The organism is Streptomyces sp. NPDC101166 (genome assembly GCF_044768125.1).
In the GTDB taxonomy this organism is placed as follows: Bacteria; Actinomycetota; Actinomycetes; order Streptomycetales; family Streptomycetaceae; genus Streptomyces.
In genome coordinates, this window is record NZ_JBIWPF010000017.1 from 56,100 (window position 1) to 158,142 (window position 102,043).

Here is a 102,043-nt window from a genome sequence, read left to right on the forward strand (position 1 = left end):
CCGCGAGCGCGCGCAGCAGCCGTACGACGCCTGCCGGGCCGTCGACGACGAGGTCCGCGCGCTCGGAGAGCTCGGTGACCTCGGCGCTGCCGCTGGCCACGAGCAGGCCGGGCACCCCGTCGGAGCGGAGCTCGTCCACGGCGGCGAAGGCGGGGAGGTCGCCGAGGTCGTCGCCGGCGTACAGGACGCACTCGGCGCCGATCTCCCGCATGTACTCGGTCAGGGCGACGCCCTTGTCCACGCCGGGCGGCCGCAGCTCCAGGACCATGCGGCCCGGCTCGACGATCAGCCCGTGCCGGGCGGCGAGATCGGCGAGGGGCCCCCGCAGCGCCTCGAAGGCGGCCTGCGGGTCCTCGGCGCGCCGGGTGTGCACGGCGACGGCCCGGCCCTTCTCCTCCACCCACGTCCCGTGCCACGACCCGGCCGCCTCCAGCACGTCCGGCAGTTCGGCGCGGGCGGCGGCGACGCCGGGGTGGGGATCGGGGGCGCTGACGGTGTCGGTGCGGGCGTCCCAGCGTTCGGCGCCGTAGTGCCCGAGCACCACCAGCCGGTCCAGGCCCGGCACTCCGGCGAAGCCGCCGTTGCGCACGGCCACGGCGGGCGGCCGGCCGGTGACGACCGCGACGGAGGCGACCTTCGGGGCGAGCGCCGCGAGCGCGGGGACGGCGTCGGGATGCGCCCGGGCGTCGTCGGGGTTCTCGACGATGGGGGCGAGGGTGCCGTCGAAGTCGAGGGCGACGAGGGTGGCGCCGGGGCGCGCGAGGATCGCCTCCAGCGCTTCCCGGCCGCGGGGGGTCGTGGGGGTGGGGAGTTGGGTGCCCATACGGTGAGGTTATCCGCGGGCGCCGACGTCATCACAGCCTGTCCGGCGTTTGAGGACGAGGCCCGTTCAGGGCCGACAGAGGGTCTGGGGGCGTAGCCCCCGGGGTGCGAGGATGCGCATGCGCTCTCCGAATCGGCGCACCTCCGCACCTCCCCCGGAGGGAATCTCAGCGGTCCCCCCGGCGGGCCTCCCGGACGCGGCGGAGGCGGTTGACCGTCACCGGGTCATGGGACAGGGCACGCGGGTCGTCCAGGAGGGCGTTGAGGAGCTGGTAGTAGCGCACCGGGGACAGCTCCAGCTCCTCACGGATCACCCGCTCCTTCGCGCCGGGCCCGGAGAACCCGCGCCGTTCCAGGGCGAGGATGTCCCGCTCCCTCGCCCCCAGTTCCCGCGCCTCAGGCCGTTCCATGCCCTGCACGGTAGTCGAACCGGCTCAGCCCGTGGAGTTCTCCGCGGTCGTCGCCGCCGTCTGGAGTTCGCTCAGGACGCCGGAGGGGTTGCCGTTCGCCGTGACGGCGGAGCCGATCCGCTGCTTGATGTCGGCGCTGACCGTCGCCCACGAGGTCCGCCCGACGGGGTAGGCCTCGGAGACCGGCAGCATCTCCAGGAAGGGCCGCAGGTCCGCGTCCTCGGGGGCGTTGGTCATGGTCTGGGAGGCGGAGTTGGTGACCGGCAGCAGGTCGTACTCGCGGGAGAAGGCGAGCACGTTGTCCTCGTCGTAGACGAAGTCGAGGAAGTCGCCGATCTGCTCGGCGTGCCCGTTCTGCTTGAAGGCGGTCATCCAGTCGGCGACGCCGAGGGAGGTCTTGCTCGGGCCGTCGGCGCCCGGCATGGCCACCATGCCGAACTGCACGCCCTTCTTCTTCGCCGCCTTCATCAGCGAGGGATGCCCGTTGAGCATCCCGACCTGGCCGGCGGCGAACGCCGAGAACGCGGCGGCCCGGTTCAGCTTGCCCGGCGCGACCGGCCCGGTCAGGCCCTTGCCGACCAGCTTGTCCTTCAGCCAGGTGACGGTCTCGACGTTCTCGGCGGAGTCGAAGTTGTAGCCGGTGGCGCTCGGGGTGTAGCCGCCTCCGCCGCTGAGCAGCCACTGCAGGGTCTCGGCCTGCGCCTCCTCGGGGCCCAGCGGCAGCGCGTAGGGGTACTTCACGCCCTCCTCCTTGAGCGCCTCGGCGTCGTCGGCGAGCTCGGCCCAGGTGGTCGGCGGGGTGATGCCGGCCTTGGCGAAGAGGGTCTTGTTGTAGAAGAGCAGCCGCGTGGAGGAGGCGAACGGCATGCCGTACTGGACGCCGCGCATCTCGCCCGCGTCGGCGAGCTGGGGGACGAAGTCGGCCTGGACGGGGATGGAGAGCACGTCGCCCGCCTTGTAGAGCAGGTCGGCGGCGGCGTAGTCGGAGTAGGAGCCGATCTGCGCCATGTCGGGCGCGTCACCGGCCTTGACCATCGCCTTGACCTTGGCGTCGACGTCGTTCCAGGAGTACACGCTGACGTCGACGGTGACGCCGGGGTGCTCGGCCTCGTAGGCCTGGACGAGCTTGTCCCAGTACTTCTTCGAGGTGTTGGCGCCGTTGTCGCCGTAGTCGGCGGCCACCAGTCTCAGCGTGACGTCGTCGGAGCCGCCGACCCCGCAGCCGGCGAGGACCGCCGTCATCCCGAGGGCGGTCGTCACCGCGATCGTCCCCGACTTCACTGCCCGCAGCCGCACTGCCCGTCTCCGCTCCCCTGAGGGCCGTCGCCTCTCTGGGGCTCCGGCCGACGGCCGGCAGGTGAACACCGGCCGGTCCCTCACGAATGAATGTTCCGACCAATTAAACCGCTATCCGGACTCAGGTCTACTCCACAGTGGACTAGACCTCTTGAGGTCGGTCGGTCCACACTGTTCCCCGTGAGACATGTCATCGCCCTCGACGTGGGCGGCACCGGGATGAAGGCCGCGCTGGTCGGCGCGGACGGCACGCTGCTGCACCGCGCCCGCCGGGCCACCGGCCGCGAACGCGGACCCGACGCCGTGGTCGCCGGCGTCCGCGACTTCGCCGTCGCACTGCGCGCCCACGGCGTCGAGCACCTCGGCGAACCCGCGGCCGCGGCCGGCGTCGTCGTGCCGGGCATCGTCGACGAGGCCCGCGGCACCGCCGTCTACGCCGCCAACCTCGGCTGGCGTGACGTCCCGCTGCGCGAACTGGTCGGCGCCGACCTGGGCGTTCCGGTCGCCCTCGGCCACGACGTGCGCACCGGCGGGCTCGCCGAGGGCCGCGTCGGCGCGGGCCGGGACGCCGACCGGTTCCTGTTCGTGGCGCTGGGCACCGGCATCGCCGGCGCCATCGGCCTGGACGGCCGGGTGGAGGCCGGCGCGCACGGCTTCGCGGGCGAGATCGGTCACATCGTCGTACGGCCCGGCGGGACGCCCTGCCCCTGCGGGCAGCGCGGCTGCCTGGAGCGGTACGCGTCCGCCGCGGCGGTGAGCCAGGCATGGGCCGCGGCCTGCGGGAACCCGGAGGCCGACGCGGCGGACTGCGCGAAGGCCGTCACGTCCGGCGACCCGAACGCCGCCCGGATCTGGCAGGACGCCGTGGACGCCCTGGCCGACGGCCTGGTCACCGCGCTCACCCTGCTGGACCCCCGCACGCTCGTCATCGGTGGCGGGCTCGCCGAGGCGGGGGAAACCTTGTTCACACCGCTGAGGGACGCCGTCCGGCGGCGGCTCACCTTCCAGAAAACGCCGACGATCGCCCCCGCGGCCCTGGGCGACACCGCCGGATGCCTGGGAGCGGGACTCCTGGCCTGGGATCTCCTGACGACGACCGACGGTACGGAGGTAACGCCCTGATGCTCACCCCCCCAGGGGCGCGGGACAGCGCCGACATGCGGCTCCGCCGCGGGGCACGACACACCACGACGCGGCCGCAGCCCGCAGGCGGCCGAAGCGCGAAGGTGCTCACCGGCGCCCGGATCGTGCTGCCCACCGGCACGGTCCCGGACGGAAGCGTCACCGTCGCCGGCACCCGCATTTCCGCCACGACTCCGGCAGACGCCCAGCTCATCGACGTGAAGGGCCACTGGCTGATCCCCGGCTTCGTCGACCTCCACAACCACGGCGGCGGCGGAGCCTCCTTCTCCGGGTCGGCGGACGACGTGCGGAAAGCCATCCACACCCACCGCCTGCACGGCACCACCACCCTCGTCGCCTCCACCGTCACCGACGACATGGACGTCCTGGTCCGGCAGGCCGGCCTGCTGTCCGAGCTGGCCGAGCAGGGCGACCTGGCCGGCATCCACTTCGAGGGCCCGTTCATCTCGCCGTGCCGCAAGGGCGCGCACTCCGAACGGCTGCTGCGCGACCCCCACCCGGCCGAGGTGCGCAAGCTGGTCGACGCGGCCCGAGGCCAGGCGAAGATGGTCACCCTGGCCAGCGAACTGCCCGGCGGCATCGACTCCGTACGGCTGCTGACGGACCTCGGCGTGATCGCCGCCGTCGGCCACACCGACGCCACCTACGAGCAGACCGTGGAGGCCATCGAGGCGGGCGCCACGGTCGCCACCCACCTCTTCAACGCGATGCCCGCCCTCGGCCACCGCTCCCCCGGCCCGATCGCCGCCCTCCTCGCGGACGAACGGGTCACCGTCGAGCTCATCAACGACGGCGTCCATCTGCATCCGGCCGCACTGGAGCTGGCGTTCCGTCACGCCGGACCGCACCGGGTGGCGTTCATCACCGACGCCATGGACGCGGCCGGCTTCGGCGACGGCCGCTACGACCTCGGCCCGCTCGCGGTGGACGTCGTCGACGGCGTCGCCCGGCTGGTCGAGGGCGGCTCGATCGCGGGCTCCACCCTCACCCTGGACCGCGCCTTCAAACGGGCGGTGACGGTCGACCGCATCCCGGTCGAGGACGCCGTCACGGCCCTGTCCGCGACCCCGGCCCGGCTGCTCGGCATGGCCGACACCGTGGGCTCCCTGGAACCCGGCAAGGACGCCGACCTGGTCATCCTCGACGAGAACTTCGACCTCAAGGGCGTGATGCGCAAGGGGGATTGGGTGGTGGATCCCCAACTGGGCTGAAACGTCCGCCCGTACGCGAACGACGGCCGACCCTGGGACTGGGCCGGCCGTCGTCTCTTTGGCATGATCGTGCCTCCGGAAACGGAGAACCCGCTTCCACGGAAGCGGAATCCGCACAAGTCACAGCACGCGAACGGACGGCGAACAGCCGGCCCTCGGGGGAGGTCGGACCAGGTGATCCTCACCGTCACGCTGAACACCGCTCTCGACGTCACCTATCGCGTCCCGGCGCTGCGCCCCCACAGCGCGCACCGGGTGACCCAGGTGACGGAACGGCCCGGCGGCCGGGGACTCGACGTGGCGCGCGTCCTGGCCGCGCTCGGCCACGAGGCGACCGTCACCGGTTTCGCGGGCGGCGCCACCGGCCGGGTCGTGCGGGAGCGCCTGACCGGCGTCACCGACGCGCTCGTACCGATATCGGGCTCCACCCGCCGCACGATCGCCGTCGTCGACGCCCGCACCGGCGACACCACCCGCCTCGACGAGCCCGGCCCCCTCGTCACGCCCGCCGAGTGGTCCGCCTTCCTCCAGGCGTACGAGGAGCTGCTGGCCCGCGCGGACGCGGTCGCCCTGTGCGGGAGCCTGCCGCCGGGGGTGCCCGTGGGCGCGTACGCGGGCCTGGTGCGTCTCGCGCGCGCCGCCGGGGTTCCCGTGCTGCTGGACACCGGAGGGGAGCCGCTGCGCCGCGCGGTCGCCGCCCGCCCCGATCTGATCGCGCCGAACGGCGATGAACTGGCCGAATTGACCGGCTCTCACGAGCCGTTGCGGGCCACCCAGGACGCCCGTCGGCGCGGCGCCCGTTCCGTGGTGGCCTCACTGGGCGCCCAGGGCCTGGTCGCGGCGACTCCTGAGGGCCACTGGCGGGCCGTGCCGCCCACCCGGCCGCGCGGCGACCTGACCGGCGCCGGCGGCTTCATCACCGCCGGACTGCTGTCCGGCCTGGCCGACCGCCTTTCCTGGCCGGAGACCCTGTCCCGCGCGGTCGCCCTGTCCGCGGCGACGGTTCTTCCTCCGGCGACCGGAGAGTTCGACCCGGCCGCCTACGAGGACCTGCTCGGCCGGGTCGCGGTGACCGGCGAGGTCAACGCGGCCTGAGCGCCGGCCCTACTTCTTGACCTGACCCTTCTTCAGCCACAACTGGTCGAGAAGGACATTGCACTTGTCGCCGTTCTCGCAGGAGATGGTGAAGGTGTTGGTGCCCTTGGTGAGGGTGGGCCAGGTGTAGGTGGTCGTCCAGCCCTTCTCGAGGTCGCCCTCCTTGGCGTGCGTGAAGTTGCCGAGGTTGACCTTGTTGCCGAAAGGCTTGCCGTTGACGGTGAGCGTCATCTCCTGGTCCGCGCCGGTCACGTTGAACCGGGTGAACAGCGTGTAGTCGCCCTCCGACGGGATGCCGTCGACGGTCCAGGTGACGGAGTTGCCGACCTGGTTGAGGTTGCCCACGTAGGTGCCGCCGTCGGACTGTGCGCCCTTGACGTCGGAGGCCAGTGCGGCGGCGCCGCCGAGCCGCAGGGCCTTGGCGTCGACCGTCGGCAGTTCGGCCTCCTGGGAGGGCTCGCCGCTGCCGGACGGGCTGGGGGAGGCGCTCGCCGACGCCGCGGGGCCGGCAGAGGCCGCGGTGTCGTCCTTCTTGTCGCCGTCGGAGTCGCCCTTCGACATGGCCACCGCGATGCCGACCACGACCGCGGCGACCACCGCGACCGCGCCGATCAGCAGGCCCTTGGTGTTGGGGCCGCGGCCCCGACCGCCGCCGGCCGGCGCCTGCTGCCGGGTGCCGGTGGGCACGGCCCCGCCGCCGGGGAGGGTCTCGGGGGCGGCGTAGTGAGAGTTCGGCTGGCTGTAGGCGCCCTGCTGCGGCACCGTCGCCTGCCCGTACTGCGCGGTCGACTGCTGCTGCGGCTGGCCGTACTTGCGCTCGCCGACGGCACGCACACGGCTGACCGAGTTCGGGTAACCGTAGCCCCCGGAGGGCGGCTGAGCTCCGTTGGCCTGACCGTCGGCGTAGAGGTAGCCGAACGGGTCGTCGTCCTCGGGCGTGCTCGCGCCGTTGTTGCCGGGCGTCATCCCTTCGTTCTCCTCAACAAGTGCGGGGCGGATGCGGTCCGCGGGCGGAGTTCTTCATTCCGTTCGATGCGCGGACCGATTCGTGCGGAGAACAGCGAGCCTACCCCCATCCCACCCTCCAAACGGGTGACTCGGGTCGCATCAACTCCACGACCGGTCCGCTGACCTGGGTGTCAGCCCGCCCGTCTGTGCTGTTTGGGACGAGATCGTTTCTCGACGTACATGCGCTCGTCGGCCGACTTCAGGACCTCGTCGGCGGTCATCCCGCAGTGCGCCCAGCCGATGCCGAAGCTGGCGCCCACGCGGACGGCGCGGCCCTCGGCGCGGATCGGCTGGATGATCTCGTTGCGCAGGCGTACGGCGAGGTCCTGGGCGTCGGCCCGGCCGAGCCCGTCGGCCAGTATCACGAACTCGTCGCCGCCGAGCCGGGCGACGGTGTCGCCGTCACGGACCCCGCGCGAGAGCCGCCGGGCGACCTCGATGAGGACCGCGTCGCCTGCGTTGTGCCCGAACCGGTCGTTGATCGACTTGAAGCCGTCGAGGTCGCAGAAGAGCACCGCGAGGCCCTTGGAGCCGTCGTCGCGGGCACTCTCCTCGGGGGCGACGGTGTGCACGTGGTGGTCGTAGGCGTCGTACGCCTCGGCGCCGGCCGGCAGGTAGTCGAAACCGTGGCCGTGGGCGTCGAAGGCGGGGTGGCCGTAGGCGCTGTCCACGGTGTCCACGGCGTCCGTCGTGCCCGGGGCGTCGAGGGCGGCGGGGCCGGCGGACTGGGGGCGCCGGCAGAGCCGGGAGGAGAGGCGGGAGCGCAGTTCGGCGGAGTTCGGCAGGCCGGTGAGGGAGTCATGGGAGGCGCGGTGGGCGAGCTGGAGTTCGCGGCGCTTGCGTTCCTCTATGTCCTCGACGTGGGTGAGGAGGAAGCGGGGGCCGTCGGCGGCGTCGGCGACCACGGAGTTGCGCAGCGAGACCCACACGTACGTGCCGTCACGGCGGCCGAGGCGGAGCTCGGCGCGGCCGCCCTCGGCGGACGTGCGCAGCAGGGTGCCTATGTCCTCGGGGTGGACCAGGTCGGAGAAGGAGTAGCGGCGCATCGCGGAGGCGGGGCGGCCCAGCAGCCGGCACAGGGCGTCGTTGGTGCGCAGGATCCGGCCGTGCTGGTCGCCGCCCATCTCGGCGATGGCCATGCCGGAGGGGGCGTACTCGAAGGCCTGGCGGAAGGATTCCTCACTGGCGCGCAGGGCCTGCTGCTCGCGTCCGAGCCTGACCAGCGCCCGCTGCATATTCGCGCGTAGACGTGCGTTGCTGAGGGCTATCGCTGCCTGGAACGCGTACATCTGGAGCGCTTCACGGCCCCATGCGCCGGGCCGGCGGCCGTTGCGCGGCCGGTCCACGGAGAGCACGCCGATCAGTTCGCCGCAGGAGCCGCCGCCGGGCGCGGCGGGCGTGTACATCGGCGCGAAGAGCCGGTCGGAGGGGTGCCACTCGTCCTCGAAGCGGGGGTCGGGGCCGTCGGTGTACCACTGCGGGACGTCGTCGTCGTCGAGGATCCAGCCCTCGGTGTGGGGTATGAAGACCAGGTCTCCCCAGGTCTCGCCCATGGTCAGGCGGCGCTCCCAGGACTCGCGTGAGCCGACCCGGCCGGTGATGAGGGCCTCGGCGGCGGGGTTGCCCGAGAAGGCGGCCACGACCAGGTCGCCGTCGGGGCGCACGAGGTTGACGCACGCCAGCTCGTAGCCCAGTGCGGTGACCACGCCGTCGGCGACGGTCTGCAGTGTGTCGGCCATGCTTCGTGCCGTGTTCATGTCGGCCATGACCTGGTGCAGCTGTCGCAGGGACGCAAGGCGGACATACGGCTCCGACTCGGTCTCCATGCTTCGCCCTCCCCCCGAGACTTCGCAGCGAATCAAGGGTTGTCTTCGGCGTGACGTCGTTGCTGTCGTCGCTGTCGTTTCTGTTTCGATCCGCGCGCGGGTCACGTGTCCCGTGTGTGTCGCGCTGCGTCGACGTTGTGCCCGTCTTCAGTAACGCCTCTGCCACTGAATCACAGCGCGCTGCCCACTCGGTACACAGGGTCAACAATTCAGGCCCCTTGTGACTCAAGTCACATAAGAACGTGAACATTTGAGTGATGATTCTGCGTTTTTCCTGTGTCATTCCTGAGCGCATGACGCAGTGTGCCGCAGAGCCTACGGGAATCGGTCCCCGGACCTACGACCGCTCTCGGGCGGAGGTCCGATGCGGGGCGGCCCGGGCGGACACTAGCGTGCGGGACGTGCCTTCCCCCATGCCTCCAGAACTGCTCCCGCCCCACCCCCCGCCGGCTCACCCCGTCCCGGCCGCCCCGCCGGCCGCCGGGCATGCTGTGGGGGTGAGCGACGACGAGTTCCGCACCGCCCTGTCCCGGCTCGCCGGCGGGGTGGTCCTGGTGACCGCGCAGGAGCCGCCGCTGGACCCGGACGACCCGCTGGCCCCGCAGGGCGAGTACGCCGGCATGACGGCCACCGCGTTCCTGTCCGTGTCCCTGGACCCCCCGCTGGTCCTGGTCAGCCTGCGCACGGGCTCCCGCATGGACGACGTGCTCGACGAACAGCCCCTGTGGGCGGTGTCCGTCCTCGCGGAGAGCCAGCGGCACATCGCCGGCCGCTTCGCGATGAAGGGACGCCTCAGCGACCGCCTCCTCTTCGAGGACATCCCGTACGTCCCCGGCGAGGCCACCGGCGCGCCCCTGGTGGGCGGCGCGCTGTCCACGCTGGAGTGCCGCACCGAGCAGCGAGTGACGGCGGGCGACCACACCCTGGTGATCGGACGCGTGCTGAGCGCGCGGGTGCCGAGCGCCGAGGGCGGTCCGCTGCTCTATTTCAAGGGCCGTTACCGGCAGTTGGGCTGACGCGGACTGAACGGTAATTCAGTGGCCCATCGCGGATCGCCGCCTTAACGTGCCCGGATGACGACCCCCGCCACCCCGGCCGGCCCTTCTCGTTCCGTGGTTTCCCCCACACTCGAGGAAATCACCCCCGCGAATGTGGAAGCCGCGCTCGCCATTCAGGTCCGCCCGGAGCAGGAATTCGCGGTGACCCCCGTCGCGAAGTCCCTCGCCGAGGCGTACGTGCACCAGGACGTCGCCTGGCCGCGATTGATCGTGGACGCCGGCCGGCCCGTCGGCTTCCTGATGGCCTTCTTCGACATCGACTGGAAGCAGGACGGCGGCAGCATCATCCGCTCCGGCCTGTGGCGGCTGAACATCGCCGCCGCCGAACAGGGCCGCGGCTACGGCCGCTTCGCCGTCGAGTCCGTCGCCGCCGAGATCCGCCGCCGAGGCGGCCGCCGTCTGTACGTCACCTGGCACCCCGGCGCCCACGGCCCCGAGCGCTTCTACCTGAACCTGGGTTTCGAGGACACGGGCGAGAAGAGCGAGGGGGAGACGGTGGGGGTGCTGGAACTGGACTGAGAGCGGCCTCACGGGCCGGCGCTTCCCCCGGTCGCTTCGAGGCAGGCCGCTCAGGTCAGGTCAGGACCAGTCGCGGCTGGTCCTGCCGCGCTTGGTCTCCGAGCGTTGCTTCTTCTCACGCAGACGGCGCTCGTTGATGCCCCGCGGGATGCGGGTCGGGCGGCGCGGCTTGGGCGGGGGCGCGGTCGCCTCGGCGAGCAGGGCCGTGAGGCGCACCAGGGCGGCCTCACGGTTGCGCCACTGCGAGCGGTGCTCGGAGGAGCGGACGCTGACGACCCCGTCGACGAGCCGACCGGCCAGCCGCTCCAGGGCCCGCGCCTTCCACACCTCGGGCAGCGCCTCGGTGGACGCGAGGTCGAAGCGCAGCTCCACCTGCGAGTCGCTGGTGTTGACGTGCTGGCCACCCGGCCCCGACGACCGCGAGAAACGCCACATGAGCTCGGCCTCGGGCAGTGAGACGGAGCCGCGGATGCTGAGTCGCCCGGGGGTCGGACCCCCGGGCCCCCGAGAGGAACCGGACATGACGTCCATGTTCCCGTCTGTGACCGGTCCACGTCACCCGAATATCCGACGGAGTCCCCCTGAGGGCTGTCCCGCAGGCCACCTGTGAGGCCATCCGTGTGACCGTCCGCGGAACCGTCGGTAAAGAAAGTAAAGACACGGGAACCTTGGGCATCCCGCACGGCGTTCATAGGGGTAGCTGTAGCTTCGTGGCTCACGAAGCCTCTACGCAACGAGGGAAAGGACTCCCATGGCTGTAAGCCTGTCCAAGGGTGGCAACGTCTCGCTCACCAAGGAGGCTCCGGGCCTGACCGCCGTCACCGTGGGCCTCGGCTGGGACGTCCGCACCACCACCGGCACGGACTTCGACCTCGACGCCTCCGCGATCGCGGTCAACCCCCAGGGCAAGGTCTACTCGGACGCCCACTTCGTCTTCTTCAACAACAAGCAGACCCCGGACAACTCCATCGTCCACACCGGTGACAACCGCACCGGCGAAGGCGCCGGCGACGACGAGGCGATCAACGTCAACCTGGCGGCCCTCCCGGCCGACATCGACAAGATCGTCTTCCCGGTCTCCATCTACGACGCGGAGAACCGCTCGCAGAACTTCGGCCAGGTCCGCAACGCCTACATCCGCATCGTCAACCAGGCCGGCGGCGCGGAAGTCGCCCGCTACGACCTCTCGGAGGACGCGGCCACCGAGACGGCCATGGTCTTCGGCGAGCTGTACCGCAACGGCGCGGAGTGGAAGTTCCGCGCGGTCGGCCAGGGCTACGCCTCGGGCCTGGTCGGCATCGCCCAGGACTTCGGCGTCAACGTCTGACCCGACGCCTCACGGCACCCTCGTGCCACGCCTGAGCGAGCGTCATGCCTCGCGGAGCCCCCGGCCCAAGAAGGCCGGGGGCTCCGGCGTCCCCGGCGACACGCCGCCCGCGTGATCCTCACCCCCTGGGGGCGAGACCCCGTCACGCCCGCTCCGGCTTGCCCTCCCCGTACAGCCAGTCCCGCCAGACCGCGGTGAAGTCCTTGTCCGGCGCCTGCTTCTCCACGTAGGCCGTGAACTGCTCCGTCGTGGCGTTGCCGTGACGGTGGGCGGCGGTCCACCCCTGGACCAGATCGAAGAAGGCGTCGTCGCCCACGGTCTGCCGGATCTTGTGGATCACCATCGCGCCGCGCTGGTAGACCGGCCCCTCCGCCGAGATGTCCTCGGCCTCCGGCGGCACCGCCGGCGGGAAAGACCACAAGTCCTCGTGAATCTCCTCGCCGTCGTCGTACATCGCCTGGAAGCTCTGCTGGGCGGTAGGACCGCCCTCGTCCTCGGCCCACAGCCACTCCGCGTAGGTGGCGAAACCCTCGTTGAGCCACATGTCCCGCCAGGTCCGCGGCGTGACGGAGTCACCGAACCACTGATGGGCGATCTCATGGACGAGCAGCGAGGCAACGGGCGGGCCGGGGAACACAGGACGGTTCTGCGTCTCCAGGGCGTACTTGACGTCCCCCGGACGGTCGACGATCGCACCGGCGGAGGAGAAGGGATACGGCCCGAAGTTGAACGCCGCCCACTCCAGCACCTCCGGCAGCCGGGCGAGCGCCTCGCGGCCACGGGCGGCCTGGGTCGAGTCGACGGCGACGTACAGCGGCGGCCCGTCACCGGCGGCGGGCCGGCTGATGTCATACCGGCCGATGGCGACCGTGGCGAGATAGCTCGCCATCGGCTCGGCGACGTGCCAGGAGAAGGCGGTACGCCCACCCGCGGTCCGCTCACCCCTCAGCTCACCGTTGGAGACGGCGGTGAGCCCCTCGGGCACGGTCACGGTGATGTCGTACGACGCCTTGTCGGAAGGGTGATGGTTGCCCGGGAACCACGCCATGGAGCCGGTCGGCTCGCCCAGCGCCAAAGCGCCGTCGGCGGTACGCAGCCAGCCCTCCTTCGACCCGTCGGGATCGGTGATCGTGACCGGACGGCCCCCGTAGCGCACGGAGGTCTCGAACGTCGCGCCCTCGGCGAGCCGGGCGGACGGACGGACGGTCACCTCCTGGCCCTCCTGGTCGAAGGACGCCTCCTTCCCTCCGACGGTGACCCGCTCGACCTCCAGCCCCTTCAGATCGAGATGGAACCCGTCCAGGGCCCGGGTGGCCCGGGCCGTGATCCGGGCGGTGCCGGCCAGTCGGCGGGTCGCGGGATCGTAGGCCAGGTCCAAGGCGTAGTGCGTGACGTCGTAACCGCCGTTGCCGGACTTCGGGAAGTACGGGTCCCCCACCCCCGAAGAGCCTTCGACATCGCCCCGCCCCTCTCCCTCGCACGCGCCCAGACATAACGCGAGCACCGGAACGAGAACCCCCACAGCAGCGGCCCGGACAAGCCGCACGGATCGGTACATGCCGGCGATCCTACGTGCAGCAGTTCGACCGGGCGCCTGATCGCGCCCACCGCATGACACCATCGCCTACGTGCTCGACATCGGCTACGCCCTCTCCAACCGGTTCCCCGACCCACCGCAGACCGACTACCGCCGCGCGGACGTCCGGGCACTGCGGCACGACCTGTTCTGCGGAGACGTCTACCTCGCCGACACCAAGACGGACCGCGAACTGTCCACAGCCTGGGGATGGGTGCCCGTACTGGACTTCGCATGGGCCCTGTGCGACATCGTCGAGCACCTCGACCGCGACCCGGCGGGCTCCCGCGCCTCCCGCCCCCAGCACGCGGAACTGGACTTCACCGAGTCCACCGACCGCATGCTCTTCGAACGCCGCTTCGGCTGGGTGGACGTCGAAGCCGACTGGATGCCGGCCGAAGAACCCCCACTGACCTTCCCCCACGCCGAACTCCGCCGCGAAGCCCGCGACTTCCTGCACGACCTGATCGCCGACCTCACCGACCTCCACGAAGACCTCGCCGACAACCCCGCGATCTGGACCCTCCAAGCACGCTTCCCCCGCGTCAGCTGACCCGCGCCGCCTTCAGTCCTCCACCCTGATCCCCAGCTCCGCGGCCAACGCCGGTGCCAGATCAAGCAGCTGGGCCGTACTGATCACCGCACCCGACAGCCGGTCGAGACCACCCGCGAGACCCAGCTCCGCCGCGCCCCTGAGGTCCACGTCCGTCAAGGCCGCGGCGGTGAAATCAGCGGCCTTCAGCGCGCAGTCCACGAACTCCACCCGCTCCAGCCGCGCGCCCCCGAAATCGGGCTCCACCAGCACACAGCCCTCGAACACCACATCCCGCAGCCGCGCCTGCCGCAGATTCAGATAATCGATCTTGCCGCCGCGCACCAGCACCCGCTCCAGAACCGCCCCGTGCAACTGGACGCCGCCGAGCCGCGCGTCGACGATCTCGACGTCCCGCAACGTCGCCTCGGCCAGCTCCGTGCCCACACCCCGCACCCCGGTGAGCACCGAGTCGAGGAAACGGGCGTGATGCAGCCGCGTCCCGTCCAACGCGCACTCTCTCAGCGCACAGTCCATGAAACGCGCCCCCGCGCCGTCCTGCCCGGCGAGATCCGCCCCCGCGAACTCCAACCCGTCGTAATCGCCGTCAGGCTCCACCTCCCCTCCCCCGTACGGCTCCAACGCCCCCGGCAGCCGCACTTCCGGCCGCCGGGCACCCTTCACCCCGCTCCTGCCGGCCCCACGCCCCGCACCGGCCCCGCCGACACCCGTCCTCGCCATGCACCCATCCTGCACCCCACCACTGACAAACGCCCCGACCAGCATAAACACCGCGATGTCACAAAGCACGACCCCGAACCGGTCGTATCCGAGAAGCCCCCGGCACACCTCACGCAAGGAGAGTCCATGCACCGCATCACCGTCATCGGCGGCGGCCTAGCCGGCCTCACCGCCGCCATCGCCGCCGCCGAAGCGGGCGCCGAAGTCACCCTCCACGAAGCCCACCACACCCTCGGCGGACGGGCCAGAACCGCAGACGCCCCCTACCGGAGGAACGAGGGCCCCCACGCCCTCTACAAAGGCGGCCCCCACTGGACCTGGCTCGCCCGACGCGACCTCATCGGCCCCCTCGCACCCCTCCCACCCCTGGAAGCCACCCGCCTCCGCCTCCGCCACCACGGCGCCCTCCGCCGCACACCGCCCCTCGCGATGCTGAAACTGCTCCACCGCGCCACCCGCCACCACGCCCCCGTGGACACCGACTTCCTCACCTGGGCGACCGAACTGGCCGGCGAGGACGGCGCCCGCGCCGCCGCCCACTACAGCGCCGTCGCCCTCTTCCACCACGACCCCGGCGCCCTGTCCGCCGCCTTCGTCCACGAGCGCCTGCGCCGCGCCACCAGGCTCCCGCCCGAAGCGCACTACCCGCGCGGCGGCTGGAGCACCCTCGTCGACCGGATGGCCACCCACGCCTGGAACCTCGGCGTCCGCCTGGAGACCCTGTCCCGCGTCGACACCCTGCCCGAGGACTCCCCCGTGATCGTCGCCACCTCCCTCGACGCCGCCCGCCGACTGCTGAAAGACGACTCCCTCACCTGGCCGAGCGGCCGCACCACACTGATCGACCTCGCCCTCCACCCCCTCCCCCGCCCCCGCTCGATCGGCGGACCCCCCAAGGGCGACGCCTTCGCCGTCTCCGACCTGGACGCACCCGGATGGATCGAACGATTCACCGCCCAGGACCACACCCTCGCCCCGGCCGGGGAACAACTGATCCAAGGCCAGATCCCGATCGCCCCGCACCAGACCAAAGCCGACGGCGTCACCCGCGCCGAACAACTCCTCGACCTCGGCTTCCCCGACTGGCGCGAACGCCTCACCTGGCGACGCGAGGCGGTCGCCACCGCCCGCACAGGCGCCGTCGACCCACCCGGCACCAGCTGGCGCGACCGCCCGGCCATCGACCGCGGCGACGACGTCTACCTGGCCGGCGACCAGGTGGCCTCACCAGGCCTGCTCTGCGAAGTCTCCTTCACCAGCGCCCTCACCGCCGTCTCCCTCGCCCTCGGCCGCACCTGCCTCGACCGCGAACACACCTGAGGCCGAAGAACGGGACGGACCACCACGGCGGGACACGCACGAGAGGCCCCTGACACACCGGCACGGCGCCCCGACCGCGGCAAGACCGGCACCGCGACCACCGGCCACAGGAGCCACAGGCGTCCGCCGGACCGCACGCCACCGCCGGAAGAGCCACGCACACCCCCGAGCGGCCCCGCCCCGCATGCGCCCCCACCCCAGCCGTGATCTTCTGGCCAGGTGATCGTCCACCGGGCAGGTGAGCCCGCGCCGGCCCCCGTCCCCGCCCCCGAGCCCAGCCCTGACCCCACCCCGGACCCCCGCCGCTGGTGGGCCCTGGTGGTCATCGCGCTCGCACAACTCATGGTCGTCCTCGACGCGACGATCGTGAACATCGCGCTCCCCTCCGCACAACGCGACCTCGGCATGGCCGACGGCAACCGCCAGTGGGTCATCACCGCCTACTCACTGGCCTTCGGCGGCCTCCTCCTCCTCGGCGGCCGCATCGCCGACCTCATCGGCCGCAAACGCACCTTCGTCCTCGGCCTCGTCGGCTTCGCACTCGCCTCCGTCTTCGGCGGCGCCGCCACCGGCCCCGGCATGCTGTTCGCCGCCCGCGCCCTCCAAGGCGCCTTCGCCGCCGTCCTCGCCCCCTCCGCGCTCAGCCTCCTCACCACCACCTTCACCGACCCGGAAGAACGCGCCAAAGCGTTCGGCACCTACGGCACACTCTCCGCCAGCGGCGCAGCCATCGGCTTCATCGTCGGCGGACTGCTCACCGAATACCTGAACTGGCGCTGGTGCCTCTACGTCAACGTCCCCGTCGCCATCGCCGCCGTCTCCATCGCCCTCACCGTCCTGCGCGACCGCCCCGGCCCCACCGCCGCCCGCCTCGACGTACCCGGCGTACTCCTCGGCTGCGGCGGCCTCATCTCCATCGTCTACGCCGTCAGCGAAGCCGAACCACGCGGCTGGACCGACCCACTCGTGCCCACCCTGCTCGCGACCGGGATCGCGCTCCTGACGGTGTTCGTCTGGTGGCAGACCCGCGCACCCGTACCCCTGCTGCCCCTGCACGTCGTCCGGGACCGCAACCGCGCCGGCTGCTTCCTCACCATGGCCCTCGCCGTCGTGGGCATGTTCGGCATGTTCCTCTTCATGACGTACTACCTCCAGGTGATCCTCGAGTACTCCCCTGTGCAGACAGGACTCGCGTTCCTCCCCCTCACCGCCTCCATCGTCACCGGCTCCACCCAGATCTCCGCCCGACTCATCAACCGCGTCCCACCACGCATGCTCATGGCCCCCGGCATGACCCTCGCGGCCGGCGGCATGCTCGTCCTCACCCGCATGACCGTGGACAGCACCTACGCCACACAGATCCTGCCCGCGCTCGTCCTCATGGGCCTCGGCATGGGCCTCACCTTCATGCCCGTCTTCTCCACAGCCACCGCCGGCGTCGACCCGCAGGACGCCGGGGTGACGTCGGCCACCGTCAACACCTCGCAGCAGGTAGGCGGTTCGATCGGCACGACGCTGCTCAACACCATCGCGACCACCAGCGGAACGGCCTACGTCAGCGCCCACCTCACCGGCCACGCCGACCGCGCGCGCATCGCCGCGGAAGCCACCGTGCACGGCTACACCGTCGCCATCTGGTGGGCCGCAGCGATCATGCTCACCGCCGCCGTCGTGGCAGGCCTGATGGTCACCGGCAGACCGACCCGCCACCACACCTCGGCGGAACGACCGGCCGTCCCCGAGTCGATCGCCTGACCCCCACTCCGGGCGAAAACCGGGTGATACGACACCCCCGCGGCCGTACCGTCCCGAGAATGATCGACGTTCCCCACGCACTGGCGACAGCACAGGCCGAAGCCAACGGCGAGGCGGGACGCGCGTTCATCGCCGCGCTGCCCACGCTCGCCGCGCACTTCCTCGAACGCTGGAACCTGACCGTCGACGGCACTCCGATGCACGGCCGATGCGCCCTGGTCCTGCCCGTCACCTCCACCATGGACGGCACATGCGCCGCCCTCAAACTCCAGCTGCTCGACGAGGAGAGCACAGGCGAACCGGTCGCCCTGCGGATCTGGGCCGGCGAACGGGCCGTACGACTCCTGCGGCACGACGGTCCCACCGGCACCCTGCTCCTGGAACGCCTCGACCCCGCCCGCATGCTGACCCACGTCCCCGACCCCCACGAAGCGGTCCTCGTCATCGCCCGCCTGCTGGCCGACCTGACCGCCGTCCCCACACCCGCCGGCATGCGCCGCCTGGGCGACATCGCGGCACGCATGCTGGAACGCGCCCCGCAGGCCCTGGCCCGCGTCGAGGACCCGGCCGCCCGCCGACCGCTCGCCGACTGCGCCGCCGCACTGCGGGAGGTCGTCGACGAACCCGGCGACCGACTCCTGCACTGGGACCTCCACGACGGGAACGTCCTCGCCGCCGACCGCGCCCCCTGGCTCGCCATCGACCCCAAACCCCTCGCCGGCGACCCCGGCTTCGACCTCTGGCCCGCCCTCGCCAACCGCTTCGACGCGGCCGACGTCCGCTGGCGCTTCGACGCGATGACCGACGTCCTGTCCCTGGACCGCGCCCGGGCCCGCGCCTGGACCCTGGCCCGCATCCTCCAGAACGCCCTGTGGGACATCGAGAACGGTGACCGCCCCACCGCGCAGCACCTGGAGATCGCCCGCCGCCTGACCGAGGGCCGCACATGAGGGAGGAGACGGTCATGACGTCGCCCCGCACATGGAGAAGCCCAGGTCACACACTGCTTGACCTGGGCTGTAGAGCCGCCTGTCGGAATCGAACCGACGACCTGGAGCTTACAAGGCAACCGCTCTGCCAACTGAGCTAAGGCGGCACAACGCGTTACAACGCCACACGTGAAGGCGGGACCACTTTACACAGACGCCCCTTCGCCCAGCCACGGAGATGCTGTCCGGAGGACCGGCCGGGCGGTCCGGTGCCGGACGTCCTCGAAAAGTTCCGCGAAGTTCACAGGCCCGTAAGTGCTGACAGAGCGGCGGCGGCCGGGTACGGTCCTGAGCCAGTTCACTCCGGTGGACTACACCAACCGCCTTCCTACAACGGATCGTCCGGCACGTTCCTGCCGGTAGAAGGGGGCCTTCGAGCCATGGCCACTGTCACTTTCGACAAGGCGACCCGGATCTACCCGGGTTCCACCAAGCCCGCCGTCGACGCACTCGACATCGCGATCGAGGACGGCGAGTTCCTCGTCCTGGTCGGCCCGTCGGGTTGCGGCAAGTCCACCTCGCTCCGGATGCTCGCGGGGCTCGAGGACGTCAACGGCGGCGCGATCCGCATCGGTGACCGCGACGTCACGCACCTGCCGCCGAAGGACCGGGACATCGCCATGGTGTTCCAGAACTACGCGCTCTACCCGCACATGACCGTCGCCGACAACATGGGCTTCGCGCTCAAGATCGCCGGCGTCAACAAGGCGGAGATCCGGCAGAAGGTCGAGGAGGCCGCGAAGATCCTCGACCTCACCGAGTACCTGGACCGCAAGCCGAAGGCCCTCTCCGGCGGTCAGCGCCAGCGTGTCGCGATGGGCCGCGCCATCGTGCGCGAGCCGCAGGTCTTCCTCATGGACGAGCCGCTGTCCAACCTGGACGCCAAGCTCCGTGTCTCCACGCGTACGCAGATCGCCTCGCTGCAGCGCCGTCTCGGCATCACCACCGTCTACGTCACCCACGACCAGGTCGAGGCCATGACGATGGGCGACCGTGTGGCCGTCCTCAAGGACGGTCTGCTCCAGCAGGTCGACACCCCGCGCAACATGTACGACCGTCCCGCGAACCTCTTCGTGGCCGGCTTCATCGGCTCGCCGGCGATGAACCTCGTCGAGGTGCCGATCGCCGACGGCGGCGTGAAGTTCGGCAACTCGGTCGTGCCGGTCCAGCGTGACGCGATCTCGGCGACCACCGACAAGACGGTCACCGTCGGCGTCCGCCCCGAGCACTTCGACGTCGCCGGCGCGGAGTCCGACCTGGGCCTCGCGGTCACCGTGAACGTGGTCGAGGAGCTGGGCGCCGACGCGTACGTCTACGGCACCGCCAAGCTCAGCGGCGACGACTCCAAGGACCTCGTCGTCCGTGTCAGCGGCCGTGACGTCCCGGAGAAGGGCAGCACGCTGCACGTCGTCCCGCGCGCGGGCGAGACCCACGTGTTCTCCACTTCGACGGGCGAGCGTCTCTCCGACTGACGCCGGAGAGTCCCCCACCTTCATGAGAAGGGCCCCGCGGCTGCCGCGGGGCCCTTCTCGTTGCCGTCGTCCACCCGGCGAACCCCGACACACCGGGCGTTTCGAACGGCACTCGTCAACCCCCTACCCAAAAAGAAGCACACCTTCATCCCCCGACCGAGTGACTTAGAGTCTCCACGTCATCACCGCACGCTACCCTCACACGCGTGAAGCACTCCGTGAAGCACTCCAGCACCCCTCAGACGCGACGCGGCCGGGGCCCCGCCCGGCGGATCGGTCGCTCCCTCGCCCTCGTCCTGCCCGTCGTCATGGTGCTCTCCGGCACTCTGGCGGTGACCCGGGTCAACTGGTCGGGGGACCCCTCGGATTCGGTGCTCACCGCCTCCGACGCCTCCGCCTCCACCGCGCACCGCACCTCCCACAGCACCGCGAAGGCCCCGCAGGACATCCTGCGTGACCGGCTGCTGACCGAGCTCCACGACGAGGGCCCGGGCGTCGCGCTGACCCACCTCCAGGAGGCGGTGAACGGCAAGCCGTCCCTGGCCAGGCACTGCGCCTCCATCGCCCGCGCCCTCGGCCGCGCGGCGGTCCGCCTCCACGGCCCCGCCCGGGCGCAGTCCTACGCCCGTCCCGTCTGCGACACGTCCTTCGCCTCGGGAGTCATGGCGGCCCACAGCTGAGGCACGGCAGCGGGCACACCCCTCCGGGTGAGCCCGCACGCCGCCCACCTTCGTCGCCACGGCGCGTCACATGCCCGATTCCAGGCGGTGGGCGCGGGCGCTGAGGTGGCGGCGTTCGGGGGCACTGTCGGTGCGGCGGGCGGCTTCGCGGTAGGAGGCCGCCGCGGCCTCGTGTTCGCCGAGGAGTTCAAGGAGGTGGGCACGGGTGGCGAGCAGCCGGTGGTGGCGGGCCATGCGGTTGTCGGCCTCCAGTGCCCTGATCAGGTCGAGTCCCGCCGCCGGGTCGTGAACCATGGCGACGGCTACCGCGCGGTTGAGGGAGACCATCGGGTTCGGCCCGAACTGCTCCAGGATTTCGTACAGGGCGAGAATCTGGGGCCAGTCGGTGGCGTCGGTGTCCTCGGCCTCGTCGTGCACGGCCGCGATGGCCGCCTGCAGTTGGTACGGGCCGACCCGGCCGCGCGGCAGGGTCCGGCTGATCAGGTCGACTCCCTCTGCGATGGCACGGCGGTCCCACCGGGCGCGGTTCTGTTCCGCCAGCGGCACCAGCTCGCCGGAGGGGCCGGTTCGGGCGGGTCGGCGCGCGTCGGTGAGCAGCATCAGCGCGAGGAGGCCCGCGGTCTCGGTGTCGTCGGGCACCAGGCGGTGCAGCATCCGGGTGAGCCGGATCGCTTCGGCGGACAGTTCCGGCGCGGTCAGGCCTCTGTCGTCAGTGCCGCCGGTGGTGGTGTACCCCTCGTTGAAGACCAGGTAGAGCACGTGTCGCACCTCGGCCAGCCGCGCGGTGAGATCGGCGCCCTCAGGCACGGCCAGGGGGATGTCGGACGCCTTGACGGTCTGCTTGGCTCGGCTGACTCGCTGAGCCATGGTCGCTTCGGGTACCAGGAAGGCCGCAGCGATCTGCGCGGTCGTCAGGCCGCCGACCGCGCGCAAGGTCAGCGCGATCCGGCTGGCCGGCGACAGCGCGGGGTGGCAGCACAGAAACAGCAGGGCCAGCGAGTCGTCCCGGTCCGTGTCAGGCACGGTGTCGGCGGCGTGGCCGAGCAGTTCGGCCTGCGGGGTGGCCAGGGCGAGGCTGTCCTCGCGGCGTCGGCGGGCGCTGTCGCTGCGGATCTGGTCGACCAGCTTGCGGGAGGCAACGGTGACCAGCCAACTCCGTGGGTTGTCCGGGACGCCGGCCTCGGGCCACTGCAGGGCGGCCGCCAGCAGGGCCTCCTGGACCGCGTCCTCACACGCGTCGAAGCTGCCGTAGCGGCGTACGAGCGTGCCGAGGACCTGCGGCGCCAGCTCGCGCAGCAGGGCCTCGGCGGTGTGGCGCTCGTCGGTCACACGTCCGCCGCGGACTCGTGCAGCACCGGCCACAGCTCGACCGGCTCCACGTCGGCGAACGGCATGTCCGCGGCGATCGTCTGCGCCCGCTCCAGGCTGTCGCAGTCCAGCAGGTAGAAGCTGGCGATGTACTCCTTGGTCTCCAGGTACGGCCCGTCGGTGACCGCCGGGACACCGTCCTCGCGGCGCACGAGCTGAGCGTTGGCGGCGTCCGCCAGACCGTAGGCGCCGAGGAGCTCACCGCTCTCGCGGTACTTCTTGTTGAACGCCTCCTGCTTGGCGATCGCCTCAGGCCATTCCTCGGCCGGGAAGGAGTCCCACTTGGCCTGGTTGCCGTAGATCATCGCGATGTACTTCATCTCGGGTGTCCCCTCGTCCCGCGCGCTCCGTCGGCGCGCTGTCACCCCTCAGTCGGAGCGGGAAACGGTGCCTCGACATCCGACGACCACATTCTTCGAAATCTTTTTCCGCACCGCCGTCGAGCAGGCCCGGACACCTGAACGAAGCAAGTGATCAACCTACAACCCGGCTCTCCACCGGCGTGGGCCCGGCGCCCTGGTGACGTGGGGCTCGGTCGCGGCCGTCGGCCCCCGTCGCAGTGGCTGTCGCCCTCCTGGGCCCCCGCGCCCGCCTGCCGCCGGGGGAGCCCCTCGGGCCGGCGAGGGCGCCGCGTACAGTGCCCGTCATGACCCATCCGCATGCCGCGTCCCGCCCCACGCAAGCCGTCGTCCTGGCCGGTGGCCAGGGGTCGCGGCTGCGCCCTTACACCGACGACCGGCCCAAGCCGATGGTCGAGATCCCCGGGACGGGCAAGCCGATCATCGGTCACCAGTTGGGCTGGCTCGCCGAGGAGGGCGTCACCGACGTCGTCGTCTCCTGCGGCCATCTCGCCGACGTGCTGGAGAAGTGGCTGGAGGCGGCCGATCTGCCGGTGCGCGTCACCACGGTCGTGGAGTCCGAGCCTCTCGGCCGCGGCGGCGGTCTCAAGTACGCGGCCGCCCGCCTCCCGCACCCGGACCGGCCCTGGTACGCCACCAACGGCGACATCTGGACCCGTTTCTCGCTGCGCGACATGGCGGATTTCCACACCGAGCGCGATGCTCTCGCCACCCTCGCGCTGGCCCGTCCGCGCATCCCGTGGGGCGCGGTGAAGACGGACGGCTTCGGCCACATCACGGACTTCATCGAGGCGCCGCCGACGACGTACGAGATCAACGCGGGCGTCTACGTCTTCTCCCCCGAGTTCGCCGGCCTGCTGCCCGAGCGCGGGGATCACGAGCGTACGACGTTCCCGCATCTTGCCCGGGAGCGGCGTCTCGCGGGGTTCCCGATCCCGCAGGGCGCGTACTGGCGGGCGATCGACACGGCGAAGGATCTGACCGAGGCGGCGAAGGAGCTGGCGGCGCTGGGGCGCTGACGGTCCGTCCGCCTCTACATGACGACGGTGTCCCCGGTGCTGGAAAGCGCCGGGGACACCGTCGTTCCGACAAGCCTCACAAGGGCCGGGTGTCAGCCGAGGAGCCCGCCCACCAAGCCCGGGCGGCCCGTGTCGGACGATCCGCCGGTGCTGTCGGAGCCGCCGCTCGAGGAGCCTCCGGTGCTGGAGGAGCCGCCGGAGGTGGGGCCGGAGCTGGTGCTGGGGGCCTGCTGGTCCGGCGTGGAGCGCTGGGGCGGGGCCTGGCCGCCGCCGGTGCCCTGGGTCTGGCTGGGCGCGCCGGCGGTGGCGCTCTGGGTGTCGTCCTGGGTGGCGTCGGGGGAGCTGTCGGCGCCGGCGGTGGGGGCCGCCGAGGTGGCCTCCCGGGTGGGCTCGGCGGACGGGGAGGGCTTCTTCTTGCTCGGGCGCTGACCGCCGGACTCCTGCGGGAGCGGCGAGCCGGGCAGTTCGTTGCGCGGGGCCTCGCCCGGACCGGGGACGACGACGCGGTCGGCGTCGCGGACGGCGCCGCCGAGCATGGAGCCGACGAGCAGGGTGATGCCCACGGTGATCGCGGTGACGAGCGCGCCGCGGCGCAGGACGTAGCGGCGCAGGTCCCACAGGTCGGCGCGGGGGCCGAGTCGGCGCCAGGCGCCGGCGGCGAGCCGGCCGTCCACGGAGTAGACGGGGGCGCCGGCGATGACCAGGGGTGACCATGCGGCGAGGTAGATGATGTCGGGCGTCTCGTAGACCGGGGCGGTCTTCCAGCTGACGGTGACGAGGAGTGCGGCGGAGAGCGACGCGCCGACGAAGGCGGCGACGCGCTGCCAGCAGCCCAGGACGGTGAGGACGCCGACGATCACCTGGAGGAAGGCGATGACGAGTCCTGAGCCGACGGGGTGGTGCAGGGCGAACTGCCGCAGGGGCTCGGCGACTTCCCAGGGGTGCAGGGTGTTGAGCCACTTGACCATGGAGCCGCGTTCGCCGCCGTCGAAGTAGACGGGGTCGCACAGTTTGCCCATGCCGGTGTAGACGGAGATGAAGCCGAGGAGGACGCGCAGGGGGAGCAGGACCACGCCGAGGTTGAGGCGGCGGTCGGGGTAGAAGGCGTGCCGGGCGGGCTCGTCGCCGTGGCGCCGGGAGCGCGGGGCGGTCTGCGCGGCGACGGCTTCGCCGAACTCCTCGAAGGGGGCGTCGTCGTAGGGCAGTTCGTCGTAGCCGGGCCGGTCGTGGCCGGAGTCGGCGTGGCCGGGTGGGGCGTATGCGGGCTCGTCGTAGGCGCTGCCGACGGTGCGCATGGCCGGCAGGATGCGGTTCTCGCCGGCGCCGGGGGTGCGCTGCGCGCCGACGGTCGGGGTTTCGAGGGTCTGCGCGGTGAGGCCGCCGTCGTAGCCGTCGTAGCTCTCGCCGGGCCCGACGCGGGGGATGACCCGGGTGGCTCCGGCGATGTCGGCGGGCGGTTCTCCGTGGCCCACGCTGCCGGCCCGCACGGCCTGGAGGAGGCGGTGGGCGCCGGTGTCGTCCGGGACCGACCGGCCGCTCCAGACGACGGCCCGGCGACGGGTCCCGGGCGCGCCGGCCAGGCCCGCTCTGCCCGCGGTCCCGACCACGGGGATGCGCGCGGTGTCCTGGGTGGCGCTCAAGTGCCGGGCGACGCGCGGGGATTGGGTGCGCCGGGCCGACGCGCCCAACTGCACGCGGAAGCTCGCGTGACTGACGATGACCTGCGCCGGATCGCTCGGCACCTTCACCATGCTCAGCGCGGGAGCGTCGTCGAAACCCGACGAGCGGTCCCCCGTGGGTGTGCGGGGTGTTCTGGTGTCCACACTCATCTAACCGAGTGACGTGACGTTAGGACACTGCCTTGACCGACCGGATCTGTCCGGACGCCGTCAAGGCTGCCCGCAGCCGCCCGCACCACGCCGGCTCACCCCCGACGGCCGCGCGCACGGGCCGTCCGGCCACCTGCGCCGGCAGGCCGTCCCGTACACGCGCGACTCCCGGTGCCGGCGCGCGCCGTCTGGTGCGCGCGCCCGGCTGTCACCGCGGTGCCGTCTCCCGCGTGCCCGGTCATCCCCGTCGGCGCGCGGCCTCGTACAGCACGACTCCCGCCGCCACACCGGCGTTGAGGGATTCCGCGCCGCCCGGCATGGGGATGCGCACCCGGAAGTCGCAGGTCTCGCCGACCAGTCGGGACAGGCCCTTGCCCTCGCTGCCGACGACGATGACGACGGGGCCGTGGAGGGCCTCCAGCTCGCCGATCTCCGCCTCTCCGTCGGCGGCCAGGCCGACGATCGCGATGCCGGCCTTCTTGTAGGCCTCCAGCGCGCGCGTGAGGTTGGTGGCCCGGGCCACCGGGGTGCGGGCGGCGGTGCCGGCGGAGGTCTTCCAGGCGCCGGCGGTCATGCCGGCGGCGCGCCGCTCGGGGACGAGGACGCCGTGGCCGCCGAAGGCGGAGACGGAGCGGACGACGGCGCCGAGGTTGCGGGGGTCGGTCACGCCGTCGAGGGCGACGATCAGCGGGTCCTCGCCCGCGTCGAAGGCGGCGGCGGTGAGGTCCTCGGGGTGGGCGTACTCGTAGGGCGGGACCTGGAGGACGAGGCCCTGGTGGTTCAGGCCGTTCGTCATGCGGTCCAGCTCGGGGCGCGGGGCCTCCATGAGGTTGATGCCGCCGCGCTCGGCCACGAGCTGGAGGGCCTCGCGCACACGCTCGTCGTTGTCGATGAACTGCTGGACGTAGAGCGTCGAGGCGGGGACGCCCTCGCGCAGTGCCTCGACGACCGGGTTGCGGCCGACGACCAGCTCGGAGGCCGACTTGCCGCCGCGGCCGCGGGGCGCGGGACGGCGTGCGACCTGCTTCGCCTTGGAGGTGGCGATGCGGTTCTTCTTGTGACCCTTGCGCATCTCGGCGGGCGGGGTCGGCCCCTTGCCCTCCAGGCCCCGGCGCCGCTGGCCGCCGCTGCCGACCTGCGCGCCCTTCTTGCCGGACATGCGACGGTTGTTGGCTGCCATGACCTACCTGTTTTCCGTGAACTGTCGTGCGTGCGTACATGCAGTGTGCCGCCCGGAAGGCCGGGCGGCACAATCGATCAAGGATGCCGCTAACGCGGGCCCAGCGACCAGCGCGGCCCCTGCGGGCCGTCCTCGATGACCAGGCCGGACTGATTGAGCTGGTCGCGGATGGCGTCCGCGGTCCCCCAGTCCTTGCGTCCCCGGGCCGCCTCGCGCTGGTCCAGGACGAGGCGTACGAGACTGTCGACGACGCCGTGGAGATCCTCACCCCGGTCGGTCTCGCCCGCCCAGTGCGCGTCGAGCGGGTCGAGTCCGAGGACGCCGAGCATGGCGCGTACCTCGGCGAGGCGGGCCACGGCTGCTTCCTTGTCGTCGGCGGCGAGGGCGGAGTTGCCCTGCCGGACCGTCGTGTGCACGACGGCGAGCGCCTGCGGGACGCCCAGGTCGTCGTCCATCGCCTCGGCGAAGGCCGGCGGGATCTCGGCGGCGGGCTCGACGACGCCCCCCGCCTTCTCGACGACCCGCTGCACGAAGCCCTCGATCCGCGCGAACGCCGACTCGGCCTCGCGCAGGGCCTCCTCGCTGTACTCGATCATCGAGCGGTAGTGCGGTGTGCCGAGGTAGTAGCGCAGGACGATGGGCCGCCACTGCTTGACCATCTCGGAGACGAGGACGCTGTTGCCCAGGGACTTCGACATCTTCTCGCCGCGCATGGTGACCCAGGCGTTGTGCACCCAGTAGCGGGCGAAGTCGTCGCCGTAGGCCTTGGCCTGGGCGATCTCGTTCTCGTGGTGGGGGAAGATCAGGTCGAGGCCACCGCCGTGGATGTCGAAGGCGGTGCCCAGGTACTTGTGGGCCATCGCCGAGCACTCCAGGTGCCAGCCGGGCCGGCCTCGGCCCCACGGCGTCTCCCAGCTGGGCTCGCCGGGCTTGGTCGCCTTCCACATGGCGAAGTCGCGGGGGTCCCGCTTGCCCGTCTCGCCCTCGCCGGAGGGCTGGAGCAGGTTGTCCAGCTCCTGGTTGGACAGCCGCAGGTATTCCGGGAAGGACCGCACGTCGAAGTAGACGTTGCCGTCGGCCTCGTAGGCGTGTCCGCGCTCGATGAGGCCGCGCATCATCTCGATCATCTCGGGGACGTGCCCGGTGGCCCGCGGTTCGTACGTCGGCGGCAGGCAGCCGAGGGCGTGGTAGCCGTCGTTGAACGCGCGCTCGTTCTCGTACCCGATGGACCACCAGGGGCGGCCCTGGTCGTGGGACTTGGCGATGATCTTGTCGTCGATGTCGGTGACGTTGCGGATGAACGTGACGTCGTAGCCGCGGTGGGCGAACCAGCGGCGCATGATGTCGAAGTTCAGGCCCGAGCGGATGTGCCCGATGTGCGGGGCCGCCTGCACGGTGGCGCCGCAGAGGTAGATCGAGACGCAACCCGGCTTGAGCGGGGAGAAGTCACGGATCTGCCGGGCGCTGGTGTCGTACAGGCGAATAGTCACCCCTCCAGGGTAGTGGGCGTGGGACCATGCCCCGCTCTCTTCCCCTCAAGGGCCACAGATTCGTGACACGGCACGGCACATGACGACCCGCGAGCGCTCCCCGGCGCGAGCGCCGGGACAGCCCTTAGGGCAGGTCAGCCCGTGCGTGCGACCAGTGCCGTCGCCACCGCCATCAGGCCCTCGTCACGGCCGGGGAAGCCGAGGCCGTCCGTGGTGGCGCCCGAGACCGACACGGGGGCGCCTGCCGCCTCCGAGAGGATCTTCTGGGCCTCGTCGCGCCGCTTGCCGATCTTCGGGCGCGGACCCACCACCTGGACGGCGACGTTGCCGATGGTGAAGCCGGCCGCGCGGACGATCCGGGCGGCCTCGGTCAGCAGGGTCACCCCGGAGGCGCCGGACCACTCGGGGCGGCCGGTGCCGAAGTGCTGTCCGAGGTCGCCGAGTCCGGCGGCGGAGAAGAGCGCGTTGCACGCGGCGTGCGCGACGACGTCGGCGTCGGAGTGGCCGGCCAGTCCGGGCCCCTCGCCCTCCCATTTCAGGCCCGCGCACCACAGCTCGCGGCCGTCCTCGAAGGCGTGGATGTCGGTGCCGATGCCGACCTGGGGCAGAAGCGGCGTGTCAGAAGCCATCGTTGAGCCTCCTGCGGGCCAGGACCGCCTCCGCGAGGACGAGATCGAGCGGGCGCGTCACCTTGAAGGCCTCCTCGTGTCCGGGGACGGCGACGACGGTCAGGCCGAGCCGTTCGACCATGCCGGCGTCGTCGGTGACCTCGTCGGTCACGGTCTCGTGGGCCTGGATGAGGGTGGCGCGGTCGAAGCCCTGCGGGGTCTGGACCGCGCGCAGCCGGGCCCGTACCGGGGTGGCCACCACCGGCTCCGGTTCGCCGGGGGCGGTCGCGGGCTCGACCTCCTTGACGGTGTCGGCGAGGGGCAGTGCCGGGACGACGGCCCGGGCGCCGTCGCGGACCGCCTCGATCACGGCGTCGACGGTGTCGACGGGCACCAGCGGCCGGGCGGCGTCGTGCACGAGAACGATGTCGTGGCCGGGCGGCAGCGCGTCGAGGCCGAGCCTGACCGACTCCTGCCGGCTCTCGCCGCCGGGGACGACGACGAAGTCGGTGCGCTCGGGCAGCGCGTGCGCGTCGAGCAGCGACCTGACCTCGGCGGCGCCGTCCGGCGGGGCGACCACGACCACGAGGGAGACCGCGCGGGAGGCGGCGAGGGCGCGCACCGCGTGGATCAGCATGGGGGTCCCGTTCAGCGCGCGGAGCGCCTTGGGGGCGCCCGGGCCGAGGCGTACGCCCCGGCCGGCGGCAGGAATGACCGCGGCCGCGCGGGTCGGGGCGGGCGAGGGACGCGAATCGTCAGACATCGGTTCCTGTCAGGTTTGTGTGCTCGGCCTTGGTGGGTACGGAGACAGCGTGCCGGGCGCGACGCCTTGACCGGACCCTTCCGTGACGCCGGTCGAGCCTGCTGCCCGGGCCCGGCACCCAGAAATATCGGGGGATCTTTCTCCGAAGCACCATGACAAGCGACATGCGGAAGAGCACGCGGTTGACGCGCGGCGACGGCGTGCGGCATCGCGGGAGGAACATGCGTACGGCGTCCGGGCACGGACATGCCGCAGCGCCCGGCGACTGGAGCTGTGTCATCGGGCACCGCGGCATTTCAGTGTGCTGAGCCGAGGCCGGTGTGCGTCGGCGTCAGGACGCGAGGACCTCGTCGAGGAGCGCCTCCGCCTTGTCCTCGTTGGTGTTCTCCGCGAGGGCGAGCTCGCTCACCAGGATCTGGCGGGCCTTGGCGAGCATGCGCTTCTCGCCGGCGGAGAGTCCACGCTCACGCTCACGACGCCACAGGTCACGCACGACTTCCGCGACCTTGATGACATCGCCGGAGGCGAGCTTCTCGAGATTTGCCTTGTAACGACGCGACCAGTTCGTGGGCTCCTCGGCGTACGGCGCGCGCAGCACCTCGAAGACCCGGTCCAGCCCGTCCTGACCGACCACATCACGCACGCCGACGAACTCCGCATTGTCCGCTGGCACACGCACTGTCAGGTCGCCCTGGGCGACCTTCAGCACCAAGTAGGTCTTGTCCACGCCTTTGATCTGACGAGTTTCGATAGCCTCGATCAGCGCGGCCCCGTGATGGGGATAGACCACGGTGTCGCCAACCTTGAACGTCATGTGACAGGTACCCCTTCCGTGGCTATCAAGAGTAACACGGAATCCGCGGGTTCTGAATGGCGTTTTCGCAGGTCAGGGCATATCTCGGGGGTTGACAACCACGACAGGGACGTGCTGCGGACGGTGCGCGGAAGCAGGTATTCGCAGGTCGGAGCGGCTGTCCGACGGGGGTGAAACGCGTACGTTACACGCATCCGCAACCCCTCCCGAGTGCCCGAACATCCCCATATGTCCGGTTGTCGGTGTGCGACTTCCGCTACTCCGTTCGGTGTCCTGAGTCGCATCCGAGCCGTTTCCCGAATTGATCACACCGCGGGATCACGCCGCCGGCCGAACGCCCGGTGATCAATTCACGGGCGGCCCCCGCTTTCCTTCACGGAAAATCCCCGGTCCCGCCGACCGGCGGTTATGTGAATGGCGGTCGGTGAGGAAGTGGCCAAAGTGACTCGTGGGTCACTTGTGGCTGGAGTGACGGGAGTGGCTCAGATGGCTGGAGTGACGGAAGTGACTGAAGTGGCAGCAGGTTGCGGCTCTGCGACTGAGGTGACCCAAGAGGAAGGACTCGGTCGGAGTGGCCGCCGCGCTCCCGGGGCACCCGAGTGCCGGGAGGCGCCGACCGCCCGCGGGAGCCGCCCTCACCGGCCCGGAACGCCGTAGAGGCGGGTCGGGTGCGGCGGCCTGGGAACGGCTCGGTAACCTTAAGGCCCGCTGACAGACCCTTAGGGTGGCTTTATTCCAGGAGAGCTGCCCGCGCGTTCCAAGGAGATGCCGCCGCCGTGAGCAGCAGCCTTCGACGCGGCGCCCTCGCCGCCTCCGCCCTTGCTTTCTCGATCGCCACGCTCGCCGCGTGCGGCGCCGGCAACGACAGCCAGACGCTGGAGATCAAGCCGGACAACGCCGCCACCAGCGTCGGCGACATCAAGCTGCAGAACGTCGTCGTCATCACCCAGCCCGACCCCGAGTCCACGGGTCCGGCCGCGGTCTCCGCGACGGTCTTCAACGGCGGCGACGAGCCGCAGACCCTTGACTCGATCAGCGTGGACGGGGTGAGCAAGCCCGTCGAGATCAAGCCCGCCAAGGGTGAGAGCAAGGTGACGATCCCGGCCGGCGGCTCGGTCGTCATCGGCGGCAAGGACAACGCCTCCGCGGTCGTGTCCGGCAGCGAAGAGGCGGTCCAGGGCGGCAACGCCCAGAAGGTGACGTTCAGCTTCAGCCGGACCGGTGAGGTCAGCCTGCTCGCCTTCGTCGTCCCCGCCGAGAGCTACTTCAGCGAGTGGGGCCCGAGCGACATCCCGTCCGCGCCGGGAGCCTCGGCCTCGGCCTCCCCGTCCGCCTCCGCGTCGGCGGGCCAGCCGGGTACGGCGGGCGAGGGCACGGCCTCCGCGAGCGCCTCGGAGTCGGCCGCCGCCGGCCACTGAGCCCCGTACCGCCTCGTACGCACGCCGAAGGGCGGCGCCCCGCGTGGGCGCCGCCCTTCTGCATGCCTTCGGTGGCCCTCCGGGCCGGCAGGGCCTACGGCTCGAACTTGTAGCCGAGTCCCCGCACCGTCACCAGGTACCGGGGCGCGCCCGGGTCGGGCTCGATCTTCGCGCGCAGGCGCTTGACGTGGACGTCGAGGGTCTTGGTGTCGCCCACGTAGTCGGCGCCCCAGACACGGTCGATGAGCTGCATACGGGTGAGGACGCGGCCCGCGTTGCGCAGCAGCATCTCCAGCAGGTCGAACTCCTTCAGCGGGAGGTCGACCTTCGAGCCGGCGACGGTCACGACGTGGCGGTCGACGTCCATCCTGACCGGTCCCGCCTCCAGGGCCGCCGGGGTCGTCTCCTCCGGCTCGCCTCTCCGGCGCAGGACGGCCCTGATCCGGGCGACCAGCTCACGCGAGGAGAACGGCTTGGTGACGTAGTCGTCGGCGCCTATCTCCAGGCCGACGACCTTGTCGATCTCGCTGTCCTTGGCGGTCACCATGATCACGGGGACGTTGGAGCGGCCGCGCAACTGCCGGCACACCTCCGTGCCGGGCAGCCCCGGCAGCATCAGGTCGAGGAGGACGAGGTCGGCGCCGTTGCGCTCGAACTCGTCGAGTCCGTCGGGCCCGGTGGTCGCGACGGCGACCTCGAAACCCTCCTTGCGGAGCATGTAGGACAGAGCGTCGGAGAAGGACTCCTCGTCCTCGACGACGAGCACTCGGGTCACGGAAGGACCTCCGGGGCGGAAAGCGTCTGGTACGCGGTTGAGTCGGGGGATGCGGGCGTTGCGGGGGGCTCTGGGGCCCCCGGGGACGGGCCGGGGCCCGGAGTAGGTGAGACGCGGCGGGCGCCGCCGGCGAGCGGATCCCGGTCGTAGGGGCCGGGGTCCTGGTCGTAGACGCCGTCGGCGTAGAGGTGAACATCGTCGCCGTAAGCGCCGTCGTCGCCGTACGGGTGGTCGTCGTCGCCGCTGTACGGGTCGGCGCGGCGGCGGGCGGCCGCTTCCGGGAGCCGGAGCGTGAAGGTGGAGCCCTGCCCCTCGGCGCTCCACACGGTGACCTCTCCGCCGTGCGAGGCGGCCACGTGCTTGACGATGGCCAGTCCGAGGCCCGTGCCGCCGGTGGCACGGGAGCGGGCGGGGTCGACGCGGTAGAAGCGCTCGAAGATGCGTTCCTTGTCCTTGTCGGAGATGCCGATGCCCTGGTCGGTGACGGCGATCTCGATCAGGTCGCCGCCGGAGGCGGCCACCCGGCGGGCGGCGATGCCGACGCGGGTGCGGGCGGGCGAGTAGTTGACGGCGTTCTCGACGAGGTTGCCGAGGGCGGCGGCCAGTTGGCCCCGGTTGCCGTGGACGCGCAGGCCGGACGCGCCGGCGGCGGCCATGGTGATCTGCTTGGCGCCGGCCTGGTGGCGGCAGCGGTCGACGGCCTCGGTGACGAGTTCGTCCACCCGGACGGGCTCGGCGTCCTCCAGGGGGTCGTCGTTCTGCACCCGGGAGAGGTCGATGAGCTCCTGGACCAGGTTGGTGAGCCGGGTGGCCTCGATCTGCATCCGGCCGGCGAAGCGTTCCACGGCCTCCGGGTCGTCGGAGGCGTCCATGACAGCTTCGGAGAGCAGGGAGAGCGCGCCTACAGGCGTCTTCAGCTCATGGCTGACGTTGGCGACGAAGTCGCGTCGTACGGCTTCGATGCGCCGGGCTTCGGTGAGGTCCTCGACGAGGAGCAGGACGAGGCGGGAGCCGAGGGGCGCCACGCGGGCGGAGACGGCGAGGGCCTCGCCCCGGCCGGTGCCCCGTCTGGGCAGATCCAGTTCGACCTGGCGTATCTCTCCGTCGCGTCTGGTGTCGCGGGCCATCTGGAGCATCGGCTCGACCGCGAGTTTGCCGCCGCGGACCAGGCCGAGGGCGTACGCCGCCGAGCTGGCCTTGACGACGGCGTCGGCCTCGTCGAGGACGACGGCCGAGGAACGGAGGACGGACAGGACGGTGTCCACACCCGGGGGGAGGACGGGATCGGTGTGCAAGGAGGTCCTGGTGGGTCGTTTCTGGTCGCGTTCGCTCCAACGGAACGCCAGCATGGCGATGACGCCGGTGAGCACCCCGGCGATCGCAGCCGCTGCGGCGACCGCCGCGTTCACGTCCATGCGTCCAGGTTAGGCATGGCGTCCGGCCCGGCCACAGCCATCGGTGTGGGACCTCGGACACTCGTCGCCCAGAGTTCACCTTGGAGCCAGTGGTGGTTCATTTGAGGTGACGGAAACCGACGCGTACGGGGCGGACCGTGGCACCGTGGGGTTCGCAGCGCCGGTTCCACGGCCGGTCCCGGCCCCCGGAGCCCCTGAAGAACGACGCACGAGAGGGAACCCTGATGCGGGACGCGTACCACGAGGAACTGGACTCGATCGGCGACAGTCTGGTGGAGATGGCCCGGCTAGTGGGGTCGGCAGTCGGACGCGCCACGACCGCCATCCTCGACGCCGATCTCAAACTGGCCGAGAGCGTGATCGAGGCCGACCAGAAGGTCGACGAGCTTCAGCACGATCTGGAGGCGCGGGCCATCGCGCTGCTGGCGAGGCAGCAGCCGGTCGCGACGGACCTGCGCATAGTCGTGACGTCGCTGCGCATGTCGGCGGACCTGGAGCGCTCGGGCGACCTCGCCCAGCATGTCGCGAAGCTGGCGCGGCTGCGTTTCCCGGACCGGGCGGTGCCGAGTGACCTGCACGCCACCATCCTGGAGATGGGCCAGCTGGCGCAGCGTCTGATGGCCAAGGCGGCCGAGGTGATCATCACGAAGGACGTCGACCTCGCGCTCCAGCTGGAGACGGACGACGACGAGATGGACCTGCTGCACCGGACGCTGTTCCAGCACCTGATCGACGAACGCTGGAAGCACGGCATCGAGACGGCGGTGGACGTCACCCTGCTGGGCCGCTACTACGAGCGCTTCGCCGACCACGCGGTGGCGGTCGCGAAGCGGGTGGTGTTCCTGGTGACCGGCGAACACGCGGACGAACTCCAGCAGGACCTGCCGACGGAGATCCAGCCGGTGCCGGGGACGGAGGGGGCGTAGCCGGCCACGGGAGATCCTGGGGCCGGGGAGGCCGAGGGCGCGCGGGTACGCGGGTACGCGGGTACGCGGGTACGCGGGTACGCGGGTACGCGGGTACGCGGGCGCGAAGCAGCGAGCCCCGGGCGCGGGGGAGCCTCCGTGCGCCGTTGATGCGCCCGTCGCAGCGGGCATGCAATGGGCGACAAGGCGCTCCAGCCTTCAGGCCTCCAGGAGGAACCCATGGCCGAAGCTCCCAGCACCTCCACGCCGGCGGCCCCCACCCAGGAACGCCCGACCGAACAGCCCGCGCAGATCAGGAACCTGCCCCTGATCGCCGCGTGCGGCTGCGGGTCGGGCTGCGGGTGCGGGTGCCAGTCGGGAAGCCCGTGCCAGTGCGGCTGACAGCCCACCGACACCGAAGGGGCCCGGCGTCTCCGCCTGGGCCCCTTCCTCTCCCGGTTCTCCGCGTGTACCCGTACCGTCGACGCCACCAAGACGATGGGACATGACGGCTGACGGCTCGTACGCTCCGCATCGGAGAGGGGCGGGAGAGCCATGGCGGACGAGTACTTCTTGCTGGTGTGCGACGACGTGCCTCATGACGTCGTGCTCACCGACCCCGGCGTCCGTGTGATGGACGTCGTCCGGGTCGTGCGTCGGCTGACGGGGCTGAGCCTCTGGCGCAGCAAGATTCTGGCGACGCAGGTCCCCGCCGTCGTTCTCGCCTGTGTGCCGGAGGAGGACGCGGCGGCAGCCGTCTCGGCCCTCCGCGATGCCGGAGCCCGGGCGGAAACGAGACAACAGCCGGAGCCGGACTTCCTGAAGCGCTGAACAAGGCCCGGTCGGTGAGGTCACGGCCCAGGGACGGCCAAGCCCCACCTGAAAGCCCCCAGCCCGCGAAGGACGCGCAGGCCGGGGGCTTCGAAGGTGGGCGCTTACTTCTTCTTGCCCTGGTTCTTGACCGCTTCGATGGCTGCTGCTGCCGCCTCCGGGTCGAGGTACTTGCCGCCCGGGGTCAGCGGCTTGAAGTCGGCGTCGAGTTCGTAGTACAGGGGGATGCCCGTCGGGATGTTCAGGCCGGCGATGTCGGCGTCGGAGATGCCGTCGAGGTGCTTGACCAGGGCGCGCAGGGAGTTGCCGTGGGCGGCGACCAGGACCGTGCGGCCGGTGAGGAGGTCGGGGACGATGCCGTCGTACCAGTAGGGGAGCATCCGGATGACGACGTCCTTGAGGCACTCCGTGCGGGGGCGCAGCTCCGGCGGGATGGTCGCGTAGCGGGCGTCGTCGGACTGGGAGAACTCCGTGCCGTCCTCGAGCGGCGGCGGCGGGGTGTCGTAGGAGCGGCGCCACAGCATGAACTGCTCCTCGCCGAACTCGGCGAGCGTCTGGGCCTTGTCCTTGCCCTGGAGGGCGCCGTAGTGGCGCTCGTTCAGGCGCCAGGAGCGGTGGACGGGGATCCAGTGGCGGTCGGCGGACTCCAGGGCGAGCTGCGCGGTGCGGATCGCGCGCTTCTGGAGCGAGGTGTGGACCACGTCGGGGAGCAGGTCGGCGTCCTTCAGCAACTCACCGCCGCGGACGGCCTCCTTCTCGCCCTTCTCGTTGAGGTTGACGTCCACCCAGCCGGTGAACAGGTTCTTCGCGTTCCACTCGCTCTCGCCGTGACGGAGCAGGATCAGCTTGTACGGTGCGTCGGCCATGCGTATGAGCGTAATCCAAGCCTTTGGGCGGGGGTGCGCCCCGCTCGTAGAGCGGACGGTTGACGGGATCTGTTAATCGAGTGGTCAGCGACACCCCCGGGCTCGTAAGTTGTCGACACCGTCTTCGCCTCTTACACGCACCTCCGGTGCGTGCTCTTACCGTGCCTCTTACCGTTCGGGGGATCCCTGTGTCCGTCGCCTCTTTGAGACGTGCCGCCCGCGAGAGCGTCTCCGGGTTGCCCCGGGAGTTCTGGTGGTTGTGGACCAGCACCCTCGTCAACCGGCTCGGGGCGTTCGTCGCCACCTTCATGGCCCTGTATCTGACTCTCGAGCGGGGCTACTCCGCCGTCTACGCCGGTGTCGTCGCCTCCCTCTACGGGCTCGGCGGGGTCCTCTCCTCCCTGGCCGGCGGTGTGATGGCGGACCGGCTCGGACGGCGGCCCACGCTGCTCGTCGCCCAGGTGGCCACCGGTGCGTCGGTGACGCTGCTCGGCTTCATGGAGCATCCCGTCGCCATCGCGGCCGTCGCCTTCCTGGTCGGCACGGCCTCCAACGCCTCGCGGCCCGCCGTGCAGGCGATGATGGCCGACATCGTGCGGCCCGAGGACCGCCTCCGGGCGTTCTCGCTCAACTACTGGGCCATCAACCTCGGTTTCGCCGTCTCCTCCATGGGCGCCGGGTTCGTCGCCGAGTTCAGCTATCTCGCCGGCTTCCTCGTCGAGGGCGGGATGACCCTCCTCTGCGCGGTCGTCGTCTTCCTCAAGCTCCCCGAGTCGCGGCCGGTGCGGGAGGCCGTGTCCGTCGAGGAGAGCGCCGTCGGGCTCGGCACGGTGCTGCGCGACGGGCGGTTCATGGGGCTCGTCGGGCTGTCCTTCGCCGTCGCCTTCATCTTCCAGCAGGGCGCGATCGGCCTGCCGGTGGCGATGGGCGAGGCCGGGTTCACCCCGGCCGACTACGGCATGGCCATCGCCGTCAACGGCGTCCTCATCGTCGTCCTGCAGATCCCGGTCACCCGGTTCATCCAGCACCGTGACCCCGGACGGCTGCTCTTCGTGTCGTCCGTGCTCGCCGGGGCCGGTTTCGGGCTCACCGCCTTCGCCGGGTCGGTCGGCGTCTTCGCGCTCACCGTCTGCGTGTGGACGCTCGCCGAGATCGTCAACGCGCCGACCCAGACCGGTCTCGTCGTACGCCTCTCCCCCGTCCACGGGCGCGGGCGCTACCAGGGCATGTACACGATGTCGTGGGCCTTGGCCTCGCTGATCGCCCCGGTGTTCTCCGGTCTCGTCATCGACCGGTTCGGGGCGGAGTGGCTGTGGGGGCTGTGCGCCGTCGTCGGGGCGGTGGCGGGCGTCGGGTTCGCCGCGCTGACGCGGTGGCTGCCGGCCGAGGAGACGCAAGCGGCCGAGGGGTCTAAGGGGAGTGAAAGGGCGGAGCCGGCTGACGGGGCCGAGGACGCGCCTCGGGCGGCGAACGGGGCCGGGCACGGCAAGCCCGAGGTCAGCCCGGCCGTCTGACCCCCTACCGGCTGTACGGCCCTCTGCCAGCGCGCATCCCCCTCCGGCCGCCCGGCCCCCTTCCGAAACCCCGTCGGCGGCGGGGGCGTTCACCAGCGCCCCCGCCGCGGCCGTCAACCTCGCGCGTCCGTCAGGGATGCATGCGCGCCCCCTTCACCACCTTGTCCACCGCGTTCCGTGGGCCGTAGACCGCGAGGCCCACCAGGTCCAGGTCGCCCGTCCGCACCGCCCGCACCGCCGTGCGGTTGTCGCGGTCGTTGCCGGTGGCGAAGAGGTCCGAGGTGAACACCGCGCGCGGGAGGGCCCGGGACAGCACGCGCGCGTGGGCCGTCGTCAGCGCCTCCTTCGTCGCCTCGAAGACCATGACCGGCTGACGGAGCATCGGCAGGTAGCCGACGCCGTCCGCGTCCTCGTACGGCTCCCCGATCACCTCGGGGATCTCCGTTCCCAGGCCGCTGACCAGGAACGCGGTGACGTTCAGGCGCTGCCAGGTCTCCAGGTCCTCGCGCAGCAGGACGGCGATCTTCGTGTCGAAGCGGACGGGGGCGGCACCGGAGTCCGCGTCCGCCTTCAGGTTCACGTCCGGGTTCGGGTTCGGGTTCGTGCTCATGTGCCGAGACTGCCGCCCCGGCCACGGCGGGGTCTTGTACGTTCTTTGCATGGTCGCCGACGTCTCCGCCTGGCGCCCGCGTGTCCCGGGCGTCGTCGAGGTCTTCCACGCCCACTTCACCGACCACGCGTACCCGATGCACGTGCACGACGCGTGGACGCTGCTCATCGTGGACGCCGGGGCCGTGCGCTACGACCTGGAGCGGCACGAGCACGGCACCCCGCACGACACGGTGACGCTGCTGCCGCCGCACGTGCCGCACAACGGCTCCGCCGCCACCCCGGGCGGCTTCCGCAAGCGGGTGCTGTACCTCGACGCGAGCGTGCTCGGCGCGGATCTGATCGGCCCCGCCGTCGACGGTCCCGACCTGCGGGACCCGGTGCTGCGGCGGCGTGTCGGGCAGTTGCACACGGCGCTCACCGGGCCCGGCGACGAACTGGAGGCGGACAGCCGGCTGACGCTGATCGGCGAGCGGCTGCGCTCGCATCTGCGTCCGCGCGGTCCCGTGGAATCCGTCCGCCGCGACCCGGCCCTGGCCCGTCGGCTCCGCGAACTCCTCGACGAGCGCGTTCTGACGGGCGTCGCCCTGGACGAGGCGTCCCGGCTGCTGGGCGCTCACCCGGCTCACCTCGTCAGGGCGTTCAGCACGGCGTACGGCATCGCGCCGCACCAGTACCTGATGTCCCGCCGCCTCGAACGGGCCCGCGGTCTGCTGCTCGGCGGTCTGCCGCCCGGGGACGTGGCGGTGGCCAGCGGTTTCTTCGACCAGTCCCATCTCACCCGCCACTTCAGGAAGTGGGTCGGGGTCACTCCGGGACGGTATGCGCGGGGGCCCGCCGTCCGCTGACCGGCGTGCTCAGTCCGCCTCTCGCCGCGTCAGACGGTCGAAGGCGTCCAGGTTGCGGGTGGACTCGCCGCGGGAGACGCGCCAGGCGTACTCGCGGCGGATCGCGGTGGCGAAGCCCAGTTCCAGAAGGGTGTTGAAGGCCCCGTCGGCGGCCTCCAGGACCTGGCCGAGGAGACGGTCGGTCGCGTCGGCGGTGACGGCGGCGAGGGGAAGGCGGGCGGTGACGTAGACGTCGCCGAGCTGGTCGACGGCGTAACTCACGCCGTACAGCTTGAGGTTGCGCTCCAGGAGCCAGCGGTGGACGCCGGCCTCGTTCTCGTCGGGGTGGCGGATGACGAAGGCGTTCAGCGAGAGGGAGTGGCGGCCGACGATGAGCGAGAGCGTCGTCTTCAGCTTGCGGGTGCCGGGGAGCTGGACGACGTAGTTGCCCGGCTCGGGGCTCTCCCATTCCAGTTCGGCGTCCTTCAGGACGTCCTCGATGACCTGCGCGGCGGTCTTCTCGGCATCACCCATGCTGGGAGCGTACGCGACGGCGGTGCGCCTGCGTCGCGGCCGCGTAGACGTCGGCGGTGGCGGCCGCCGCGGTGTCCCAGCCGAAGGACTGGGCGTGCCGGGCGGCTGACGCGCCCATACGGGCGGGGAGTTCGGGGCGGTCGGCGAACTCGGCGAGCACGCGCGCGTAGGCGGCCGGGTCGTGGCCCTCGACGAGGAAGCCCGTCTCCCCGTCGCGCACGGCCACCGGGAGCCCGCCGACGGACGCGGCGAGCACCGGCGTGCCGGCCGCCTGCGCCTCTATGGCGACCAGGCCGAACGACTCGCTGTAGGAGGGGACGACGAGGACGGAGGCGGCCCGGAACCAGTCCGCGAGCTGCTCCTGCCCGACGGGCGGGCGGAACCGTACGACGTCGGAGACGCCGAGGCGCGCGGCCAGCTTCTGCAGACCCTCCGGCTTGGCGAGCCCGCTGCCGCTGGGGCCGCCGACGACGGGGACGACGAGCCGGGAGCGCAGGTCGGGCCGCTCGTCGAGGAGGACGGCCACGGCGCGCAGGAGGACGTCGGGTGCCTTGAGCGGCTGGATGCGGCCGGCGAAGAGCGGGATCACGGCGTCCTGGGGCAGGCCCAGGCGGGCGCGGGCGGCGGAGCGGCCGTCGGCGGGGCTGAAGCGGTCGAGGTTGACGCCGGGGTGGACGACGGCGACCTTGCCGGGGTCGGCGCCGTAGTGGCGGACGAGTTCGTCGGCCTCTTCGGCGGTGTTGGCGATGAGGCGGTCGGCGGCGACGACGATCTGGGTCTCGCCGATGACGCGGGCGGCGGGCTCGGGGGTGTCGCCGTCGGCGAGGTTGGCGTTCTTGACCTTGGCCATGGTGTGCATGGCGTGCACGAGGGGTGCGCCCCAGCGCTGGGCGGAGAGCCAGCCGACGTGGCCGGAGAGCCAGTAGTGCGAGTGGACGAGGTCGTAGTAGCCGGGGCGGTGGCCGGCCCAGGCCTGCATCACGCCGTGCGTGAAGGCGCACAGCTGGGCGGGGAGGTCTTCCTTGGCGAGCCCCTCGTAGGGGCCGGCGTCGATGTGGCGGACGAGGACGCCGGGGGCCAGGTCGACGGTGGGGGGCAGACCGCCGGTGGTGGCGCGGGTGAAGATCTCCACCTCGATGTTGAGCGCGGCGAGGCGCTGGGCGAGTTCCACGATGTAGACGTTCATGCCGCCGGCGTCCCCGGTGCCGGGCTGGTGGAGCGGTGACGTGTGTACGGAGAGCATGGCGACACGGCGGGGCCGGCGGTGCAGTCTGCGGCGTGAGGGTGCCGTCGTAGCGCGACGCCCGAGCCTGCTGCCGTACTGGCTCACTGGCGGTCCTCCTCGCTGCGGGCATGCCGGGCGGAGGGTGTGGGCGCCCTCCGGGGGGAGGAACACCGGAAGGACGCGTTCCCATTCCTGGAAGAGGGCTCACGGGGGCGGTTTTTGCCTGAGCGTTACCGGGATCGCTCAACCGTTCGAGGGCGGACGGCGTCCGGGGCCCGGGAGCGCCTCAAGTGCTCGAAGTCGCTGGAGGTGCCCGCGGTGACAGTGGGGGGACCGGGGGCCCGCGCGGGCACCGCATACTCGTAGGCATGGTCTCCCGCGCACCCTCCCGCCCCGTGGGGACGGTCACGCGCGGGACGACGAACCCCAACCGGCTGCGCCGCATGGACCGCTGGATCGCGGCCGTGCACGGGGCCGAGCTGCGCCGAGCGGGCCGTCCCGTCGCCGTCGACCTCGGTTACGGCGCCGCCCCCTGGACCGCCGTCGAACTGCTGGGCCGGCTGCGGTCGGTAGCGCCTCACGCGCGCGTGGTGGGCGTCGAGATCGAGCCGGCCCGGGTCGCCGCCGCGAAGCCGTACGAACGCGACGGCCTCGTCTTCCGGCACGGCGGCTTCGAGATCCCGCTCCCCCACCGGCCGCACCTCATCCGCGCCGCCAACGTGCTGCGGCAGTACGACGAGGAGGAGGTCGGCGGCGTCTGGGAACGGCTGTGCGCACGGCTCGCGCCGGCGGTGGACGGCTCGCGCGGGGGACTGCTCGTCGAGGGGACCTGCGACGAGGTCGGGCGGCGGCACGTGTGGGTCGCGCTCGGGCCCGAGGGGCCGCGGACGGTCACCTTCGCCGCCCGGCTCGGCTCCCTGGACCGCCCCTCCGACCTCGCGGAACGACTCCCCAAGGCACTCATCCACCGGAACGTGCCCGGTGAGCCCGTGCACGCGTTCCTCCGCGACTTCGACCGCGCCTGGGCGGCGGCGGCGCCCTACGCGTCGTACGGCGCGCGCCAGCGGTGGATGCGGGCGGTGCGGGACCTCACCGCGGACTGGCCCGTGGCGGACCGGCCCGGGCGGTGGCGGCAGGGCGAAGTGACGGTGCGGTGGGAGGCGCTGGCACCGCAGAGGTGAGAGACGACACCGGGCGGGGCTGCCGGGAACGATCTCCGCGAGGCGTTCGTCACACATGGCGGGGAGATCCTCACGGCAGGTGAGGACAGGGAGGGACAGACCCTGTCGTTTTCCGGCGCGGCGTGGCACGATCCCCCGGGCGATGTATGTTACTGACGGGAAATCAGGTCTTGGGGGATGTATGGGTAGGGGCAAGCGCAGCCTGATCGCGGCGGCGGTGGCCGCGGTCTGCGCGGTCACCGTGCTGACGGTCCCGGGCACCGCCTTCGCGGCCCCGGCTCCCACGCCGCTCCCCACCACGAACCCCGATCTGAGCTTGCCACCCACGTCCGACACGGACCTGGAGGCGGTGCGCACCAGGCTCGACGCGCTCTACCACGATGCCGCGGTCGCCACCGACGCCTACAACGCGGCCGAGGAACAGGCGAAGAAGCAGTCCACGGAGATCGTCGAGCTGGCCAAGAAGATCGTCGAGGGCCGTGAGGCGCTGGCCGACATGAAGGACCGCGCCGGCGCCGCGGCCCGCGCGCAGTACCGGGGCGGCGGTCTGCCCGACGAGGCGAAACTGGTGCTCAGCGACAGCCCGGGCGAGTTCCTCGACGGGGCGGGCCGGGCTCGGCAGGGCCAGCGGGCGACCGAGGGGCTGCTCGGCGAAATGACCCGCACCCAGCAGGACTTGGAGCAGTACGCCAAGGACGCCTCGGCCCAGTGGCAGAAGCTGGAGGCCAACCGCAAGGCCAAGGCGACGGCCCAGAAGAAGGTCGAGCAGCAGATCGCGGCCGCCGAGAAGCTGGAATCGGAGCTGGAGCAGGAGGAGAGGGACCGCCTCACCCGGCTCCAGGAGCAGGCCGCCCAGCGGGCGCAGACCGCCTGGCTGGACAGCGGCGTCCTGACCGGCGTCGACAGCCAGGCCGGCCCCCAGGGCAAGAGGGCCATCGCCTACGCGACCTCGCAGCTCGGCAAGCCGTACGTGTGGGGCGCCGAGGGGCCGGACTCCTTCGACTGCTCCGGCCTCACGTCGCAGGCCTGGGCGTCCGCCGGCGTCCTGGTCCCGCGGACCTCGCAGGAGCAGTGGCGGCAGCTGACACGCGTCGACGTGAAGGACATGCGCCCCGGGGACCTGATCGTGTACTTCGACGACGCCAGCCACATCGCGCTCTACCTGGGCGACGGAAAGATGATCCACGCCCCGCGCCCGGGCCGGACGATCACCGTCGCGGGCGCGGGCTCGATGCCGATACTCGGAGTGGTCCGCCCGGACGCGTGAGGGCGCGCCGGCCGGATCAGGCCCTCCGCCTCGGCGCGCAGCGCCTCGTCGACCAGGGGGGCGTACGAGGCTCAGGGCGCGCCTGACCTAGGGCGTATCTGGGCCTGGTGGCGGCCCGCGAGGATGTAGCGGGGCTGGTGGCCGCCCGCGAGGGCGTAGCGGGCCTGGAGGCCGCCCGGCCGCTCCCCGTGGGCGCCCGTGACGCCGCCCACGTGACCCACCGCACCTCAACCCGCCGCCAAACCACGCGCCGACGTGACGTTCGTCATCCCCGACCCCCTCCCGCCCTGCCCAACTGCGCCGCAAATGGCGGCATATGACACCGGTCTGAGATCAAGAGGCGTGCCGTGGACCATTCCGCTGCGGCCCGTTCTGCCGCTATGGTCCCCGTCGGTGGGTCGAGGTCCCTCGTACCCGCCATGCCCTCGGGGGGAGGGAAGGAATCCAGGACAATGCCCGTACCCGTACCGCGGCAGAGAGCGATCCCGGCCGTGGAGTGTGGTCAGGCGCAGGCCGCGCCCGCAGTCGGCGGCCCCTCCAAGGAAGAAGCCCCGCGCACGGACGACCGGAACGACCATCGCGACGAAGCGAAGAGCCCCACGGTCGGGGACGACGCCGCCACCGGCGACCGCGTCCCCCACGGCGTGAGCGCCGCCGCCCACACCAACCTCACACTGCTGCTGATCGAGGACGACCCCACGGCCGCCCCGATCGTCCCCGGCCTGCTCGACTCGGCCGGCAAGCCGATCCGCGTGCGCACCGCCCGCAACCTCACCGAGGCCGAGCGGCTGCTCACCGACGACGTCCACTGCATCCTGCTGGACCTCGCGCTGCCCGCGCCCGGACGCACCGCCGACGACGACGAGCTGGCCGTGCTCAGGCATGTCCTCGAGCTCGCGCCCCGGCACGCCGTGCTCGCGCTCACCGCGTCCGGCGACGCCGAGCGCGGCGCGCAAGCCGTGCGTGTGGGCGCCCAGGACTATCTGTTCCGCGACGAGCTGGACGGCCGGCTGCTCAGCCGCGCCATCCGCTACGCCGTGGAGCGCAAGCGGTCGGACACCGCCGAGCGGCGGCTCGCCGAGGGCAAGCTGCGCGCACAGGAGAACGCCCGCCTGGAGCGCGGCCTGCTGCCGACGCCCCTCCTGGAGGGCTCGCCGCTGCGTTTCGCCGCCCGTTACCGCCCCGGCCGCTCGCGCGCGCTGCTCGGCGGCGACTTCTACGACACCGTCCGCACCCCGGACGGCACCGTCCACGCCATGATCGGCGACGTCTGCGGCCACGGCCCGGACGAGGCGGCGCTCGGCGTGGAGCTGCGCATCGCCTGGCGGGCGCTGACGCTGGCCGGACTCTGCGGTGACGAGCTGCTGAACACGCTGCAGCAGGTGCTGGAGCACGAGCGCGACGACGACGAGATCTTCGCGACGCTGTGCACGGTGGACATCGCGCCCGACGGCCGCCGCGCGGGCCTGTGCCTGGCCGGTCACCCGGCGCCGCTGATCGCCCGACCGGACCGGCCGGCCCGGCTGCTGCCCTACGACAACAACGGCCCGGCCCTCGGCCTGCTGCCGGGCGCCCGTTGGCCGCGGATGCAGGTGGAACTGGGCGCGCAGTGGAGCCTGATGCTCTACACCGACGGACTGATCGAGGGCCGCGTCGGCGAGGGGCGCGAGCGGCTGGGCCAGGAGGGCATGGTGGAGATGATCCGCCGCCAACTGGCCTCCGGCCTTCAGGGGGAGGACCTGCTGCGGGCCGCCGTCAACGAGGTGCGGGAGCTCAACGGCGGGGAGCTGACGGACGACGTGGCGGTGGTGTTGCTCGACCGCGTGCCGTGACTGCGGTCAGCGGGGCCTGGTCAGCGGTGGCGCCTGGGCAACGGTGCCGGGCGGGCGCTGATGCGGCGAGCGGTGATGCGGCGAACGACAGCGGGAGCAGCGTTCAGCGGCCGCCGTTGTACGGGCCGTAGGGACCGTCGCTGCTGGAGCCGCCTCGGCGGGAGCGGCCGCCGCCGGGGAGGGAGCGCAGGGCGGGGCGCACGTCGACCATGTACACGATGGTCGCGACCAGGCCGATGATCGGCAGGAACGCCAGGATCGGGAAGATCAGGTTCACCACGAAGGCCAGGCCGAGGATGATCATCCAGAACGGCTTGGTCTGCTTGCCGGCAGCCCGGTAGCCGTCCTCGCGGCGGATCGCCGCGTCGACGAGAGCGAAGCCGCTGAACACGATCAGGGCCAGGCTCAGCAGAGACATGAACCCTGCGAAACCTTGCATCAGCACTACGTCCACCACCCGACTCGGCACGACTCCGACTAACTGGGTCTACTCGTTCTGCGAGGTTCTACGCGGTCACCGTACCCGCAACCGCACTCCCGTCACCCGGACAACGGGCCGGGCACTTCAGGAGTGCCCGGCCCTTCGGCGTGTTCGCGGTCACGCCGTCTTCGTACGTGCCCGTCCGGCGCGGTCGGTCTCACTTGGCCGGCGGGGTCGTCTTCTTCGCCGTGGGGGTCTTGCGGGGGGCCGGGGCCTTCTTGGGGGCCGGCGCGGGCTTCTTCGCCGTGACGGAGTCGGCCTTGGCCTCGACCGGGGTGACGACGGGCGCCGGGGCGGGCTTCGGCTCGGTCTTGACCTCGGCCACCGGCGCGGGCTTGATGTCCTCCTTGCCCTCGACGACGATCGCCAGCTCCTCGATCTCCTCGGCGGCCTCGCCGCGCCAGGTGCGGACGGCCTGCTCGCCGTGCTCGGCGACCTTCTCGTAGGTCTCACGGGCCTTGACGGCGTACTCGGCGGCGACGCCGACACCGCGCAGCGCGAAGTCCTGGGCGGACTCGCCGAACTTCTTCAGGTCGGCGTCGAGCGTGCTGCCCAGCTTCTTCAGGTCGCCGTCGAGGCTGCCGAAGAACTCGCCGACCTTGCTCTGGAAGGACTCCTGGGCCTCCTTGGCCTTGGCGCCGGCCTCCTTGGCACGGGCGGCGGCCTTCTCCTGCACGGCCTTGGGGTCGGTGTTGCGGACGGCCTCGAAACGGGCCGGGGCCTCCGTGCGCAGCTGGTCCACCAGACCCGGCACCTTCTTCGCCTGCTGGAGGGCCAGGTCGGCCGTGCCCGCGGCGAAGTAGAGCGGAGTCGGGTCGCTGAGGGTCTTGCGCAGGTCGTCGGTGATGGCCATGGTGTTGGTCTCCCGTAGTCGCGTTCTTGACGTTCGTCGATATCGGTCGGTGCGGATCCGCAGCCGGCGTCCGGTCCCCTGGTCCGGTCAACCGGCCGTCTGCTGCGGATCGGCGTCGCTGCCGCCGGCCGTGCGGGGTGGTGCGGGCCGCACGGAGGCGTCGCTCAGCGGATCCCGGGACTCCACCGCGCCGTCGCCGGGCGCGAACCCGTTCTCCTTGCGGAAGGACTCGTAGATCTGGAGCAGCACCTGTTTCTGCTGCCCGGTGAGCGCGGGGTCGGCAAGGATGACGGCCCGCACCTCGACCTCGTCCCGGTCCCGCTCGGCGTCCAGGATGCCCGCGCGCACATAGAGCGTCTCGGCGGAGATCCGCAGGGCCTTGGCGACCTGCTGCAGCACCTCGGCGCTGGGCTTGCGCAGCCCTCGCTCGATCTGGCTCAGGTACGGATTGGACACCCCGGCGGCGTCGGCGAGCTGCCGCAACGAGAGCTGAGCGTTTCGCCGCTGCTCGCGCAGGTACTCACCGAGATTGCCGACGTTGAGCGATGCCATGCCTCCACAGTGCCTCACCCTCGCTAACAATTGCAAGCACCCGCTTGCAAAAGTGCGCCGAACCGCGATGGAAGAGCCGACGCAGGCACTCTCGGTCCGGTTCCGCGAGTCTTCGTGCGGCGGGCGTTGTCGGTGGGCCCTGCCAGGGTGTTTGTCGTGGATGAACCGATGGATGAACCGGTGGAGCGTGTCGACGAACAAGATCGTGTGCTGGGGGTGGTCGGCCGTCGGCAGGCCGTCCGGGAGGGGTGGCTGCACCGGGTCGCCGTGACGGTGTGCCGTGACGAGCGTGGGCGGATCCTCGTCCACCGGCGGTCGGAGCAGCTGTCGCGCTTCCCCGGGTTCCACGAGGTCGTGGTCGGTGGCGCCGTGCACGTCGGCGAGTCCTACGAACAGGCCGCCGCGCGGGAGCTGGCCGAAGAGCTGGGCGTTCGGGTGCGACCGCGCTTGCTGTTCAGGTTCGTCAACCGCAGCGGCCTCAGCCCTCACTGGCTCGGCGTGCACGAAGCCGTGATGCCGGACGCCGTAGTCCCCGATCGCGACGAGGTCGCCTGGCACGGCCTCCTGACCGAGCCGGAACTGCGGTCGGCCCTGCTGGAGTGGCGCTTCACCCCCGACAGCCACGAGGCCTTCAGCCGGTATCTGGCGTTCCGGACCACGCAGTCCTGACCACGCCCGCCTCACGGCCCGGACGCCCGCTTGCAGCCGACGTACCGTTACGCCCATGACCTCCCTGGGCGTCGACACCGATGGCAAGACCGGCGTGACGATCCACTCCCGGGACGACACCTCCGTCGGTGTGACCTTCTGCGACCGGTTCGAAGCCGACGCGGACTGTGTGCACTACGCCGTCGAGCTGCGGGCCCCGGGCCTGACCGCCCGCGTCGACGGGGTCGTCGCCTGGTTCCGGGGCAGCGGTCTCCCCGCGTTCCTGGAAGGCCTGGCCGTGGACTACCGGGGATGGGACGGCGAACGGTGCTGGCAGACCGACGACAGTGACCTGACCGTGTCGGCCGTCTTCCGATCGGGCGGTCACGTCGGGCTGACCTGGACCCTGCGCCCCTGGCCCCGCGCCGCCGGTGGCTGGAGCGCCTCGGCGACCACCTGGCTGGAGGCCGGCGAGCAGATGACGTCCCTGGCAGCCGACATCCGGTGCTTCCTCACCGAGGAGCACCGGTGACAGCCGGCGGGAATGCGGGTCGAGAAAGGTCAGCCGCACCGGCGGGAGTCGGCGGGGGGCCGGCGTCATGCTGACGCGAAAGTGTCGGGCGCGGCCTCGGGGTGGGACATCATCAAGCATGCTCCCGGACGACGCGCAGACCACCGAAGACGACGCCCTGCCCGCCCCCCGAGGCGACCGGCGGCCCGGCCGTTCGGGCAGTGCCCCGGGCGAGGGGCGATGGCGTCTCACCGAGGACGTGGACGAGTACCTCGCCCGTGCCGGGGACTTCCTGCGCTCCCGACCGGGGCGGCATGTCATGCAGTCGACGTGGGCCGCGAGGCTTCAGGCACGGGGGGCGGAGGCATTCGGCTGCACCGAGGCTCCCGTCTTCGGGGTGCTGGAGCGTGCGGGCGAGGTCGAGGCCGCCTTCCACCAGCTCCGGCCCCGCGCCGTGGCCCCCACCCCGCTCACCCCCGAGCAGGCCGACGGCCTCGCCGCCCACCTCGCCGCCCTCGGGCGCCCCCTCCCCGCCGTCAGCGCGGACCATGACACCGCCACCGCCTTCGCCGAGGCCTGGCGACGGCGCACCGGCGCGACACCGACGCTCCGCGCCACCCGGCTCTGCCTGTACGGCCTCGGCACCCTCACCCCGCCGGACCCGCACCCGGCCGGCCGGGCCCGCCTCCTGGGCGACGAGGACCTCCAGGACGTCATGTTCTGGTGCGGCGAGTTCGCCGCGGCCGTCGGCGAGGACGTCACCATCGACGCCGGCACCTGGGCCGGCACCCGCTACGCCGACAAGCGCTACACGGTGTGGGAGACCCCCGACGGCGAAGCCGTCTCCGTCGCGGGCATGAACCCGCTGATCGGCGGCCAGGTCCAGGTGGACGTCGTCTACACCCCCACTCACCTGCGCGGTCGCGGCTACGCGGCCGCCGTGACGGCCGAGGTGAGCCGGGCGGCGCTGGCGGCGGGCGCGCGGGAGGTCGTCCTGTTCGCGGACCTGGCCAATCCGACGAGCAACGCCGTCTACCAGCGCCTCGGCTACCGCCCGCTCACCGAGTGGTCCACGTACGACTTCGCCCCCGCGACGTAGGCGGGAACGTCATGCCACGTACCCACTTTTTTGTGCGTACTTGGCAGCGGGCGGCCCTGCCGCGAGGCTGGTCGCAGGTGGTCAGGAGGCGGCCAGCCCGTCCAGGCGGCGGTGGCCCCAGTCGGAAAGGGGGGCCAGGGCCTCGGACAGCTCGCGGCCGAAAGGAGTGAGGGAGTAGACGGTCTTCAGGGGGAGGACGTCGTGCACCTCCCGGTGCACGAGACCGTCGAACTCCATCTCGCGCAGCGCCTGGGTCAGTACCTTCTCCGTGAGTCCCGGCAGCCGCCGCCGCAGTTCGGCGGGGCGGTGCGGGCCGGACTCCAGCAGCCAGAGAAGGCTGGTCTTCCACTTGCCGTCGATCACGGCGATCGCGGCGGTCACCCCACAGACGTTCGTGTGCTCGGCACGCCTGCTCGCCATCGTCTCCCCCTCTTTTGTCATCAAATGTTCTTCATCATAAGGGAGTTGAGCCATGTCCTCATCGTCTGCCGACCTCTCCGTCACCGTTCTGGGGCTGGGCCCCATGGGGCGTGCGCTCGCCGGCGCCTTCCTTGACGCGGGGCTGCGGACCACGGTGTGGAACCGGACTCCCGGCCGGGAGCAGGAGCTGGTGGAACGGGGCGCCGTGGCAGCGGGCACGGCGCGGGAGGCCGTCTCGGCGAGCGCGCTGACCGTGGTGTGCGTGCGGGACTACGACGCCGCCGACGCCGTCCTGCGGCCGGAGCCGGTCACCGCCGCGCTCAAGGGCCGCACCGTCGTGAACCTCTGCGCCGACACCCCGGCCCGCGCCCGGGACACCGCCGACTGGGCGGCACGGCACGGAGTGCGGTACCTGGACGGCGCGATCATGACGCCGACGGACACCATCGGTACGCCCGCCGGTGTGTTCCTGTACAGCGGGCCCGCGGAGCTCTACGAGGAGTGGCTGCCCGCGCTGCGCGCCTTCGGCGGCTCCCACACCCACCTCGGCGAGGAGATCGGCCGGGCCGCCGCCCACGACGTGGCGCTGCTCGACGTGTTCTGGACGGCGAAGGCGGGCTGGGCCCACGCCGTGGCGCTGGCCCGCGCCGAGGGGGTCACCGCCCGTGAACTGGCTCCCTACGCCGCGGGCATCGCGGCGATCCTCCCGGCCCAGTTCGAGGAGACCGCGGCCGAGGTGGACGCGGGCACCTTCTCCGGCGAGGCCTACCCCGTCACGTCGGCGGCGGTGACCATGAAGCACGTCATCGACGCCTCGGAGGCGCACGGCATCGACGCGGCCGTCATGCGGGCGGTGGAGGGCCAGGCCCGCAGGGTCATCGGGCGGGGCCACGGCGCCAACGGGTACATCCGGGTGGTGGAGGAGATGGAGCCGAAGCAGGCCCCGGCGCAGCGTTAGCCCGCAGCCACTCCTCCACCACCTCGAAGTCGCCGTCCGTGAGGCCGTGCCGGTGGTCCACACGGTGGAGGAGGGCCGGGGCCGGGTGCAGGTCGGCGACGAGGTCTTCGTCCACGGCGCTGATCTCGTCGTCGACCCAGACGAAGGGCCGGCCGGCCGCCCGGTCGAGTATGGGCAGAGTCTTCCAGTGCGGGCCGGACGGGGCCGGCGTCCGCGGCGGCTCCAGCACGGGCAGCGGGGGCAGACCGAGCCACGGAGCCACCACCGCGTTGGCGTCCTCCAGCCAGGTCGTGGCCCACACCAGCTCACACCCGAGGCAGAGCAGGCGAGGCCCGAGAGCGGGATCGAGACGGGACAGCAGCGGATGCACCTCGTCCGTGCCCCGTCCGGAGCCCTGGGCGGGGCACGGACGGTGAGCCGGATACGGCCCCGGCCCCCCGAAGGGGATCAACGGTCCGTCGACGTCGAGGAAGAGCAGCATCAGCGCCCAGCATCGCCCACCTGCCCCGCTTCCGGCCAGGGGCTTTCGCCTCACCGGGGGCAGCTCCCGCTCGTGGATCGCCTCCAGGCGCGTCACCGCGCGGGTCAGCACCACGTGGAGCCGGTTCAGGCCGCGTTCCTCCGCCTCGGCGATCGCCGCCGGTTCCACGGCGACGACGTGGTCGTCCTCGTGGCCCTGGGGCGGGACTACGCGCCCGCCGCCTTCACCCGGGCGCGGGCCGTGTACGGGTTCGTCGTGAGCGGGACGGGCAGGCCCAGGGCCGTGGTGGCGGCGACCAGGGTGGAGGCGTAGGAATCGACGGCGCGGCGGACGTTGGGGGCGTCAAGGGCGGCGCCGGTCACCAGGCGGTCGAGGTCGATGTAGGCGGAGCGGACGATCTCGACACAGCGGTAGACGCGCCAGTCGCGGCGCCAGTTCCTGGTGTGCTCGGGGGCCAGCCGCCGTTCCCAGCGCCGGACCATGCGCTCCCGGATCTCCTGATGGTTGGGGGTGAGGTGCATGTGCCGGACCAGGTCGTAGAGGGGGTCGCCGACGAGCGCCATCTCCCAGTCGATGATGGTGAGTGCGAGCGCGTCGTCGCGGCGCACCAGGTTCCACGGGTTGAGGTCGCCGTGCAGGAGGGCGGGCACGCGGTCGGTGACCGTGTGCCGGGAGAGGATCTCCCCCAGCCGCCGGTGGTCGGGCAGCCCGAGCGACCGCGCCAGCCGCATGGAGTCCCTGGGCAGGTCCCTCACCAGCGCGACGAGTTGCCCCGTGAGCCAGGCGTAGAAGCCGCCCTGCCCGGCCGCCGGGTCGACGCTCTCGTAGTTCACGCCGGTCAGGGCGCACAGCTGGTCGACGAGCCCGTCGGCCTCGTGCGGGCGCAGGCCGTTCACGGGATGGACGGGGCGCAGGTCGACGTCCCAGGGGCCCACGTAGGTGTGGACGGCGAAGGCGTCGCCGGTGAAGTCCGTGCCCAGCGCGAGGACCCTCGGGGCGGCCACCTCGACGCCGGAGTCCTCGATGGCGCGGAGCACCGCGTGCTCGCTGAGGAAGCTCGGTTCCCTGCGGCAGACGTCGCGCAGTCTGCGCCGGACGACCACCGGGAACTCGATGCCCGGCACCCGCACCACCGAGTTGAGGTGCGCGGTCCCCTTCACCACCCGGCCGGCCGGGGCGGCGCCCTCCGCCAGCAGGGCGTCCCGGACCGCGGAGGCCGGGAAGTCGGGGTGTTCCGGGAGGCGGGCGTCTGGCTTCCAGGCGAAGGCCTCGGCGCCCCGGTGCCGGCCGCCGATGTCGTCGAGGCCGCGCGAGGCCAGCCAGCGGAAGAGGGCGCCCTCGATCTCCAGGGGCGTGGGGACTCGGCTCAGCCGCAGGGGTTCGGCCGCCGCCACGACCGCCCGGTGGACCTCAGCCGTCGCCTCCTCCAGGCTCTCCTGGGTGAACGACCGCTCCAGGGACCGCGCGGCGCGCATGACGTCCGGGTACACGGACTGCGCCCGTTCGAAGGCCAGGTAGTGGTCCAGGTCCTTGGTGAGGCCGTTCACCGCGGCGGGGCGAAAGCGCCGCATGGCCCGCGCCCAGGCCTCGGTGACCTCGTGCTCCTGGTGCCGCGGGTAGTTCATGCGCACCAGATGGGTGGCGAGGTCGTGCAGCGGGTCCCCGTAGGTGGCCGACTCCCAGCCGACGCAGACGACGGGGGCGCCGCCTTCCTCGTCGGGGATGATCAGGTTGCCCCGGTGCAGGTCGGTGTGGAGCAGGCTGTACGGCCTGCGCGTCATCGGCGGCACCCGCTCGGCCAGCGCGAGCAGGGCGTCGGCGGGGATGCCGAGCGCCGTGAACAGTCCGCCGAAGACCGCCCAGTTGGGCCTGCGGATCTGTTCGTCGGCGAGCCGGGCCAGGGCCCTCAGGAAGGCGCGGCTGTCGGTGTGGTTGGCGGGCCAGGCCGACGGCAGTGGTGGCAGCGCCGAGGAGCGCACCTGGGTCAGCCGGGCCAGCAGCGTGGTCAGTGACTCGACGAGCAGCGCGTCGACAGGTTTACCGTTTCCGCAGAGGGCCGACAGCGGCACGCCCTGCACATGGCTGTGGACTGCGAAGCCCGGCCCCTCGGCCAGGCATCGCGGAGTGTGCGGCAGCACGGCCCGGACGGCGTTCAGGACGGCCGCCTCGTCGCGCCAGGTCCTGATCGCCACGGGCAGCGCGTCGGAACGCGGGATCCGCACGGTGACCTGTGCTCCGGCCTGCCCGCCGACGATCCGGGCCACGTCCGGCGGCAGCGCCAGCACATGGTGGCGGTGACCGCCGGCCGCCGGAGTCGACGCCGCGTCCCGGACGAAGGCGTGGAGCACGGCGGCGGACCCGCTCCGTGAGGCCGCTCGCCCCCCGAAGGGGCGGGGGGAAACAGGGTCGTCGCCCACTGGGCCGCTCCGGGTGCTCACACTCGTGGAATGGATACGGCAAACGCTAGATGCCGTGTGCTGTGGCGCACGCCCGGACCGCCGTGAGCTGGGCCATTGGTGGATCGCCGCTCAGACGCGTCCGGCGTGGTCGAGGAATCGGGCCTGTTCGCCGTCTCATACGTACCGGCGGGAGCTGTTGCTCACGCGATTGCGGAACTGTAGCGCAGCTCCTGAGCCGGGTGGGGAGAAGACGTGAGAAGACGCCGCGACGGTCACTCCGTTCGACTCAGGACGGGTGTCTGAGCGTGTCCAGCACCGCCTCCAGCGAGGCCACCACGGTCGTCGCTCCGGCGTCTCTGAGCAGTTTTTCCTTGCGTTCGTTGCGGGCGTAGCCGAGGAAGGGGACCTGGGCCTCGCGGGCGGCCAGGAAGTCGGCGGGTGTGTCGCCGATCATCAGTGCGGTGCCGGGCGCCGAGCCCGTCGCGTTCAGGGCGCGGCGGAGGCAGTGCGGGTGGGGCTTGAGGAGGTGCAGGTCCTGGGTGCGGCCGTAGACGTGGGGTGCGAAGCAGCCGGTCAGGCCGCGGCTGTCCAGGTAGGCGCCGACCACCCGGGGGGAGTTGTTGGTGGTGATGGCCAGGCGGGCGCCGACGGCCGACCAGGTGCGTATCAGGGGGTCGGCCCAGGCGGTGGGCATCGCCGAGGCGGCGGCCTTCAGTTCCTCCTGGGTGAGGCGTTCCTCCAGCTCCGCGACGAGGTCGCTGCCGGGGTGGCGGCGGTCCACGGCGCGCAGGACGGCGTGGGGGTCGAGGGACTCCCGTTCGGACTCCGTCAACAGTCCGCGCAGTCCGCGTCCCTCCAGCCACTCCACCAGGCCGTCGGCCACCAGTCCGGCCGAGTGCCGTGCGAACAGCCGGCAGATCGGCCCGTCGAAGTCCCAGAGCACGACTCGGGCACGCGTGATCGTTTCCCGCAGATCCACGGTTGTGTCCTCGGTCTCGGATGCCACCAGATCAGTCCGCGTCGTATCAGAAGTCACTAGGAGAGTGTCAGGTCCGACGTGATTGTTTCCCAGAGGGCGTCGAACCACTTCTGGGATTCCTCGACGAAGGTGGCGTCCCGCTGACCGGCCGCCTTCTCGAAGGAGAAGAGCAGCGACTCCGTGCCCAGCACGTCGTACATGTCGAGCGTGCCGTCCTCGGTCGGCTCCTCCCTGCGCTCGACCATGTAGTACGCCATCAGCGCCTCGCTGCCGTTGAGGAGGTACAGCTTCACCGGCGGGGTGAACGGCAGGGCCCGGAAGGTGACGTTGACGTCGACGCCGTGGGTGCGCAGGGTGAGCAGGTTGTGGCGCAGGACATGGCCCTGGGCGTTGCGCATCGCCAGCCAGCGCTGGTGCACCGGGTCGTCGTCGCTCCGTCCGTCGACGGGGACGGGGAAGGCGAGGTTGATGTCGCGCGACGGCAGAAGGATGCGGACGTCGATCCGCTCGGGCCGGATGCTGCCGCCGTGGATGAGGCGCAGCGGTTCGCCGAGGGCCGGGATGAGGCTCTCGGAGGTGAGGCAGGCGGCGTCGATGCGGACGTGCGGGGCGGAGAAGGCCTCGGTCAGGCGGGGGGCGAGGGCGACCATCGTGGGCTGGGGCTCTTCCCGGGCCGGCGCGGGGGGCTCGGCGATGCGCGGGGGGCTGCCCTTGCTGACGTCGGTGAGCAGCCCGTCGTCCTGGAGCGCCCGGAGGGCCTGGCGTACGGCGCCGCGCTCCACGTCGAACTCCTGGGCGAGTTCGGCCTGGGTGGGCAGGCGGTCGCCCGCCTTGAGGTCCCCGACGCGGATGCGTTCGCGCAGGGCATCGGCGATCTCCTGGGGCGAGAGCCTTCGGCTGCCGTTCACGGCCACGTTCTCCTGGGTCACGACCAAACGCTACAACTTCGATCCATCTGGCGGCAGTTGCTTGAAAGTTGTTTAGTAGTTGCTGCCAAGTGGGGACAACATAGTAAGAGTTGGTTGCCAACTTGGTCCAGTTGGCAGAATGCCCGCCTCTGTAGCGCCTCCGAAGGGACCCGCCTCCGCAGCACATCCGTAGAGAGGAACCGCCATGCCCGCCTTCACCGTCCTCTCCGCCGTCCTCGAACAGGCCGTCCAGTGGAAGTACGGCACCGCCGGCACCGTCGGCCTGCTCATGCTCACCGTCGGCATCAGGACCGGCCGCCCCGGCGTCAGCTCCGTCGGCGCCGTGATCCTCGCCCTCCTGGTCAGCGGCCCCGCCGTCAACTCGTGAGCGTCAGCTCGGAACTGATCGTCTCCCAGAGCGCGTCGAACCAGCGCAGCGACTGCTTCACGAACGCCGAGTCACGCGGCCCCGCACCCTGCTCGAAGGCGAACAGAACCGACCGCGTGCCCTCGGCGTCGTACATCTGGAGCTGCTCGTGGTCGATCTCCTGCTCGCGCCGCTGCACGGTGTAGTACGCCAGCAGCGCCTCCATGCCGTTGAGGAGGTACAGCTTGACCGGCGGGGTGAAGGGCAGCGCGCGGAAGCTGACGTCGACGTCGATGCCGTGCGTCTCGCGCAGCGTGAGCAGGTTGTGCCGCAGCACCTGGCCCTGGGCGTTGCGGTGGGCCAGCCAGCGGCGTTGCAGGCGCCCGGTCTCCGAGGCGTCCACCGGGGCGGGGAAGGCCAGTTCGATGTCCCGGGACGGCAACAGGACCCGCACCTCGATCTTGGCCGGTTTCAGCTCCCCGGCGTGGATCCGCCGCAGCGGCTCGCCGATGGCGAGGGTCAGCGAGACGGCCGTCAGGCACAGGGCGTCGATCCGCACGTGCGGACCGGCGAACGCCTCGACGATACGCGGGGTCAGCGCCGCCATCGTGGGCTGCGGCGGCATCCCCGGCCCGGCCGGGAACCCGCTCGCGCCGGAATGCGGGGCGACCGTCGCCGGGGCGCCCTTGGTCACATTGGTGAGCAGGCGCTCCGCCTGGAGAATGCGCAGCGCCTGGCGCACCGCGCCCCGCTCGACCCCGAACTCGTCCGCCAGCCTGGCCTGGGTGGGCATGCGCTGGCCCGGCCGCAGCACCCCGGTCCTGATCCGGGTGCGCAGCTCGTCGGCCACGTCACGGGAGGTCGGCTGCGGCCGCGCCGGCCGCCCCGGTCTCCCCCGCCCCTTGACGGAGGCATGTTCCGGCTCCACGACCGAACACTACAACTTCTCGCCATCTTCCGGCAGTTCAAGGAGAGATGGTTATAGGACGCTTCCAAACGGACATAAGTACAGTGAAGTTGGCTGCCAACTTCAACAACGTGGTCAAACTTTCAGACGGTTGGCCGGTCGGGCTTCCTTCCGGAGGGGAGCCGGGAGCCCGCACAGGCCGGCGCCGAGGCACAGTCACAACTGCAGATCGTCCGCACAGCCACAACTACAGATCGTCACCCGCACAGTCACAACTGAACAAGCACGGAGGAAACTGCAGCCACGGCTACGGATGAGCTGGAAGGAGCCTCAGAACATGTCCGGGCACCACGGTCGCCCGGGCGTACGCAGCAGGGCGTCGGCCTCACGGGCGGCGCCCGCTCGTTCTTCCCGGACCCGGCCCAGCGCCGCCAGCCGCGTCGCCGACTCGTCGCCCAGCCACAGCCTCGCCAAGTCGGCGACGTCCAGGGTGAGATCGGCCGTACGGGTCGTCGGGGCACAGGAGACGCCGTCCCCGGACGCGTCCAGCAGATAACGGCCCCCAGCGAGCCCGCCGCCGTCGGCCACCTCCAGCACCAGCGCTCCCGACGCGCCGTACGTCCGCGCCTCCAGCGCCCGTACGACGTCCAAAATCCGCACCCACAGCCAGTCCGCCTGTGTGGTGACCGTGGCCGCGCGCGGGTCGGGCAGCAACTGCGGGAGCAGGTCGTCGGGGCCCCGCCAGCCCGACTTCACCCGCACCACCCAGTCGATCGAGCAGAGGTAGTGCCACAGCGCGCGCTCCGCGGCCGGCGTCGTGGTGATCAGCCAGCGCACCGACGCGGTGTTCGACGGCTGCTTGGCGTCGGCCCACTTGTCGTCCGCCCGGTAGGAGACCAGCCCCTGCACCTCGCCGTCCGCCGAGCGGTACACCGCGTAGAAGGGCTCGGTCCACGAGGCCTCCCCGTGCAGCCGCAGCACGCCGGTCTCCACCTCCCACCAGTGCTCGGTACGGCTCACCGCGCCGGGCTGGGCGAGGCGGAGCCGCTCGTGCAGTTCGGGGCCGACCTTGCGGGCCTCCTCCCCGTCGACCAGGTCGACGCGGCCGCCGTCCTGCGGACCCGACCAGTGCGGGTCGAGGCCGGAGCGGGACACGTCCACCGACCACACGGTCGAGGTGGTCGCCGGGCCGAAGCCGTACCGGCCGTAGATCCGGTACTCGGCGGCGATGAGGGTGGCGACCACGTCGCCGCGCTCCTTGGCGGCGGCCAGGTCGTCGGTCATCAGCCGGGTGAGGAGGCCGCGGCGGCGGTGGGTCGGGGAGACGGTGACGGCGGAGACGGCGTCGGCGGGGACCCGCGCGCCGCCGACGGCGGTCAGCTCCTGGGGGAACGAACGGAAGGTGGCGACGCAGCGGCCCGCGTCCAGGGCCGCGGAGACGCGGGAGCCGGTGAGGTTGGTGCGGCGGTCGGCGATCTCACGGTCGGTGATGGCCGCGCTGCTGAGGAAGCCGGTGTTGACCGCGCGCATCCAGTCGGGGAGTTCGGCATCGGTGATCCGGCGTACTTCTATCGGGGCGTCGGCTCGGGAGGTCATGGGAGTCACGGTAGGCGGACCGCAACGGGGGGCGGGGATTGTTTTTCGCCCCCGCCGCCTTCCCCACTGCCCTCTCCGCCGCCTTCCCCGCCCCGTCCCCGACCGGGCCCCGCCCTCACGCTCCCGCGGAAGGGGCGCCCCCGGGCGGGCCGTCGCACACGAGCAGGTCGTCGACCTGCGCCTCGCCCTCCCGGTACCTTCGCGTGATCTCCGCCCCGCAGCCGTCGGCGGTGCGCTGGAGGCCCTGGCGGCGGTGGGAGACCTGCTGTTCGTACCGGACCAGACGGGCCATCGCCTCGTGCAGCTCCGGATCGGTGCGGGCGTCCAGGTCGGACAGCTCGACCTCGGAGAGCATCTCCGCGGCCAGCCTGCCGTACTCCTCGCTGTACGGGGTGCCCAGCGTGACATGCCGGGCGGAGGAACGGTGGCGGGCCGGGGCGTCGGTGAGGATCTCCGGAAGCCGGGCCACCATGGACGCCTCGGCCGGCGCGGGAGCGGCCGCCGGGGCGCGCCGGGCCAGCTCCGCGCGCAGGATGTCGATCCTTCCCTGGAGCAGCCTGCGTACGTAACTCAGGTCGGCCTCGTCGCGCTGTGCGTCCCGGCGCAGGGTGCGCAGCTCGGGCAGGCTCAGCCGGGTCAGGTCCGGCGCGGGCGGCTCGACGGGGAGCGGGCGGGGCGGGCTGTCGGTGCGCTGCACCGGCGGACGCTGGGAGCGGGCGGCGGCGCAGCTCCCGGCCGGACCCGTGCCGGCGGCGGCGCCGGCGGCGGCGCCACCTCCGTCGCCGTCGGCCTCGCCGGGGACGCCCTCGCCCGTGGACGCCGTTGCCGCCGGGCAGCGCCCGGCCGCCTTCGCGGCGCTCGCCGCGCTCACGGTGCTCGAAGTGCTCATGTGCCTCTACCGTCCCCTCGACCGGCGTGTGGGAGCATCGTGCCACCCCAAGTGGCCGCAATGTGACCGAGTGCCCCCGAACGGCCTCAGATAGGGCCGTAAGGACCCCTAAGGATCAAAAAGCGACCCGGCGGCCGGTGGTCTGCGCCGGCACGGCATGATGGGGCGCATGCGTGCGGTGGTGCAGAGGGTGGACGGCGCGAGCGTCGTCGTGGACGGCGAGACGGTCGGCGCGATCGACGGTGAGGGCCTGTGCGTGCTCGTCGGGGTCACGCACGACGACACCAAGGAGAAGGCGGCCCAGCTCGCCCGCAAGCTGTGGTCGGTCCGGATGCTGACCGACGAGCGCTCGTGCAGCGACATCGACGCGCCGCTGTTGGTGATCAGCCAGTTCACGCTGTACGGCGACGCCCGTAAGGGCCGCCGTCCCACCTGGAACGCGGCCGCCCCCGGCGACGTGGCCGAGCCGCTCGTCGACGAGGTGGTGGCGCAACTGCGCGCGCTGGGCGCGACGGTGGCGACGGGCCGGTTCGGCGCGCAGATGCGGGTCTCCCTGACGAACGACGGCCCGTTCACCGTGCTGATCGAGATGTGAGCGGGGCTGCTGACCGAGCCTGATCGGGCCTGAGGGCTGTGCCGTAATCCCTGGTGGATCAGCGTGCGGCGTCAGATGCGGTGCATCGCAAGGCGGAGGGACGTCCGCATACTGGATGTATGCGGACGCGTTCCGACCACGCGGCGAGGTGCCGTAGCTGTCATCGCACGCCCGCCCGGAATTACGGGACAGCCCTCAGGGCTCGACGACGACTTCCTGGGCCGCGGCGGTCTCGCCGGCGATGAGGCGGGCGTCCACCGGGACGTTCCGCTTGACCAGGGCCAGCGCCACCGGGCCCAGTTCGTGGTGGCGTGCGGACGTCGTCACGAAGCCGATCTTGCGGCCGTCGGGGCCCTCGTCGGCGGTACGGATCTCGGTGCCGGCGGGCGGGAGGTGGACCTCGCTGCCGTCGAGGTGGAGGAAGACCAGGCGGCGCGGGGGCTTGCCCAGGTTCTGGACCCGGGCGACCGTCTCCTGGCCCCGGTAGCAGCCCTTCTGGAGGTGGACCGCCGTGCCGATCCAGCCGAGCTCGTGCGGGATGGTGCGGTGGTCGGTCTCGAAGCCGAGGCGCGGGCGGTGCTGTTCGACGCGCAGCGCCTCGTAGGCGAGGATCCCGGCGGCGGGGCCGGACTTCTCGGCGAACGACTCCAGGTCGGCGCGGGGCAGGAAGAGGTCCCGGCCGTGGGCGGTCTCGCGGACGACGACGTTCTCGGGGACCTCGGCGATCGAGCCGGCCGGCAGGTGGACGACCGCGAAGTCGGCGGTGCGGTCGGTGACTTCGACCCGGTAGAAGAACTTCATCGACTCCAGGTACGCGATCAGCGCGTCCTGCGTGCCGGGTTCGACATGGGCCCAGACCGTGGCGCCGTCGTCGACGAGGTAGAGGGCGTGTTCGATGTGGCCGTTCGCGGAGAGGATCAGCGCCTCGGTGGCCTCGCCGGCGGGCAGGTCGCTGACGTGCTGGGTGAGCAGCAGGTGCAGCCAGCTCAGCCGGTCATCTCCGGTCACGGCGATGACCGCGCGGTGCGAGAGGTCGACGAAGCCGGCGCCGTCGGCGAGGGCGCGCTGCTCGCGGAACAGGTCCCCGTAGTGGGCGGCGACGCCTTCGTCCACGCCCTCGGCGGGGACGGCGCCGGGCAGGGACAGCAGGGGGCTCTTCATGAACGCAAGCCTACGACCCGGTGGTCGGGCTCTCGGCGGCCCCGGCCTTCTGCGTGCACGCCTCGCAGCGGCCGAAGATCGCGAAGTGCTTCATGTCGGTGTCGAAGCCGAAGGTCTCGCGGAGCTTGGCCGTGAACTCGGCCGCCACCTGCACGTCCGCCTCGATGACGTTCGAGCAGTCCCGGCACACCAGATGGATGTGATGGTGCCGGTCGGCGAGATGGTAGGTCGGCGCGCCGTGCCCCAGATGGGCATGGCTGACCAGCCCGAGCTCCTCCAGGAGCTCCAGGGTCCGGTACACGGTGGAAATGTTGACCCCCGACGCCGTCTTCCTCACTTCCACGAGGATGTCGTCGGGGGTCGCGTGCTCCAGGGTGTCCACGGCTTCGAGGACAAGCTGTCGCTGCGGCGTCAGTCGGTAGCCGCGCTGCCTGAGGTCGCTCTTCCAGTCGGTGCTCACCACACCGACGAGTCTAGAACTACTTGAAGAAGGCGATGCCGTCGTCCGGCATGTCGTCGGGCAGGGCCTTGGCCCAGCGCTCGACCTCCTCAGGGGTGACGACCTTCTTCAGGTGCGCCGACATGTAGGGGCGCAGCTCGACCTCGGGGGTCTGCTTCTCGCCGACCCACATGAGGTCGCTCTTCACATAGCCGTACAGGCGCTTGCCGCCGGTGTAGGGGCGGGAGGCGGCCGTGCGGGCCACGGCGTCGGTGACCAGGTCGATCTGCGGCTTCTTGTCGGCCAGCTCGCCGTACCAGATCTCGATGACGCCGTCGTCGCGGGTCATCGTCACCTCGACCTTGCGCAGGCCGTCGATCCGCCAGAAGCCGGACTCCGACTCCAGGGGGCGGACCTTGTTGCCGTCGCCGTCCAGGACCCAGGTGTGCGAGCGGTACTCCAGGAAGTCCCGGCCGTCGTGGCTGAAGGTGACCTCCTGCCCGAAGTTGCACTTCTCGGAGCCGGGGAAGTCGTGCACGCCCGCGCCCGCCCAGGTGCCCAGCAGGAAGGCGAGGGGGACGAGGTCCTTGTGGAGGTCGGACGGGATCTCGATCATGGGTGACAGTTCCTAGACGAAGGTCAGCGCTGGCCCTGGTACAGCTTCTTCACGGTCAGGGCGACGAAGGCGAGGACGCCGACGCAGACCAGGACCAGCAGGGCTTCGAAGAAGGTCTCCACAGGGTGCTCCTCGGATGAGCGCGGTTCGGTACGACACAGGGCCGCCCCCCAGCTTACGCGGCCCCCCTCGCCCCCTCCGCGCGAGGTGGGTCCGGGGAGTCGGCGGCTTACGATTCGGGGATGGCGAAGAAGCTTGTGGTGAAGGTGACGGCGGGGGCCGATGCTCCTGAGCGGTGTTCTCAGGCGTTCACCGTCGCGGCGGTGGCCGTGGCCAGTGGGGTCGAGGTGTCGCTGTGGCTGACCGGCGAGTCCGCGTGGTTCGCGCTGCCCGGGAAGGCCGCCGAGTTCGAGCTGCCGCACGCCGCGCCGCTGCCCGACCTGATCGAGTCGATCCAGGCCGGCGGGCGGATCACGCTGTGCACGCAGTGCGCGGCCCGGCGGGACATCTCGGAGGGGGACGTCCTGGAGGGCGTACGGATCGCGGGCGCGCAGGTGTTCGTGCAGGAAGCGCTCGGAGATGAGACGCAGGCGCTCGTCTACTGAGACGCGCGGCTCACGGGTGGCGCTTCCTGCCGTCCAGTTCGTCCCACCACTCGTCGGACTTCGCGTCGCCGGACGGGGCGTCCCACCAGCGGTCCTCGGGGCCGCGCCGGTTGGCGACGATCGCCGCGAGCGGCGGGATGACCATCGCCACCACGCACATCCCGACGGCCACCGGCGTCGACCAGAGGCGCACGACTCCCCACGCCAGGACGAACAGGGCGACGCAGGTGCCCATCATGGCGAAGTAGACGCGCCTCCGGCGTGCGTACATACGTCCAGCGTAGGCGCACGCCCGAGGGCCGCACCCCAGGCGTCCAACCCGCGGGGTGCGGCCCTCGGGCCGTCGGGTCCTGCCTCGGAGGGCGGCCTCTCAGACGGCGATCGCGACCTCGGCGAGGCCGCCCTGCTGGGCGACGACCGTGCGGTCGGCGCTGCCGCCGGGAACGAGGGCGCGGACGGTCCAGGTGCCCTCCGCCGCGTAGAAGCGGAACTGGCCCGTCGCGGAGGTCGGGACCTCCGCGGTGAACTCGCCGGTCGAGTCCAGCAGACGGACGTAGCCCGTCACCGGCTCGCCGTCGCGGGTCACCTGACCCTGGATCGTGGTCTCACCGGGCTTGATCGTCGAGGCGTCCGGGCCGCCGGCCTTCGCTCCACACATGCTGCTACTCCAGAGTTCGTTGAAAGGTCGGTCGGGGGTGGTTACTTGTTGGCGCCGAGCTCGATCGGCACGCCGACGAGGGAGCCGTACTCGGTCCAGGAGCCGTCGTAGTTCTTGACGTTCTCCACGCCGAGCAGCTCGTGCAGGACGAACCAGGTCAGCGCGGAGCGCTCGCCGATGCGGCAGTAGGCGATGGTGTCCTTGGCGAGGTCCACCTGCTCCTCGGCGTAGAGCTCCTTGAGCTCCTCGTCCGACTTGAAGGTGCCGTCGTCGTTGGCGTTCTTCGACCACGGGATGTTGCGGGCGCTCGGGACGTGGCCCGGACGCTGCGACTGCTCCTGCGGCAGGTGCGCGGGGGCGAGCAGCTTTCCGGAGAACTCGTCGGGCGAGCGGACGTCGACCAGGTTCTGCGAGCCGATCGCGGCGACGACGTCGTCACGGAAGGCGCGGATGGAGGCGTCCTGCGGCTTGGCCTTGTAGTCCGTGGCCGGGCGCTCGGGCACGTCGGTGCCGTCGACCAGCTCGCGGGCGTCGAGCTCCCACTTCTTGCGGCCGCCGTCGAGGAGCTTCACGTTCTCGTGGCCGTAGAGCTTGAAGTACCAGTAGGCGTAGGACGCGAACCAGTTGTTGTTGCCGCCGTAGAGGATCACCAGGGTGTCGTTGGCGATGCCCTTCGCCGACAGGAGCTTCTCGAAGCCCTCCTGGTCGACGAAGTCACGGCGGACCGGGTCCTGGAGGTCCTTGGTCCAGTCGATCCGGATCGCGTTCTTGATGTGGTTCTTCTCGTAGGCCGAGGTGTCCTCGTCCACCTCTACGACGGCGATGTTCTCGTCGTCCAGGTGGTCCTGCAGCCAGTCGGCGTCGACCAGGACGTCGCTGCGGCTCATGCTCGTTCTCCTCCGGGGCAGTTGCGGCGGGGGTGGGCGGAAGAAGGGTGCGCGGCCGGGACTCGCCTGCGGCCGGGCGCACGGATGCCCTCGAGATCGAGGGCGCCGGGAGGGCGCGGAAGGCGGGCGGCGCCTTGCGCTCAGAAGGGGCGACAGAGCATGGCGGCGACGCGGCACAGGTCTACTGCCCGCCGCTTCGTGAGATCCGCCTGTCGCTGCATCATGCTGCCGATCGTAGGGACGGAAAGGGCGACATGTCACCAGCATGCCGAATGGTGAGACGCGATCGTCCGCATGTCGGGACGGGTGGAGAAAGAACAACGCGCCCGGGCCGTCGCGGGACGGCTTCCGGGCGCGTGCGGGGGCGCTCATAGCTACGGTATGGACGGCGGCGTCTCGCCTGTCGGACACTCACCGCCCGGGAGGGCTCCCGGGGTGGCAGGGCCTTCCAGGGACCTCGCGGGGAAGCGTCCAGGGACGGCCCTACCCGGCCAGGCGGACGTTCGAACCCTTCACCGAGATCTCCACCCCGTCGGCCGCCGCCTCGACCTTGTCCAGCTTGATGCCGCCGGGCAGGTCGTCGATCTTCTGCTGGAAGTCGGTGATCGAGCGCACCTCGTTCTCCGCGGCCCGCACCCCGCCGAAGCTGGGCAGCGTGTCGGCGTGCACCCGGACCGTGTCGCCCTCGACGGCGACCGAGCTGAGCACGGTGAGGGGCTGCGGCAGCTTGGTGCCGAGGACGGACGCCTCGACCGTCACCTTGATCTTGCCGTTGCCGCCGTCGGAGAGGCCCACCACCTGGGCGGTGACGCCCGGCCCGACCCGGTTGGGCTCGGACTTGGCGGCCTTGAGCAGCTCGGCGTACGAGATCGACGCGCTGCCGGTGGCGGTGGCGGCGGTGGCGGAGCTGAAGTCGCTGGAGAACGCGACGCCCTTCATGTCCGCCTGGAGGTCCTGGATGCGGATCTTCTCGCCGCCCGTGCCCGCCGTCGCCTCGTAGTCCTTGATCCCGACCTCCACGTCGTCCAGCTCGCCGCCGGCGACCTGGGTGAGGAAGGGGAAGCCCTTGATGGACACGTCCGGTGTGGTGGACAGGCCCTCGTTGGCCTTCAGCTTGTTCGCGGTCTCGTCCTCGGCGAAGTTCACGGCCAGACGGTCGGCGATGACGAAGAGACCGCCGAGTATCACCACGACGACCAGCAGTATTCGAAGCGCGCGCATTGCGGTTGGTCCCCCACCCGGGTGTGTCCGACGGACAGTTCAGTGCCCACACACGGTAACCCCCTGGTGAGGAGTGACCGGGAACTGTCGCCCACCTGTGACGGTGGGCGACCCCGCCGGGACGCGGCCCGGCGGCTCAGGCCAGGGCCCGGCCCAGGATGTACACCGCCGGGGCGGCGGCAGCCAGCGGCAGGGCCACGCCCGCCGTGAAGTGGACGAACCGGGACGGGTAGTCGTAGCTCGCCACGCGGTGGCCGATCAGCGCGCAGACCGCCGCGCCGGCGCCGAGCAGCGCGCCCTTGGCGCCGAGGCCGGTCATCCCGCCGACCGCGATGCCGGCACCCGCCGCAGCGAGCAGGGCGACCACCACCGACACCGGCGTCGGCAGCGGCAGGGCCCTGGCCAGGGCGGCCACGGCGACGGCCGCCGCGCCGACGGACACCGCGTCGGGGTCGGCCCCCAGGTGGCCGGTGGCGACGATCGCGAGGGCCGCGGAGGCGACCGTCGCCATCAGTCCGTACATCCGCTCGTCGGGGTCGGCGTGCGAGCGCAGCTGGAGGACCAGGCAGAGCAGGACCCAGACGCCGAGCGTGCCGAGGATGGCCGCCGGGGCGTTCTCCCGGCCGGCGACGAGCAGCGCCGCGTCCGCGGCCAGCGCGCCCAGGAAGGCCAGCGCGATGCCCTGCCGGGCCGGCCACATGCCGTTCAGCCGGAACCAGCCCGCCGCGGTGACCGCCTGGAGGACGACGACCGGCACGAGCAGCGCGTACGTGCCGACGGCCGCCGTCGTGGACAGGAGCAGTCCGAGCAGCGCGGTGAGCGCCGCGGGCTGCATCCCCGGCTCGATGATCGGCGACCGCCCTTCCAGCCGGGCCCGCTGGGCGTCGGTGACCCGGGCGTTGCCGGCGAGGGTGGCGGGACCGTAACCGCGGCTGTCGCCCTCGAGGGCGGGCGCGGCGGGGGCCGGCTCGGGCGGGCCGGCGGGCGCGGCGATGGATGCGCCGACGGGGGGCTGCCCGGGGGTGGGGCCGTGGGCCGGCCCGGCCGTGGAGCCGTAGGCGGGCGGCCCGTAGCCCGCGCCGTGGGCGTGCTCGTGCCCCGCGCCGGACTCGGGTGCGTAGGGGTTGTCCCGCACGGGGGTGTGGGGCGGCTGCTGAGTGCCGTGGGGCGACTGCTGCTGCCAGACCGTCGGCACGCCGGTCTCCGGGGGGAGCCCGCCCGGCTGCGGGGCGGCGCCGTACGCGGGCGCCTCGCCCGTCTGGGGCGGCAGGTACGCCGTCTGCGCCGCGTCCGTCGCGTCGAACTGCGGCTGCACGCCGGTCTCCCAGGTCTGGCCTTGCCACTCCTGCGTGTACTGGAGGTGGGCCTGCTGGTCGTCGTACCCGTACTGCTGGCCGGGCCACGCCTGCTGCGGCTGCTGTTGCTGCTGTTGCTGCTGTTGCTCTTGCTGCTGGGCGTACGGGCTCTCCCCGTCGTAGCCCTGCCCCTGTCGATACGGCTGGTCGCTCATCCTCACCCTCCTGCGAACGGCGGGAGCACCTCGACCGTGCCGCCGTCGGCCAGCCGTACCGTCTCATGTGCGCGGGTGCCCACCGGGTCGCCGTCGACGAGGAACGAGCACCGCTGCAGGACGCGCACGAGTTCACCGGGGTGTCGCTCGCGCGCGGCACGGAGCGCCTCGGCGAGGTCGGCCGCTTCGTACGGCTCCTCGGCGACCCCGGCCGCGGCCTTGGCGGCCGCCCAGTAGCGCACCGTGACCTTTGCCATGCCGTTCCTCTGGTTCCTGACTCGATGCTCGATCTGTCGACGGTCGACGAAGCTCAGGCTAGCCCGCCCGGGAGACGGCCCAGTCCCCGATCCGGGCGAGCAGCGCGTCGGCGGCGGCGTTCTCGGCGTGGCCCATGCCGTGCTCCAGCCAGAGTTCACCGTGCTCGCCTGCGGCCTCGGCCAGCATCAGGGGGTGGTCGAGGGGGAAGTAGCCGTCGCTGTCGCCGTGGACCAGGAGCAGCGGCGTCGGCGCGATCCGCGGGACCGCCTCGGTCGGGGAGAGCGGCACCGGGTCCCACTCCCGGCGATGGATCCGCGTGCGGAAGCCGTAGCGGCCGACCAGGCGGCCCGCGGGGCGGGTGACCAGCCAGTGCAGCCTGCGCATGGGGGCGGTGCCCCGGTAGTACCAGCGGGCGGGCGCGCTCACCGAGACCACCGCGTCCACCGCCCCGGGGTGCAGCGCGGCGTGCCGCAGCACCACCGATCCCCCCATGGAGAAACCGACGGTGATCACGCGCGCGTGGCCGAGCCCGCGGGCCCACTCGACGGCCGCCGCCAGGTCGAGCACCTCGCGGTCGCCGACGGTGGAGTGCCCGCCGGAGCGGCCGTGGCCGCGGAAGGAGAAGGTGACGGCCGCCCCGTACGCGGAGAACGCCGCCGCCACCCGCCGAACATGCGGCCGATCCACATCCCCGGTGAATCCGTGCGCGATCACGAACACCGGGTGACGGGAAAGCGTGCGGCCGGCGCCGGAAAGTGGACGTGAGGCGTGGTGCGCGACCTTTCCGGGGTCGTACACGGCGTCGATGGAAACGCCGTCGGCCGTGCGCAGAAACGTCCGGGAAGGCGCGCCCGCGTCCGTCTCGGAGTGCGGACGCCCGGCCCGATGACCTGCCCGGCTGCTGCTCATGTGGGCTATTCTGCTGGACAGAGGACTCGGGCAGCGTTGCCCCCGGGTCCTTTTGTGCTTTCGGAAGCGTTGTATACGAAGCGGGAAACTCCAGGTGACCGCCGGTGTACGGGCCCCGGGAACGCAAAGCGGAAGTGACGCAGTACCCACGTACCGCAGTACCGAAGCAGCGCGGTGCCGAAGTGCCGCAGTACCCGAAGCGTCCTCGCAGGGACCGAGGAGGAACCAGACGTATGAGTTCTCTGCTGCTCCTGACCAACGCCCTCCAGCCGTCGACGGAGGTGCTCCCCGCTCTCGGACTGCTGCTGCACAACGTGCGCGTGGCTCCGGCGGAGGGCCCCGCCCTCGTCGACACCCCCGGCGCCGACGTCATCCTGATCGACGGGCGCCGTGATCTGCCGCAGGTCCGCAGCCTCTGCCAGCTGCTGCGCTCCACCGGCCCCGGCTGTCCGCTCGTCCTCGTGGTGACCGAGGGCGGCCTCGCCGCCGTCACCGCCGACTGGGGCATCGACGACGTGCTCCTCGACACCGCCGGTCCCGCCGAGGTGGAGGCCCGCCTGCGGCTGGCCATGGGCCGCCAGCAGATCGTCAACGACGACTCCCCCATGGAGATCCGCAACGGCGACCTGTCGGTCGACGAGGCGACGTACTCCGCGAAGCTCAAGGGCCGCGTCCTCGACCTCACCTTCAAGGAGTTCGAGCTGCTGAAGTACCTGGCCCAGCACCCGGGCCGGGTCTTCACCCGCGCGCAGCTGCTCCAGGAGGTCTGGGGCTACGACTACTTCGGCGGCACCCGGACCGTCGACGTCCACGTACGGCGGCTGCGCGCCAAGCTCGGACCCGAGCACGAGTCGCTGATCGGGACCGTCCGGAACGTCGGTTACCGATTCGTTACGCCCGAGAAGGTCGACCGCGCCGCGGACGAGAGCAAGGGCGAGGCGGGCCGCTCAAAGGCGGAGGATGCGGACAACATGCCTTCGGTGGACGCCGAAGAGGTCTCGGCGGAGGCCTAGTACTCGCCGGTACTCGCGACGGCCGCCCGGGGAGCGCGCGGCGGCCGCGCGGGAAGGCGCTTTCACGCCCTGCCCGCAGCGGGTCCATCCGCGTAGACTCCGCGCGTGGCCAAGGTGACTAGGGACGATGTAGCGCGGCTGGCAGGGACGTCCACTGCCGTGGTCAGCTATGTCATCAACAACGGACCCCGGCCGGTCGCCCCGGCCACGCGCGAGCGCGTACTCGCCGCGATCAAGGAACTGGGGTACCGGCCCGACCGCGTCGCTCAGGCCATGGCGTCCCGGCGCACGGACCTCATAGGCCTGATCGTGCCGGACGCGCGCCAGCCCTTCTTCGGCGAGATGGCGCACGCGGTCGAACAGGCCGCCTCCGAGCGCGGCAAGATGGTGCTCGTCGGCAACTCCGACTACATCGGCGAGCGCGAGGTCCACTACCTGCGCGCCTTCCTGGGGATGCGGGTCTCCGGTCTGATCCTCGTCAGCCACGCGCTCAACGACAACGCGGCCGCCGAGATCGACGCCTGGGACGCCCGGGTGGTCCTGCTGCACGAGCGGCCCGAGGCCATCGACGACGTCGCCGTCGTCACCGACGACCTGGGCGGCGCGCAGCTCGCCGTACGCCACCTGCTGGAGCACGGCCACGAGTACGTCGCCTGTGTCGGCGGCACCGCGGAGACCCCCGCCGTCGGCGACCCCGTCTCCGACCACGTCGAGGGCTGGCGGCGCGCCATGGCCGAGGCCGGGGTCAGCACGGAGGGGCGGCTCTTCGAGGCCCCCTACAACCGGTACGACGCCTATCAGGTGGGCCTCGAGCTGCTGTCGGGCCCGAACCGTCCGCCCGCCGTCTTCTGCTCCACCGACGACCAGGCGATCGGCCTGCTGCGGGCGGCGCGCGAACTGCGCATCGACGTCCCCGGCGAGCTGGCCGTCGCCGGCTTCGACGACATCAAGGAGGCCGCGCTCGCCGACCCGCCCCTGACCACGGTCGCCTCCGACCGTCCGGCGATGGCCCGCGCGGCGGTGGACCTGGTCCTGGACGACGGTCTGCGGGTCGCGGGCTCACGCCGCGAACGGCTGAAGGTGTTCCCCTCGCGGCTGGTCGTCCGCGGCTCCTGCGGCTGCTCTTAGGGCGGCTGCTCGTAGGCCGATGCCGGGCTTCATGAGGGTTCCCTGAGAGGGCTCTCAGGGTGCCGAGAGGCGGCTTTATACCGGGCAGACGAGGTTCTGCCGTGGTTCTCAGGGAGCACTCAGGGACCTCTCATGGTCGGGCGCGAAGCTCTGTTCCATGACCGAGAGCATCCGCCGCAGCGGCGAACACGACGCGTACGAGAACCACGCGAACCCTCACCAGGGCGCCCCGCAGCACGCCTCCACCCCCGTGAACCCGGAGTGGCCGCCTCCGCCGGCGTACCGGCCGGCCGAGCCCGCGGGCATGTGGCAGCCGCAGCCACAGCCACAGGCATCGACCGGAGCAGGCGGGGGCTTCGGCACCGGCGGGGGCTTCGGTGAAGGCGGCGGCTTCGCAGGCTCCGGGGCGGGCGGAGGCTTCGGCGAAGGCGGAGGGACCGCTCTCCTCAGCCCGGTACCGGCCGGCCCCGCCGCGCCGAAGAAGAAGCGCACCCGCGGCCCGCTCGCGCTGCTCGCCGCCGTGGCGATCGTCGCGGCCGCGATCGGCGGCGGCACGGCCTTCGGTATCCAGGAGCTGACCGGCAAGGACCAGGTCGTCTCCTCCTCGACCACCACCAGCGTCGTCCCCTCCAGCAAGACGGGCAACGTCGCCGCCATCGCCGCCGCGGTCAGCCCGAGCGTCGTGGAGATCAACGCCACCCTCGCCGGGGGCTCGTCCACCGGCTCCGGTGTGATCATCACCGGCGACGGCGAGATCCTCACCAACAACCACGTGATCTCCGGCGCCTCCTCGATCAAGGTGCGGACGAGCGACGGCAAGCAGTACACCGCGCAGGTCGTCGGCACCGACAGCGCCAAGGACCTCGCGCTGATCAAGCTGCGGAACGCCTCCGGTCTCAGGGCCGCCACCCTCGGCGACTCCGCCGGCGTCCAGGTCGGTGACACCGTCGTGGCGATCGGCTCCCCCGAGGGCCTCACCGGCACCGTCACCAGCGGCATCGTCTCCGCCCTGAACCGCGACGTGACCGTCTCGACGGACGAGAACCAGGGTCAGCAGCAGCAACAGCAGGGCGGCGGTTGGCCGTTCGAGTTCGGCGGCCGGGAGTTCAACGGCGACACCGGCTCGTCCACGACGACGTACAAGGCGATCCAGACGGACGCCTCGCTCAACCCCGGCAACTCCGGTGGCGCGCTGATCGACGCCGGCGGCGACATCATCGGCATCAACTCCGCGATGTACTCCGCGGCCAACGCGTCCTCCTCCTCCGACGCCGGCAGCGTCGGCCTGGGCTTCGCCATCCCGATCAACACGGTCAAGGCCGACCTGGCCTCGCTGCGCTCCGGCGGCTCGGACAACTGACCTCTTTCGACCGGCAGGGAGCCCGCCATGATCAAGCAGACAACGCACCCGGCGTCGGGGGCCGGCGCGGCCGACCTCGGGCTGGCGCTCGCGGTGGCCGCCGGACTGCACACCTCGACGGCGACGGCACGGGCCACGACGGCGCTGACGCGGGCCCCGGAGGTGGCGACCGCCGGGGCGACCGCCGACGGGACGACCACCGCGCGCCGACGCCGCCGGACCGTGCGGGTCCGCTGAGTCCGGACACGAGCCCCGCACCCGCCGGGAAGCATGCGACGCTGAAACCGTTCACTCCGTCCGGCCTCCCGTCCTCCCACCGCACCCGAGGAATCCACGCCCATGAGCCCCGCCGAAGGCGACCGTGACCCGCAGCGCATCCTGATCGTCGACGACGAGCCGGCGGTGCGCGAAGCACTCCAGCGCAGCCTCGCCTTCGAGGGCTACGCCACGGAGGTCGCCGTCGACGGCGCCGACGCCCTGGAGAAGGCGACGGCCTACCGGCCCGACCTGGTCGTCCTCGACATCCAGATGCCCCGCATGGACGGCCTCACCGCCGCCCGCCGCATCCGCGGGGCCGGCGACACCACGCCCATCCTCATGCTGACCGCCCGCGACACGGTCGGTGACCGGGTCACCGGCCTCGACGCGGGCGCCGACGACTACCTGGTCAAGCCGTTCGAACTCGACGAGCTGTTCGCCCGCGTCCGCGCGCTGCTGCGCCGCAGCTCCTACGCGGCGGCCGTCACAGAGCACGTCCAGGAGGACGACGCCCTCACCTTCGCCGACCTGCGCATGAACCTGGCCACGCGGGAGGTGACGCGGGCCGGGCGGCCGGTGGAGCTGACCCGGACCGAGTTCACGCTGCTGGAGATGTTCATGGCGCACCCGCGCCAAGTCCTCACGCGCGAGCAGATCCTCAAGGCCGTCTGGGGCTTCGACTTCGAGCCGTCGTCGAACTCGCTCGACGTGTACGTGATGTACCTGCGCCGCAAGACGGAGGCGGGCGGCGAGCCCCGGCTCGTACACACCGTGCGGGGCGTGGGGTACGTGTTGCGGCAGGGCGGCGCGGAGTGAACAAGCTCGTACGGCGGCTGCGGACCCTCCCCATCCGGGCCCGTCTGTCGATGCTGGTCGCCGCGGCGGTGGCGTTCGCGGTGGCGGCGGTGTCGGTGACGTGCTGGTTCATCGTGCAGGGGAAGCTGTACGACCAGGTCAACGACGACCTGGAGCAGGCGGCGCGGGGGAAGCCCGGCAGCTGGGTGCAGTTGCAGAACGCCTCCTTCAACTGCACCAGGACCCCGCAGAATCCGAGGCCCTTCCGCAACCTGTACACCCAGGTGGTCATGGCCGACGGCACCCCGTGTGTCACGGACGACTCCCTCGGCGCGATCAAGGTCACCCAGTCCGACAAGGACGTGATCGAGAACGGGGCCTCCGGCCAGGGCGTCATCCGCGACGGCACGGCCGACGACGGCACGCCGGTCCGTGTGATGACCGTGCCGCAGCCCGCCCAGGACGCCAGCGGGCAGCCGTCCTATGTCGCCATCAGCGTCGGAGTGTCGCTGAAGAGCACCCACTCCACCCTCAACGAACTCGCCCTCATCCTCCTCCTCGTCTCCGGCGTCGGAGTGGTCGGCGCGGGCGCCGCCGGTCTCGCCGTCGCCCGGGCCGGGCTGCGCCCCGTGGACAAGCTGACCGAGGCCGTCGAGCACGTGGCCCGGACGGAGGACCTCGGCATCCGCATCCCGGTGGAGGACGAGAGCGACGACGAGGTCGCCCGGCTCTCCCGTTCCTTCAACTCGATGACCGCCTCCCTCGCCGACTCCCGTGAGCTGCAACAGCAGTTGATCGCCGACGCCGGCCACGAACTGCGCACGCCCCTGACGTCGTTGCGTACCAACATCGAGCTGCTCACCCGCAGCGAGGAGACGGGCCGCCCCCTCCCCGCCGCCGACCGCAAGGCGCTCCTCGCCTCGGTCAAGGCGCAGATGAGCGAACTGGCGGCGCTCATCGGCGACTTGCAGGTCCTGTCCCGCTCGGAGGGGCAGCGGGGCGAGCGCGTCCAGGTGGTGTCCCTGGAGGACACCGTGGAGGCGGCTCTGCGCCGGGCCCGGCTGCGCGGCCCGGAGTTGACCATCACGGCGGCCCTGGAACCCTGGTTCACCCGGGCGGAGCCGGCGGCTCTGGAACGGGCGGTGGTCAACATCCTCGACAACGCGGTGAAGTTCAGCCCCGAGGGCGGCGCGATCGACGTGCGGCTGGCCGACGGCGTGCTGACCGTCCGGGACCACGGCCCCGGCATCCCCGAGGACGAACTCCCGTACGTCTTCGACCGGTTCTGGCGCTCCCCGGGCGCCCGCGCCCTCCCCGGTTCGGGCCTCGGCCTGTCGATCGTCGTCCGGACGGTGCAGGAGGCGGGCGGACAGGTCACGCTGGCCCGCGCGGAGGGCGGCGGCACGGTGGCGACCGTCCGTCTGCCGGGCGCGCCCGTGCCGCCGCCGGAGGTTCCCGAAGCTCCGTAGGGCGGCAACCTTTCCGCAGCGAGCGGCGACCCCCGCATGACCCGCACGTCGTCAGGGTGGTCCCTCCGCCCTCGCACGGAACGGAAACCCACACATGAGCGACTTCCGCCGCCCGACCACTCACCGCCGGCGCGGCGCCGCCGCGGTGAGCCTTCCGCTCGCGCTGACCACGGCCGGCGCCCTCACCCTCGGCCTCGGCACCGATCTCGGACTGTTCGGCGCGGACACGCAGCGCACGGCGTCCGCGGCCGCCGTCACGACCCTCACGGTCGCGCAGGACGGCTCCGGCCAGTACCGGACCGTACAGGCCGCGGTGAACGCCGTACCGGCGAACAACCCCTCCCGCGTCGTCATCTCGGTCAAGCCGGGGACGTACCGGGAACTCGTCAAGGTCCCCTCCAACAAGCCGCACGTCACCATCCAGGGCGCGGGCGGCAGCCGCAAGGACACGGTGATCGTCTACAACAACGCGTCGGGGACGCCGAAGCCCGACGGCTCGGGCACCTACGGCACGGGCGGCAGCGCCACCGTGGCCGTCGAGGCGGACGACTTCCAGGCCCGCAACCTGACCTTCTCCAACGACTTCGACGAGGCCGCCCACCAGAACATCGCCCAGCAGGCCGTCGCCCTGCGCACCGCCGCGGACAAGGTGGTCCTGGACGGCGTCATCGTCAGCGGCGACCAGGACACCCTGCTCCTGGACACCGCGTCCAAGGACCGGCTGGGCCGCGTCTACATGGCGAACTCCACCGTCATCGGCAACGTCGACTTCATCTTCGGCCGGGCCACCGCGGTGATCGACCGGTCCGTCATCACCCTGAAGAAGCGCTGGAACGGCACCTCGGCCGGCTATGTCACCGCCCCCAGCACGGCCGCGAACCGCAAGGGCATGCTGATCGCCAACTCCACGGTGAACGGCGACGTCTCCAACCGGAGCTTCTACCTCGGCCGCCCCTGGCACGCCGGCGGCGACGCCACCCTCGACCCGCAGGCCACGGTCCGCAACACCACCCTCAGCGCCGCGATCAGGACCGCCCCGTGGACGGACATGAGCGGCTTCTCCTGGAAGGACGACCGCTTCGCGGAGTACCGCAACACCGGTGCCGGCGCGGGCGCGGCGAGCGGCGACCGCCCCCAGCTGACCGACGCCCAGGCAGCGAACCAGGAGATCGCGGACTGGCTGGCGGGCTGGACCCCGTCGGCGTCGTAACGGCACCCCCGCCCCGCCCCGAGCCGGCGTCAGGCGTCCAGCAGGACCCAAGGCAACGGAAACTCCCGCGTCCGCCCCACCGCCGGCTCCACCCGGGTGACCGTGTCCTCCGTGTAGACCAGCCAGCCCGCCGGGCTCCAGGTCAGCGCGGGGACGCGGTCATGCCCGCGATCCGCACCCGGTGCCGCTCCTCGCCGCCGGCGGCGTCGATCTCGATCACCTGGGTGCTGTCACCGTCCGCCACAGCGAGCACGATGGCCGAGCCGTGGGCCGCCACGCCGTCGACCCGGCCGCCGGCCACGGTCACCGTGGTCGCGTCCTCGGTCCGCGCGAGGGTGGTCCGTACGCCGCCGGGCGAGCGGCCGACGGCACGATCACAGGACGACCGACCGGGCAGGCGAGCCCCACCGTTCAGGTAGCTGGTCGGGGCAGGGCCGCGAGGTGAGTGAATGCACTGGTCAGCTCGTGTCGCCATGGGCCAGGTCGCGGCGATCCGCAGTTGGAGGCGGCGGCCTCCTGGGGGATGCACGCCGCCCAGCAGCCCGTCAGCGCCACCTACAGGGACAGCAGCTCAGCCAGCAGCCAGAGGGACCGGCCGCCATATCAGCAGGGCCGGTCCCTCCCGCCAGCCTTTCAGCCGACGGTCACAACACTGGGCGCAGGTTCGTCCTTCCGGATGGGGTTCATGCAGTCGAACAGGACCTGTGCCGACTTCTCGTCTATATAGAAGGTCCCGCTGTAGAGGTCACCGGTGATGAGCTTGTCGAACTGCTCGCTCGCCATCCACTGTGCCCCTTCGGGCAGCGCCTTTTCGATCTCGGACGGCACATCCTGTGGGGCGAGAGGCTTGAACGACAGGGCCGGATCCTCGACATGCTTCCGCACGGCCGCGTCATCCACGGAGTTGAGGACTCCAACGAGACGCACGTCCGTCGGTCCTGGCACCCTGGACTCGCTCTTGGGTGTGATTCCGCACCACGACGTGGACTCGAGCTCCTTGAATGCGGGAAACCGTGCGGTGACCTGATCGATCTCCTGCCGCACCGTGCACTCACCGACAAGGCGGCGGGGCGGACTATCCGTAGCCTGCGTTTCGGATCCGCAGGATGTGAGCGTCAGGGCGGTCACCAAGGAGACTGGCAACGTACGGGTCAGGTGACGGTGCAACCTCATCGCCCTCCGCCTCCGGAAATCGAGGTGTTGCCAAGGGTATCGCTCCTCGTCCACGTGACAGTCCTCGTCGCGGTCCCGGAAGTGAGGAACGGCTGCCCAGCCGAGTTCGGCGAAACGTCCATTCACACTGTCGGGCGTGCCGGTGGCGACGTCGGTCATGCCCTCGTTGAAGTCCCAGCGGTCCATGGCGTGGATGACGACACGCATCGTGAACTGGTCACCGCTCGCGCCGGGTTCCGCGCCTCGGTCGATCTCGCCGCTGCCGATGACGGCCGCCCCCTCGGGCCCGGCGAGTGGGAAGTCTCCCTGCGGTGCGCCGCCGAGGGGCTGACCGCCCATGGCGGCCTGGGCGTGGCACTCGGGACCGACGTCCCGGGGCAGGCCGAACAGCGGGTCGTCGTCCTGCCGCGGGCCGACGGCGACGACCGCCCGCACACGGTGAGCGTCGGCCCGAAAGGCGGGCGGTTCGTCGTGGAGATCAGGCCCGTTCCCGAGCCGCCGTCGATGCCGGTCCGGATCAGGCGCAGGCTCGGACGTGTTGTTCGGAGGGTTCGTGGAGGAACCCGGGGAGGCTGATCTGTCGTCATCTCTCTTGGGGGCCCTCATCTCTGACGGTCCTGAGGGCACCGAGGTTCGCCGGTGCCCGGCTTTTCACGTTCGCGGCGGCTGATGTCCCCTGCCCGGCCGCTCACCATGGAGACACAGTTGAAGACATCCCCGTCCGTGGAGACGGCCGTGCCGTCCCAGGTCGATGAGGCGCCCGAGGCCGACCGGGAGGCGATACCGCCGGCCGGTCGCCGTGCGGTCGAGGAGCGTTCGCGGGTGCTCGCCCGTCGCTGGTGGCCGGCCGCCGCCGAGTGCGTGGTCGCCGTGGCGACGGCGCTGGGGTTCACCGCCTGGGGAGTGACGGTCGCCAACAGCCCCGTCACGCGGGTGGGTCAGGTCAGCGGGCTGTCGAACCTTCAGTTCCGGCTGGCGCTGCTCGTGCTGGTCGTGCTCGCCGTGGTGGGCTGGGCGACCGTGCGCGGGAGCGAGCGGGTGCGGGCGGTGACGGTCCGGCTGGCCGCCGCGGCCGTCGCCGGGCTGAGCACCGGGTTCATCGGCGCGGGCCAGGTCTTCGCCCTGCGCGGCACCCCCTGGCCCCTCAACGGACCCTACGGCGACAACAACCGCATCCTCGGCTGGGCGGAGGAGATTCTGCACACCGGCTCGATGGACGCGTTCTATCCGCCGGGCGTGCCGTACATCCTGGGATACGCGGCCAAGGCCGGCCTCTTCGGCGGGCAGCCGGCCTTCGGGCTGAAGTGGCTGTTCATCGCGTTCGTCGCGCTGACCGGACCGGTCGCCTACCTGGCCTGGCGGTCGTGCCTGCGGCCGCTGCCGGCGCTCGCCGTCGGTCTGCTGCCCGCGCTCCAGCAGACGCTGCCGCACAAGCCCTACAGCCCCTTCGTCCTCGTCGCCCTCGTGCCGCTCATCGCGAAGCTGCTGCTGTGGCTGCGCGCCTCGCCCCGCTTCACCGCCCGCGGGACGGCGGGGCGGGGAGCGTTCCTGGGCGTCGTCTTCGGACTGCTCTTCCTCGTGTACTCCGGCTGGCACGTGTGGTCCCTGCCGGGCGTGCTCGTCGCCGTCCTCTTCTTCTACCCCTGGCAGACCGGACGGCTGCGCGGACTGCTGTTCCTCGGCGGTTCGCTGGCCGGGTTCCTCGTGGTGGCGGGCCCGTATCTGCGGGTGCTGCTCGGCGCGACCGGCACCCGCGACCAATGGTGCTCCGGCTACACCCTCACCGAGCCCGCCTACATCGGCACCACGCCGCTCAGCAGCCGGGCCTGGGACGAGCCCGGGGAGTACCCCGGCTTCGGCGAGTTCGCCGGACTGCACACCTACGCCGTGATCGTCCTGATCGGGCTCGGCGTCGCCGTCGCGCTCGGGCTGCGCAAGGCCGTCGTGGTCGCCCCGCTCGCCTGCTTCGCGAGCGCCTGGTTCATCCGGTTCTGGCTGGCCGGGCACATGGAAGCGGACCAGCAGGTCCAGCTGTTCCCCCGCACCATGATCGTCATCCAGGTGACGCTCACCGCGCTGACGGTGCTGGCCTGCGTTTTCGCGGTGCGAAAGCTCACGCCGCTCCTCCGTGCCCTGCCGGGTGGGACGACGCGCGGGTCGCGGCAGCAGTTCACGGCGGTGGGGGCGCTGCTCGCGCTGGCGCTCGCCGGCGGCATGATCGGCTCGTTCTTCAGCAACCAGTACCTGCCGACCGCGCCGGGCGAGAAGCTCGCGGGCACCCTCGCCTGGCAGGCCCACCAGTTCCGCAAGCCCGACGGCGCCTGCCCCAAGTACGCCGACCGGCACAAGTGCCAGGCCTACCCCGAGCGCACGTACGTCGAGGCGCCCGTGCCGGTCGAGAAGATGGTCTGCGAGTACCCCTGGCGCAAGGAGAACGCCGACGGCTCGATCCGCCTGCTGCTGACCCAGGGCTGAGCGGGGGCCGCAGAAGACGAACGGGGCCTGTCCCGTGCGGTGCGGACCGCACGGAACAGGCCCCGTGTGCATGCCGGTCGACCGGCCCTTCGGGCTACTTCACGACGGTGATCCGGGTCGCGGTCGGGGGCGCGATCGGGTTCGTGGCCGAGGAGTTGGCGGTCAGGTACTGCTCGAGCGCCGTCAGGTCGTCGGCGCCGACGACGTCACCGGTGCCGAGGCCCAGCGTGGGGAAGCCGTCGCCGCCGCCCGCGAGGAAGCTGTTGGTGGCGACGCGGTAGCCGGCGGCCGGGTCGATGGGCGCGCCGTTCAGCCTGATGGAGTCCGTGACGACCCGGTCGGCGCCGGTCTTCGTCAGGTCCAGGGTGTACGTCAGGTTGGCGGACGGCTGGAGGATCTTCGGCGCGCTCGTGTTCGAGCCGCTCACCTGCTCCTTGAGCACCTGGATCAGCTGGGCGCCGGTGAAGCTCTGCAGGTTCACGGTGTTGGAGAACGGCTGCACGGTGAAGCCCTCGGCGTACGTCACCACGCCGTCGCCCTCTGCGCCCTTGGCCGCGTAGGTGATGCCGGCCCGGACGCCGCCCGGGTTCATCAGCGCCAGGTCGGTGTCGGTGTCGAGCTTCCTGCCGTACCAGAGCTGCGCGTCCGCGATCAGGTCACCCATCGGGGACTCGGTGCCCGTGTTGGGGACGTCACCGGAGACATAGCCGATCGGGCGGTTGCCGATGGGGGCCGCCAGGGTGTTCCACTTGGCGATCAGCTCGGTCATGTCAGGGGCCTTGGGGACCGTCCGGGTGACCACGTGGTTCGCGGACTTGACCGCCGTGCGGGCGATGTCACCCGTGACGCGGTCGTAGGTCAGCGTGGTGTCCGTGTAGAGACGGCCGAAGGACGCGGCCGAGGTGACGGTCCGCGGCCGGCCCGCCGGGTCGTTGATCGTGCACGCGTACGCGGCGTGGGTGTGCCCCGTCACCAGCGCGTCCACCTCGGGCGTGACGTTCTTGGCGATGTCGACGATGGGGCCGGAGATCCCGTCGCCCGCGCCCGGCGAGTCGCAGTTGTAGTTGTACGAGGTGGAGGCCGGCAGGCCGCCCTCGTGGATCAGCGCCACGATCGACTTCACGCCCTGGCTCTGCAGCTCCTTGGCGTACTTGTTGATCGTCTCGACCTCGTCCTTGAACTTCAGGCCCTTGACGCCCTCGGCGGAGACCACGCCCGGTGTGTCCTCCAGGGTCACACCGATGAAGCCGATCTTGACGCCGTGCTCCTTCCACACCCAGTACGGCTTCAGGATCGGGTTGCCGGTCTTCTCGTCCTGCACGTTCGCCGCGAGGTACGGGAAGTCGGCGCCCTGGAACCGCTCGTCCGTGTAGCAGCCGTCGGTCGGGTGACAGCCGCCCTTCTGCAGCCGGCGGAGTTCCTTCGCGCCCTCGTCGAACTCGTGGTTGCCGACGGAGGTGACGTCCAGCTGGAGCTTGTTCAGCGCCTCGATGGTGGGCTCGTCGTGGAACAGACCCGAGATCAGCGGGGAGGCGCCGACCATGTCGCCGCCGGCCGCGGTGATGGAGTAGCGGTCGCCCTTGCGCGCCTCGCGCAGGTGCGTGGCGAGGTACTCGACGCCGCCCGCGTCGATCGTCTTCGTGGTGCCGTCCGCCTGGACCTCCGTGACCCGGCCGGAGGAGCCGGACGGCGGTTCGAGGTTGCCGTGCAGGTCGTTGAAGGACAGCAGCTGGACGTCCTGGTAGCGGTCGTCCTGCTTGCCGGAGTCCTTGGCGTCGTGGGCGTCGGCCGGCATCGCCGCGGCCAGGGCGCCGGCGGTGGCGAGAGCGGCGGCCGCCGCGACCAGACGGTACGTACGGCGTCTGCGGCTCGGATACGACTGGGAAGTGGCTGGCATGCGCCCCCCTGTGTGTCGGCGATGGTGTCGGGGTCCTCCGGGCCGGGCGGCCCTGAGAGGCGTATGAGGGGTCCTCGGACCCCGGAGACAAGCGGCCCCGTCGGGCCGCAGCCTAAGGTCAACGCGCGTAGCGCGACAGGGGGTTCAGGTCACATCCTGATTTCCCTTTGCCCGCGGCCCTGGCCCTGCCCTTGTCTTCGGCCGGCTCTCGCCCTGTCCTTCGCATGGCTGGTTCCCGTCCTCGGTCCGCCGTCCGCAGCGCGTTCGCCCACGCTCTCCCTGTCGCCGTCGCTTTGCCCGGCCCGCCGTTTACCCTCGTACGCATGACCAGCGACGACGCCGCACGGACCTACGGCTCCCGATCCATCGAGACCCACTCCGCGCTCTCCCCCGAGCAGACCGAGGCCGTCCTCGACCTGCTCGCGGAGGCCGCCCGGAACGACGGCCAGCAGGCTGTGTCCGAGCAGGGCCGGCTGCAGTTGCGCGGCGGCCCCCGGGACGGCGTCGCCCATCTGCTGCTCACCCTCGGCGACGAACTCGTCGGCTACGCCCAGTTGGAGGACACCGACCCCGTCGAGGCGCCGGCCGCCGAACTCGTCGTCCACCCCTCCCACCGCGGCCACGGACACGGCCGCGCGCTCGGCTCCGCCCTCCTCGCCGCCTCCGGCAAGCGGCTGCGCGTCTGGGCCCACGGCGGCCACCCCGCCGCCCGGCACCTCGCCCAGGTCCTCGGGCTGACCCTGTTCCGCGAACTGCGGCAGATGCGGCGGCCGTTGACCGGCCTCGACCTGCCCGACCCGGTGCTGCCCGAGGGCGTGCACGTCCGGCCCTTCGTCCCTGGTCAGGACGACGGCGACTGGCTCGCCGTCAACTCCGCCGCCTTCGCCCACCATCCCGAGCAGGGCTCCCTCACCCAGCGCGACCTCGACGACCGCGAGTCCGAGCCGTGGTTCGACCCGGCGGGCTTCTTCCTCGCCTTCCACGGCGAGCGGCTCGTCGGCTTCCACTGGACGAAGGTCCACGCCGAGGAGCAGCTCGGCGAGGTGTACGTCCTCGGTGTGGCGCCCGGCGCGCAGGGCGGGGGGCTCGGCAAGTCCCTCACCACGATCGGCCTGCGGCATCTCGCCGGGCAGGGCCTGCCCACGGCGATGCTGTACGTCGACGCCGACAACAAGGCGGCGGTCTCGGTCTACGAGCGGCTGGGATTCGTCACCCATGAGACGGACCTCATGTACCGGACGGAGACGTGAGAGTCAGTCAGGTCTCCTGGAGCGCCGGACGCCTGAACGCGTCCTGGACGGTGGCCCGCTCCCGAGCCGCTCACCGGCGTCTCAACGGCTCCGGCGTGCACAGGGCCGTCGCCGCCAGCGTCACTGCCAGCACCGCCGCCCACCGCAGCTGCGTCTCCTCCCACCACGGCTGACCGGGCAGCGTCAACAGGCCCCAGCGCGCCGGGACGAGCCCCGTGAGCACGGCGGCCCCGCCGAGCCACAACGCCGTGCCCTTGCCCACTTCGGCCCGGTCGGAGAAGCGGATCGCGGCAGAGGCGAGGGCGACGGCGGCGACGGCCGTGGCCGCTGCCTCCAGGGTGACCTGACCGAGCGGCGGGCGGGCGGACGCGGGGACGACGAGCAGGACCGCCGCCCACCACAGCGCCGCGAGCGGCACGGCCATGGCCAGCCGCAGGCCGGCTCTCAGGGGGCGGCCCAGGGGGGTCGTCGCGGTGGTGTGACGGGCGGGGTCGTCCAGGAGGAACGCCAGGCCCACCGCGCCGGTCAGGGCGATGAGCCGCAGCAGCATCAGCCCGCCGTCCTCGCCCGGTGCCTCGGCCGGCCAGCGGGTGCTCGCCGCCAGCAGCAGTCCCGTGCCGCCCGCCGCTGCCGGCGCCCGCCGGGGGAGGGACCGCCAGACGGGTGGCACGAGAGCCTGGAGCTGGGCCCGGATGACGTTCGTGCGCCGCTCGGGCCGGCCCGTCCTCTCCGACGGACCGGACACACCGGCCGCCTCTCCCTTCGCTCCTCTTGCTCCTCTTACTCCTCGCACTGCTCGGCTCCCTTCGGGGCGGCGACGCCCAGCAGCTCCGCAGCTTCGGCCGTGGTGGTCCGAGCCGACGTCAGCCGTCGCCAGTTCGCCTTCACCCGGGGCGAGATCTCCGCTCGGGGGCGGGACAGGAGTTCCTGAACGACTGTCGTCTGCTGCGCCGTCAGGGAGAGACCGTCGGTGGGGGCCAGCACCCGTGCCGGGCCGCTGTCGCTGTCGTCCAGGCGCACGTTCCTGAAGGTCGCCCGGGGAGTGGGGTCGGTGGCCAGGACCAGCCACATGACGGCGACCCCTCGCGCGCCGCACAGACCGTGAGTCGACGCGTCCTCCGTGCCCGCGACGAGCACCGTGGCGACTCCCACCGCGAACTCGGGGACGCGGTTGCCGCCCCAGCGGGTGCCGACCGTCACCTCGCCCGGTGTGCTGGAGGGGGTCAGCGCGGCGTCCGCCTCGATGTCCCCGGTGGCGTCGATGCGCTGACGCACGGTCAGCGAGGTGTTCACGGCTGCCCCGCCGGCGGAGGACCGGACCCGGTCGACGACCGCCGCCCAGTCGTCGCGCACGTTCTCCCACTCGGTGAAGGAGCAGTACGCCGAGCCTCCGATCGTCGTGCACGTCTGGACCTTCTGCGGTGAGGTGGACGCCGTCCGCCGGGCTGCCTCCAGCGCCGCCGGGTCGCCCAGGGCCTGGCCGAGCGCTCCGGCCACCGTGGCCCCCAGAGCCAGAACGGTGACCGCCTTGAGGGCGCCGGTGCGACCGCCGGACCGCAGCAGCACCGCGCAGGCCAGCACAGCGCACAGGCCGAGGACGTAGAGGGCGTGCCAGTCGGCGGACCGGCCCAGCAGGTCGGCGGGGACCGGGTCGCCGCCGGCGTTGCCGGAGAACAGGACCGGCGACAGCCGGCCCAGCCCCTCGCCGTCGGCACCGGCCGCGGCGGAGGCGATGACGACGAGCAGGTACACGGCGACCACGAACAGTATGGGCGCGAACGGCGTGGGCACGACCCTGGCCAGCACGACGCCGACGACACCCGCCAGCAGGACGGTCAGGGGGCCCACGGCCAGTTCACCGAGCGAGCCGTGACCGATCGCTCCGGGCTTCAGGGCCTCCCGGGCGAACCGGACGCCGACGGCGACGGCAGTGAGCGCCGCGAACGGAAGCACCGACAGCAGATGGGCGAGGTCACGCCGCCAGGGCTCCATCGCCAGCGCGTCGAACTGCTGGACCGTGCCGTGCTTGCGCGAGCGCAGGGCGGCCGCGTTGGTGCACACGAGCAGCGCGAGGGCGAGCAGCAACGGCGCCGGCTGCGTGTCGCGGTCGACGGTGTGGAGGACGGGAAAGTCGTCCATGCCGTCGTAGCTCATCAGCTGCACGGCGACGACGCCGGCGTAGAGCGCGAGGAAGACCAGCACCGGAATCTGCAGCAGCAGCTCGCGGGTCTCGAAGCGGGCCAGGGCGAGAACCGCGCCGGCCCGGCGGCGGCCAAGGTACGGCGGCCCGGGGTGCGTGGCAGTGCCTTCCCCGGCACGGTTGACCGTGACGCTCATGCCCGCACCTCCCGGTCCCTGCCGTCGAGGGCGAGCAGATAGCCGTCCTCCAGGGTGGGTTCGAGGAGGTCGGCGTCCTCGGGCGGATCGCCGACGTTGCGGAAGGAGCCGGCACCGGTGCGCCAGCCGGCCAGGGCGCCCGGGTCGCGCTCGGGGCTGCTCCAGACCCGGCCCGCCGCACGGGCGGTGAGCTCGGCCGGGGTGCCCTCGAAACGGATCCGGCCGTGGGCGAGGACCAGGACCCGGTGGCACAGCATCGCCACGTCCTCCGTCTGGTGTGTGGACAGCAGCACGGTGCGCCCCTCGCCGGCCGCGGCGATCAGTTCCCGGAATCTCATGCGCTGTTCCGGGTCCAGTCCGACGGTCGGCTCGTCCAGGACGAGAAAGCCGGGGTCGCCCACGAGTGCGGCGGCCAGCGCCACACGCTGCCGCATGCCGCCGGACAGCCGCTTGATGCGCTTGCTGCGCACATGGGAGAGGTCGACGGCCTCCAGGACGCGCCGCACCTCGCGATGCCGGGCGGCACGGTCGGTCAGCTCCTTGAGGATCGCCACGTAGTCGACGAAGTCGAAGGCCGTGAAGTCCGGGTGGAAGCCAGGATTCTGCGGCAGATAGCCGAGCACGCGGCGCAGGTCCACGCGGCCGGCCGTGGTGCGGGGATCGTGGCCCAGGGCCGTGAACTCGCCTCGGTCGGCCGGCAGCGCCGTCGCCAGCACCCGCAGCAGGGTGGTCTTGCCCGCGCCGTTGGGGCCGAGCAGCCCGGTGACGCCCCGGGTGAGCCGCAGGGAGACGCCGTCGAGGGCGTGCGTGCCGCCGTAGCGCAGGGAGAGACCGGTGGCCGTCACGGTGGCGGAGGGCACGGAGGGCGTGGTGGCCGGCGTGGCCGGGACGGCGGTCATTCGGAGCTCCTGGAAGTCCGGTCGCGGAAGGGGGAGGGATGCGGGAGTGGGGGCGGAGGTGGGGCTGAGGGGACGTGGCCCGGGGCCTGCGGTCGGGACAGCGCTCGGACGTGGTCCTGCACGGGCGCGTGGGCGTCGGCCGGGCGCGGTGTCATTCGGCGCCTCCGCCGGGGAAGCCGCCGAGGGGACGGGCGTCGAAGCGGTCACGGCTCCGGTGGAGCAGCAGACCGGCGAGGACGGCGACCGCTGCCGCGGCCGACTGCCCGTACACCGTGAAGGGCGCGAGCGTCCCCTGGCTGTACTGCTCCGCCACCACCAGCAGAGTCACCCAGGAGCCGGCGACCAGGGCGGGTGCCACGACCGGCCCCAGTCTCGAGATCAGCGCCAGCCCCGTGGCAGTGAGCGCGAGCGCCGGCAGCAGCCAGGTCAGGGCCAGCAGGCCGTACCCCGGCAGGGCGAGCGTGGCCAGACCGTTGAAGGCCAGGCCGGTGGTCAGCACCGCGACCGTCCGGATCATCAGCAGCCGGAAGCCGTGCATCGGGGCGACGACGGCCATCTCGAACGTCGGGTCCAGCCCCGGCCCGTAGGACAGGGCGACCCCGGCGAGCGGGAGCAGCGGCGCGAGCGCGAGGAACAGGGCGGGACGGTCCACCGTGTGCACCGCGAGGACCGTTATGACCAGCAGGGACACCACGGCCAGCAGCCAGGAGCGGCGCAGCACCGGGGTCGCGGTGAGCAGCCGGGCGGTGTGGTCGGCCACCCCGAGCCGCACCAGCAGCTGCTCGAACAGCCCCGGCCGCGGCGCGTCCAGCTCGGCGTCCAGCCGCTCCCAGCCCGCGTCCAGCGCTACCGGGTCGACGGCCGCCCTGAGCCGGGTCCGGCACTCCCCGCACCCGGCGAGATGCGTGTCGGCGGACCAGAGCAGGGGCGGCGCCAGCTCGCCCGTCGCGTACGCGCGCATATCGTCTTCCGCCACATGCCATGTCATGCCAGCGCCTCCCGCAGTTGCTTGCGGGCCCGCTGGGCCCGCGTCTTGACCGTGCCTGCGGGGATGCCGAGCAGCACGGCCGCCTCCCGCGTGGTGAGCCCGTCGATGACGGTGGCCTGGAGGACCGCCCGCAGCTCCGGGGAGAGGCGGGTGAGGGCCCCGGCGAGATCCCCGTGCTCCACCCCCGCGAGCACGCGCTCCTCCGCCGACGCCTCGTCGCGGTGGCGCAGCTTGGCCAGCGCCTGCCGCAGCCGCCCGCGCGCGCCGTCGCCCCGCATGGCGTCGACCAGTCGGCGGGCGCCGATGCGCCACAGCCAGCCGGCCGCGTCCCCGGAAGGGCCCTCCTCCCTGTAGCGGGCGGCGCCCCGCCACACCGCGAGGAACGTCTCCTGGACGACGTCGTCGACTATCCCGGCGTCGGCGCAGCGGCTGCGCATACGCGCGGTCAGCCATGGCGCGTACCGCCGGTACAGCTCCTCGAAGGCGTGACGGTCCCCGTCTGCCGCGATGGCCCGCAGCAGCTCCCCGTCGCTTCTCGTTTGACTCACACCCCCTCATCGGTCGAGCCCCGCCGATCGGTTCACGCCCCGGCCCACGAATTTTTTCCGCCACCGGCCCGCGCCGACCGGCGTCCGGGACCGCACCGGCCCGACGGGGCCGACGGGACCGACGGGACCGCACCGGCCCGACGGGGCCGACGGGACCGACGGGACCGCACCGGCCCGACGGGGCCGACGGTGCCGACAGGGCCGACAGGGCCGACAGGGCCGACAGGGCCGACAGGGCCGACAGGGCCGACAGGGCCGACAGCCAGACGGACACACCCCCGAAACGCGGCCACCGCCCCCCCCATCCCGCAAGACACACCCGCCCACCCCCGCGGGCCGCCCCCAGATATCCCGTACGCCATGTCTCCGTAACCGCCGGTTCAGACAGGCTTGCGAGGCTCGGGCAATGGAACCCGTCGTGCCCGCGCCGACGCCGCGCTCCGAGTCGTCGCGGCCCCCTGAGGTGATCCGCCTCCACGGAAGTCTCCGCGGAAGCCCCGACGGAAGTGACGTCGAGCCCCCCGCCTTCCGTTCCGACGCGCCTGTCCCGGCTCTGACGCGGAACAATGGATTCATGAGCCAGAACACCCAGGCACAGCACGCGCAGCCCTCCGTCGGATCCATAGCCGCGCACCGCCCGCACACCGTGGCCGCCGCGGTCTCCGACCTGGAACCCGACATCGACGCCGATCTCGACGCCTACGAAGAGGCACAGGCCGACGGGACCCTGTTGCCGCAGGGACGCTTCCTCGACCGGGAGCGCAGCTGGCTCGCGTTCAACGAGCGCGTTCTGGAACTCGCCGAGGACCCGAACACGCCCCTGCTGGAGCGGGCGAACTTCCTCGCCATCTTCGCGAGCAACCTCGACGAGTTCTTCATGGTCCGGGTGGCCGGTCTCAAGCGCCGTATCGCCACCGGCGTGGCCACCCGCTCCGCCTCCGGCCTCCAGCCGCGCGAGGTGCTGGAGATGATCTGGGCCCGCTCGCGCGAGCTGATGGCCCGGCACGCCGCGACCTACCACGAGGACATCGCGCCCGCCCTCGCGGAGGAGGGCATCCACCTGGTCCGCTGGAGCGAGCTGACGGAGAAGGAGGGCGCCCGCCTCTTCACGCTGTTCCGGCACCAGATCTTCCCGGTCCTGACCCCCCTCGCGGTCGACCCGGCGCACCCCTTCCCGTACATCTCGGGTCTCTCGCTCAACCTCGCGGTCGTCGTCCGCAACCCCGTCAGCGGCCACAAGCACTTCGCGCGCGTCAAGGTGCCGCCGCTGCTGTCCCGCTTCCTGGAGAGCTCCCCCGGCCGCTACGTCCCCATCGAGGACGTCATCGGCGCGCACCTGGAGGAGCTGTTCCCGGGCATGGAGGTGCTGGAGCACCACGCCTTCCGCCTCACCCGCAACGAGGACCTGGAGGTCGAGGAGGACGACGCCGAGAACCTGCTCCAGGCGCTGGAGAAGGAGCTCATGCGGCGCCGTTTCGGGCCGCCGGTGCGCCTGGAGGTGGAGGAGTCCATCGACCGCGAGGTCCTCGACCTCCTCGTCCGCGAGCTGAAGATCAGCGAGGCGGAGGTCTACCCGCTGCCCGGCCCGCTGGACCTCACCGGCCTCTTCCGCATCCACGGCCTTGACCGGCCCGAACTGAAGTACAAGAAGTTCATCGCCGGCACCCACCGCGACCTCGCCGAGGTGGAGTCCGCGAGCCCGCCGGACATCTTCGGCGCGCTGCGCAACCGGGACGTGCTCCTGCACCACCCCTACGACAGCTTCTCCACCTCCGTCCAGGCCTTCCTGGAGCAGGCCGCCGCCGACCCGGACGTCCTCGCGATCAAGCAGACCCTGTACCGGACCTCCGGCGACTCCCCGATAGTCGACGCGCTCATCGACGCCGCCGAGTCCGGCAAGCAGGTCCTCGTCCTGGTCGAGATCAAGGCCCGCTTCGACGAGCACGCCAACATCAAGTGGGCGCGCAAACTGGAGGAGGCCGGCTGTCATGTCGTCTACGGCCTCGTCGGCCTGAAGACGCACTGCAAGCTGTCCCTGGTGGTCCGCCAGGAGGGCGAGACGCTGCGGCGCTACAGCCACGTCGGCACCGGCAACTACCACCCGAAGACGGCCCGGCTCTACGAGGACCTCGGCCTGCTCACCGCCGACCAGCAGGTCGGCGCGGACCTCTCCGACCTCTTCAACCGGCTCTCCGGCTACTCCCGCCGCGAGACCTACCGCCGGCTGCTCGTCGCCCCCAAGTCGCTGCGCGACGGGCTGGTCTCCCGGATCACCAAGGAGATCCAGCACCACCGCGCCGGACGGCCCGCGTACGTCCGCATCAAGGTCAACTCCATGGTGGACGAGGCGATCGTCGACGCCCTGTACCGGGCGTCCCAGGCGGGCGTGCCGGTCGACGTCTGGGTGCGCGGCATCTGCGCGGTACGGCCCGGGGTGCCCGGCCTGTCGGAGAACATCCGCGTCCGCTCGATCCTCGGCCGCTTCCTCGAGCACTCCCGGGTGTTCGCCTTCGGCAACGGCGGCGAGCCCGAGGTGTGGTTCGGCAGCGCCGACATGATGCACCGCAACCTCGACCGCCGTATCGAGGCGCTGGTCAGGGTCACCGACCCGGCTCACCGGGCCGCGCTCAACCGCATGCTGGAGACCGGCATGTCGGACGGGACCGCGTCCTGGCACCTGGGACCGGACGGCGAGTGGACCCGGCACTCGACCGACGCGGACGGCCAGCCCCTGCGCAACGTCCAGGAGATGCTCATAGACGCCCGGAGGCGCCGGCGTGGCACAGCGACACCATGAACTGACGGACTCCACGGCCGCGCCCGTCGCGCAGGACGCCCTCACGGGCTACCTCAGGGCGCAGGCCGTGGAGTTCCTCCGCGCCCTGCGCCTGCACCAGGAGAGCGGCGGCGCACCGTACGGCGGCGGGGGCGCCGCCGGCCGGGCGCAGCCACGCGCGGTCGGGGCCGGGCACTCGCCCGACGCGGCGCGCGCCCTGCGCCGCGCGGCCCGCCGCATCAGCGGCACCCTGCACACCTTCCGTCCGCTGCTGGATCCCGGCTGGTCGGAGGAGATCCGCCCGGAGCTCTCCTGGCTCTCGGGCACGCTGGCGCAGGAACACGCCTGCGAAGCCCGTCTGGACCGCCTGCTCCTGGCCCTCCACCGCCTCTCGGGCACGCCCCCGACGGCCCCGGCGCCTCCTGTGCCGTCGTCGGCCCCGGCGCGGCAGCCCGCAGGGCCGAGCGAGGCGGCGCCCGCCGGCACCCCCACCGCTTCGGGCCCGGCCGGCCGAACGGCCACGGTCACCACCGCTCCGGCCACCTCCGGCACGACAGCCGCCACCCTCACCTCCCCCCACCCCCCGCTTCCCGACCGCGCCCATCTCACCGTCGGGGCGGTGAAGGCCGGCGCCCTGCTCGACCGGCAGCTGAACCTCGCCCGCACCCGCGCGCACTCCGCCGCCCTCCAGGCCCTGGGCAGCTCCCGTTTCCACGCCGTCGCCGACCAGGTGGCCGTGCTCGCCAGCGAGGTCCCGCTCGCCCCCGCCGCCCTGGACGCCGACCTGCGGTCCTTCGCGGCCGCCGCCGAGGAGCGCCTCACGGACGCCGTCGCCGCGCTGCCCCTCGTCACCGCGGGGCATCCCTACAACGCGGAAGCCCTGGTCCACGGCCTCTCCCCGGACCCCGCCCCGCATCCGCAGGACACCCCCTGGCACCAGGTCCGGCTGCTGCTGCGCCTGCACCGGTACGCCCTCGAGGTCCTGCACACCGGCGACCGCGTCCCCGTCGACGGACGGCTGCTCGCCGCCGGCGAGGCCCTCGACCGGCACCGCGACGCCGCGGAGGCCGCTGCCGCCGCCGCTCAGGCGGCCCGCACACCGAGGATCGCCCCGGCGACCGCCTACGCGCTCGGCGTGCTCCACGCCGACCAGCGGCACGAGGTGGAGGCGGCCCGGTATGCCTTCCAGCACGCGTGGCAGAAGCAGTCCGTCGGCACCGGCGCCTGAGGGCTGTCCCGTAATCCCTGGTGGATCGGCGTGCGGCGTCAGATGCGGTGCATCGCAAGGCGGAGGGACGTCCGCATACTGGATGTATGCGGACGTTCCCACAACGCGGCGAGGTGCCGTAGCCGTCGTCGCACGCCCGCCAGGGATTACGGGACAGCCCTTGGCCGGCCGAGCGCCTCGGAGAGGAGCCCCCCACCGTGCGGAAGACCCCGCCCCACGCCCTCCCACCGCGCGGACCGCACGACCGCCCGGCCCACGCCCTCCCACCCCCTCAGGAGGCGGAGACCGTGCCCCTTCCCCGACCCCCCGTCCAAGCCGCGGGCTGTGTCCTGTGGCGCCGTTCGCCGTTCGGCGGTGAGCTGGAGATATGTCTGGTTCACCGGCCGAAGTACGACGACTGGTCGCACCCGAAGGGCAAGCTGAAACGGGACGAGGGCCCCCTGTCGGGCGCTGTGCGCGAAGTGGGTGAGGAGACCGGTTACACGGCACTGCCGGGAGCCCGGCTGCCCACCGTGCGCTACCTCGCGCAGGGTCGCCCCAAGGAGGTCCACTACTGGGCGGCCGAGGCGACGGGCGGCCGTTTCACCAGCAACGACGAGGTCGACCGGATTCTGTGGCTGCCTCCGGCGGCGGCCCGCCTCCGCCTCACCCAGCCGAGGGACCGCACCCTCGTGGACGCCCTGCTGACCGCCCTGCGCCTCGCCTAGCGGGGGCCCGGAGATCGCGCCCCGCCCGGGACGCCCCCGTGCCCGGCCCGTGTCCTGGACGTGAGCGTTCCGTCACCTCGGCCGCGCCTAACCAGGCCGACCACAGGGGTTCACCTCGCGTTCATTCACGCCCGTAGGCGGCTTCACCTGTTCTGCCTAGCTTCGGCCTTACCCGGTGCGGCGCGCGCCCTCATGGACGCCGACGGACCACCGCACTTTCGCACGCCGCCGAATTCAGGACGGCGGCTCCTGGAAGGATCTCCCTCAAGTGAAGCTTCAGCGCATGAACCGGCGGGCCCTCTCCCTCGGTGCTCTCGCCGTCTCCGGCGCCCTGGCCCTCACGGCGTGCGGCTCCGACGCGACCAGCTCCGGCACCAACGGGGGCACCTCCCCCGCGGCGGCGGCGAGCGACGTCAAGTGCGACGACGCCAAGGGCCAGCTTCTCGCCGACGGCTCGTCCGCGCAGAAGAACGCGATCGACGCCTGGGTCAAGAACTTCACGCAGGCCTGCAAGGGAGTTCAGGTCAACTACAAGGGCTCCGGCTCCGGCGCCGGCGTCACCGCGTTCACGCAGGGCCAGGTCGCCTTCGCCGGCTCCGACTCCGCGCTGAAGCCCGACGACGTCACCGCCTCCAAGCAGGTCTGCTCGGGCGGCCAGGGCATCGACCTGCCGATGGTCGGCGGCCCGATCGCCGTCGCGTACAACCTCTCCGGCGTCGACAACCTCGTCCTGGACGCCCCGACGATCGCCAAGATCTTCAACGGCAAGATCACCAACTGGAACGACGCGGCGATCAAGAAGCTCAACCCCGACGCCAACCTGCCCGACCTGAAGATCCAGCCGTACCACCGCTCGGACGAGTCCGGCACCACGGACAACTTCACCAAGTACCTGATCGCCACCGCCAAGAGCGACTGGCCGTACGAGGGCGGCAAGGCCTGGCAGGCCAAGGGCGGCCAGTCCGCGTCCGGCTCCTCCGGCGTCGCCCAGGGCGTGAAGCAGACCAACGGCGCGATCGGCTACATGGAGCTGTCGTACGCCAAGGACGGTCTGGGCACGGTCGCCATCAACACCGGCGCCGCGGCCCCGGTCAAGGCCTCCTCCGACGGCGCCACCAAGGCCATCGCCGACGCCAAGGTCGTCGGCACCGGCAGCGACCTCGCGCTGAAGATCAACTACGCGACCAAGTCCGAGGGCGCCTACCCGATCACGCTGGTCACGTACGAGATCGTCTGCGACAAGGGCAACAAGGCCGCCACTCTGCCCGCCACCAAGGCGTTCCTGCGCTACATCGCCAGCGAGCAGGGTCAGGGCATCCTCTCGGGCATCGACTACGCGCCCATCCCCGACGCCATCATCACCAAGGTCCGCTCCACGGTCGAGGGCCTGAGCTGATCCGTGGTGCGGTCCGGCGCCGGGGCGACCCGGTCCGGACCGCACCGTCCGGTGCACCGCCGCCAGGGGCCGTCCGCACTCCCGGCCCCGCCCGAGCCGCCCACCCCGTGCGGCTCCGCAGACCGGAGAACCCCATGGACATATCGACGAAGAAGTCACAGAACCCAGCCGAGCCGCCTCCCCCGCCGTCCTCTCGGGGCGGACCGGGCGGCCCGATCGCGCCGCACACGCCGGGCGCCCCCGGCACGGCGGAGCTGAAGCGCGCCGCCCGCGGCGCCACCCGGCCCGGCGACCGGATCTTCCTCGCGCTCACCCGCGGGTCGGGCATCCTGCTGCTGGCGATCATGGCGGCGATCGCGGTCTTCCTGACCTACCGCGCCTCCCTCGCCATCAGCAAGGACGAGGCGAACTTCCTCACCGCGTTCGAGTGGAACACCAACCTGATCCCGCCGAAGTTCGGCATCGCGGTCCTCGCCTTCGGCACCGTGGTCTCGTCGATCATCGCGATGGTCCTCGCGGTGCCCGTCGCGGTCGCCATCGCGCTGTTCATCACCCACTACGCCCCGCGCCGGCTGAGCGGCCCGATCGCCTACGTGGTGGACCTGCTCGCCGCCGTGCCGTCCATCGTCTACGGCCTGTGGGGCGCCCTGATCCTCGTACCGCACCTGGACGGCCTGTTCGGCTGGCTGAACGACTATCTGGGCTGGACCGGGATCTTCTCCTGGGACAAGGGCGCCCCGCGCTCGATGCTCACCGTCGCCGTCCTCCTCGCCATCATGATCCTGCCGATCATCACCAACGTCAGCCGCGAGGTCTTCCGTCAGGTGCCGCAGATGCACCAGGAGGCCGCCCTGGCCCTCGGCGCCACCCGCTGGGAGGTGGTCCGCATGGCGGTACTGCCCTTCGGCCGCTCCGGAGTGATCTCCGCCTCCATGCTCGGCCTCGGCCGGGCCCTCGGCGAGACGATGGCCGTCGCCACCGTGCTCTCCCCCGACTTCGACATCCACGCCAGCCTGCTCAACCCCGGCGGCGGCACCTTCGCCCAGAACATCGCCAGCAAGTTCAACGAGGCGACCGAGTTCGGCCGTGACGCGCTCATCGCGTCGGGCCTGGTCCTGTTCGTCATCACCCTGCTGGTCAACGGCGCGGCCCGCGCGATCATCGCCCGCCGCAAGGAGTACTCGGGGGCCAACGCATGAGCAACGCCGTTCTCGACAAGCGTCCCGGCAGCCTGCGCGGCGCCGCCCTGCCCAAGTGGACCTCGCCGGCCGTCGCCGCCGGTTCCGCCGCCCTGGCGGTGGGCATCGGCCTCGCCGCCGGACTGCAGAGCCGCATCCAGTGGGGCCTGATCGCCGGTCTGCTCTTCCTGCTCGGCACCTACGGCGTCACCGCGCGCGTGGAGGGCCGCCGCCAGGCCAAGGACCGCATCGCGACCGCGCTCGTCTGGGTCGCCTTCCTCCTCGCCGTGGTCCCGCTCGCGTCCCTGATCTGGGCGACCGTGCAGCGCGGCGTGAAGGTCCTGGACGTCTACTTCCTGACCCACTCCATGGGCGTCGTCGCCGACTCCGAGCCGGGCGGCGGCATCTACCACGCCATCCTCGGCAGCCTGGAGCAGGTCGGCCTCGCCACCCTGATCGGCGCCCCGATCGGCGTCCTCACCGCGATCTACCTGGTGGAGTACGGCCGCGGCGGCCTCGCCAAGTCCGTCACCTTCTTCGTGGACGTCATGACGGGCATCCCGTCGATCGTCGCCGGCCTGTTCATCCTCAGCCTGATGCTGATGTTCGACATGCAGCCCTTCGGCTTCGCCGGCTCGCTCGCCCTGGCCATCCTGATGATGCCGGTGGTGGTCCGCTCCACCGAGGAGATGCTCAAGCTCGTCCCGAACGAGCTGCGCGAGGCCTCCCTCGCCCTCGGCGTCCCGAAGTGGCGCACCATCCTGAAGGTGGTCGTCCCGACCTCCATCGGCGGCATCATCACCGGCGTCATGCTGTCGGTGGCCCGTATCGCGGGCGAGACGGCGCCCGTGCTGCTCCTGGTCTTCGGCAACCCGTTCATCAACGCCAACCCCTTCGAGGGCGCGCAGGCGTCACTGCCGCTGTACATCTACCAGCAGTACGCGCAGAGCGCCGGCTCCCAGGCGGCGTACGACCGCGCCTGGGCGGCGTCGCTCACGCTGATCGCCTTCGTGATGATCCTGAACCTGGTGGCCCGCGGCGTCGCCCGTTGGAAGGCCCCCCGATGACCCTGTGCGGCATCAGCCGAGTAACCGGTCGCCGACGCGGCCGCAGCGACCGAGACTGGAAGTGAAGCAGTAGCCATGGCCAAGCGAATCGACGTCAGCGGACTGACCGCGTACTACGGCTCCCACAAGGCGATCGAGGACATCTCGATGACGGTCGAGCCGCGCTCGGTGACGGCCTTCATCGGCCCCTCGGGCTGCGGCAAGTCGACGTTCCTGCGCACGCTCAACCGCATGCACGAGGTGACGTCCGGCGGACGTGTCGAGGGCAAGGTCCTCCTGGACGACGAGGACCTGTACGGCGCGGGCGTGGACCCGGTGTCCGTGCGCCGGGAGGTCGGCATGGTCTTCCAGCGCCCGAACCCCTTCCCCACCATGTCGATCTTCGACAACGTGGCGGCGGGCCTGCGCCTGAACGGCGAGCACAAGAAGTCCGAGCTGCCGGACATCGTGGAGAAGTCCCTCAAGGGCGCGAACCTGTGGAACGAGGTGAAGGACCGCCTGAACAAGCCCGGCTCGGGCCTGTCCGGCGGTCAGCAGCAGCGGCTGTGCATCGCCCGCGCGATCGCGGTCGAGCCGAACGTCCTGCTGATGGACGAGCCCTGCTCGGCCCTGGACCCCATCTCGACGCTCGCCATCGAGGACCTGATCAGCGAGCTGAAGGAGCGGTTCACGATCGTCATCGTGACGCACAACATGCAGCAGGCGGCCCGCGTCTCCGACCGCACGGCCTTCTTCAACCTGGCCGCTGTCGGCCAGCCCGGCCGGCTGATCGAGCTCGACGAGACGGAGCGCATCTTCTCCAACCCGTCGGTCCAGGCCACCGAGGACTACATCTCCGGCCGCTTCGGCTGAGGGGTGCCGATCCCCTCGCGGTGCTGCATGGCGGTGCCACCGTGAGGCCGAAGGCCCGCCCCCCTGGCTTCCGGGGGGCGGGCCTTGTCCGTGTCCGCGTGTCTGCCTCGGGGTTCTAGAGGAACGCCAGGTTCACGAGCCAGAACGCCATCGCTGCCACGGCCGCCGCCGCGGGCATCGTGATGAACCAGCCCAGGACGATGTTCTTGGCGACGCCCCAGCGCACGGCGTTGATCCGCTTGGTCGCGCCCACGCCCATGATCGCCGAGGTGATGACGTGGGTCGTCGAGATCGGCGCCTTGAAGAGGAACGCCGTGGTGAACATGATCGACGCGCCGGTGGTCTCGGCGGCGAAGCCCTGCGGCGGGTCCAGCTCGATGATCTTCCGGCCGAGCGTGCGCATGATGCGCCAGCCGCCCGCGTAGGTGCCCAGCGACAGCATCACCGCGCACACGATCTTGACCCAGACCGGGATCGGATCGCCGTAGCTCTCCACATCGGCGATGACCAGCGCCATCACCACGATGCCCATCGTCTTCTGGGCGTCCTGGAGACCATGTCCGAGCGCCATGCCGGCCGCGGACACGGTCTGCGCTATGCGGAAGCCCCGCTTGGCCTTGTGGGGGTTGGCCTTGCGGAAGATCCACAGGATCGCCGTCATCACCAGGTAGCCGACGACCAGCCCCACGACCGGCGACAGGAACATGGGGATGACGATCTTCTGCAGCACCCCGTTCCAGTACACCGTCGTCCCGCCCGCGAGCGCCGCGCCAACCATGCCGCCGAACAGCGCGTGGGAGGACGACGACGGCAGCCCGAAGTACCAGGTGACCAGGTTCCACGTGATCGCGCCGACCAGCGCCGCGAAGAGGATGCCCATCCCCTTCGAGCCGTGAGGCGTCTCGATGAGCCCCTCACTGACGGTCTTGGCGACCCCGGAGCCCAGGAAGGCGCCTGCGAGGTTCATCACAGCGGCCATGGCGAGCGCCGCACGCGGAGTCAGCGCCCGGGTGGAGACCGACGTGGCGATGGCGTTCGCCGAGTCGTGGAAGCCGTTGGTGTACGTGAAGAAGAGCGCGACGCCGATGGTCGCGACCAGCGCGAAGGTGTCCATGAAGAGTTCAGGACTCCTTGACGGCGATGGTCTCCACCGTGTTCGCCACGTGCTCGAACGCGTCCGCCGCCTCTTCCAGCACGTCCACGATCTGCTTGAGCTTCAGCACCTCGATGGCGTCGTACTTGCCGTTGAAGAGGTGGGCGAGCAGCTTGCGGTGGATCTGGTCGGCCTGGTTCTCCAGCCGGTTGACCTCGATCCAGTACTCGGTGAGGTTCGCCATGGTCCGCAGGTTCGGCATGGCCTCGGCGGTCAGCTCCGCCGCCCGCGCCAGCACCTCGATCTGCTGCTCGACGCCCTTGGGCAGTTCCTCGACGTTGTAGAGGACGACCAGGTCGACGGCCTCCTCCATGAAGTCCATGATGTCGTCGAGCGACGAGGCGAGGGAGTAGATGTCCTCGCGGTCGAACGGCGTGATGAACGAGGAGTTGAGCTGGTGGAAGATCGCGTGGGTGGCGTCGTCACCGGCGTGCTCCGCGGCCCGCATCCGCTCTGCGATCTCGGCCCGGCCGGCGGTGTCCGCCCCGAGCAGTTCCATCAGGAGCTTCGAGCCCGTGACGATGTTGTCCGCGGAAGCGGCGAACATGTCGTAGAAGCTCGTCTCCCTGGGGGTCAGACGAAAGCGCACGTGGGGTCCTCAGGATGCATCGGTTTCGGTCAGGCTGATGCTAGGCGCATCATCCGGCCACGGCTAATGGGCCGTCCCCCAGTGTCACCCATGATGCAGGGCGACCGGCAGCGGGGCTGCCGAGTGGTCCAGTCCACCGGCCGTCCGGTGCGACGGCCACAAGCGCTCCTACCCGCCGAAGTTCGGTACCATATACCCAGGAGGGGTATCTGTATGGAGGATGCGATGGACGCCACGCACGCGACGGGCACGACGGACGCGACGACCGCCGCCGGGGCGGGCGCCGGGGCGCCGACCGCCGCGCCCGGGGCGGCCACGGCCGTGCACGGGTACCACAAGCAGAAGGACGAGCACCTCAAGCGCCTGCGCCGCATCGAGGGCCAGATCAGGGGCCTGCAGCGGATGGTCGACGAGGACACCTACTGCATCGACATACTCACTCAGGTCTCCGCCTCCACCAAGGCCCTGCAGTCCTTCGCCCTGCAACTCCTGGAGGAGCACCTGAGGCACTGCGTCGCGGACGCTGCCCTCAGGGGCGGCGACGAGATCGACGCGAAGGTCGAGGAGGCCACCAAGGCCATCGCCCGCCTGCTGCGGACCTGAGCTGTGGTCAACGCCTCCCCGTGAGAGGGGTCACTGCTCACCTCGCGGAGTTCCGCTCCTCGCCGACGCGCAGCACCTCGTCGATGCTCTCCATGCTGAGCCGCTCCCCGGCCTCCGAGGCCGCGATGATCAGCTCGCCGCACAGTTCGATCTCGGCGAGGGCCTCGTGGTCCTGAACCGCCGTACCGCCGACCGGAGCCACGCGCATCACCTCGTCTCTGCCGTCACCGGCTTCCTAGGGTGCGTCACGAAAGCGACGCCGTCCGCCCGGAGCGCGGGCAGGCGAGCATTTCGCGACACGCCCTAGCGTAAGGAGGGGCGCACGCCCCGCGCATGGCACGGACGGGCTAGTTCTTGTGCCTCACTCCTCCGCGATCCGCCCCGCGTAGATGTCCCCGGCCGCCGGGAGCCGCACGTCGACGGGGATCCCGAAGTCGTACAGCCACGTCGTGGAGGCGACCGCGACGACCGCGCCGGAGGCCCCCCGCGCCCCTGCCTCACGGCCGTTGACGAACCCGAACCTGTGTCTGACCTTGCGGATCCGCCCCTGTTCGTCGAGGTAGACGTCGAACGGCACCCGGGCCGTCGCGAACCCCTTCGCCGCCGCGCCCAGCGCGTTCCGCCCCCCCTCGGAGGCGACCGCGGCCGCCGCGGCGAGGTCGGCGGTCCCCCGGTAGTGCCGCACCTCGACCCCCGCGAGCCTGGTCCTGCCGACGTACGTCGCGTCGCGCGCCCCCCGCAGCACCTCGGCGGCGGCGTACGGGTCGGTGGCGCCGCCGGTCACCAGGTTCCCGTCCGACAGCGTGGCCGTGTCCACCCGCACCCACTTGTCGGCGGGCACGCCCGCACCCCGGTTCTTCATGAACAGCGCGCCCGGCGTGAGGAGTTCGGTGATGGGCCGGCGTCCGCTGGAGCCGGCGGGGTCCTGCGGCAGCACGACCTCCAACTGCCCGAGCCGCCGGCGGTAGTCGTAGACGCCCTCGCTCCGGATGGTCACCCGGGTGCCGCCGGTGGCCATCTCCATCGACGTGCGGGCCTTCGAACTGCCCGCCGCCACCAGTGCGTCGGCGGCCCGCCGCAGCGCACGCAGCGGATCGGCGCTCACCCGGGCCGCACGGTCCGCCGCGCGGTCGTCCTCGCCGTCGCCCCCGTCGGCGGAGCACCCGGCTGCGCCGGCGCACAGGCCCGCCGCGCAGACCCCGGCCATGAGCCCCGCGACGACCGCTGATCCCCACCGCCGCTGCTGCCGCTCCGCCATCGCCTGTTACCCCCAGCCGGTACGTCCGTCACGGGCCCACGTCGTCCGGTTCAACGACCGAAGGTGGGTAGCGTTCCTTTCGTGACCCAGCAGAACGGCTCGACCCCGGTACCCGGCCCAGAAGAAGCGCCCGGCGGGGAACACCGCACCACCACCGTCGAGGAAGGCCGCTTCTGTCTGGCCCGCTGCACCTGCGGCTGGCGCGGCCCGGCCCGCAGAGCCCGAAGCCTGGCCCGCTCGGACGCGGACCACCACGCCCACGGCTGATCTCCTCGAGCGTCCGAAAGCTCCCCCGGTGCAACCCCCGGTTCCGCACCGCCGTCTCGCTTCTTGAAGGCGCGCACCGCGCGCCGAGGGCAGTGGGACGCGCGCGTGGGCGCGCAGGGGGGACGACGACATGCAGCGACGTATGTTCATCGCGGCGGGCACGACCGCGTTCGCGGCGGCCGCGGCGGACGCCCGCCTGGCGGGCGGCGGCACCGGCATCGCGGGGAGCCAGGCCGCCGGCAGCCGGCCCGCCGGCGCCTCGATGCGGACGACGAGCGCGGCGGTCGCCGCGAACTGGGCGGCCCTCGCCCGCGACCTCGACGGAACCCTGATCCGCCCCGGCGACGCCTCCTGGACCGCCGCCCGCCAGCTGTACAACACGCGCTTCGACACGCTCAAGCCGGCCGCGGTCGCCTATGTCGCCCACACCGACGACATCCGGACCGCCCTCGGCTACGCACGCGCGCACGGCGTCAGGATCGCCATCCGCAACGGCGGCCACTCCTACGGCGGTTGGTCCTCCGGCGACGGCCGGCTGATCCTCGACGTCTCCCGGCTGAACCGGGTACGGGCGAGCGGCGGCTCGGCCGTCGTCGGCGCCGGCGCGAAGCTGATCGACGTCTACCGGGCGCTGGCCGCCAAGGGCGTGACGATCCCGGCGGGCTCCTGCCCCACGGTCGGCGTCTCCGGCCTGGTCCTCGGCGGCGGCCACGGCGTGGTCTCCCGCGCGTACGGCCTGACCTGCGACAGCCTCACCCGGGCGACACTGGTCACCGCGGACGGCAAGGAGCTGACCGCCGACGCCACGACCAACAAGGACCTGTTCTGGGCCCTGCGCGGCGCGGGCAACAGCAACTTCGGCGTGGTCACCGAACTGCACTTCAGGACCCACCCCGCGCCACAGGCCGTCACCTGCCACCTCACCTGGCCCTGGTCGAAGGCGGCGGCGGTGCTCAAGGCCTGGCAGGAATGGGGCCCGTCCCAGCCCGACGAGATCTGGTCCTCCCTCCACCTCGCCAACACCCCCGGCGGCAGCCCGAGGATCTCCGTCTCCGCCTTCTCCATCGGCACCTACGGCGAGCTCAAGAACGCGGTGGACCGCCTGGCCGGGCGCGTGGGCGCCCCCGCCACCGGCGTGTCCCTGCGCCGCCGCGGCTACGAACAGGCCATGGAGATCTACGCCGGCTGCTCCTCGTTCACCGCCGACGCCCAGTGCCACCTGCCCGGCGCGACCCCCGGCCGCTCCCCGCAGGGCAAGCTGGCCCGGGAGACGTACGCGGCCCGCTCGGCCTTCTTCGACCGCTCGCTGTCGGCGGCGGGCATCCAGACGCTGCTCAGGCAGCTGACCGCCGTCCGCGGCGGCTCCGGCAGCATCGCGCTGACCGCTCTGGGCGGCGCGGTCAACCGCGTCTCCCCCACGGCCACCGCCTTCGTCCACCGCCGCTCCCGCATGCTGGCCCAGTACCTCGCGTCCTGGGGGGCCGGCGGCGCCGCGGCCCAGGCCTGGCTGACCTCCGCGCACCGCGCGATGACCCCGTACGCGTCGGGCGCCGCCTACCAGAACTACGCCGACCCCGCGCTCGCCGACTGGCGCAAGGCGTACTACGGCGCCGCGCTGCCCAAACTGACGCAGCTGAAGAAGCAGTACGACCCCAAGGGCGTCTTCACCTACCCCCAAGGCCTGTGACCGCGGACATGTGAAAGGGGCGGGGGGGGGGGGGGGGGCCGGGCCCCCCCCCCCCCCCCCCCCCCCCGCCCCCCCCCCCCCCCCCCCCCCCCCCCCCCCCCCCCCCCCGGGGGCCCCCCCCCCCCCCCCCCCCCCCCCCCCCCCCCCCCCCCCCCCCCCCCCCCCC

General features: G+C 71.9%; 102 protein-coding genes, 1 tRNA gene and 1 pseudogene (1 of these 104 running past the window's edge). 47 read left to right on the plus strand and 57 right to left on the minus strand.

Going from position 1 to position 102,043, the window contains the following annotated elements:
- The 3 genes from otsB to ACIRS4_RS27425 form a co-directional block, all read right to left on the minus strand.
- On the minus strand, positions 1–823 hold the 5' portion of the coding sequence (otsB, locus tag ACIRS4_RS27415) for a trehalose-phosphatase (protein ID WP_404201047.1). 14 nt of this gene lie to the left of the window's left edge; only the first 823 of its 837 coding nucleotides appear in the window; its start codon is at positions 821–823; the stop codon falls past the left edge of the window.
- Between the two features lie 166 nt (positions 824–989).
- Positions 990–1,232 carry a DUF3263 domain-containing protein gene (locus ACIRS4_RS27420; RefSeq protein ID WP_404201049.1) on the minus strand — a complete coding sequence of 81 codons (243 nt, stop codon included), beginning with the start codon at positions 1,230–1,232 and terminating at the stop codon, positions 990–992.
- A gap of 24 nt (positions 1,233–1,256) precedes the next feature.
- Positions 1,257–2,474, minus strand: a complete 1,218-nt coding sequence (locus tag ACIRS4_RS27425) for an extracellular solute-binding protein (RefSeq protein ID WP_404201227.1) — start codon at positions 2,472–2,474, stop codon at positions 1,257–1,259.
- A 234-nt stretch (positions 2,475–2,708) separates the two neighbouring features.
- Here ACIRS4_RS27425 and ACIRS4_RS27430 point away from each other — a divergent pair, with 234 nt between their 5' ends.
- The 3 genes from ACIRS4_RS27430 (at position 2,709) to ACIRS4_RS27440 (ending at position 5,977) form a co-directional block, all read left to right on the plus strand.
- Positions 2,709–3,650, plus strand: coding sequence for an ROK family protein (locus tag ACIRS4_RS27430; protein ID WP_404201051.1), 942 nt, complete (start codon positions 2,709–2,711; stop codon positions 3,648–3,650).
- Positions 3,650–4,882: an N-acetylglucosamine-6-phosphate deacetylase gene (nagA, locus tag ACIRS4_RS27435; RefSeq protein WP_404201053.1), complete on the plus strand. Its 1,233-nt coding sequence runs from the start codon at positions 3,650–3,652 to the stop codon at positions 4,880–4,882. Before ACIRS4_RS27430 ends, nagA begins: the two co-directional genes overlap by 1 nt.
- A gap of 174 nt (positions 4,883–5,056) precedes the next feature.
- Complete coding sequence (locus tag ACIRS4_RS27440) at positions 5,057–5,977, plus strand: 1-phosphofructokinase family hexose kinase (protein WP_404201055.1); 921 nt, start codon at positions 5,057–5,059, stop codon at positions 5,975–5,977.
- 9 nt (positions 5,978–5,986) lie between these two features.
- Here ACIRS4_RS27440 and ACIRS4_RS27445 read toward each other — a convergent pair whose 3' ends face one another.
- A complete protein-coding gene (locus ACIRS4_RS27445; RefSeq protein WP_404201057.1) occupies positions 5,987–6,943 on the minus strand; it encodes a carbohydrate-binding protein in 957 nt (318 codons plus the stop codon).
- Between the two features lie 173 nt (positions 6,944–7,116).
- Positions 7,117–8,811 (minus strand): diguanylate cyclase CdgB, encoded by a 1,695-nt coding sequence (cdgB, locus tag ACIRS4_RS27450; RefSeq protein WP_404201059.1) that lies wholly within the window; start codon positions 8,809–8,811, stop codon positions 7,117–7,119.
- Positions 8,812–9,308: 497 nt separating this feature from the next.
- On the opposite strand from cdgB, the gene ACIRS4_RS27455 reads away from it, so the two are divergent.
- Positions 9,309–9,827 (plus strand): flavin reductase family protein, encoded by a 519-nt coding sequence (locus tag ACIRS4_RS27455; RefSeq protein WP_404201061.1) that lies wholly within the window; start codon positions 9,309–9,311, stop codon positions 9,825–9,827.
- 57 nt (positions 9,828–9,884) lie between these two features.
- Positions 9,885–10,388 (plus strand): GNAT family N-acetyltransferase, encoded by a 504-nt coding sequence (locus ACIRS4_RS27460; protein ID WP_404201063.1) that lies wholly within the window; start codon positions 9,885–9,887, stop codon positions 10,386–10,388.
- A gap of 60 nt (positions 10,389–10,448) precedes the next feature.
- Here the strand turns inward: ACIRS4_RS27460 and arfB are convergent, their stop codons facing one another.
- Entirely contained in the window at positions 10,449–10,919 is a 471-nt protein-coding gene (gene arfB, locus ACIRS4_RS27465; RefSeq protein WP_404201065.1) for an alternative ribosome rescue aminoacyl-tRNA hydrolase ArfB, read from the minus strand.
- Positions 10,920–11,139: 220 nt separating this feature from the next.
- On the opposite strand from arfB, the gene ACIRS4_RS27470 reads away from it, so the two are divergent.
- Positions 11,140–11,715 (plus strand): TerD family protein, encoded by a 576-nt coding sequence (locus tag ACIRS4_RS27470; protein WP_130441939.1) that lies wholly within the window; start codon positions 11,140–11,142, stop codon positions 11,713–11,715.
- Positions 11,716–11,857: 142 nt separating this feature from the next.
- Here the strand turns inward: ACIRS4_RS27470 and ACIRS4_RS27475 are convergent, their stop codons facing one another.
- Positions 11,858–13,273 carry a M1 family metallopeptidase gene (locus tag ACIRS4_RS27475; RefSeq protein ID WP_404201067.1) on the minus strand — a complete coding sequence of 472 codons (1,416 nt, stop codon included), beginning with the start codon at positions 13,271–13,273 and terminating at the stop codon, positions 11,858–11,860.
- A gap of 70 nt (positions 13,274–13,343) precedes the next feature.
- On the opposite strand from ACIRS4_RS27475, the gene ACIRS4_RS27480 reads away from it, so the two are divergent.
- Entirely contained in the window at positions 13,344–13,844 is a 501-nt protein-coding gene (locus ACIRS4_RS27480; protein ID WP_404201069.1) for a hypothetical protein, read from the plus strand.
- A gap of 12 nt (positions 13,845–13,856) precedes the next feature.
- Here the strand turns inward: ACIRS4_RS27480 and ACIRS4_RS27485 are convergent, their stop codons facing one another.
- Positions 13,857–14,564, minus strand: a complete 708-nt coding sequence (locus ACIRS4_RS27485; protein WP_404201071.1) for a pentapeptide repeat-containing protein — start codon at positions 14,562–14,564, stop codon at positions 13,857–13,859.
- A 126-nt stretch (positions 14,565–14,690) separates the two neighbouring features.
- Between ACIRS4_RS27485 and ACIRS4_RS27490 the strand changes: the two genes are divergently transcribed.
- From ACIRS4_RS27490 to ACIRS4_RS27500, 3 genes are all read left to right on the plus strand, one after another.
- Entirely contained in the window at positions 14,691–15,884 is a 1,194-nt protein-coding gene (locus tag ACIRS4_RS27490) for an NAD(P)-binding protein (protein ID WP_404201073.1), read from the plus strand.
- A gap of 342 nt (positions 15,885–16,226) precedes the next feature.
- The gene (locus tag ACIRS4_RS27495) at positions 16,227–17,639 is read left to right on the plus strand and encodes an MFS transporter (protein ID WP_404201229.1); all 1,413 of its coding nucleotides are present in this window, start codon (positions 16,227–16,229) and stop codon (positions 17,637–17,639) included.
- Positions 17,640–17,698: 59 nt separating this feature from the next.
- The gene (locus ACIRS4_RS27500) at positions 17,699–18,589 is read left to right on the plus strand and encodes an aminoglycoside phosphotransferase family protein (RefSeq protein WP_404201075.1); all 891 of its coding nucleotides are present in this window, start codon (positions 17,699–17,701) and stop codon (positions 18,587–18,589) included.
- 73 nt (positions 18,590–18,662) lie between these two features.
- Here ACIRS4_RS27500 and ACIRS4_RS27505 read toward each other — a convergent pair.
- Positions 18,663–18,735: transfer RNA gene (locus tag ACIRS4_RS27505), tRNA-Thr, on the minus strand.
- A 273-nt stretch (positions 18,736–19,008) separates the two neighbouring features.
- On the opposite strand from ACIRS4_RS27505, the gene ACIRS4_RS27510 reads away from it, so the two are divergent.
- Together ACIRS4_RS27510 and ACIRS4_RS27515 are read left to right on the plus strand one after the other, a co-directional pair.
- Positions 19,009–20,100 carry an ABC transporter ATP-binding protein gene (locus tag ACIRS4_RS27510; RefSeq protein WP_404201077.1) on the plus strand — a complete coding sequence of 364 codons (1,092 nt, stop codon included), beginning with the start codon at positions 19,009–19,011 and terminating at the stop codon, positions 20,098–20,100.
- Between the two features lie 206 nt (positions 20,101–20,306).
- A complete protein-coding gene (locus tag ACIRS4_RS27515; RefSeq protein ID WP_404201079.1) occupies positions 20,307–20,780 on the plus strand; it encodes a hypothetical protein in 474 nt (157 codons plus the stop codon).
- A 66-nt stretch (positions 20,781–20,846) separates the two neighbouring features.
- Here the strand turns inward: ACIRS4_RS27515 and ACIRS4_RS27520 are convergent, their stop codons facing one another.
- Both ACIRS4_RS27520 and ACIRS4_RS27525 read right to left on the minus strand, forming a co-directional pair.
- Positions 20,847–22,109: an RNA polymerase sigma factor gene (locus ACIRS4_RS27520; RefSeq protein ID WP_404201081.1), complete on the minus strand. Its 1,263-nt coding sequence runs from the start codon at positions 22,107–22,109 to the stop codon at positions 20,847–20,849.
- Positions 22,106–22,468, minus strand: coding sequence for a YciI family protein (locus tag ACIRS4_RS27525; RefSeq protein WP_404201083.1), 363 nt, complete (start codon positions 22,466–22,468; stop codon positions 22,106–22,108). Before ACIRS4_RS27525 ends, ACIRS4_RS27520 begins: the two co-directional genes overlap by 4 nt.
- A 326-nt stretch (positions 22,469–22,794) precedes the next feature.
- Between ACIRS4_RS27525 and ACIRS4_RS27530 the strand changes: the two genes are divergently transcribed.
- Positions 22,795–23,526 (plus strand): NDP-sugar synthase, encoded by a 732-nt coding sequence (locus tag ACIRS4_RS27530; protein WP_404201085.1) that lies wholly within the window; start codon positions 22,795–22,797, stop codon positions 23,524–23,526.
- Positions 23,527–23,618: 92 nt separating this feature from the next.
- On the opposite strand, the gene ACIRS4_RS27535 is transcribed toward ACIRS4_RS27530, so the two are convergent.
- From ACIRS4_RS27535 to ACIRS4_RS27560, 6 genes are all read right to left on the minus strand, one after another.
- Complete coding sequence (locus ACIRS4_RS27535; RefSeq protein WP_404201087.1) at positions 23,619–25,355, minus strand: DoxX family membrane protein; 1,737 nt, start codon at positions 25,353–25,355, stop codon at positions 23,619–23,621.
- A 238-nt stretch (positions 25,356–25,593) separates the two neighbouring features.
- Complete coding sequence (gene rlmB / locus ACIRS4_RS27540) at positions 25,594–26,535, minus strand: 23S rRNA (guanosine(2251)-2'-O)-methyltransferase RlmB (RefSeq protein WP_404201089.1); 942 nt, start codon at positions 26,533–26,535, stop codon at positions 25,594–25,596.
- Positions 26,536–26,624: 89 nt separating this feature from the next.
- Entirely contained in the window at positions 26,625–28,025 is a 1,401-nt protein-coding gene (cysS, locus tag ACIRS4_RS27545; protein WP_404201091.1) for a cysteine--tRNA ligase, read from the minus strand.
- Positions 28,026–28,159: 134 nt separating this feature from the next.
- Positions 28,160–28,654, minus strand: coding sequence for a 2-C-methyl-D-erythritol 2,4-cyclodiphosphate synthase (ispF, locus tag ACIRS4_RS27550; RefSeq protein WP_404201093.1), 495 nt, complete (start codon positions 28,652–28,654; stop codon positions 28,160–28,162).
- A complete protein-coding gene (gene ispD, locus ACIRS4_RS27555; RefSeq protein WP_404201095.1) occupies positions 28,644–29,396 on the minus strand; it encodes a 2-C-methyl-D-erythritol 4-phosphate cytidylyltransferase in 753 nt (250 codons plus the stop codon). Before ispD ends, ispF begins: the two co-directional genes overlap by 11 nt.
- 331 nt (positions 29,397–29,727) lie before the next feature.
- Entirely contained in the window at positions 29,728–30,210 is a 483-nt protein-coding gene (locus ACIRS4_RS27560; protein WP_003953493.1) for a CarD family transcriptional regulator, read from the minus strand.
- 776 nt (positions 30,211–30,986) lie between these two features.
- On the opposite strand from ACIRS4_RS27560, the gene ACIRS4_RS27565 reads away from it, so the two are divergent.
- On the plus strand, positions 30,987–31,628 hold the full coding sequence (locus ACIRS4_RS27565) for a DUF461 domain-containing protein (protein WP_404201097.1): 642 nt from the start codon (positions 30,987–30,989) through the stop codon (positions 31,626–31,628).
- A gap of 94 nt (positions 31,629–31,722) precedes the next feature.
- Here ACIRS4_RS27565 and ACIRS4_RS27570 read toward each other — a convergent pair whose 3' ends face one another.
- Both ACIRS4_RS27570 and ACIRS4_RS27575 read right to left on the minus strand, forming a co-directional pair.
- Positions 31,723–32,403, minus strand: coding sequence for a response regulator transcription factor (locus tag ACIRS4_RS27570; RefSeq protein ID WP_351091731.1), 681 nt, complete (start codon positions 32,401–32,403; stop codon positions 31,723–31,725).
- The gene (locus tag ACIRS4_RS27575; RefSeq protein ID WP_404201099.1) at positions 32,400–33,818 is read right to left on the minus strand and encodes a sensor histidine kinase; all 1,419 of its coding nucleotides are present in this window, start codon (positions 33,816–33,818) and stop codon (positions 32,400–32,402) included. Before ACIRS4_RS27575 ends, ACIRS4_RS27570 begins: the two co-directional genes overlap by 4 nt.
- Positions 33,819–34,042: 224 nt before the next feature.
- Here ACIRS4_RS27575 and phoU point away from each other — a divergent pair, with 224 nt between their 5' ends.
- Complete coding sequence (gene phoU, locus ACIRS4_RS27580) at positions 34,043–34,744, plus strand: phosphate signaling complex protein PhoU (protein WP_404201101.1); 702 nt, start codon at positions 34,043–34,045, stop codon at positions 34,742–34,744.
- Positions 34,745–35,278: 534 nt separating this feature from the next.
- The gene (locus tag ACIRS4_RS27585) at positions 35,279–35,554 is read left to right on the plus strand and encodes a ribosomal protein L7/L12 (RefSeq protein ID WP_404201103.1); all 276 of its coding nucleotides are present in this window, start codon (positions 35,279–35,281) and stop codon (positions 35,552–35,554) included.
- Positions 35,555–35,658: 104 nt separating this feature from the next.
- Here ACIRS4_RS27585 and ACIRS4_RS27590 read toward each other — a convergent pair whose 3' ends face one another.
- Positions 35,659–36,420 (minus strand): phosphoglyceromutase, encoded by a 762-nt coding sequence (locus ACIRS4_RS27590; RefSeq protein ID WP_130441887.1) that lies wholly within the window; start codon positions 36,418–36,420, stop codon positions 35,659–35,661.
- 188 nt (positions 36,421–36,608) lie between these two features.
- On the opposite strand from ACIRS4_RS27590, the gene ACIRS4_RS27595 reads away from it, so the two are divergent.
- Complete coding sequence (locus ACIRS4_RS27595) at positions 36,609–37,934, plus strand: MDR family MFS transporter (protein WP_404201105.1); 1,326 nt, start codon at positions 36,609–36,611, stop codon at positions 37,932–37,934.
- A gap of 130 nt (positions 37,935–38,064) precedes the next feature.
- Here ACIRS4_RS27595 and ACIRS4_RS27600 read toward each other — a convergent pair whose 3' ends face one another.
- Positions 38,065–38,595 carry a DUF2000 family protein gene (locus tag ACIRS4_RS27600; RefSeq protein ID WP_404201107.1) on the minus strand — a complete coding sequence of 177 codons (531 nt, stop codon included), beginning with the start codon at positions 38,593–38,595 and terminating at the stop codon, positions 38,065–38,067.
- On the opposite strand from ACIRS4_RS27600, the gene ACIRS4_RS27605 reads away from it, so the two are divergent.
- The gene (locus ACIRS4_RS27605; RefSeq protein ID WP_404201109.1) at positions 38,594–39,391 is read left to right on the plus strand and encodes an AraC family transcriptional regulator; all 798 of its coding nucleotides are present in this window, start codon (positions 38,594–38,596) and stop codon (positions 39,389–39,391) included. The genes ACIRS4_RS27600 and ACIRS4_RS27605 overlap by 2 nt on opposite strands.
- Positions 39,392–39,400: 9 nt before the next feature.
- On the opposite strand, the gene ACIRS4_RS27610 is transcribed toward ACIRS4_RS27605, so the two are convergent.
- Entirely contained in the window at positions 39,401–39,904 is a 504-nt protein-coding gene (locus ACIRS4_RS27610; protein ID WP_404201111.1) for a YbjN domain-containing protein, read from the minus strand.
- On the minus strand, positions 39,897–41,234 hold the full coding sequence (gene mshA, locus ACIRS4_RS27615) for a D-inositol-3-phosphate glycosyltransferase (protein ID WP_404201113.1): 1,338 nt from the start codon (positions 41,232–41,234) through the stop codon (positions 39,897–39,899). Before mshA ends, ACIRS4_RS27610 begins: the two co-directional genes overlap by 8 nt.
- Before the next feature lie 263 nt (positions 41,235–41,497).
- On the opposite strand from mshA, the gene ACIRS4_RS27620 reads away from it, so the two are divergent.
- From ACIRS4_RS27620 to ACIRS4_RS27630, 3 genes are all read left to right on the plus strand, one after another.
- The gene (locus ACIRS4_RS27620) at positions 41,498–42,310 is read left to right on the plus strand and encodes a class I SAM-dependent methyltransferase (RefSeq protein WP_404201115.1); all 813 of its coding nucleotides are present in this window, start codon (positions 41,498–41,500) and stop codon (positions 42,308–42,310) included.
- Between the two features lie 181 nt (positions 42,311–42,491).
- Entirely contained in the window at positions 42,492–43,577 is a 1,086-nt protein-coding gene (locus tag ACIRS4_RS27625) for an NlpC/P60 family protein (protein ID WP_404201117.1), read from the plus strand.
- 452 nt (positions 43,578–44,029) lie between these two features.
- Positions 44,030–45,409, plus strand: coding sequence for a PP2C family protein-serine/threonine phosphatase (locus ACIRS4_RS27630; RefSeq protein ID WP_404201119.1), 1,380 nt, complete (start codon positions 44,030–44,032; stop codon positions 45,407–45,409).
- 103 nt (positions 45,410–45,512) lie between these two features.
- Here the strand turns inward: ACIRS4_RS27630 and ACIRS4_RS27635 are convergent, their stop codons facing one another.
- The 3 genes from ACIRS4_RS27635 to ACIRS4_RS27645 form a co-directional block, all read right to left on the minus strand.
- On the minus strand, positions 45,513–45,848 hold the full coding sequence (locus tag ACIRS4_RS27635; RefSeq protein ID WP_404201121.1) for a DUF2516 family protein: 336 nt from the start codon (positions 45,846–45,848) through the stop codon (positions 45,513–45,515).
- Between the two features lie 199 nt (positions 45,849–46,047).
- Positions 46,048–46,743 (minus strand): hypothetical protein, encoded by a 696-nt coding sequence (locus tag ACIRS4_RS27640; protein WP_404201123.1) that lies wholly within the window; start codon positions 46,741–46,743, stop codon positions 46,048–46,050.
- A gap of 87 nt (positions 46,744–46,830) precedes the next feature.
- Positions 46,831–47,295, minus strand: a complete 465-nt coding sequence (locus tag ACIRS4_RS27645; RefSeq protein WP_404201125.1) for a helix-turn-helix domain-containing protein — start codon at positions 47,293–47,295, stop codon at positions 46,831–46,833.
- 168 nt (positions 47,296–47,463) lie between these two features.
- Between ACIRS4_RS27645 and ACIRS4_RS27650 the strand changes: the two genes are divergently transcribed.
- From ACIRS4_RS27650 to ACIRS4_RS27660, 3 genes are all read left to right on the plus strand, one after another.
- Positions 47,464–47,964 carry an NUDIX domain-containing protein gene (locus tag ACIRS4_RS27650; RefSeq protein WP_404201127.1) on the plus strand — a complete coding sequence of 167 codons (501 nt, stop codon included), beginning with the start codon at positions 47,464–47,466 and terminating at the stop codon, positions 47,962–47,964.
- A gap of 55 nt (positions 47,965–48,019) precedes the next feature.
- Positions 48,020–48,475 carry a DUF6228 family protein gene (locus tag ACIRS4_RS27655; protein WP_404201129.1) on the plus strand — a complete coding sequence of 152 codons (456 nt, stop codon included), beginning with the start codon at positions 48,020–48,022 and terminating at the stop codon, positions 48,473–48,475.
- A gap of 118 nt (positions 48,476–48,593) precedes the next feature.
- Positions 48,594–49,553, plus strand: coding sequence for a GNAT family N-acetyltransferase (locus ACIRS4_RS27660; protein ID WP_404201131.1), 960 nt, complete (start codon positions 48,594–48,596; stop codon positions 49,551–49,553).
- 81 nt (positions 49,554–49,634) lie between these two features.
- Here ACIRS4_RS27660 and ACIRS4_RS27665 read toward each other — a convergent pair whose 3' ends face one another.
- Positions 49,635–49,973 (minus strand): winged helix-turn-helix transcriptional regulator, encoded by a 339-nt coding sequence (locus ACIRS4_RS27665; protein ID WP_404201132.1) that lies wholly within the window; start codon positions 49,971–49,973, stop codon positions 49,635–49,637.
- Between the two features lie 52 nt (positions 49,974–50,025).
- On the opposite strand from ACIRS4_RS27665, the gene ACIRS4_RS27670 reads away from it, so the two are divergent.
- Positions 50,026–50,931, plus strand: a complete 906-nt coding sequence (locus ACIRS4_RS27670; RefSeq protein ID WP_404201134.1) for an NAD(P)-dependent oxidoreductase — start codon at positions 50,026–50,028, stop codon at positions 50,929–50,931.
- Here the strand turns inward: ACIRS4_RS27670 and ACIRS4_RS27675 are convergent.
- From ACIRS4_RS27675 to ACIRS4_RS27690, 4 genes are all read right to left on the minus strand, one after another.
- Positions 50,849–51,412 (minus strand): hypothetical protein, encoded by a 564-nt coding sequence (locus ACIRS4_RS27675; RefSeq protein WP_404201231.1) that lies wholly within the window; start codon positions 51,410–51,412, stop codon positions 50,849–50,851. The two genes, ACIRS4_RS27670 and ACIRS4_RS27675, sit on opposite strands and share 83 nt — an antisense overlap.
- Positions 51,413–51,618: 206 nt before the next feature.
- Positions 51,619–53,760 (minus strand): phosphotransferase family protein, encoded by a 2,142-nt coding sequence (locus ACIRS4_RS27680; protein ID WP_404201136.1) that lies wholly within the window; start codon positions 53,758–53,760, stop codon positions 51,619–51,621.
- A 337-nt stretch (positions 53,761–54,097) separates the two neighbouring features.
- A complete protein-coding gene (locus ACIRS4_RS27685; RefSeq protein WP_404201138.1) occupies positions 54,098–54,817 on the minus strand; it encodes an HAD family hydrolase in 720 nt (239 codons plus the stop codon).
- 29 nt (positions 54,818–54,846) lie between these two features.
- A complete protein-coding gene (locus tag ACIRS4_RS27690; RefSeq protein ID WP_404201140.1) occupies positions 54,847–55,725 on the minus strand; it encodes a winged helix-turn-helix domain-containing protein in 879 nt (292 codons plus the stop codon).
- Positions 55,726–55,903: 178 nt separating this feature from the next.
- On the opposite strand from ACIRS4_RS27690, the gene ACIRS4_RS27695 reads away from it, so the two are divergent.
- Complete coding sequence (locus tag ACIRS4_RS27695) at positions 55,904–56,086, plus strand: hypothetical protein (protein ID WP_358799726.1); 183 nt, start codon at positions 55,904–55,906, stop codon at positions 56,084–56,086.
- On the opposite strand, the gene ACIRS4_RS27700 is transcribed toward ACIRS4_RS27695, so the two are convergent.
- The 3 genes from ACIRS4_RS27700 to ACIRS4_RS27710 form a co-directional block, all read right to left on the minus strand.
- On the minus strand, positions 56,076–56,993 hold the full coding sequence (locus ACIRS4_RS27700; RefSeq protein ID WP_404201142.1) for a FadR/GntR family transcriptional regulator: 918 nt from the start codon (positions 56,991–56,993) through the stop codon (positions 56,076–56,078). The two genes, ACIRS4_RS27695 and ACIRS4_RS27700, sit on opposite strands and share 11 nt — an antisense overlap.
- Positions 56,994–57,302: 309 nt before the next feature.
- Positions 57,303–58,568, minus strand: coding sequence for a GNAT family N-acetyltransferase (locus ACIRS4_RS27705; protein WP_404201144.1), 1,266 nt, complete (start codon positions 58,566–58,568; stop codon positions 57,303–57,305).
- A gap of 115 nt (positions 58,569–58,683) precedes the next feature.
- Positions 58,684–59,457 (minus strand): aerial mycelium formation protein, encoded by a 774-nt coding sequence (locus ACIRS4_RS27710; protein ID WP_404201146.1) that lies wholly within the window; start codon positions 59,455–59,457, stop codon positions 58,684–58,686.
- 169 nt (positions 59,458–59,626) lie between these two features.
- Between ACIRS4_RS27710 and dtd the strand changes: the two genes are divergently transcribed.
- Positions 59,627–60,052, plus strand: coding sequence for a D-aminoacyl-tRNA deacylase (gene dtd, locus ACIRS4_RS27715; RefSeq protein WP_404201148.1), 426 nt, complete (start codon positions 59,627–59,629; stop codon positions 60,050–60,052).
- Between the two features lie 195 nt (positions 60,053–60,247).
- Here the strand turns inward: dtd and ACIRS4_RS27720 are convergent, their stop codons facing one another.
- Genes ACIRS4_RS27720 through ACIRS4_RS27730 form a run of 3 tightly spaced genes read right to left on the minus strand, consistent with a single transcriptional unit; the run spans position 60,248 to position 62,268 of the window.
- The gene (locus ACIRS4_RS27720; protein ID WP_404201150.1) at positions 60,248–61,213 is read right to left on the minus strand and encodes a YgfZ/GcvT domain-containing protein; all 966 of its coding nucleotides are present in this window, start codon (positions 61,211–61,213) and stop codon (positions 60,248–60,250) included.
- A gap of 10 nt (positions 61,214–61,223) precedes the next feature.
- A complete protein-coding gene (locus ACIRS4_RS27725) occupies positions 61,224–61,676 on the minus strand; it encodes a Fur family transcriptional regulator (RefSeq protein WP_404201152.1) in 453 nt (150 codons plus the stop codon).
- Between the two features lie 16 nt (positions 61,677–61,692).
- Positions 61,693–62,268, minus strand: coding sequence for an FABP family protein (locus ACIRS4_RS27730; protein WP_130441834.1), 576 nt, complete (start codon positions 62,266–62,268; stop codon positions 61,693–61,695).
- A 242-nt stretch (positions 62,269–62,510) separates the two neighbouring features.
- Between ACIRS4_RS27730 and ACIRS4_RS27735 the strand changes: the two genes are divergently transcribed.
- On the plus strand, positions 62,511–62,873 hold the full coding sequence (locus tag ACIRS4_RS27735; RefSeq protein ID WP_404201154.1) for a DsrE family protein: 363 nt from the start codon (positions 62,511–62,513) through the stop codon (positions 62,871–62,873).
- A 10-nt stretch (positions 62,874–62,883) separates the two neighbouring features.
- Here ACIRS4_RS27735 and ACIRS4_RS27740 read toward each other — a convergent pair whose 3' ends face one another.
- The 8 genes from ACIRS4_RS27740 to ACIRS4_RS27775 form a co-directional block, all read right to left on the minus strand.
- Positions 62,884–63,144 carry a DUF3099 domain-containing protein gene (locus ACIRS4_RS27740; RefSeq protein ID WP_404201156.1) on the minus strand — a complete coding sequence of 87 codons (261 nt, stop codon included), beginning with the start codon at positions 63,142–63,144 and terminating at the stop codon, positions 62,884–62,886.
- Positions 63,145–63,243: 99 nt separating this feature from the next.
- On the minus strand, positions 63,244–63,531 hold the full coding sequence (locus tag ACIRS4_RS27745) for a DUF1416 domain-containing protein (RefSeq protein ID WP_006139129.1): 288 nt from the start codon (positions 63,529–63,531) through the stop codon (positions 63,244–63,246).
- A 41-nt stretch (positions 63,532–63,572) separates the two neighbouring features.
- The gene (locus tag ACIRS4_RS27750; RefSeq protein ID WP_404201159.1) at positions 63,573–64,418 is read right to left on the minus strand and encodes a sulfurtransferase; all 846 of its coding nucleotides are present in this window, start codon (positions 64,416–64,418) and stop codon (positions 63,573–63,575) included.
- 140 nt (positions 64,419–64,558) lie between these two features.
- On the minus strand, positions 64,559–64,642 hold the full coding sequence (locus tag ACIRS4_RS27755) for an Ms5788A family Cys-rich leader peptide (RefSeq protein WP_350818853.1): 84 nt from the start codon (positions 64,640–64,642) through the stop codon (positions 64,559–64,561).
- Between the two features lie 259 nt (positions 64,643–64,901).
- Entirely contained in the window at positions 64,902–65,639 is a 738-nt protein-coding gene (locus tag ACIRS4_RS27760) for a DUF2993 domain-containing protein (RefSeq protein WP_404201161.1), read from the minus strand.
- 136 nt (positions 65,640–65,775) lie between these two features.
- Entirely contained in the window at positions 65,776–67,149 is a 1,374-nt protein-coding gene (locus ACIRS4_RS27765) for a hypothetical protein (protein ID WP_404201163.1), read from the minus strand.
- Between the two features lie 2 nt (positions 67,150–67,151).
- On the minus strand, positions 67,152–67,406 hold the full coding sequence (locus tag ACIRS4_RS27770) for a MoaD/ThiS family protein (protein ID WP_404201165.1): 255 nt from the start codon (positions 67,404–67,406) through the stop codon (positions 67,152–67,154).
- Between the two features lie 58 nt (positions 67,407–67,464).
- Entirely contained in the window at positions 67,465–68,316 is an 852-nt protein-coding gene (locus tag ACIRS4_RS27775; RefSeq protein WP_404201167.1) for an alpha/beta hydrolase family protein, read from the minus strand.
- 233 nt (positions 68,317–68,549) lie between these two features.
- Between ACIRS4_RS27775 and ACIRS4_RS27780 the strand changes: the two genes are divergently transcribed.
- From ACIRS4_RS27780 to ACIRS4_RS27810, 7 genes and pseudogenes are all read left to right on the plus strand, one after another.
- Complete coding sequence (locus ACIRS4_RS27780; protein WP_404201169.1) at positions 68,550–69,329, plus strand: winged-helix domain-containing protein; 780 nt, start codon at positions 68,550–68,552, stop codon at positions 69,327–69,329.
- A 105-nt stretch (positions 69,330–69,434) separates the two neighbouring features.
- Positions 69,435–70,457, plus strand: a complete 1,023-nt coding sequence (locus tag ACIRS4_RS27785) for a LacI family DNA-binding transcriptional regulator (RefSeq protein WP_404201171.1) — start codon at positions 69,435–69,437, stop codon at positions 70,455–70,457.
- Positions 70,458–70,614: 157 nt separating this feature from the next.
- Positions 70,615–71,817 (plus strand): S1C family serine protease, encoded by a 1,203-nt coding sequence (locus ACIRS4_RS27790; protein WP_404201173.1) that lies wholly within the window; start codon positions 70,615–70,617, stop codon positions 71,815–71,817.
- 27 nt (positions 71,818–71,844) lie between these two features.
- Positions 71,845–72,054, plus strand: a complete 210-nt coding sequence (locus ACIRS4_RS27795; RefSeq protein ID WP_404201175.1) for a hypothetical protein — start codon at positions 71,845–71,847, stop codon at positions 72,052–72,054.
- Positions 72,055–72,156: 102 nt separating this feature from the next.
- Entirely contained in the window at positions 72,157–72,891 is a 735-nt protein-coding gene (locus ACIRS4_RS27800) for a response regulator transcription factor (protein WP_404201177.1), read from the plus strand.
- Positions 72,888–74,339: an ATP-binding protein gene (locus ACIRS4_RS27805; RefSeq protein WP_404201179.1), complete on the plus strand. Its 1,452-nt coding sequence runs from the start codon at positions 72,888–72,890 to the stop codon at positions 74,337–74,339. The genes ACIRS4_RS27800 and ACIRS4_RS27805 overlap by 4 nt, the downstream gene beginning before the upstream one ends.
- A 235-nt stretch (positions 74,340–74,574) precedes the next feature.
- Positions 74,575–75,549 (plus strand): annotated as a pseudogene (locus ACIRS4_RS27810) (pectinesterase family protein); the annotation flags it as partial.
- Between the two features lie 142 nt (positions 75,550–75,691).
- On the opposite strand, the gene ACIRS4_RS27815 reads toward ACIRS4_RS27810, so the two are convergent.
- A complete protein-coding gene (locus tag ACIRS4_RS27815) occupies positions 75,692–75,856 on the minus strand; it encodes a hypothetical protein (protein ID WP_404201181.1) in 165 nt (54 codons plus the stop codon).
- A 326-nt stretch (positions 75,857–76,182) separates the two neighbouring features.
- Entirely contained in the window at positions 76,183–77,157 is a 975-nt protein-coding gene (locus ACIRS4_RS27820) for a hypothetical protein (protein ID WP_404201183.1), read from the minus strand.
- A gap of 270 nt (positions 77,158–77,427) precedes the next feature.
- On the opposite strand from ACIRS4_RS27820, the gene ACIRS4_RS27825 reads away from it, so the two are divergent.
- Positions 77,428–79,197, plus strand: coding sequence for a hypothetical protein (locus tag ACIRS4_RS27825; protein ID WP_404201185.1), 1,770 nt, complete (start codon positions 77,428–77,430; stop codon positions 79,195–79,197).
- A gap of 94 nt (positions 79,198–79,291) precedes the next feature.
- Here the strand turns inward: ACIRS4_RS27825 and ACIRS4_RS27830 are convergent, their stop codons facing one another.
- On the minus strand, positions 79,292–81,094 hold the full coding sequence (locus ACIRS4_RS27830; RefSeq protein ID WP_404201187.1) for a bifunctional metallophosphatase/5'-nucleotidase: 1,803 nt from the start codon (positions 81,092–81,094) through the stop codon (positions 79,292–79,294).
- A 323-nt stretch (positions 81,095–81,417) separates the two neighbouring features.
- On the opposite strand from ACIRS4_RS27830, the gene mshD reads away from it, so the two are divergent.
- Positions 81,418–82,344, plus strand: a complete 927-nt coding sequence (mshD, locus tag ACIRS4_RS27835; RefSeq protein ID WP_404201189.1) for a mycothiol synthase — start codon at positions 81,418–81,420, stop codon at positions 82,342–82,344.
- A gap of 70 nt (positions 82,345–82,414) precedes the next feature.
- Here the strand turns inward: mshD and ACIRS4_RS27840 are convergent, their stop codons facing one another.
- From ACIRS4_RS27840 to ACIRS4_RS27860, 5 genes are all read right to left on the minus strand, one after another.
- On the minus strand, positions 82,415–83,089 hold the full coding sequence (locus tag ACIRS4_RS27840; RefSeq protein WP_404201191.1) for an ABC transporter: 675 nt from the start codon (positions 83,087–83,089) through the stop codon (positions 82,415–82,417).
- Positions 83,090–83,124: 35 nt separating this feature from the next.
- Positions 83,125–84,681, minus strand: coding sequence for an ABC transporter permease (locus ACIRS4_RS27845; protein ID WP_404201193.1), 1,557 nt, complete (start codon positions 84,679–84,681; stop codon positions 83,125–83,127).
- Positions 84,678–85,580: an ABC transporter ATP-binding protein gene (locus ACIRS4_RS27850; RefSeq protein ID WP_404201195.1), complete on the minus strand. Its 903-nt coding sequence runs from the start codon at positions 85,578–85,580 to the stop codon at positions 84,678–84,680. Before ACIRS4_RS27850 ends, ACIRS4_RS27845 begins: the two co-directional genes overlap by 4 nt.
- 151 nt (positions 85,581–85,731) lie before the next feature.
- Positions 85,732–86,568, minus strand: coding sequence for a zf-HC2 domain-containing protein (locus ACIRS4_RS27855; protein WP_404201197.1), 837 nt, complete (start codon positions 86,566–86,568; stop codon positions 85,732–85,734).
- Positions 86,565–87,116: an RNA polymerase sigma factor gene (locus ACIRS4_RS27860; protein ID WP_404201199.1), complete on the minus strand. Its 552-nt coding sequence runs from the start codon at positions 87,114–87,116 to the stop codon at positions 86,565–86,567. The genes ACIRS4_RS27855 and ACIRS4_RS27860 overlap by 4 nt, the downstream gene beginning before the upstream one ends.
- A gap of 574 nt (positions 87,117–87,690) precedes the next feature.
- Between ACIRS4_RS27860 and ACIRS4_RS27865 the strand changes: the two genes are divergently transcribed.
- The 7 genes from ACIRS4_RS27865 (at position 87,691) to pstB (ending at position 96,320) form a co-directional block, all read left to right on the plus strand.
- Positions 87,691–89,913 carry an RNA degradosome polyphosphate kinase gene (locus tag ACIRS4_RS27865; RefSeq protein WP_404201201.1) on the plus strand — a complete coding sequence of 741 codons (2,223 nt, stop codon included), beginning with the start codon at positions 87,691–87,693 and terminating at the stop codon, positions 89,911–89,913.
- Positions 89,894–91,120, plus strand: coding sequence for a CHAD domain-containing protein (locus tag ACIRS4_RS27870; RefSeq protein ID WP_404201203.1), 1,227 nt, complete (start codon positions 89,894–89,896; stop codon positions 91,118–91,120). The genes ACIRS4_RS27865 and ACIRS4_RS27870 overlap by 20 nt, the downstream gene beginning before the upstream one ends.
- 287 nt (positions 91,121–91,407) lie before the next feature.
- On the plus strand, positions 91,408–91,827 hold the full coding sequence (locus ACIRS4_RS27875; RefSeq protein ID WP_404201205.1) for an NUDIX hydrolase: 420 nt from the start codon (positions 91,408–91,410) through the stop codon (positions 91,825–91,827).
- 268 nt (positions 91,828–92,095) lie between these two features.
- Entirely contained in the window at positions 92,096–93,223 is a 1,128-nt protein-coding gene (gene pstS, locus ACIRS4_RS27880) for a phosphate ABC transporter substrate-binding protein PstS (RefSeq protein WP_404201207.1), read from the plus strand.
- A gap of 134 nt (positions 93,224–93,357) precedes the next feature.
- A complete protein-coding gene (pstC, locus tag ACIRS4_RS27885; protein ID WP_404201209.1) occupies positions 93,358–94,422 on the plus strand; it encodes a phosphate ABC transporter permease subunit PstC in 1,065 nt (354 codons plus the stop codon).
- Positions 94,419–95,468 carry a phosphate ABC transporter permease PstA gene (pstA, locus tag ACIRS4_RS27890; RefSeq protein WP_404201211.1) on the plus strand — a complete coding sequence of 350 codons (1,050 nt, stop codon included), beginning with the start codon at positions 94,419–94,421 and terminating at the stop codon, positions 95,466–95,468. Before pstC ends, pstA begins: the two co-directional genes overlap by 4 nt.
- A 75-nt stretch (positions 95,469–95,543) precedes the next feature.
- Positions 95,544–96,320, plus strand: coding sequence for a phosphate ABC transporter ATP-binding protein PstB (gene pstB / locus ACIRS4_RS27895; RefSeq protein ID WP_130441772.1), 777 nt, complete (start codon positions 95,544–95,546; stop codon positions 96,318–96,320).
- A gap of 115 nt (positions 96,321–96,435) precedes the next feature.
- On the opposite strand, the gene ACIRS4_RS27900 is transcribed toward pstB, so the two are convergent.
- On the minus strand, positions 96,436–97,434 hold the full coding sequence (locus ACIRS4_RS27900) for an anion permease (protein WP_404201213.1): 999 nt from the start codon (positions 97,432–97,434) through the stop codon (positions 96,436–96,438).
- Between the two features lie 7 nt (positions 97,435–97,441).
- Entirely contained in the window at positions 97,442–98,062 is a 621-nt protein-coding gene (locus tag ACIRS4_RS27905) for a DUF47 family protein (RefSeq protein WP_351091858.1), read from the minus strand.
- 225 nt (positions 98,063–98,287) lie between these two features.
- Here ACIRS4_RS27905 and ACIRS4_RS27910 point away from each other — a divergent pair, with 225 nt between their 5' ends.
- Positions 98,288–98,665, plus strand: coding sequence for a metal-sensitive transcriptional regulator (locus tag ACIRS4_RS27910; protein ID WP_404201215.1), 378 nt, complete (start codon positions 98,288–98,290; stop codon positions 98,663–98,665).
- A gap of 37 nt (positions 98,666–98,702) precedes the next feature.
- On the opposite strand, the gene ACIRS4_RS27915 is transcribed toward ACIRS4_RS27910, so the two are convergent.
- Together ACIRS4_RS27915 and ACIRS4_RS27920 are read right to left on the minus strand one after the other, a co-directional pair.
- Positions 98,703–98,867 carry a hypothetical protein gene (locus tag ACIRS4_RS27915; RefSeq protein WP_404201233.1) on the minus strand — a complete coding sequence of 55 codons (165 nt, stop codon included), beginning with the start codon at positions 98,865–98,867 and terminating at the stop codon, positions 98,703–98,705.
- Positions 98,868–99,026: 159 nt separating this feature from the next.
- The gene (locus ACIRS4_RS27920; protein ID WP_404201216.1) at positions 99,027–99,923 is read right to left on the minus strand and encodes a hypothetical protein; all 897 of its coding nucleotides are present in this window, start codon (positions 99,921–99,923) and stop codon (positions 99,027–99,029) included.
- Between the two features lie 81 nt (positions 99,924–100,004).
- Between ACIRS4_RS27920 and ACIRS4_RS27925 the strand changes: the two genes are divergently transcribed.
- Positions 100,005–100,190: a hypothetical protein gene (locus tag ACIRS4_RS27925; protein ID WP_404201218.1), complete on the plus strand. Its 186-nt coding sequence runs from the start codon at positions 100,005–100,007 to the stop codon at positions 100,188–100,190.
- 130 nt (positions 100,191–100,320) lie between these two features.
- Positions 100,321–101,877 carry an FAD-binding oxidoreductase gene (locus tag ACIRS4_RS27930; protein ID WP_404201220.1) on the plus strand — a complete coding sequence of 519 codons (1,557 nt, stop codon included), beginning with the start codon at positions 100,321–100,323 and terminating at the stop codon, positions 101,875–101,877.
- The last annotated feature ends 166 nt before the right edge of the window (positions 101,878–102,043 follow it).

What these genes read in the sequence shown, in the direction of transcription:
- ACIRS4_RS27420 (WP_404201049.1), bottom strand. Translation starts at nt 1,232, where the DNA reads ATGGAACGGCCTGAGGCGCGGGAACTGGGGGCGAGGGAGCGGGACATC.
- ACIRS4_RS27425 (WP_404201227.1), bottom strand. Translation starts at nt 2,474, where the DNA reads ATGACGGCGGTCCTCGCCGGCTGCGGGGTCGGCGGCTCCGACGACGTC.
- nagA (WP_404201053.1), top strand. Translation starts at nt 3,650, where the DNA reads ATGCTCACCCCCCCAGGGGCGCGGGACAGCGCCGACATGCGGCTCCGC.
- ACIRS4_RS27445 (WP_404201057.1), bottom strand. Translation starts at nt 6,943, where the DNA reads ATGACGCCCGGCAACAACGGCGCGAGCACGCCCGAGGACGACGACCCG.
- cdgB (WP_404201059.1), bottom strand. Translation starts at nt 8,811, where the DNA reads ATGGAGACCGAGTCGGAGCCGTATGTCCGCCTTGCGTCCCTGCGACAG.
- ACIRS4_RS27460 (WP_404201063.1), top strand. Translation starts at nt 9,885, where the DNA reads ATGACGACCCCCGCCACCCCGGCCGGCCCTTCTCGTTCCGTGGTTTCC.
- arfB (WP_404201065.1), bottom strand. Translation starts at nt 10,919, where the DNA reads ATGGACGTCATGTCCGGTTCCTCTCGGGGGCCCGGGGGTCCGACCCCC.
- ACIRS4_RS27470 (WP_130441939.1), top strand. Translation starts at nt 11,140, where the DNA reads ATGGCTGTAAGCCTGTCCAAGGGTGGCAACGTCTCGCTCACCAAGGAG.
- ACIRS4_RS27475 (WP_404201067.1), bottom strand. Translation starts at nt 13,273, where the DNA reads ATGTACCGATCCGTGCGGCTTGTCCGGGCCGCTGCTGTGGGGGTTCTC.
- ACIRS4_RS27485 (WP_404201071.1), bottom strand. Translation starts at nt 14,564, where the DNA reads ATGGCGAGGACGGGTGTCGGCGGGGCCGGTGCGGGGCGTGGGGCCGGC.
- ACIRS4_RS27490 (WP_404201073.1), top strand. Translation starts at nt 14,691, where the DNA reads ATGCACCGCATCACCGTCATCGGCGGCGGCCTAGCCGGCCTCACCGCC.
- ACIRS4_RS27495 (WP_404201229.1), top strand. Translation starts at nt 16,227, where the DNA reads ATGGTCGTCCTCGACGCGACGATCGTGAACATCGCGCTCCCCTCCGCA.
- ACIRS4_RS27500 (WP_404201075.1), top strand. Translation starts at nt 17,699, where the DNA reads ATGATCGACGTTCCCCACGCACTGGCGACAGCACAGGCCGAAGCCAAC.
- ACIRS4_RS27510 (WP_404201077.1), top strand. Translation starts at nt 19,009, where the DNA reads ATGGCCACTGTCACTTTCGACAAGGCGACCCGGATCTACCCGGGTTCC.
- ACIRS4_RS27525 (WP_404201083.1), bottom strand. Translation starts at nt 22,468, where the DNA reads ATGAAGTACATCGCGATGATCTACGGCAACCAGGCCAAGTGGGACTCC.
- ACIRS4_RS27530 (WP_404201085.1), top strand. Translation starts at nt 22,795, where the DNA reads ATGACCCATCCGCATGCCGCGTCCCGCCCCACGCAAGCCGTCGTCCTG.
- ACIRS4_RS27535 (WP_404201087.1), bottom strand. Translation starts at nt 25,355, where the DNA reads ATGAGTGTGGACACCAGAACACCCCGCACACCCACGGGGGACCGCTCG.
- rlmB (WP_404201089.1), bottom strand. Translation starts at nt 26,535, where the DNA reads ATGGCAGCCAACAACCGTCGCATGTCCGGCAAGAAGGGCGCGCAGGTC.
- ispF (WP_404201093.1), bottom strand. Translation starts at nt 28,654, where the DNA reads ATGGCTTCTGACACGCCGCTTCTGCCCCAGGTCGGCATCGGCACCGAC.
- ispD (WP_404201095.1), bottom strand. Translation starts at nt 29,396, where the DNA reads ATGTCTGACGATTCGCGTCCCTCGCCCGCCCCGACCCGCGCGGCCGCG.
- ACIRS4_RS27560 (WP_003953493.1), bottom strand. Translation starts at nt 30,210, where the DNA reads ATGACGTTCAAGGTTGGCGACACCGTGGTCTATCCCCATCACGGGGCC.
- ACIRS4_RS27575 (WP_404201099.1), bottom strand. Translation starts at nt 33,818, where the DNA reads ATGGACGTGAACGCGGCGGTCGCCGCAGCGGCTGCGATCGCCGGGGTG.
- phoU (WP_404201101.1), top strand. Translation starts at nt 34,043, where the DNA reads ATGCGGGACGCGTACCACGAGGAACTGGACTCGATCGGCGACAGTCTG.
- ACIRS4_RS27585 (WP_404201103.1), top strand. Translation starts at nt 35,279, where the DNA reads ATGGCGGACGAGTACTTCTTGCTGGTGTGCGACGACGTGCCTCATGAC.
- ACIRS4_RS27590 (WP_130441887.1), bottom strand. Translation starts at nt 36,420, where the DNA reads ATGGCCGACGCACCGTACAAGCTGATCCTGCTCCGTCACGGCGAGAGC.
- ACIRS4_RS27605 (WP_404201109.1), top strand. Translation starts at nt 38,594, where the DNA reads ATGGTCGCCGACGTCTCCGCCTGGCGCCCGCGTGTCCCGGGCGTCGTC.
- ACIRS4_RS27600 (WP_404201107.1), bottom strand. Translation starts at nt 38,595, where the DNA reads ATGCAAAGAACGTACAAGACCCCGCCGTGGCCGGGGCGGCAGTCTCGG.
- ACIRS4_RS27610 (WP_404201111.1), bottom strand. Translation starts at nt 39,904, where the DNA reads ATGGGTGATGCCGAGAAGACCGCCGCGCAGGTCATCGAGGACGTCCTG.
- ACIRS4_RS27620 (WP_404201115.1), top strand. Translation starts at nt 41,498, where the DNA reads ATGGTCTCCCGCGCACCCTCCCGCCCCGTGGGGACGGTCACGCGCGGG.
- ACIRS4_RS27625 (WP_404201117.1), top strand. Translation starts at nt 42,492, where the DNA reads ATGGGTAGGGGCAAGCGCAGCCTGATCGCGGCGGCGGTGGCCGCGGTC.
- ACIRS4_RS27630 (WP_404201119.1), top strand. Translation starts at nt 44,030, where the DNA reads ATGCCCGTACCCGTACCGCGGCAGAGAGCGATCCCGGCCGTGGAGTGT.
- ACIRS4_RS27635 (WP_404201121.1), bottom strand. Translation starts at nt 45,848, where the DNA reads ATGCAAGGTTTCGCAGGGTTCATGTCTCTGCTGAGCCTGGCCCTGATC.
- ACIRS4_RS27640 (WP_404201123.1), bottom strand. Translation starts at nt 46,743, where the DNA reads ATGGCCATCACCGACGACCTGCGCAAGACCCTCAGCGACCCGACTCCG.
- ACIRS4_RS27645 (WP_404201125.1), bottom strand. Translation starts at nt 47,295, where the DNA reads ATGGCATCGCTCAACGTCGGCAATCTCGGTGAGTACCTGCGCGAGCAG.
- ACIRS4_RS27650 (WP_404201127.1), top strand. Translation starts at nt 47,464, where the DNA reads ATGGATGAACCGGTGGAGCGTGTCGACGAACAAGATCGTGTGCTGGGG.
- ACIRS4_RS27655 (WP_404201129.1), top strand. Translation starts at nt 48,020, where the DNA reads ATGACCTCCCTGGGCGTCGACACCGATGGCAAGACCGGCGTGACGATC.
- ACIRS4_RS27660 (WP_404201131.1), top strand. Translation starts at nt 48,594, where the DNA reads ATGCTCCCGGACGACGCGCAGACCACCGAAGACGACGCCCTGCCCGCC.
- ACIRS4_RS27665 (WP_404201132.1), bottom strand. Translation starts at nt 49,973, where the DNA reads ATGGCGAGCAGGCGTGCCGAGCACACGAACGTCTGTGGGGTGACCGCC.
- ACIRS4_RS27670 (WP_404201134.1), top strand. Translation starts at nt 50,026, where the DNA reads ATGTCCTCATCGTCTGCCGACCTCTCCGTCACCGTTCTGGGGCTGGGC.
- ACIRS4_RS27675 (WP_404201231.1), bottom strand. Translation starts at nt 51,412, where the DNA reads ATGCTGCTCTTCCTCGACGTCGACGGACCGTTGATCCCCTTCGGGGGG.
- ACIRS4_RS27695 (WP_358799726.1), top strand. Translation starts at nt 55,904, where the DNA reads ATGCCCGCCTTCACCGTCCTCTCCGCCGTCCTCGAACAGGCCGTCCAG.
- ACIRS4_RS27705 (WP_404201144.1), bottom strand. Translation starts at nt 58,568, where the DNA reads ATGACCTCCCGAGCCGACGCCCCGATAGAAGTACGCCGGATCACCGAT.
- ACIRS4_RS27710 (WP_404201146.1), bottom strand. Translation starts at nt 59,457, where the DNA reads ATGAGCACTTCGAGCACCGTGAGCGCGGCGAGCGCCGCGAAGGCGGCC.
- dtd (WP_404201148.1), top strand. Translation starts at nt 59,627, where the DNA reads ATGCGTGCGGTGGTGCAGAGGGTGGACGGCGCGAGCGTCGTCGTGGAC.
- ACIRS4_RS27720 (WP_404201150.1), bottom strand. Translation starts at nt 61,213, where the DNA reads ATGAAGAGCCCCCTGCTGTCCCTGCCCGGCGCCGTCCCCGCCGAGGGC.
- ACIRS4_RS27730 (WP_130441834.1), bottom strand. Translation starts at nt 62,268, where the DNA reads ATGATCGAGATCCCGTCCGACCTCCACAAGGACCTCGTCCCCCTCGCC.
- ACIRS4_RS27735 (WP_404201154.1), top strand. Translation starts at nt 62,511, where the DNA reads ATGGCGAAGAAGCTTGTGGTGAAGGTGACGGCGGGGGCCGATGCTCCT.
- ACIRS4_RS27740 (WP_404201156.1), bottom strand. Translation starts at nt 63,144, where the DNA reads ATGTACGCACGCCGGAGGCGCGTCTACTTCGCCATGATGGGCACCTGC.
- ACIRS4_RS27745 (WP_006139129.1), bottom strand. Translation starts at nt 63,531, where the DNA reads ATGTGTGGAGCGAAGGCCGGCGGCCCGGACGCCTCGACGATCAAGCCC.
- ACIRS4_RS27750 (WP_404201159.1), bottom strand. Translation starts at nt 64,418, where the DNA reads ATGAGCCGCAGCGACGTCCTGGTCGACGCCGACTGGCTGCAGGACCAC.
- ACIRS4_RS27755 (WP_350818853.1), bottom strand. Translation starts at nt 64,642, where the DNA reads ATGATGCAGCGACAGGCGGATCTCACGAAGCGGCGGGCAGTAGACCTG.
- ACIRS4_RS27760 (WP_404201161.1), bottom strand. Translation starts at nt 65,639, where the DNA reads ATGCGCGCGCTTCGAATACTGCTGGTCGTCGTGGTGATACTCGGCGGT.
- ACIRS4_RS27765 (WP_404201163.1), bottom strand. Translation starts at nt 67,149, where the DNA reads ATGAGCGACCAGCCGTATCGACAGGGGCAGGGCTACGACGGGGAGAGC.
- ACIRS4_RS27770 (WP_404201165.1), bottom strand. Translation starts at nt 67,406, where the DNA reads ATGGCAAAGGTCACGGTGCGCTACTGGGCGGCCGCCAAGGCCGCGGCC.
- ACIRS4_RS27775 (WP_404201167.1), bottom strand. Translation starts at nt 68,316, where the DNA reads ATGAGCAGCAGCCGGGCAGGTCATCGGGCCGGGCGTCCGCACTCCGAG.
- ACIRS4_RS27780 (WP_404201169.1), top strand. Translation starts at nt 68,550, where the DNA reads ATGAGTTCTCTGCTGCTCCTGACCAACGCCCTCCAGCCGTCGACGGAG.
- ACIRS4_RS27790 (WP_404201173.1), top strand. Translation starts at nt 70,615, where the DNA reads ATGACCGAGAGCATCCGCCGCAGCGGCGAACACGACGCGTACGAGAAC.
- ACIRS4_RS27795 (WP_404201175.1), top strand. Translation starts at nt 71,845, where the DNA reads ATGATCAAGCAGACAACGCACCCGGCGTCGGGGGCCGGCGCGGCCGAC.
- ACIRS4_RS27800 (WP_404201177.1), top strand. Translation starts at nt 72,157, where the DNA reads ATGAGCCCCGCCGAAGGCGACCGTGACCCGCAGCGCATCCTGATCGTC.
- ACIRS4_RS27830 (WP_404201187.1), bottom strand. Translation starts at nt 81,094, where the DNA reads ATGCCAGCCACTTCCCAGTCGTATCCGAGCCGCAGACGCCGTACGTAC.
- mshD (WP_404201189.1), top strand. Translation starts at nt 81,418, where the DNA reads ATGACCAGCGACGACGCCGCACGGACCTACGGCTCCCGATCCATCGAG.
- ACIRS4_RS27845 (WP_404201193.1), bottom strand. Translation starts at nt 84,681, where the DNA reads ATGAGCGTCACGGTCAACCGTGCCGGGGAAGGCACTGCCACGCACCCC.
- ACIRS4_RS27850 (WP_404201195.1), bottom strand. Translation starts at nt 85,580, where the DNA reads ATGACCGCCGTCCCGGCCACGCCGGCCACCACGCCCTCCGTGCCCTCC.
- ACIRS4_RS27855 (WP_404201197.1), bottom strand. Translation starts at nt 86,568, where the DNA reads ATGACATGGCATGTGGCGGAAGACGATATGCGCGCGTACGCGACGGGC.
- ACIRS4_RS27865 (WP_404201201.1), top strand. Translation starts at nt 87,691, where the DNA reads ATGAGCCAGAACACCCAGGCACAGCACGCGCAGCCCTCCGTCGGATCC.
- pstC (WP_404201209.1), top strand. Translation starts at nt 93,358, where the DNA reads ATGGACATATCGACGAAGAAGTCACAGAACCCAGCCGAGCCGCCTCCC.
- pstA (WP_404201211.1), top strand. Translation starts at nt 94,419, where the DNA reads ATGAGCAACGCCGTTCTCGACAAGCGTCCCGGCAGCCTGCGCGGCGCC.
- pstB (WP_130441772.1), top strand. Translation starts at nt 95,544, where the DNA reads ATGGCCAAGCGAATCGACGTCAGCGGACTGACCGCGTACTACGGCTCC.
- ACIRS4_RS27900 (WP_404201213.1), bottom strand. Translation starts at nt 97,434, where the DNA reads ATGGACACCTTCGCGCTGGTCGCGACCATCGGCGTCGCGCTCTTCTTC.
- ACIRS4_RS27910 (WP_404201215.1), top strand. Translation starts at nt 98,288, where the DNA reads ATGGACGCCACGCACGCGACGGGCACGACGGACGCGACGACCGCCGCC.
- ACIRS4_RS27920 (WP_404201216.1), bottom strand. Translation starts at nt 99,923, where the DNA reads ATGGCGGAGCGGCAGCAGCGGCGGTGGGGATCAGCGGTCGTCGCGGGG.
- ACIRS4_RS27930 (WP_404201220.1), top strand. Translation starts at nt 100,321, where the DNA reads ATGCAGCGACGTATGTTCATCGCGGCGGGCACGACCGCGTTCGCGGCG.